Origin of the sequence: Wolbachia endosymbiont (group A) of Ancistrocerus nigricornis, assembly GCF_947250785.1 — a bacterium.
GTDB lineage: Bacteria > Pseudomonadota > Alphaproteobacteria > Rickettsiales > Anaplasmataceae > Wolbachia > Wolbachia pipientis.
The window spans coordinates 346,028-461,370 of sequence record NZ_OX366348.1 but is presented as its reverse complement, the minus strand read 5'-3'; the positions used below and the strand labels follow the sequence as shown (position 1 = coordinate 461,370).

Genomic DNA, 115,343 nt, shown 5'->3' with positions numbered 1-115,343 from the left:
TGGGATTGTGATAAACATTCCTGGTTTAAAATAAGTTCCAATATAATGACCAAAAAATTCTATCACTCTTGCTTCATTAGGATGATTGATAAAAAACCCTGTAGGTAAAATTATGAATAGGATCACGAATAGGATCACAAATGGGATTATTAATACTAAAGCAGTACCATCCATTGAAACCAGGCTATTGTGTATTAAAGCCAGAGTATCATACATCGCAAGTAGTGATAACGGTATTGCCATTAGTATTACCGCTAGTATTAATGCAGGAAAAAACCGAATTTGACTCAAATTTCTATCGTTTATCGTATTCTTATCCATATTGTCTTTAAACTTCTTTTTCACTTGAACCCTCTCTGTTGATCGTTTTATTTATCTTATTTACAAATAGTTTAAACTCTCTTAATTCATGATCAGGCAATTTTACTTTAGTTTTATGTGCTATCGTAAGCGGATCAATGTGTTTGCCATTATATATAACTTCGTAATGTAAATGGGGTCCTGTTGCAACACCAGTGCTACCAACATAAGCGATGATCTGCCCCTGCTTTACTTTAGAGCCTAACTTTATATCGCCACTAAATCTACTTATATGCGCGTAACAGGTTGAATATTCATTTTTGTGTTTTATTTTGATGTAATTTCCATAGCCACCATTCTTTCCTATATATTCTATCACACCCTCTGCAGCAGCGTATATGGGAGTGCCAAGTTTAGCTGCATAATCCACTCCTTTGTGAAAAGCAATTTTACCGCGAACAGGATGCTTTCTATTGCCAAATTTTGAGGATATGCGATAATCTCCATTTAAAGGATTTGCAAAAATTTCGCCATTTTTTAAGCTTATTCCTTCTTTATTAAAATACCTTTCTTTGCCGTCTTGCGATTTATAATGATATAAACTAATAGCTTTCTTGTTTATTGTCAGTGAAGCATATAAAATTTTTTCTTCAGTCTTCTGATTATTAGGCAATCTCTCAAAAAGAACCTCCAATTTACTCTTCGGCACAATGTCTTTTTTAAAATCAACACCGAAATCTTTATATATGTTGATCAATTTCACCACTGTATTTGGCGCCAACCCTTCCGTGGCAAAAAAGGAAGATTTTATGGTACTGGATATGAATAACAACTTTCTATCACTTTCTGTCGTCAAAGTAGCTTTTTTTTTTCTGATTCCATGCTGGAATGGCTGTGCAAGATCTGTTGATGTTTCAGCGGTATATAACGGTAAGATAAAGAGCAGCATAAATACAATCAGCTTCATCATTTAAACAGCATCAACAAAAGTAAAATTACCTTCCACATACTGTACATCATCATTATCTTCTAATTCTTCAACCAATGCAGATAATTTATCAATCAACTCTTTATCGCTAATTTCAATCAGATCTTTTGGCTGCCATGAAAGACGAGCAAGTTCTGGTTCTCCGAATTTTGCATAAAAGGCATCGCGTACTTTACCAAAATCTTTTATTTCACAAGTTATAACGTGTAATCCTTCTTTGTCATTTTCCTCAACATTCAATACTTCTAATTCGATTCCATGACTGAATAAATCATCAAAATTCACACCCTCTGCTTTATAGACGATTAAGCCTACATGATCGAAAAGGTAACTAACACTTCCTGTTTCTCCTAAATTTCCACCTTTACGAGAAAAGATATAACGTACCTCAGAAGCAGTACGGTTGCGGTTATTAGTCAAGGCATGGACAATGAGTGCAGTACCAGAAGGCCCATGACCTTCATATTGTATTTCCTCGTAATTTTCTCCAGCAACGTTACCAGTTGCATTTTTTATTGCTGTTTCTATTTTATCTTTTGGTAGATTTTCCTTGCGTGCAGCAAATATAGCAGAGCGAAGGCGCGGGTTGAGTTCGGGTAGCCCTTGCTTTGCAGCAACTGCTATTTCTCTAATCAGCTTCGTAAATTTTTGAGAGCGCTTTGCATCCTGAGCAACTTTCCGGTGTTTTATATTTGAAAATTGTGAATGACCAGCCATATTCAAATAGTTAAAAATCTAAATTATATATAAAAGCATAGAAAAAGCTAAAGCAAATTTTCAAGCCTCCGGCTTGGCATCTTGCAGGTTTTCTGCTAATAACATACTTTCATACTGCTCAGCTTCTAAGTCAAGGCCAATAGCTGAATGGGCTGCTATTAAATAGTTAATAGATTTAGAAAAATATTTAGAATCCTTATAGCTTGCCATATTCTGGAAACGCTTAATTGCTGCTAAATATTCACCACGCCTCAAGTAAAATTTACCGATAGAATACTCTTTTGTTGATATATGTTCTGTGATTAATTTTGCTCTTTCCTTTATCTCGTCTACATATTCGCTGCCTGGAAAGAGATTAATGTACTCAGTGGCTAGCTCTAAAGTTTTATATGCAGTTTGCTGTCCAAGTTGCACTTTATTAATTTGCATGTAATAAGATAATACTCTTAAGTAGTATACATATGGTAAATCTTCACCATTTGAATAAACATATATATAATCATCCATATCACTTGTAGCACTGCTATAGTTACCCATATTATAGTGAGAGACCCCAGATAATAATTTTGCTTTCATTGCCCAATAAGAAAAAGGATACAAATCCTCTATCTTATGAAATGCCCTAATAGCTTGTTTATATTTTTTCTGGTCAAAAAGTTCAACTGCTTCTTCATATAGTTCAGTTTCAGTTTTTTCAAGATCATCCGCATACGATTGTGTAAAGGAGCAAATTAGGAAAATAAAGCACGTGATTAAAGTCTTATACATAAGATTTTTTTCGATCAAAATAAAGTATAGACCTAAATATTACTTAAATAAATAAATTTCTTAGGCAACAGCCGGTCCTTCTTCTTTATAACTACGGTCAGAACTACCTGCATTTCTTGATTCACCTCGTCCTTCCACTTTTGGATCTTTCAGCGTCTTACTGTAGGAATGTATAGTTAAGACCTGTACAGCCATAAAAATTGCAATACCTACCAAGCCTAAAGTAGGTCCAACAGCAGGATTTAAGGACGATGCTAATGCTATTAACATTATCCTTCTTATTAAAAATACAGAAGAACCAGCAAGCGCCAATCCGGCTACAGATATATTGCTAGTTTTCTTGCTAGATTTCTCATCAAGATCAGACTTTTCTGTTTCCTTTTTCTTATTTTTTTCATGCTTATCAATATAAGAAACAAGAGTTGCAAGAAAAGCAATTGCATTGGCAAGAAATAAAATTGCATCCTCTGCTGCTTCAAGTGAAGATGTTTCACCCATTATCATACCTACAATAACCAGTGCAGTTGTTATAGCCTCAATATAGATCAAACACTGACCTATATCAGAAATATTGTGCTCTTTTTCCTTTACTTCCTCTCCATTTTCAATAATCTCCAACTCTCGTTCTTTTTGTGCTATCTTCCTATTATTGTAAATTAAATATAGCGTACAAATAAGAGATAAGACTGTAAAAGGTAATATAGTGTGGCTTAGCGCGCCACTTATCACGCCAAGTAATACCTGATCGCTATATGTTTTTTCCAGTTCAATCGCCATCAGCAATGTAAATGGGACCATTGTTGCCAATGATGCACATTTTCTATATAGCTCTCTTTTTTTTAGTGCTAATAGTTCTTGTTCTAGCCTTTCTCTTTTGACTTCTTTATCAACTGTTGGCCAAAAATCCCAAAAAAACTCTTCTAATGGTTCAAAATCTCTTTTTTTCTTATTCTTTCCTGGAACCTTTTTAGTAGAAGAAAATTTGCCACTAGGTATTTTCATAATATTAACCTAATTAGTAGTAAGTTAATACAATTATACACCTTTTTGCTTTCTGAGTCAATATCACTAAGATATTAACTACTCTTGTCTATTAACTATTTCCTAGGAGATTTAATCAATCTATTTGATGCCGGCTAGGATATAATTATAGCCTGACCACATAGTTATAATAGCTGCAACCCATAAACAAATCGCACCTGTATATTGAATCATATAATAATCGTTCATTATTAGCGCTACTACAGCAACCATCTGCAAAAATGTTTTAATTTTTCCAGCTTTGCTTACAGGTAGACTAACATTTGTAGCTATCAGAAACTCCCGTAAACCCGAGACTAATATCTCCCGACAGATGATGATAATCGATGGTACTATTGTAAAATCATTTATCTTATGCTTATAAACTAGCATAATTATCGTTGAAACCACTATTAATTTGTCAGCAATTGGATCAAATAGCTTGCCAAACTTTGATTGGACTTTCCACGCACGCGCCAGGTAACCATCAAAAAAATCCGTAATGCACGCAAACACAAAGATTGATATTGTTATCAGGCCTGCATATTTATTTTCTATATAAAAACTTAATATTATTGCTGGTATTGCAAGTGCACGAGAAATTGTAAGCAAATTAGGCACGTTTTTTTTAAGCATGTAATATCATCTTACGTAATAGGTAAACTTATACAGAAGTACAACAGAGTTCACAAGTTAATAATTTACAATTGAACATTTATAAAAACTCCATATACTTAAAAAATACAAGCTTAAAATATAAGGATGTAATGATGAACGATGATTTAGATAGTACCACAAAACAAGAAGCGCTTAAGTATCACAGCAGAGGTGGTAACCCTGGTAAAATTTCAATCATGCCAACAAAACCTTTATCTACCCAGTATGATTTGTCACTTGCTTATTCCCCTGGTGTTGCAGCTCCGTGCCTTGAAATAGCTAAAAATCCTGAGGTTGTTTATGATTATACAGCAAAAAGCAACTGTGTTGCTGTCATTTCAAATGGCACTGCAGTGCTTGGACTTGGTAATATCGGTCCTCTTGCTGCAAAACCTGTCATGGAAGGCAAAGCTGTTTTATTTAAGCGTTTTGCTGATATTGATGCAGTTGATATAGAAGTTGGTACAGAAAATATAGAAGATTTCATCAATGCAGTAAGGTATCTTGGGCCAAGTTGGGGGGGGATAAATTTAGAAGATATAAGATCTCCCGATTGTTTTATAATAGAGAAACGCCTGAATGAACTGATGGATATTCCAGTGTTCCATGATGACCAGCATGGAACTGCGGTGGTTGTTGCAGCTGGCATAGAAAATGCTCTTGATATTGTTGAAAAGAAATTAGAGGACGTTAAGATCATTATGAATGGTGCTGGAGCAGCCGGTATTGCATGTTTAGAAATACTAAAGTCCATGGGCGCTAAAAATATAGTGCTGTGTGATAAGCAAGGAGTAATATACAAAGGTAGAAACGAGGATATGAATGAGTGGAAGGAAAAGTATGCAATTGATACTTCCGAACGTTCTCTACTTGATACAATAAAAGGCGCTGATGTATTCATCGGACTATCTGCAAAAGATGTGTTAAATGAAGAGATGTTAAAGAGTATGGGCAAAGACCCGATTATTTTTGCTCTTGCCAATCCCGATCCAGAAGTAAGGCCTGAGTTTGCAAAATCTGTGAGGCCAGATGCAATAATTGCAACTGGTAGGTCAGATTACAACAACCAAGTCAACAACGTAATGGGTTTTCCTTATATATTTAGAGGGGCACTTGATGTACATGCAACAACAATAAATGATGAAATGAAAATTGCAGCTGCAGATGCAATAGCAAAGCTTGCCCGTGAGCCAGTACCAGGTGAGATATCTGCAGTCTATGGCGGTCGTAAAATGGGCTATGGACGTGAATATATAATACCTACTCCATTTGACCCAAGATTAATTTCTATAGTAGCTCCTGCTGTTGCAAAAGCCGCAGTTGATTCAGGTGTTGCAAGAAAGGCAATACAAGATTGGAGTAAATATGAAAATCAATTAAAATCTCGTCTTTCTAATGTTCTCAGCACGCTGAATTTACTATCTTCACATATGTAATTTATTGGATAAAGTTAAAAGTGATAAACCAACCCAAACTCTAAGCCATATATGCCAAACCTATTGGTAATGGTTGCAGTTGTTGATTCAACACGTGCAGTTTCATCAACTTTACTTCCTCCACCGGCAGGAATATATCCTTCACCAGCTAGTATCTTTATTCCTGGTACAATATCTTTAAATTGGTTATCAAGGATACCAAAATAGCGTAAACCAGCAAATGCTTGAGTTTGTGCTGTAAGTTGGTGATTGATACCAAGTTTTGCTTGGTAAGCCAAGGCATATCTGGTTTTTCCTAGAAATTTAACCCTAGTTACACCTGCACCAATACCAACATATGGGGTGAATGGCATTTTTGCTATATTAAAATCACGATATACATTGACCATTCCAGCTAAGTTATTAAAACCTTCATTTTTCATCTTAAATGCAGCTCTGAACTCTGCTTCAACACTACAATTTTCTTGAATGTGAATATCAACCTTTCCACTTCTCCAAGGTGAATTGCATTCCGCTCCAGTAGACGCATCATTGTGACGACGAAGTTCAATATATCTTGCTTTTTTCTTATCTGAATAATCTTCATCATATAAGTTAGTCTGAGAATATAAGCCTTCAAACTCAACTCTCATATTTTTGAATAAATACCCTATTGCAGCACTACCGGCAAACCCTGGAACATATTTAGGACTGTATCCAGCTTCAATTCGCTCCTTCTTATTAAAACTAAAAACCCCCTCTGTTATATTGTCACCTGCATCTTCTTTTCCTTCTAGAGAACCTATTGCATTGAAGAATGCTCCAAAATAGTTAGCTTTGATGTAAACATTCTCTAAGTTATTTATTTTATCATCGTAAGATAAGCACCTAAATGAAAAAGTTAGCAAAACCAATAGATATGTGAATTTAAATCTTTCGCCCACCACAAAGCCTCCCTGCATAATTTGTCATTCCATTATTATAGTATGCTTCTATTTTTTATGATAGCAACTTTTTATTGCGCTCAATCGTTTTAGATTTATAATGAAAGTATTGTAATTTAAAGCAAATCAATGACTATTGCAATTCACGAATTAGAGAGGATCATCAAACAATCGTTCCCCGACGCTGATATAAAGATTCATGATCTTGCTGGAGATGATGACCATTATCATTTAAAAATAAACTCCAAGTGTTTTCTTGGAAAGACAAAAATAGAACAGCATAAAATGGTATATAAAGCTCTGGAAGGTCAGTCTATACACGCCTTGCAACTGGAAACTAATACTTAAAAATAAGGTGAATTTATGAGCAATTTTGAACAAATAAAAAAAGATATAACAGAAAATGATGTGGTATTGTATATGAAAGGCACTTCTGATTTTCCTCAATGCGGATTCTCTGGACTCGTCGTGTCAATCCTAAAAAAATTGAACGTGAAGTTTAAGTATATTAACGTGTTGGAGAATGATGAAATACGTGAATCTATAAAAAAGTTTTCTGATTGGCCAACAATTCCACAATTATATATAAAGGAAGAGTTTATTGGTGGTTGCGACATCACTCGCGAGATGTACGAAAAAGGCGAACTGCAAAGTTTATTGAAGGAAAAAAAAATTATTGCGGAATAAGTACCAAGAAACCAGTGCCCAGACGCTGGATAACGTAGTATAGCTATGAAAAAGGATCTTATGTCTTAAACCGTATCCGTTCAGGGGAGCGGCAAAATAAGGTAGACAAAGCAAGATAATAATGTTGATGTTAACACTATTGTCAAGTTTACTGGCCTTTCTATTAGTGAGATTGAAGAATTAAGTGTGAGCGGTTACAAATAATTTACCATTTCTTCTGGTTTCACTATCCTTTCAAACTCTTCCTCAGTGAGCAGTTGAAGTTTTGCTGCTGCTTCTTTTAGAGTGATATTTTCTTTATAAGCAAGCTTCGCTATTTTTGCTGCATTGTCGTACCCTATATGCGTATTTAATATAGTGACCAACATCAACGACTGATTCAGTAAATCTTTTATCCTCTCTTCATTTGCTTTAATACCAATTACACATTTTTCTGTAAAATTTAAACTTGCATCAGCTAAAAGTCTTATAGACTGCAAAACATTGTAAATTATCACTGGCTTAAACACATTCAATTCAAAATGACCGTTTGAACCACTAATGGTTACAGCAACATGATTTCCCATAACTTGAGTGCATACCATAGTCACCGCTTCACACTGAGTTGGATTCACTTTACCTGGCATAATTGAAGAACCAGGCTCATTTTCCGGTAACATTATTTCCCCAATTCCGCATCTTGGACCAGAACCAAGCAACCTTATATCATTTGCAATTTTCATTAAACTGACTGCTACTGTATTGAGTGTTCCACTGAGCTCAACTAAAGCATCATTTGCTGCTAGCGCTTCAAATTTATTGCCTGCTGAAGTAAATGGAAGGTTAGTAATTCCTGCAACTTGCTTTGCAAAATCTTCAGCAAAACCCTTTTTAGTATTGAGTCCCGTGCCAACCGCAGTGCCACCTTGTGCAAGCTCGTATATACCACTTAAAGTTGATTTTACTCTCTCTATCCCCTTTTTAATCTGGACTGCATAGCCAGAGAACTCCTGTCCTAGTGTTAGGGGCGTTGCATCTTGCAGATGAGTACGTCCTACTTTTATTATATCTTTAAATTCCTGAACCTTATTATCCAGCACCTTATGCAATTTTTCAAGATTTGGAATAAGCAAGCAGTTTATTTGCTCTGCTGCTGCTATATGCATTGCTGTTGGAAAGGTGTCATTTGACGACTGACCATAATTCACATGATCATTTGGATGTATTGGAGATTTACTACCCAAATTACCACCTAAAATCTCTATTGCACGATTGCTGATCACTTCATTCATATTCATATTAGTCTGCGTTCCGGATCCGGTTTGCCAAACAACAAGCGGAAATTCATTATTAAATTTGCCATCTATTACTTCCCTCGCGGCTGTGCAAATTGCGTCCCCTACCCTATCATCTATAACACCATGTTTCATATTAACACGCGCTGCTGCAAGTTTTACTATTGCTAATGCTTTAATCAGAGGCTCTGGCATTTTTTCTGTGCCAATCTTAAAATTTTCTAAAGAACGCTGAGTCTGTGCTCCCCAGTAATGTTCACTTGGTACTTTTACTTCCCCTAAGCTGTCTGATTCTATTCTCGTCTTTCTATCCATATTTTCCTCCTGGTGTTATGCAAACTGGTTCACTACATAATTTTTTCATGCCTACTTCTTGGTTAATTAAATCATACTAGATCCAAGTAGTCAAGTGTACGAACATTGCAATTTTCAGTTAACTTGCATGGTAGATGCAAGTAGCTGACACTGATTCACTTTATGATGGTGTCATTCCAGTCTGGAATCCAGCCTTTTCATAATCATCAAAACGTTGTATTTTAACATAAAACGGCTACTTTTATGCTTACCAACTTAATAAAATTCCTGGATCCCAGTGTCTGGGCACTGGGATGACACCCTTCTGGTGGACTCAAATCACGATGTTTGCACAGCTGTACGCTTAGTTCTGGTTGCACGCTACCATTCTTGTACATCCATAAATAGAAAATTTACGCTTTAAAAGGATCATATACATCGATTTCCTTAGAATTACTCTTTTTCAATTTTTCACTTAATAATCTTAAAATAGGCTGTAAATCACCATTAATTGATAAGCACAGCACTTCTTTATTGAGATAATTAGCTAGGTGATTCTTCTTTTCCAGAATTTCTGCTTCCCTCAATAAGTCGCATTTGTTTAATACTACAATCTCTTCTTTTTCAACAAGATCACTATTGTAAAGTTCCAATTCATTATGGATACAACTATAAGCCGAAACAACGTTATCGTGAGTTACATCGATTAAATGAAGTAAAATTTGACACCTTTCTATGTGCTTTAAAAATTTATGCCCGAGCCCAACTCCAAGGTGAGCATCAGTAATTATTCCAGGAATATCTGCTATTACAACTTCGCTATCATCCACTTTTACCATGCCTAAATGAGGTCTTACGGTGGTAAATGGATAATCGCCTACTTTTGTATCGGAATTTGAGCAGCGAGTCAAAAATTTTGATTTACCTGCGTTTGGCATGCCAATAATTCCAACATCTGATAAAACTTTTAGTTTTAATAATACATGTTTTTCTTCGCCAGGCTGACCGTAAGTAAAATGTCTTGGTGCCTTATTAGTAGAAGATTTAAAATTAGTATTTCCAAGTCCACCTTTTCCACCCTGTGCTACTTGAAATTCCATACCAGGCTTGTCAAGGTCTACTATTATCTCTTCACTTTCTTCATCAATTATTTGTGCACCGACTGGAACTTTAAGTATAACGTCTTTCCCTGCTGTGCCAGATCTATCCCTGCCTGCACCATTTTTTCCACTATCTGCTTTAATGTGTCTTCTATAACGAAAATGAAGCAAAGTGTTGAGATTAGCGTCGCTGATGAAAACTATGTTTCCACCCTTTCCTCCATTACCACCATTTGGACCACCAAATTCAACGAACTTTTCTCGACGAAAACTTGCACAGCCATCACCACCGTCACCAGCTTTTAAACACAATTTTACTTCGTCTATAAAACCCATGCTAACCCACGATAATATTTAGCATCCTTTCCTAATGCGCTTTCTATTCTGATTAGCTCGTTATACTTCGCGAGTCTATCAGAACGCGATAGCGACCCGGTTTTTATTTGCCCGCAATTTGACGCAACTGCTATATGAGATATTGTTGTGTCTTCTGTTTCACCTGAGCGATGAGAAACAACAGCTTTATAGCCATTTGATTTTGCCATTTCAATAGCAGCAAAAGTTTCTGTTAACGTCCCTATTTGATTTGGCTTGATCAGTACAGCATTTGCCATTTTTTCCTCTATTCCTTTGCATATCAGTTCACAATTTGTAACAAACAAATCATCCCCAACCAATTGAATTTTACTCCCCAATTTTGCAGTAAGTAATTTCCAACCTTCATAGTCGTCTTCACTCATTGCATCTTCTATAGAAATTATTGGATATCTTTCCACAAGATTACAATAATATTCAGTCAACTCTTCTGAAGTAAGATCTCTGTGTTCAAATTTGTAAATTCCATCTTCATAAAAAGTAGATGAAGCAACATCAAGGCCTAGTGCAAAATCACTTTGCGCTGAATAACCTGCTGATTCTATAGCGTATATGATCAAATCAAGTGCTTCTTCAGTACTTTCAATATTTGGTGCAAAACCACCTTCATCCCCTACATTTGTGCTATAACCTTTTTTCTTAAGAATGCTACGTAAGTTGTGGAATACCTCCGCAGATATTCTAATCGCTTCGCTGAAAGTCTCAGCACCGACCGGAAGAATCATGAATTCTTGGAAATCGAGCTTATTGTCTGCATGTACTCCACCATTAATTATGTTAATGAGTGGAACCGGCATAACACTCGTCTGCTTTCCTCCCAAATATCTATATAGCGGCATTTTGAAACTTTTTGCTGCTGCTTTTGCAACTGCAAGAGACACACCCAAAGTTGCATTTGCTCCAAGTTTTGATTTGTTTTTTGTTCCATCCAGTTCAATTAATGCTTTATCAATTGCATTTTGGTCCGCTGCATTCATTCCAATGATTTCATCTGCTATTATCCCATTTACAGCTTGAACAGCTTTCAGCACTCCCTTACCACAATACCTTTTCTCATCTTGGTCCCTGAGTTCCAAGGCTTCTAATTTACCGGTTGAAGCTCCAGAAGGTACAGATGCCCTGCCTATTGCACCATCACAGAGCTCAATTTCTACCTCAATAGTGGGGTAACCCCTGCTATCTAAAATTTCTCTTGCAAATACGTTATTGATTATCTTATTCATTACATTAAACCTTAACTTCCGCAATAAGTGCTGCAGTTTCCTTTGCCAATTTAGCTATATTACTACCAGCACCAATAAATAATACTATATCACTTGGACTTGTCGAATCACTAATAAAATGTGAAATGAGCAAAGCATCATTCATAATTTTTGTGTTATTAAATCCATTACTGATTAAAGCTTTTTGTATATCATCAATCCCACAACCAGGAATAGGCTTGTCTTCTGGGGGATGAACAGGAGTGAGGATGACATAATCAAACATCATGAAAATTCGTATGAATTCATCAAAAAAATTACGAATGCGGGCAAAACGAAGTGGTTCGATAATTCCTATTACTTTTCCTTTAGTAATCGAACGTGCAGCCGTTAAAGTTGCATATATTTCATTTGGATGATGGGCATAATCCTCAATTAACTTAACACCTTTAATATCGGCAATCAAAGAGAATCTTCTTGCTACTCCTTGAAATTCCAAAAGGCCTTTTTTAATATCTGCATCGCTAATTCCGAGCTTTATCGCAACTGATATTGCAGCTAGGGCGTTGCTTACTTTGTGAATTCCAATTGCATTTGATAGTACTATGTTTTTTAAAGGGCTGGATCCCAGTGTCACGCACTGGGATGACATCTCTGTACACTTTCCTTTTGTCATTCCAGCACGTAATGCTGGAATCCAGTTGTTCAACACATCAAATTCTATGCTGTTAGCATGCTGTTTAATGTTGCTGGCTCTTATGCTACCATTCTCAAACCCAAACGTTATAGAATTACCCGCATCATAATCGATGTCTACAGAATCAGGTAAAACTGCAGAACCTGCATTATTCACGAATTGGGAAAATGCATTTTTGATATTATCAAATGTGCCGTAATAATCTATGTGGTCATTGTTGATACTTGTTATGACAGCAATCTTTGCAGGGATTTTTAGCATAGTTCCATCAGACTCATCAGCCTCGATCAGAAAAGTGTCACTCCCTCCAAGTTTGAAGTTGCTCTTATAGGAATTTAATATCCCTCCTACAGTTACAGTCGCATCAATGCCAGAATGATCAAAAATGGAAGCAATCATAGCGGTTGTTGTTGTCTTTCCGCTTGAACCTGAAACCGCTATCACATATTTACCTTTCATAATTTCAGCAAGTATGTCTGATCTATGCAAAACGGTTTTATTGTTATTTTTTGCCGCAATTAACTCCACATTATCAGATTCTATTGCAGAAGAATGTACAACTATTTGAGCTTGGCTTATATTATTAGCATTGTGACCAATAAAAACCTCTATACCTAGCTTTTGTAACTTATTTATATTGTCGTTTGATTGTGCATCACTGCCTTGAACTTTGCAATTGGAATTGTGAAGAATTTCAGCAATGGCACTCATTCCGATTCCACCTATACCAATAATATGTATTATTCCTTTTTGAGTTTTGTTAATATTTAGCAGTAGATGTTTACTCATTACTAAATTTATTATAGTATAATTTAAAATCCTCATAGTATCGAACCCTCTTACCGAATACAATGATAAAAAACCTAACCTTTCTATGTCTAATATTTGTTTTGATAAGTAGCTGCAGTTTTAGCAACAGGTTTAACTGCACTGCAGGTCATTATAAAATTGGCAGCAGCTACACAATAAATGGTATAACTTATCACCCAAAAAACTGTAAACACTATGAAGAGATAGGGATAGCATCGTGGTATGGAATAGAAGATCATGGCACACTTACAGCAAATGGTGAAGCGTTTAACCGTCACTTGATCTCTGCAGCGCATAAGACTTTGCCCTTACCCTGCTTTGTTCTTGTCACTAATTTAGAAAATGGAAGAAAGCTTGTTACAAGGGTTAACGATAGAGGGCCTTTTATTGAAGGCAGAATAATAGACTTATCAGAAAAAGCAGCTCAAGTCTTAGGATTTCATAAATCTGGGCTTGCAAAAGTAAAAGTTCAATACCTAAGAAAGATGTCAGAACAATTGATACAAAATACTCCTCATTACAGAAAGCAATATGAAAAAGAAATGCAGAAACGTCACCCGAAACAAGACAGTGCAGAAAGTAAGGGATATGTTGCATTTTTTAAAAGTGCTCAGGCTGCTAAATCAGCTGCATCAAAGCTTCGCAATCAAGGAATAAAAAATGTTAGATTGCTTTTTAAGAACGATCAATATTGCGTGAAAGTGAGTTATAGGTAGTGGTGAGTGCAGAATTTGAAAGATTTGGTTAATGTAAGGAACGCTGGCTAACTATTGTAAGTTAAAAATGTGATATAAAAAAGATATCAACAATTTATAGCTATACCACCGCGATATCTCTTAGCCGCTAACACGTAGCGGAATGACGAGCTTATCGTCACGCCACCGCTAACCGTCATACCGCGATTTATTCGCGGTATCTCAGCCGCTAACAAGTAGCGAAATGACAGCAATCCTACGTCATGCCGCCGCTAACCGTCATACCGCGATTCATTCGCGGTATCTCAGCCGCTAACAAGTAGCAGAATGACAGCAATCCTACGTCATACCGTCACGGTATCTCTAGATCCCGCTAACAAGTAGCGGGATACTTGACCTTTACAGGAATGACAGTTGTCGTTTAGCTATAAATGTTAAGAAATTTACCAAATAAAAAAAAAGGCAAAGAAACCCTAGGGTAGCTAGTATTCAAATTCTCCCTTGTCTATTTGACGTCTTTTACTGTCTTAAACACTTTATAAGCGCGTTTCGGCTTGTATAGGTAGAAACCTAAAAGTTTTATAAAGACATGAGGTGCACATAGTGCAAAAAATTAAGCATGATTTACGCCAAATACATTAAGTTTTTTGTCATTAATCCACTGCAGAGATTGCGAAGATAAATAAATAGCTTCAGTTTCATGATAGGAGGGCTGGCGGAGTTTGTCAAGTAAGTTTTTCGTTTCATCCAATGCGCTGCCAAAAGTTTGTTATGCAAGAATGCACTAGCCATTTCTCACAGATTCATTTAAACTTAATCAAGTAGGAGTATTATTAACGCGAAAAGAGTTTAATTAGAGATTTAAGTGATATGGCGCGTGAGGAAGATATAAACCAATTAGTAGAAAATGGATTTGATATTAACTCAAAAGATGCAAGTGGAATCACTCTCTTGCATAAGTTCACAAAAGAAGGCGATTTAGTTGGAGTAAAGTCATTACTAGAGCACGAAGCTGATTTCAATGTCGTAGACAACGAAAATAGAAACCCTCTGCATTACGCCATTATGCATGGACACAAGAAAGTTGCTAAACTTTTTGTTAACCAACTGACAATTAATTCCAAGGATAAAAATGGATTCACTCCACTGCACCTTGCTGCACTACAAGATGACACGGAATTAATAGATTTTTTGATAACAAAAGGCGCAAAAATTAATGAAAAAGATGCCAAAGAGGGCTATACTCCTCTTCATATAGCTTCACTATACGGTTCTAAAAAAAGCGTCCAAATTTTAATTGATAGCGGAGCAAATCTCGAATGTGAAGATAACAATTTTCGTACTCCTTTGTTTTTAACCATTTATCAATGCACCGCACATTATGACAGCAGAGCAGAAATTATAGAATATCTGATAAAGAAAGGTGCAAATATAGAAGCCAAAGATGCAGAAAATAACACTACGCTTTTCCTAGCAGCGTATAACAACAAAATGCAAATAGTAAAACTTATTGCAAAAAAACAGCAAGCAAGTAACGATAAAATTAAACTTAAAGAGTTTTTTTGCACAAAAAACAACCATGGTTTTGATGCGTTAGATTGCGCTATTGAGCATAATAATAGAAAAATGGTAACATTTCTTGTTTCAAAGGGAATAGAAGCAAACGATCAAGATTTTAATGGTAACGCTAGGCTGCATAAAGCTAGCCATAATGGTAACACTAAAACAGTTAAGCTCTTATTGAAGCTTAAGGTAAACGTTAATGCTGTTACTAAATGTAACAGAACTCCCTTGCTACTCGCAGTTAAAAAAGGCCATACACAAATTGTGAAAATGTTATTGGAAGTTAGAGCCAATATGAACATTTGTGAGCAACAAGGTTTTGCACCTCTACATCTTGCTGTTCAAAAGGATTATTTTGATATAGCTCAGTTGTTAACAGAAAAAGGTGCAGACATTAACATTAAGTGCAATAACGGTCATACCGCAATAGATATGTTCATTAGCAAGGCTCATAGCAAAAAAAACATCGAAGAAAATTACAAAAAATTTTGTAGATTTTTGATGCTTTATCTGAAAGAGCTACATAGTAAACACAAAGCCTGTTGTATACTTTCAACCCTAGCTCTAAGCTTAACAATTATAGGCTTACCATTTATTTTCAAGCCTATTATTAAATACAGAGAAAGAAGTACAATATATAAAAAAATTAGGGCTATGCTGGTCTACATTTAAGTACAAGAAGAGTATACAAAAAATACATAGCCAAAGCTAATACACGACAATTATCTGCTCGATGAAAATGAGATTAAATACATTTTTAATATTTTTATAGAAATCTATTAGTATAGATTTTGTATGCTGTTCTAATGGCTATTTTTAAATGCTTAATACTCCTCTTCATTATTTCTTGCACACATCTACCTACCAAGCAATATCCTATTAACATAGACAATTATAAGCACGATTATCCGTTGCAACAATATAACACCTCTTTGGAGATTAATGAACCGGCAATACCAGAAATTATGCCTTTACCAATAGAGTTTCCCGATCTCACAATCAGTAATCAGCTTATTTCTATTAATGTTAGTGAAGAAGTATCAGTAAAGGATTTGCTGATTGAGATAGGAAAACTTTCTGACGTTAACTTGGATATGGACCCAAAAATATCAGGTAATATTATTTTAAAGCTAAAAGATAAGGATATAAACGAAGTAATTCAGAGTATAGCAAATAGCGCCAAACTGCGTTACTCAACAAGTAATGGTGTAATTAGAATTGAGCAGGACTTGCCATACGCACAAAATTATTACGTAGACTTCATCAATATTCAACATTCTGCTCAAAGCAGTTTCGTCATTAATAACAATATTACTAACAGTGATGGAAGTAACGTTGATAGGGACTATAACAATGTTATGAAGTCTCAATACAGTAGTGACTTATGGAATTCATTAGAAAAAGGCTTGAATGCAATAATGGATGTTAACGGGGTGGATGATGGCGAATTCCTTTCATCCAACAGAGAAGCTGGTGTTATTATTTTGAATGCTAGAAAAGATATCCACAAAGCTGTTGAAGAATATATTAATAAGGTTAAGAAGTTAGCGTCTTCTCAAGTAATGATAGAGGCAAAAATAGTTGAAGTTGTGCTAGATGACAAATACCTTTCTGGTATGAACTTAAATGACTTACAAGATGGAACTAAGTCTATAATAAATCAAGATAACTCCATTATTAACCTAGCAATGAACTTTGGTGCAAATGATCTAGGAGATTTAGTAAAAAATTTAGACAAATTTGGCACTTCAACTGTAATTTCAAGCCCCAGAGTACATGCTATAAATAATCAGCAAGCGATGATTTCATTTACTAAAAACCATATTTATTTTACCTCCGATATACAAAAAGATACTAGAAACTCTAATCAGACCTTAATTACCAAGATGAATAGCGTCCCAATAGGTGTTGTGCTAATAATCCACCCAAGCATTAACATTGATACTAGTGAAATATTCATGGATATACATCCAACTTTATCAAGAATTAACGGCTACACTAAAGATCCAGATATAGAGTACGTCGCACAGCAGAGTAAAATGAAATTAAATAGCGACATTCCAATTGTTGAAATCAGAGAAATGAACTCTATGTTAAAAATTAAGAGCGGTGAAATTATGGTAATCGGCGGGCTTATAGAACATAGAGAAGATAAGCAAAGCTTATTGCATCAGAAATCAAAAAGGCTAGCGAATAATATTAGAACAGTAGAAACTGTCATTTTTTTAAAAGCAACAATCGTACCAACATTTGGTTTGTTAGATAGAAAAGATAAGAATTTATATATATATTAAATTATCACTAAAAATTAAATATCAAACCAACTTCAATATTGTGAGTAGATATGTCATCTGCAACAGGTATCGGAACGCTAAAGTAACGATAGCCGAGAAAGGTTTTGATTTCTGGGATTATTGAATAATCAACACCAAGTTTTATTTGATAAGCAAACCAAGGAACATTCAGTGGCATTGAATTTTGGGGTGACCCATTAATCCTTTTTAATCTAAAAACTGTTGGTCCTATACCAAGACCGATGTACGGAGCAAATTGTGTATCCTGAACGCTGGGATTATAATAGAAGTTTAACAAAAACGCAAATATACTTGCTGATTTATCAAATACCGGAGGAGAATTACTATCTTCAATATTGGCTATAGAATACGCGGCTTCAAAATCAATTTTACCATTTTCTCCAGCATAGTAACCTAAAGACATGCTGCTAAACCACTGGAAATCAATTTTACCATCAAATTGCTGTATACTTTTAATTTCATCTGCCACTATATTTTTTATTATAAAACCATAATGACTTTCAACTAAAGTTAGGACTCTCTCCCCTATTGCCTTTATACCCTTTACAAATATTTCTGAATTATCATGGTATACCTTACCACCGTTAGCGCTAACATAAAAATCAAGTTTTTTTGATTTTTCTTTTGTAGGCTCAGCTTGATCTGCAATACGTGACCACATATTTTTCTGATCAGCTACTTGGAAAACAGAAGGTGGACTACTTTCAAGTTCTTGATATTTTATTGGTATTTCTTTTGCAGTAACCTCCTCAGAACGTATCACACTTTTATTATTGTCTGTTTCTAATTTTAAGGGTTGTACTTGCTCAATGTGTGTATCATTACTAATATAAGTAATAAAAAAATAGACACATGAAATGAAAATCAAAAATAAAGTAATAGATATTCTAGTTATCATAAATGAATTCACAATTATCATTTACAGTATAATTACTATATCGTATATTTCTTCAATGTACAAAAATTAAGAAAAAATATTTCCAATTAGATAATTATTTTCCACTCCTTTAACATTAACTTTCACAATACTCTTGGCTTGAGCTTTTGATTCAAGCTTTATTAATGCAAAATTTTCTGCTCTACCGACATTATTTTGCTCAACCAGAACACTTTGCTTAGTGTTGATCAAGGATTGACAAAAACTGCTCATAATTTCTTTATTTACTTCTCTTAAATTTTTTACTCGTTCTTTACGCACATTCTCTGGTACTTGTGGCATTCGTGCAGCAGGTGTATTTTTCCGCTCTGAATATGGAAAAGCATGTAGGTAAACTATATTTGTTTTTTTCAGTAAATCAACTGTATCCTGAAACATTTCATCAGTTTCTGTTGGAAATCCAGCAATAATATCAGCGCCAAATGCTATATTAGGCCTCAAGCTCTTCATTTTATGACAAAATTCTATCACTTGTTCTCTGTTGTGACGACGCTTCATTCTCTTTAGTATTAAATTATTACCAGATTGTAGACTCAAATGTAAATGAGGCATAAGTCTTGACTCATTAGCTATTAAATCCATTAATTCGTCGTCAACTTCAGCAACATCGATAGAGGAAAGTCTTAGCCTCTTCAACTCTGGTATATCCTTTAAAACTCTCCTAATCATTGAACCAAGTGATGGCTTACCCAACAAATCTGTACCAAAGTCAGTAATATCAACCCCTGTAAACACTACTTCTTGATATCCATTTTCTACAAAGATCCTGATTTGCTCTATAATACTGTTTATTGGCACAGATCGATTATTCCCTCTTGCCTCAGTAATTGAACAAAATGTGCAGCTATGATTACAACCATTTTGAATTTCAATAAATGCCCTTGACTTATCTTCAAATCCATTAATTAGAACAGGTTCTACTTGGTTATCACTGACCAAGATTTTATCGTCATTTAGTAAGTAATTTTCAGCTTTTAGCTTATCTTGATTACCGAGCACTTTACTTACACCAGGAATGCTACTGTAAACTTCTGGATCCAACTGAACAGCACAACCAACTACGATAATTTCTTTATTTGGATCATTTTTGTAAATCTTACGTATCTTTTGCTTTACCTGACGTTCTGCTTCGTTTGTCACTGCACAGCTATGCACCACAACAACATTTTCTCTCTTTGCTTTTTTTAATGCTTCTTTGATTAACTCGCTCTCGTAAAAATTTAGACGACAACCAAATGTTATCACTTCATTCATGTTAGTATTTTTTGCTTTAATAGACCTAAATTATATCAAATATCCAAGCAAAGTCTCTTGCATGACTATTTTTTTGTAAATAAATGCTATGCAAGCAGCAGACACTGGGATCTCAACGATTTTCACTCAGACACAGTATCACTCCTTTGCTTATTATAGTCTTTTGACCTTTTTAAGATACAATCCGGATTGGATACTGAGTTGGTGAGTATAAAAGTATAGCTTCTACGTCATACCGCTGCGGTATCTCTTAGCCGCTAACAAGTAGCGGGATGACGATTGTCGGTGAATCTAAGTTACCTTAGCTACATTTCTAGCTGTAACTATAAATGTATGGATTTTTTATCGTGCCATGTTATAATTAACGTCTTGCTAAAAATTAAATATTGATGAATGAACTAAGAAAGTTAAGTATTACACAAATGCATGACGGGCTCAAAAAAAAGAGTTTTTCTGCCGTTGAACTCGTAGAGGCGCACATCAGTGCGGTTGAAAATGAGAAATTAAATGCATTTATAACAAAAACCCCAGAGATAGCAATGAAAGCTGCTAAAGCTGCAGATGAACATTTCTCTAGGCAAAAGGATGATTTAATCTCGCCGCTCATGGGTGTACCAGTTGGCATCAAAGATCTATTCTGTACAAAAGGAATAAAAACAACAGCATGCTCAAAAATGCTGGAAAATTTCGTTCCGACTTACGAATCTACGGTGTCTGACTTGCTTTTAAAAAGTGGAGCAGCCATGCTCGGTAAGCTTAATATGGATGAATTTGCTATGGGTTCTGCGAACACAAACAGCTATTTTGGCCCTGTCGAAAATGTGTGGATTAGAAAAAGTGATGGGGAAAAAGTTGTTCCTGGTGGATCATCTGGTGGATCTGCAGCATCGGTGGCTGGATTTTTATGCGCTGGAGCACTAGGGAGTGACACCGGTGGATCTGTGCGCCAACCAGCAGCTTATTGTGGAGTGGTTGGAATAAAGCCAACTTATGGAAGATGCTCGCGTTTTGGTATGATTGCATTTGCGAGTTCTCTAGATCAAGCAGGAGTCATTACTCGTTCTGTCTCTGATTCAGCATTAATGCTGGAAGCAATCTGTGGCTATGATACAAAAGATTCAATATCAAGCGAAAAGCCAGTGCCTAAATTTTCTAGCTTTATAAATGGTGATGTCAAGGGTAAGCGTATTGGTATACCAAAAGAATATAGGATGGATGGAATTTCAGAGGAAATAGTCCATAATTGGGAGAAAGTTGCTTCCTATTTAAAAGAAAATGGCGCTGAAGTTGTTGACGTTACTCTGCCACATACTAAATATGCAATACCAGTCTATTATTTAATTTGTTCTGCTGAAACTTCATCCAATCTTGCTCGTTATGACGGTGTGCGTTATGGGTTCAGGGTTGATGCTGATACCCTTGAAGAAATGTATTCACTAACAAGAGCAGAAGGTTTCGGTAAAGAGGTGAAAAGAAGAATTTTAATTGGCGCTTATGCGCTTTCCTCAGGTCATTACAATGAATATTACGAAAAAGCACAGTGTATCAGGGCATTAATCAGAAATGATTTTATAAAAGCGTTTGAAAAAATAGATTACATACTTGTGCCATCTGCTCCAACAGAAGCTTTTGGCTTAAATGAAAAGCCAGATCCGCTAATTATGTGCATCAATGATGTGTTTACTGTGCCGGCAAGTCTGGCAGGATTGCCTGCTATTTCTGTTCCTGTTGGGCTCTCCAATGAGGGTTTACCACTTGCCTTGCAAGTGATTGGAAATTATTATGATGAAGCTGGAATATTAAATGTGGCAAGTGTGATAGAGCAAAATTGCGGCAGAATAATTAGACCTCTTGCATAATCTATTTTTTGATAGTAATTTTTGCATTAAAATTTGCTTACGCTCCTCAACGTACTCTATGGTTCCATTTTTAGATGAATAGCAAAAACAGGGTATATTAATCTGTTTACAAAATTTTCGTGTAACAGTTCACACTTAATTAAACAGACTGAATTCTGTAATTTTGGGATGTTGAAAAATTTACCTCACGTTGTCATTCCAGCGCATAACGCTGAAATCCAGATTTATAGAAACGAAAAAACTTGCTTGACGTCTGGTAGAGACTCATGACCTTGAAACCAGCGATTTGGTCTCATAACCATAGTCTCCCCAAAAGAACCGTGCTTGCGGATTTCCCGCACACGGCTCCACAATACAGCGTTCACACTAGTGCTCCTGTGTATAAAGAAACATATACCTTTGGTTTTGGTAATGGATTTACTTTTAAATAGTGTATAAATTGTTCCCAATCCATACTTTTCTTTTGACTACGTCGGTTTATCCACTTAAATGCTAACTTTGTTACCGGTCGATAGAATTGAATCAAACACCGATAATTTCCGCTAACTCCGAAGTAGCTATAGTGTCCTGTTAGTTTGGCTTTAAGTTTCTGCCACCAATCTTTGAGACAGATACGACTTCGTACCATCTTCAACCATTCTTTGATTTCTTTAATCTTTCTGGCTAGGCTTATTTTTGAAGTTTTCTGCTTCATCATAAGTTTACCATTACGACTTTTTCCACAATAATGTGTAAATCCTAGAAAGTTGAAGCTAGCCGTCCTACGTTTCTCTCTTTCTGCTTGATACCATTCTTTCTTACCAAACTTTACTATTTTTGTTTTATTTTCAGCTATTTCCAACCCAAATTTACTTAGTCTTTGTTTCAGTAATTCTAGAAATTCTTTTGCGTCTTCTTCCCTCTCGCAGCCAACTACAAAATCGTCGCAAAACCTTATTAGCTGTAAATATCCTCTGGCTTTTGGCTTAAATTTCTTTTCAAACCATAAGTCCAGCACATAGTGTAAGTATATATTAGCTAATACAGGGCTTACTATACCACCTTGTGGTGTGCCTTGATCGGTTGCTTTATAACATCCAACTTCGACTATTCCTGCCTTTAGAAATCGTTTTATTAACCACAATAAATTTGGGTCAGCTATTCGTTCCCTTAGACAATTCATTAGCCATTTATGTTGAACATTATCAAAGAACTTCTTGATATCCACTTCTACAATATAGTTAATTGGTTTGTGCATAACTGCTTTATCTAGAGCGTTTATCGCCTGATGACAATTTCTTCCTGGTCGAAATCCATACGAGCTGTCCATAAAGTTTGCTTCATAAATATTTTCTAATATCTTCTTTAGCATTACCTGTACCAACTTATCTTCCGTTGATGGTATTCCGAGACCGCGCTTCTCTTTGCTCCCGGCTTTGGGTATGTATACCCTTTTCACTGGTAGCGGTTGATATTGTTTTCTCTTCATACTATCCACTAGTGTTTTAAGTTTCTCTTCTAGATTTTCTCCATAAGCTTCCACTTTCACACGATCTATACCACAAGCCTTGTTGCGTTTTAGTTCCTTATAACACTCTGCAAGATTCTCTTCATTAATCAAATGAACTAATGATGTAAATTTTACTCGCTTATCTTGCTTAGCCCTTACTGCTATCTGGTTTAGTTTTCCTTGCATACTCCTCCAATCTCTGTTGTATTGGTATAGCAATCCCTATACCAGTCACTATATTGCTAACCGCTTCCCCTTGTATGTGGCTTTCCCACACTCCGAGTACTATCAGTTAGTCCGACTTCCTTTGCATCTTCCTCCAGTCCTCGCCTTTATTGACTTGTTCCAGAGTACCCTTACAGGAATACAAAGGATCTCCCAAGTTCACGTAAGGTCCATCTCAACACATGACGCGGCCTTCGATCCCGATGAGGTGAGTAATATCTTGCCTTAGCGTTATTACCCATGTTGCCTTCCACCAAATGTAAAGTGTCAGCCCCCATGACGCGTGAATTACGGGACTCAATACCTTCACTTTCGTTGCACCCTATGTTGTCCATTCCATTAGCTTTACTACGCTCGTTACCTTACGCAGCATAATGGTTTGTTCCAGGTTGCCGGCTAAGCTTTACCCGTGTTGGATTTTCACCAACTGTTCCTTACGCACTTCTTGGCGCACACATTTTGCCAACCCCCTTATTATGATGTGTAGTACAATGATACAAATTAAGAATTCCCCCATCCTGTGCTGGTTCTTCGATCTGAAATCCTACTTCTACCTGATCACAACCAATGTTAATTTGTCCTATTAATGCTTTAATAATGCCGCGCTTAGTTTGCCAATCTAGCTGTTCCAGGTTCGATTTTACACTAGAATAAAAATTCTTTATGCTATTTATAATAAGACTTATTCCTTTTTCTACTGCCTTCTGATCAACTACCTTTTTTTTCTCTTCTTCTATCCCTTGTAAGCGTTCTTTCATTTTTCTCATTGTCTGTTTAAATTCTTCCTCGCTTATATATCCTTTCTCTCCTGCATTTTCTTGACTATAATAATCTTCCATTAATTTTTCGATACCTTCTTTTATTTGATTTTCTCTTCTTGCAAACTTTTTCTCTGATGATTCATCATTTTTATTTTCTAATACTCTACGTTGGTATTCCTTTTTTATCATCTCTGGGTTTTTTAGTACATCTTTCACCTTTTCCCATACTGACCTTACCCAGAAAAAGTGGAGAGAAAGAAAGGAGTTTTTTCGGGTAAAATAAAATTTTGGAGGATTAGAAATGGCAAGAGAATACACGGCAGAATTCAAATTGGAAGCTGTTAAGCTGGCAAATGAACAAAGAAAGGTAGGTCAACCAGTTGCAAAAGTAGCAAGAGATCTAGGAATAAGGGATAGTGTATTAGGAAAATGGATGAAGAAATATAACGAAAAAAAGTCAGCGGCAAATGCATTTCCAGATGTAGCACCTTATGACAAAGAGAGATTTGATTTACAGAAAGAGTTAGCAAAAGTAACAAGAGAAAGAGACATTTTAAAAAAAGCCCTGGCCAGTCAAAAAGAGTAAAATATTTTTTCATAAAAGAGCATAGTAAACACTATAAAGTGCAGGAATTATGTAGGGTTTTCTGCTAGTGGCTACTATAAGTGGACTACAAGGAAAATAAGCAGTAGAGAATCAGCAAATAAAGAGTTATTAGCAGATATTCAAAAAATATATCAAGCTTCTAAATGTAGATATGGAGCTCCTAAAATTCATGCTGAATTAAAGGCTTTGGGTAAAAGTTGCAACTTAAAAACAGTGCAAAGTATTATGCAGAAAAATGGTATTCAGGCTATATTGAGAAGAAAATTTAAAATTAAGAAACAACAAACGGACAGTAGCTCCCAATATATTAGACCAAAACTTTATTGTCGATCAACCAAATAAAGTATGGGATTACTTATATAAAAACCAAAGAAGGATGGCTATATTTGGCAACAATAATCGATCTATATTCACGCATGGTAGTTAATGAGCAGTTCAATAAATAAACAATTGGTTATGGACTCTTTATTAATGGCCGTTAACAAGCGTAAACCTGCCAAAAATCTACTATTACATAGTGATCAAGGTTCACAATATACTTCGCAAGGTTATCAATATCTCTTATCCATAAAAAACATAGATGAGTCATAAAGGTTGTTGTTACGACAATTCTGTTGTGGAAAGCTTCTTTAGCTCATTGAAAAGAGAAATACTTATTGATACTTCACAACACTCTGCTCAACAAACTAGAACTGCAATATTTGAATACATAGAAATTTTTTATAACAAACAACGTCACTATTAACTATTGCATTCCTGAGCATTTTGATTCATCATTCTCTTTGTGAAAAACATTCCAAACTTTCTCTCCACTTTTTCTGGGTAAGGTCAGTTTCCATTTGGTTCAAACTCGGATACAATTTCCCCAGAGCTGGGTAATCTCATACCAGAACCATCTGCTGCAATAAGTCTATAGCCTCTCCAACTCAGGTTCATCCTGATAGGCTGTTTGGATGCTTAAATTCTTGAAAGCCTGTATGGCAAATCTTATACCTTGCTTTAGAAAAAGCTTGCTTTGAGGGTACATGTCAATGGCTCCATAAGTTCACATTCTATTCCCAAACTTTTTTTAACTAACTTTAAAATCATAGAAAATACTGTCGAAAAAGGAAGTTTTCTTGTTCGTGTAAAACTCAACACAATGGATTTTCTGAAAAGTTTTCGAGTATATTGCATTTTTAATTTGTAAGATAAGATCTTTTCCTTTTTGCATGCCTCACCTAAAAAAGACACATTTTAAACTTTTTTGTTGCAATAAAATAGAAACAAAAGTGCTGTCCCTTGCACTCTTTGGATAATTTAATGATAAAAAATTTGGAGAGAAATTTTATACACTATCGCTGATATTTTTCCTTAAGTTGACGCCATTGCCTGAACGGATACATGACAAATCTATCGTTTATCAAATCGTCGGTAAGCCTAAAGCTATAGCCATTAAGCACGATAAAGAAAATCATTCATAATCGCTATAGCAACTAGTGTAGACACTTGACGTTCCTTGTGATTTGATAAATAGAGGTTTTTATCTGACTTCACAACAAGGGCTTCTGGATGACTTTGAAAGTGAACATTACCATGCTTATCTTCAATAGCCTCTATTACCCCCTCACTGGAAAATGCTGCAACTTTATATCCAAGTGACTCCAATTTTCTTCTATTTTCTGGTGTATTACTTACTGCTCCTGAATGAGCATCTGGAAAATATGTTGAAAACCAGCCATTTTCATTAGGTATTAGGAATTTGGCTACTACTTCTGCTAAACGACTATTTGGAACGATCTTTATCTGCTGGAGAGGTACATCCTCTTTCTGTGGATTAGGTGCTGATTTTAAATGAGATCTCCGTTTCTCTTCATCACTCACAACACTCACTACTTCAATTCCCTTTGCATTCATTATGCCTTCACATATGCCAAGTAAATGAATTGCAGGGTTATCATCAACTATTTTTACAATTGCTTCAGTAACAAGCTGGCGATAAGGAGTGGGTGCTGAGTGTAAATTATCCGGAATAAATATTCTATTTATTTTGTGCTCTTTAACAAACTTTGCAACTTCAACTTTTATTCGGTCTAATGTTAGCTTCTTTGCCAATGTTTCATCTTGTTTTGCGAGATTAAGTGACTCTGTCTGAATTTTTTTAAGGCTAATTATCTTATTATAATCAATCAGTACAGTCTTAACCACAAAGTTATTAAACATCTCATAGATATTTTGAGATAGCCCAAGTTCATGTGCTTCTTCCGTTTTCAACAAACCAACAACTACGTCATTATTTACTGTATTTTCTGCCGTCAAGACAGTTGACGCTGGTTCTTCTTTTCTGGTTACATGTTGAGATGCCGGTTTTTCACTAACGCCAGCATAAGTAATATTGCTTAATAATAGAACTATAATTAATAAGATATTAAATAGTTTATTATAATATTTATATACTATGACTTGCCTCCCTAATATTTATATTACGATATAGAGTATTTTATAACAAAAAGGCAAGTTTGCCAAGAAAGAGAAGGTGGCCTGAGCAGGAATCGAACCAGCGACACAAGGATTTTCAGTCCTTTGCTCTACCAACTGAGCTATCAGGCCAACTGTATACTTTTATTTTTAGATAAAAAATGTTATTATGTCTATCAAAAGTTTTTAAAGTAGTTTATAAAAATAAAGGATGAACATTAATGACAAAATAGGAATCTACCCTGGCACATTTGACCCTATAACTTTTGGGCATCTTGACATAATCAAAAGAGCGTGTAAACTAGTCGATAAATTAATAATAGGAGTTGCAGAAAACGTTAATAAGCATACTGCCTTTGACACAAAGCTACGCACAAGCATGGCTGAAAATGAAATCAAAGGGCTAGGAATTGATGCAGATGTTATATCTTTTAATGGGTTGCTAGTGAAGTTTGCCAAAGAGCAGAATGCTTCTGTTATTATTAGGGGATTAAGAGCAGTATCGGATTTTGATTACGAGTTTCAAATGAGCTGGGTAAATTATAAACTTCTTCCTGAAATCGAAACCATATTTCTTCCTGCTTCTGAAGATACTCAATTTATCTCATCAAGCTTTGTAAAGGAAATAGCAAGATTAGGAGAAGATGTTAGCAAATTTGTATCAAAAGGTGTTCAAAACGAATTGATTAACCTGAATAGGATAAAAAATGGAGAATAGTGCTTGTTGTTTTTTATTTCTGAATGGGTATATTCAATATATAAAATGTTATAAGCTAAAGGAGCAGCATGTCAAAAGTGAGGGTTAATAATAGAAAAGTTTGTTGTCATGGTGATGAGAATGATGAGGGTTCCGGCCATCCATTAATATATTTAGATATGGGAGAAGAAGAGGAAATAGCCTGCCCTTATTGTGAAAAGACGTTTGTCCATGACTGCACTGTAGAAGCGGTTGGGGAGCTGACTAGGGATGAGCTCTAATGGCACTTCTGCAGACTTAGCTTATGTAAATAGCAATAAGAGGGGCAGTAAAAATGAAACTGTCCATACGGTCGAGCACTCCCCCATGGCCAGGTATCATATTTCCACTATCTTTAACACCGTAAGCTCTTTTAACAAGCGACTCAGTGAAATCGCCAAGTTGCGCTAGAATAGCAATTGCAAGGCCAATGATTGGAGAATAAAAAATTGAAAATAGACCAAAAAATATTGATCCAAAAATTGTGCACACTACTCCAGCTAAAATCGCACCAAGAAGTCCTGCCCAAGTTTTTCCAGGGCTAATAATTGGGCAAATTTTAGCTCCACCAAAATTCTTGCCAAACAGGTAGGCAGTAACGTCAATTCCCCAAATGGTTAAGACGAACCATACTAATGCGTATTTTCCCTGTGGTAGATTATATAAATATATTAATGAGGCGCTTGGTAGTGCAATCAATAATAATGCAAAAACGTATAAAATTTTGTTTCCCTGGGTTAGATTATACCATTCAAAAGAAGATAAAACTGCTATCGAAAAAATCAATAGGTAAAACGATAAATCACTGAAATATGTAGCAAAAGAAAATATGAATAATATTACTATTGAGGACAATATTCTAACTATAAAATTATTATCTACCATATTTCTTCTCTCTTTTTGTATAATCTTCTAATGCTTTGCTCAAATCTTGACAAGAAAAATCAGGCCACAAAGTATCACAAAAATACAATTCAGCATAAGCTGCTTGCCATAATAAAAAGTTGCTTAACCTTTTTTCGCCACCAGTGCGAATTAATAAATCCAATTTTGGCAAATCTTTAGTATATAGAAACTTTTCAAATTCCTCTTCTGATACATAAGCAATATTTTCTTTTATAATATTGCTTATAGCTTGTGTAATTTCTTGCTTTGCTCCGTAACTGACTGCCACAGTGAGTAATAAACCATCGTTCTTATGTGTCATTTCTTCTGCTTTTTTAATTTGATCCAATATTTTACTGGGTAACAGACTTAAATTGCCAATAAAATTCAACTTAATGTTACAATTGTAAATGAAATTGACTTTATCTTCATTAGTTAAAACGGAGTAAAATAAATCAAATAGACAGTCAGTTTCGTTTTTAGGTCTAAGCCAATTCTCCATAGAGAATGCATACAAAGTTAAGTAGGGTATAGTTAAGTCCGTACAATACTTGGCAATATCGTATGCAACTTCACTGCCCTTTTTATAACCATCAATTTTTACCCTTCCTTGATTGTTCGCCCATCTACCATTACCATCCATAATAATTGCTAAATGTTTCGGTAAAGATTCTTGATTCAACATTTAAATTTAACCTAATTTTGACTTGAGTGAAATTTTTTGGATTTCAATGGACACCTGGAAGGTGTCAGCTACTTGCATGACAGGAAGAGAGTTACTGTAGTGACACCAATAGTTGATACTTGAATGCAAAATTGGTGTCATCCCAGTGCTCCGACACTGGGATCCAGGAAATTTGATTTCAAACAAGTGCATCAGATAGTTGTATAGTAAAGACTGGATTCCAGTGTCAAACACTGGAATGACATCATTTGCTATGTAAGCTTTCTCCATATCATTTAGTGATTCAGTATATCCTTTTCTTTGATGGACAATTCACCATCAATCTTTTTTATATTATCATCAGTAATATTTTGTATTTCCTTCTTAGCACCATGAAAATCATCTTCTGAGATTTCTTTATTTTCCTTCATTTTTTCTGTTTCTTCCATAATATCTCTACGTATATTTCTAATGGCAATCCGTGCATTTTCAGCAAACTGATGCAATAATTTCACTAATTTTTCACGGGTTTCTTGTGTCAAGTCCGGAAGAGCTATACGTATGGTGCTACCCTCGACAACAGGATTTAAATTCAGGTTAGCATTTAATATAGCGTTTTTCACTTCACCTACAACACTAATGTCCCAAACTTTAATTGATAGGGTTTTGTTATCTATAACCGAAACGCCTGCAACTTGATTTAACTTTTGATGCCCACCATAGATGTTTACAACTATACCATCAAGCAAAGATGCACTAGCTCTACCAGTGCGTACGCCTTTAATATCATCATGAAAGGACTGAATAGTTTTTAGCATTCTTTCTTTTGTTTTAGCTTTTATTTCATTTAACATAAATTACCTACTGTTTACAATCTGAAACTATAGTATAAGTACCTTGACCCTTAATAATATTGACTATTTTTTCTCCCTTCAAAGAAAAAACTATAATTGGAATAGAATTCTCACGAGCAAGTGAAATTGCTGATGCATCCATAACTTTTAAATCACGAGTCAATAAATCCGTGTAAGAAAGCCTATCATACATTACAGCATCCTCATTTTTTTTCGGATCAGCGGAGTATACACCATTTACTTGCGTACCCTTTAGAATAACATCACAATTCATTTCAACAGCACGTAAGGCTGCAGCTGTATCTGTAGTAAAAAATGGGTTGCCTGTGCCTGCTGCAAAAATTACCACTCTACCTTTTTCTAAATGACGAATAGCTTTCCTTCTGATGTAAGGTTCGCATACAGTGGCCATGGGTATTGCAGATAATACCCTAGAAGCTACTAAATTTTTTTCTAAAAAGTTTTGTAAAATTAAAGCATTGATTATAGTTGCAAGCATTCCAATATAATCACTGCTTGCTCTTTCACAACCACTTAAAGACGCAGATGTGCCACGAAAGATATTACCACCACCAACAACAATACATACCTGAACTCCAAGATTACAAACTTCAACTATGCCTTTAGATAACTCACCTATAGTCTCCATATCGTGACCAAATTGCTTTGATCCCATCAAAGCCTCACCAGAGATTTTAAATAACACCCTGGAATATTTTATTTCGCTTTTTTCATTTGTTGAAATAAACATTTTTTGCTATTTAATCTGCATCACCCAAAACAAGTAACTTGTAATTAGAGAGTTTAACAGCACTCAACTCGCTTGATTTTATAAAATCAGAAATCTTCATCTTATCATCCTTTATAAATTTTTGCTCCAGTAAAACAACTTCTTCATAGTACTTAGCCATTCGTCCATCTACTATTTTTTTTGCTACTTCTTCAGGTTTATTTAAGCTCCTCACTTGCTCTTCAATTATAGAACGTTCGTTGTTCAACTTCATTTGATCTAAATCATCTATAGACAAAGCTTCAGGCTTCATAGCAACTACATGCATAGCTATTTGTTTCCCAATCTCTTGTAGCTTCGCCTTATCACCAGATGATTGCAATGCAATTAAAGCACCAATCTTACCTAAGCCACACACATCACCATGTACGTATCCAGCAATAACTCCATCCTTAGCTTCTAAGTAACAAAGCTTGCTTAACTCTAGCTTCTCACCAAGAACTGACGTACCATTCATAATAGCTTCCTGCACTGTGCCAATGCTTTCATACTTGGCATTTTTTAACTCATCAACGCTAGTACAGCGTTCTTGATGAGCAATTGATGCTAAATTTAAAACTAACTCTATAAATTTCTCATTCCTTGCGACAAAATCGGTTTCGCAATTGAGTTCAATCAATACACCACAATTTTCAGTCAAACACATAGCAACGAGCCCATCTGAAGCTACTCTATCAGATTTTTTGTCAGCTTTAGCAAGACCTATTGTACGTAACTTATCAACGGCTTTCTTAATGTCACCATCACATCCTTCTAATGCTTTTTTACAGTCACTTAAGCCAAGCCCTGTTCTATCACGTAATTCTCTTATATCATCTGGATTCATCTTCATTTGTTACTACCTCCCTTTCTTCTTCTTTGTAAACTTTACTACGTCTCCTTTTAGTTTGCACAATACCATCTTCTTTTTCTTGAATAAACTCATCACCCCTTATATCATCAATCTTAACTCCAGATTTTGCTAGACTAGACTCTATTCCAGCTAATATAGAGTCGGTAGCTAATTTACAATAGAGCTCTATTGATTTTCTTGAGTCATCATTTCCAGGTATTAGATAAGTAATACCATCTGGATCAGAATTAGTATCAAGTATTGCAACTATTGGAATTCCTAACTTCTTAGCCTCCTTAACCGCTATATGCTCTTTATTAGTATCAATGATGAATAAGATATCAGGAATTGCTCCCATTTCTCTAATACCGCCAAGCGCCTTATCAAGCTTTTGCTTTTTCTTTTCAATGTTTCCCAATTCTTTCTTTGTTAAAATGCTATCCTCGTCATTTAATATTTTCTCATATTGCATCAAGGTTTTTATCGAAGAAGAAACAGTGCCCCAATTAGTAAGCATACCACCAAGCCAACGATGATTCACATAATATTGACCACAACGAATCGCTTCACTTGCAATAATATCAAAAGCTTGAAACTTTGTACCAACAAATAGAATGCGACCACCTTGAAATGCAACGTCATATAAAGCCTTCATGGCCACCTGTAGCAATGGTAGTGTTTTTCGCAAATCAATTATATGTATACGATTTTCTTGATGCACTCCATATATGTATGGAGCCATTTTTGCGTTCCAGCGACTAATTTTGTGACCAAAATGTACACCAGATTCAGCTAAATCACGCACAGTGACTTTAGGCAAATTTGTCATATATCATTCCTCCAAATAGTTTATCTTCCATGGCATAACCCTAATGGGACTACTTGTATAAGCCATGTGTGAAATTAAATTATTTACATAGTAATAGAAAAGACAGCAAAGCGCAAACAAAAAATATTGACAAAGGGCAACATGTTTATTAGCTTTAAAGTTGAAGCCCGAAAATGCTAAAAAGAAATTAGGGGGGTGTAGCTCAGTTGGTTAGAGCGCATGCCTGTCACGCATGAGGTCGTGAGTTCAAGTCTCATCACTCCCGCCATATTAGTTTTAGCATAACTTAGAATTCGCAGTATTATTGCCGGTATTGAGAAACGCCTTCACCAAACTTGACATGGCATGGTATTGTAATTAATACTTAAATAGGTTTGTTTTTATCATTAACAATTAGGATTAAATATGCTCATTTCTGAAGTTTTTGCAGCAGATGCAACTAGCAATACATCAAGTATCGGCGCATCTTTTGCTAGTTTTATTCCACTGATTTTAATATTTGTGGTATTTTATTTTCTCATTATTCGCCCGCAACAAAAAAAACTAAAAGAACATAGAAAGATGATAGATCAAATAAAACGTGGTGATACAGTCATTACTTCTGGTGGAATAATAGGTGAAGTTAATAAAGTTGATGAGGCAAATGCACAATTTATAATAGAAATAGCACCAAAAGTTGAGATAAAAGTTCTAAAGTCCGCTATATCTGAGGTTTTAAGCAAAGAAACTCAAAAAGTAGCAGCTAAACCAATTAAAAAGGTAAAATCGAAAGAATGATAAAAAGAATATAAATCAACCAGTAATAAAGGCAAAAATGCTTAACATGTTTAGAAAAAAGTTTGTTTGGTGATCCATTTGTGTGCGGAATATTTGGTGTAGTAAGTAGCGGTGATTCAGTAATACCAACCTTACTAACTGGGTTACAAAAATTGGAATATAGGGGATATGATTCCTCAGGTATAGCAATCATAAATAATGAAGGCGAGATAGAAGTCAAAAAATCAGAAGGTAAAGTCGAAAGGTTATGTGAAGTTGTTGATGAAAGCAAGATGTCTCACAGTACAGTTGGTATAGCACATACTCGCTGGGCTACACATGGAGTCCCAGGCCTTAAAAATGCTCACCCCATTCGTACAAATAATGTTGTTGTTGCTCATAACGGCATAATTGAGAATTACAATCTGCTAAAAAAGGGTCTAGAAGAAAGGGGCATGTCATTCCATACTGACACTGACACAGAGATCATACCAAACATGCTAACCTTATATCTTGATGAAGGATTGTCGCCAATTGATTCTCTATTTAAGTGTTTAAACAACTTACATGGCTCATTTGCCTTGGTCTTATTATTTGCAGAATATCCAGACGCCTTATTTGTTGCGAAGAGAAATTTGCCTTTAGCAATAGGCTATAACTGTAACACAGTGTTTGCTGCATCTGACTCTAATGCTTTAAGTGCATTTGTGGAAAGAATATCGCATTTGGAAGATGATGACATTGCAGTGATAAAATCTAGTGGAGTTAGTATATACAACAATGGTACACAAGTTAAACGCAGTATAGAAAATAGTAGTCCAAGTGATTTTCTAATTAGCAAAAATGGTTACCCTAGCTTCATGTTAAAAGAGATTTTTGAGCAACCGCGTGCATTAAACAAAACAATAAATCAATTTTACAAGCAATATAAAGAGGTAATATTTGCTAACAAAAAATTGTTTTCTGAGCTGAGTTACATTACTATAGTTGGATGCGGGTCATCTTATTTTGCTGGGCTAATAGCAAAGTATTGGCTGGAAAATGTCGCTCAAGTTCGAGTATATCTAGAAATCTCATCAGAATTTAGGTATAGCAACGTCAAGCTGGAAGAAGGCAGCATTGGGTTATTTATCTCTCAATCTGGTGAAACTGCAGATACCATAGAAGCGCTGCGTTATGCAAAATCACAGAAGCAAACAATCATTAGTATAACTAATACATTTAGCAGCAGCATTGAAAAGATCTCAGATATTGTGTTACATACTCTTGCTGGGCCAGAAATTGGTGTTGCTTCAACAAAAACCTTTTCTGCGCAACTTGCAACTTTAGCATGCTTTGCCGTGGAGCTTGGAAAAATAAAAGGTGTACTGGGTGGAGAGAGAATAAAACAGCTAAGCAACGCTATTAACTCTATTCCCGAGTATGTTGAGCACGTTTTGAATGTGATGAAAATACAACATATATCGGGCAGTATATTAGAACACAATAACGTTATTTTAATCGGCAGAGGAAGTTCATACGGAGTTGCAATGGAAGGCGCATTGAAAATAAAAGAGCTTTCATATATCAATACAACTGGTATTGCAGCGGGAGAAATGAAGCATGGTTCTATTGCTTTAATAGACTCTACTGTGCTTGTTATAGCAATTATCCCTTATGATGATTTATTCTTTAAAACGCTATCTAATATACAAGAGATTATTGCAAGAAAAGGCAAAGTAATTGCCTTCAGTGATAAACAAGGAGCGCCATTCCTAAGGGGAGTTTGCGCAGATGTGGTGCAACTTCCAGACACTGATAATTTTATCTCTCCAATCATCTACAGTGTTGCTATGCAATTCCTTGCTTACTTTACTACAGCAAAAAAAGGGTTAGATGCAGATTGTCCAAGAAATTTAGCTAAGTCTGTCACGGTTGAGTAGTCCATTTAAAGTTAAAGCTAAACTTCTAATTAAGGTAACCAGACTGCATTCTGTGATTTTTAGCAAAACACGATACACAATCGTCATTCCGCTACTTGTTAGCGGAATCTATGCCGAGATACCGCGGCGGTATGACGGTTCGCGGTGGTATGACGGTTAAGTAATTCGTCATCCCGCTGCTTGTTAGCGGGATCTAGAGATACCGCGGCGGTATGACGGTTCGCGGCGGCATAGCTATCTTCAAAAATATGGTTGAATAATTGTTAATAATAGTGTATAATTATTAATATTTTTAAGCACTTTGGCTATGGCTTTATCTAAGTTTCTCGACCCTAAGCTGGATTTAACCTTCAAAAAAATATTTGGCACTGAAAAAAATAAGAATATTCTCATACATTTTTTGAATGATATTTTAGGGTTTACCGAGATAAATACTATACAAGAAGTGGAATTCCTCAGTACTATAATGGATCCTGAAATTGCCTCTGATAAGCAAAGTATAGTTGATGTTCTTTGCAGGGACTCTAGTGGGGCTAGGTATGTGATTGAAATGCAGCTCACTCGCGATAAAGGCTTCGAAAAACGAGCTCAACTATATGCTGCTAAGGCTTACTCAAGGCAAGCTGATAAATCTGGTAAGTACATTGATTTAAAGAAGGTTTTCTTTATTGCTATCTCTAATTGTAATTTATTTCCTGATAAGCTTGATTATATATCCAGCCACACTATAAGAGATGAGAAAACCAATGAGCATGACTTAAAAGATTTTCAATTTGTATTTATTGAACTACCTAAATTTCCTAAGAATAAGGAAGAACAGCTAGAAAGCATAGTGGATCGTTGGTTATTTTTCTTCAAATATGCAGATGAAACTACGGAAGAAGACTTAAGGAAAATAGCAGAAAAAGCACCAATAATAAAGTTAGCCTACGATGAATTAGACAGGTTTAGCTGGAATGAAAAAGATTTAGTAGCTTATGAAGAAAGAATAATGGATCTACGGAAAGAAGAAGCCATTCTTGAATACAGACTTGACCTTGCTACTGAAAAAGGCATCCAAATTGGCGAAGAAAGAGGCATCAAAATCGGTAAAGAGGAAGGAAAAATCGAAGGAAAAATCGAAGTCGCAAAAGCAATGCTGGCTAACAATGTTGATGTCAACACTATTGTCAAATTTACTGGCCTTTCTATTAGTGAGATTGAAGAATTAAGTGTGAACGGTTACTAATTAAGAACTTTAATTATCAATCATAAATCACTGAATTTCGCTAGTAAATTTGTTGCCATTGTCCATATTGCACAATTGTATATAAGATATAGTATAACAATAGTGTCCGTTCAGCTAATACCAATTCCCACTGCACAATAAACGGATAGATAACAATGGAAAAAAAGCCATACTATTGCCTTTCTTTCTCACTCCACAATTAAATAACTCTACAATATCGCTTATTTGATTCACTAATAATGAGAATTGGTATAAGAGGTTGTCCGGAAACAAGTAAAAGGCTATAATATCTGAAATTTTAGTACGGGGTAAAGATGAGAAAAAAGTATCCAACAGATCTAAGCGAAAGGGAATGGGCAAGAATAGAAAAACACTTCAGAGTATCATACAAGAAAGGAGGAAGGCCGCCAAAGTATAGCAAAAAAGAAATATTAGAAGCAATTTTCTATGTATTGCGTACAGGGTGTCAATGGCGGTATTTACCAAATGATTTTCCGCTATGGAAGACTGTGTATGAGCAGTTCAGGCAATGGAAGAAGCAGGGAATTTTTGAGAAAATGAATTATGAAATTACAAAATATAGTAGAAGAAAAATAGGAAGGAATGAGCAGCCGAGTGCCTGTATAGTAGATAGTCAATCTGTAAAGACTACAGAAAAGGGGGGATCAAAGGCTATGATGGAAGTAAAAAAGTAAAGGGTAGAAAAAGGCATATAATTACAGACACTCAGGGTTTTATACTAGGTTGTTACGTAGGCGCTGCTAACGAAAATGATAGAGATGGTATTAAAATAGCATTAAACAATATGAGAACAAAATATACTAAAGTTAAAAAAATGTGGGCTGACATGGGATACCAAGGAAGAAATTTAAAGAATCACATAAAGGAAGAATATGACATAGATATTGAAATTGTTAAAAGGCCTCCATGTAGATTTTGGGTGCACAAAGATACGCCACCTGAGCTACTACCAACAAGAGAACAAGGGTTTAAAGTACAGCCAAGAAGATGGGTTGTAGAAAGGACTTTTGCTTGGGTTAATAGGAATAGAAGGCTATCGAAGGAGTATGATTTACTCACAACATCCACTGAGAATTTCATATACCTAGCTATGAGTAGGGTTATGTTAAAGAGGGAATATGCTTGAATTTACTAGTTTCCGGACAACCTCCTATAGTATTTTCTAAAACGAATGATAAACGTCTAAAATGGTATTACCAACTAAAAGGTGTAAGTTTGTACATTGATGCATTAGAGGTCTGAGGCGACTTTTGATGGTGTGCCAACAATGCTCTATCGGATTTAGATCTTACTATTACCCACAAATATAAATGTTTGTTGCATAGCTCTTAATGGCATAACTTTTGCTTGAAATAACTGTTTATATGGTGCAATTTACAGCTTTTAGTTGCTAAAATTATAACTCTTAGTTTAATAATTTTAATCTAATAAGCTTTCAGGTTAATAAAATTAAATTATTTGAGTAAATACAATACTATGTTTTTATTTGTGGGTAATAGTAAGGCTTAAAGCAAAATGTAGTACGAACGGTAGGTGGATCTAAAAGATCGAATTACAATCCTGTATACAGCATTTTGCATTATTGTTTGATTATATTTATAGGTACAAAAATGGCTAGAATAATTTTCATGGGAGTAGATGTTTCCAAGGAAGCATTGGACATCTCAATTAATGGCAAGCATAAGCGCATAGCAAACGTGAGTGATGCTATATCTAAGTTTATAGAAACAAATATAGTCGATTTACCCATCAAGTTATGTGTAAGCTGGTGGCTATGAAAAGCTCATTATAAAATTGTTGCAAGATAACTGTCCATAAAGCTCACCCGAATCGGGTATATGCATTTGCCAAAGCTTGCAATCATTTTGCAAAAACTGACAAGTTAGATGCTAAATTACTGGAAAAATACGCTGAATTTGTCAGTAAAGACGGTGAAGTAAAAGGATGTATAATTTCACAAAAGCAAGAGGAATTAAAGGAGCTGGGGGCAGTTGAGCGTAATTTAAATGATGCAATTCATGCAAACAAGTGTCGCCTGCAAAGTGCGACGGGAAAAGCTAGAGAATACATAGAAAGACAGATAGGGTTTGCTGAAAAACAATTGAAAGAAATTAGGCAAGACATAGAAGACGCAATAGCTGAATTGAAAGGAAAAAATGAGCTTTTAATCAGCTATAAAGGTATTGGATCAAAGACGGCGAGCGTTCTACTGACAGAGGTGCCTGAGCTTGGTAGATTAGAGAATAGAGAAATTGCATGCTTAGTTGGAGTTGCACCTAAAACTAGTGAAAGTGGAAGAAAAGTTGGCAAAGCTCAAATCAAAGGAGGCAGGTTTTATGCAAGGAAAGCACTATACATGTCAGCTCTTGTTGCTATGCGCCACAACAGAAAAATGAAAGCGTTTTATCAGCGTTTGGTTGATTCTGGCAAAGCTGCTAAGGTTGCATTAGTTGCTGTCATGAGAAAAATTATCGTTTGTTTAAATGCCATGATAAAAAATAACAACTTTTATCTTGACTCTTAAGACGGTAGATGACAGACCATTGATTGTATGGGTTCCATCTGTTATATATAATCTTTTTGAATACGAAGAAAACTGATGAATGAGTATGATATTACGGTTATAGGTAGCGGTCCTGGTGGTTATATAGCGGCAATTAGGGCGGCACAGCTTGGGTTTAAAACTGCAATTGTGGAAAAAGAAAAAAATTTAGGCGGTATATGCTTAAATTGGGGATGTATACCAACAAAATCACTGCTTAGAGCATCTGAGGTTTATAGGCTAATAAAAAGATCAAAAGAGTTTGGTATAGAAGTAAAGGGAGCGAATTTTGATATACAATCAATAGTGAAATACTCAAGAAACGTTGTTGATAAATTGTCAAGCGGTGTTGCATATTTGATGAAAAAAAATAATATCAAAGTTCATCAAGGTTTTGGTAAACTTGCAGGCAATGGTACTATAAAAGTCGTTAGCGATAAGGAAGAACAAGAAATTGTTTCCAAGCATATCATTTTAGCAACAGGCGTGAGGGCACGGAATCTGCCTGGAATAGAGGCAGATGGAGATTTAATATGGAATGCGCAGCACGCTATGACTCCAGAGAGATTACCAAAATCGCTACTAATTATAGGGTCTGGTGCAATTGGAATAGAATTTGCAAGTTTTTATAGTACTTTGGGTGTTGATGTAACAATCATAGAGATAAAGAGCACTATTTTGCCGCTGGAGGATAAGGACATTTCAGATTTAGCACAAGAAATATTCACAAAACAGGGGATAGAAATATATACAAGCAGTAGCGTAAAAGCTCTTACTAAAAGTAAAGACTCTGCTCAAGTGCTACTAAGTAGTGGTGAGAGCAAAGAATTTGAGAGGGTGATTGTTGCGGTTGGAATTCAGGCAAATATTGAAAATATAGGTTTAGAAAATACAAAAATTAAATTAAGCCCTTCTGGCTTTATTGAAACGAATGAATGGTATGAAACTAGTGAATCAAATGTGTATGCAATAGGTGATGTAGCTGGCCCACCATGTTTAGCACATAAAGCGAGCCATGAAGCCGTGATCTGCATTGAAAAGATTGCTGGTAAAAATGCTCATGCGTTAAAAAAAGAATGCATACCAAATTGCACTTATTCTCATCCACAAATAGCGAGCATCGGCCTTACTGAGGAACAGGCAATAAAAGGTGGGTATGATATAAAAATAGGAAAATTTCACTCTAACTTTAATGGTAAATCTGTTGCACTCAGTGAAACTGAAGGGTTAGTGAAAACGATTATAGATAAAAAAACCGGAGAAATTCTGGGTAGCCACATGATAGGTGCAGAAGTAACGGAGTTAATTAGCAATTTTGCTCTTGCAAAGCAACTAGAAGGAACAGACTTCGACATAAAATCTACGATTTTTCCTCATCCAACCATTTCAGAGATGATACATGAATCAGTGCTTGCTGCAGATGTTAAATAGTTGAACTAACGTTCCATCGTTTTAGAGTTGTCAATGTCTTGAGTAGTAGTTTGATTAGGCACTTTAGTTTCAATAGATTGATTACCACCAGCATCAGAATTCTGTAACTCTTCTTTCAATCCCTTAGCTGCTTCTTTAACTTCAAGCTTTGCCTTTGGATGAAGATCTTCTGGGCCTTTTCCTTTAGTATCCAAACCTTGTTGTAGATTAGTGCTTTTCATTTTATTATGCTGCTCGTGCTCAGGTAGGTCAACGACCGAATTGAAAAGAATTTTTATTATATTTTTTAGCAGTTCTAAAAAACCTCCGCTTCTGCCTTCTCTTTGTTCTTGAGGTTTATTTTTCTCATTAGGTTCTTTTTTACTATTACTTTTAGGCATTTTTAACTCAACTATCATAACGCTTAATAAGATTCTACGTGCAAATTGTTAAATAACAGTTAACAATCTAGGATTTATTATTTACAGATGGATATTATTTTAGCAACAGGTGGCACAGGTGGGCATATCTTTCCGGCCATAGCTTTAGCAAAAGCACTAAAGACACAAGGATACAATTGCATATTATTCACTGATAAAAAAACAAATAAAAATACCGACATAGAAAGCTACACCTTACCATTACGTAGACCAAGCAGCAACAAATTTAAGTTTTTCCTTTTCTTGATATACAGCTCTATGTTAGCACTGTATCAAGTAAGAAAATTAAAACCAAAATCGGTCATTGGTTTTGGTAGCTATGCTTCTTTTCCAACTCTTCTTGCAGCAAGAGTTCTTTCTATACCTATAATTTTACATGAACAAAACACAGTTTTAGGGAGAGTAAATAGATTCTTTTTCAAGAGTGCAAAATTAATTGCAACCAGCTTTCCGGAGACTAAATATGCAGAGGGCAATAAATGTATTTTTACAGGAAATTTTGTTGATATAAAAGCACAGAGCCATTCTAGCACTGAGAAAATCCTAAATATATTGGTCATAGCAGGCAGCCAAGGTGCAAATTTTTTTGATGATGTAGTAAGCAGCGTAATTTGTGATTTACCTATTAAAATGAAAAAGAAAATTAGAGTGACGCAGCAATGTACGAAGAAAAATGTAAACAAGGTCAAAAGTCTATACAAAAGTGAAAAGATCGATTGTGAATTGAGTGAATTTTTTGATGATATGGAGAATAGACTGGCCAATGCTCACTTGGTAATTAGCAGAGCAGGAGCAACTTCAATAGCAGAGATCACTCTTGCTAGGCGTTCTGCTATATATATTCCTTACCCTTACTCAAAAGATAATCACCAATTTTATAACGCAAAATATATTGAAGACTCGAGAGCAGCTATAATAGTTAAGCAGAATAGTGAAGCAAAAAAAAATCTAACAGAGGTACTATTTGATCTATTAAATAATTCTCAAAAATTGCGTGATATGACCAATAGTACAGAAAAAACAGGGATAAAGAATGGGACTACTGAGTTTGTTAAGGTGATTGTTCACAGGTTTAGTTGATGGCTGCTTGCTTTTTCTTCAAACACGTCCCAAAGATCCTTTTCTAGCGATATATTATACAATTTATTGATATAAACTACTCCCGTGGGTGAAGTTGTGTTAATTTCGAGCAGGAAGTCATCTATAATATCAATACCAACAAATATTAGCCCTCTTTTCTTTAATTCAGGACCAATTTTGTTACATATTTCATTGTTTCTATCGTTCATTTGAGCGGGCTCAAAACTTGCTCCAAGTCGCATGTTTGTTCTGATCTCTCCACTGATTTTTGGAATTCGTTTCATTACACCAATTGGTTGGCCATAAAGTAGCAATATTCTTTTATCTTTATCTATGTTTTTACAAAATGATTGTGCAATCACAGGGCATTCGTATTTTGCTATCATGAGATCCACTACTACTTGAATACTATTCTCATCTTGTATTCTTATCACATCGTTTCCTCCATAACTATACAATGGCTTCAGAATAATATCTTGATAGTTGTAGTAGAAATCTCTAATCATTGATATATTTTCAGTAATCAAAGTTGGCGGAATTAGTTCTGGAAATAATGAAGTTATCAATTTTTCAGGACAATTTCTTATTTCTGTTGGATTGTTAATTACCAATGCGCTAGTTTTTTCTAAGATATATGTTGTTGTAATGTAACGCATATCAAAAGGTGGATCCTGTCTGATAAATATGATGTTCATTTCATTCAAGTTGATAGCTACATCTTTTTTGGAGATAAAACTAAAATCATCAACGCTGACTTTCTGAGCAAAAGCAATTGGATAGTTTAGCTTTAGTGCTAAATTATCAGGAGTATAAACAAAAATTTCATACCCCCTCCTTTGTGCTTCTTTTATTAGCGCAAATGTAGTATCAGTTTCAAAATTTATATTTTCATCCATCTGAAAGGCAATTTTCATTTATGTTCTCTACCTATTGTCACAACTGTACAAATGTTATAATTTGAAAGCGATTTTTGCCTAATGGCGTAACTTACTGTACCTGTATCGTACATAACTTACAACTTGTTTTACTCCCTTTACTTTTCTTGCAATTGCTATTACAGCTTTTAATTCCGCTTTATTTTGGGCTATACCCATCAAATAAACAACTCTATCAACCGTATTAACGCTATAATTAATTGATTTAATATTTCTTTTCCCCAGAAGTCTTGTTCTTATTTCCGCTGTTATCATGCCATCTACAGTAGTGTCTAGCATGGAAGCCATTTGAATTGGTATTACTCTTATTTCATTTATCACTTCTTTAATTTCTTTTTGCTGCCAAGCTATTTTTTCTGCTGTAAGTTGTTTTTCAGGAGTGTCAACACTTCCAATGAGCAATACTCTTCCTTCACTTACTTTAACCTTTATGGATGAAAATAGCCCATGTTTTAAGAGCCCCTTATTAATTCTGATGACCATAGTCGTATCATCAATGATATTTCCCAAGGATTTGTCCTGCATTGTTATTGCTGTAGCCACCACACCACCTATTATAAGGGTTGTGCAACCACTTTGTGTAATCAAAAAAATTGCGAGTAAGAAGCTTGTTATTAATCTCATTATTGATTTTCAGGGTTTAGAGCTTTCATTAAGAAATGTTAATAAGCTTTTTTGATTGTGTAAATACCATAAATTAAGTAAGACTTTAAACCTTGAATATTTTTAATGGAATACCTATAATAGGGTACTGAAAATTTCTTGCGGATATGGCGGAATTGGTAGACGTGCCAGGTTTAGGTCCTGGTGAGCTTGCTCGTGGGGGTTCAAGTCCCTCTATCCGCACTTTAAAGTCATGTAACTTAGGTTTTAAGGGAAAATTTATAATCACTAAATACACTTTTGTTTGTGTAAAAACCTGTTCTTAAGGATTGTGTTTAACTTAAATTCTGGTAAAATTACTCTATTAAGATATGAATTAAAATGTTAATAAATGAATTATGATGTCTAATAATATACCTCAAAATACAGTCGAAGTAAGTAGCGTATATACCTACAAAGAGCTTAGTATAGATAAACTAAAGTATGAGTATGAAATCACAGTTGGTAGTGATTATATAAAACAAAAGGTAAATTCCAGGTTGCAAGAGATAGCAGAAAATGCAAAATCACCTGGATTTAGGGCTGGAAAGATGCCCTATGACCTTGTTGTTGCAAATTATAAAAACGAGGCTTTGGAATATGTGATAAATAATACAATTGATTATTGCTCAAGTGATTTGATGAAAAAAATTGAAGTCAAGTCTCACATTTATCCTAAGGTTGATGTTATATCATTACCAGATCTGGGCAAAGAAAATGAGGAGGGCAATTTTGTATACAAGCTATCTTTTGAGTCGATGCCTGAAGTACCGATGATAGATCTTGACAAAATAAACTTAAAGAAAATTGAAGCAAAGATTGAAGAGGAAGATATAAAAGAATTTATTGATTCTATCAAAACAAAGTTCCCCAATTTTGCCTCTGTTGATGATGCTTCTTATCAAGCGAAAGATGGGGATAAATTGATAATTGATTTTGAAGGGCGGATTAGGAATAAGCTCTTTCAAGGTGGAAGTAGCAAAGATTTTGCCGTTAATTTAGGGTCTGGCACATTTATTAATGGTTTTGAAGATCAATTAACTGGTATGAAAAAGGGAGAAACAAAGAACTTTAAGTTGAAATTTCCTGAAAATTACCAAGCCATTTCCCTTGCAGGACAGGAAGCTGATTTTTCTGTGCGAGTTAATGAGATTCAAATTGCCAAAGATTTTGAAAATGATGATGAAATAGCTAAGAGTATTGGGTTTAAAGATTATTCTTTGCTAATAAATCATGCAAAAAAAATGATTGGTGATCAGTGCACCGAAATGAGAAATCTCTTAATTAAAAAGGAGCTGTTTGATTATTTGGATGCTAATTATAGTTTTGATTTACCCACAGACATAGTAAAACAGGAGCAACAAAGAATGGAAGGAGAATTGGGTGCTCAAAATGATTCTCGTAAAGAAGCTGAAAAACGTGTAAAGCTTGCTATGTTATTTATGAAATTTAGTGCAGAACATAAAATATCATTAACTCAAAATGATGTTTTGAGTGTTATTGTAAATCAATATGTCAGTAAAGATGTGCAATTTGACAGAGTACTTAAGCATTTTGAATCAAATAAACAATTTCAAGAATTAGTTAGAGGGCAAGCGCTTGAGTATAAAGTGACAGATTATATAATAGAAAAAGTTAGTAAAGAAGAGCAGATTGTTTCTGTGAAAGAATTAAAGGAATTATTTGATAATATTTAATAGGAAAAGGTATGACTCTTATACCAATTGTAGTTGAACAAACTAGTCGCGGTGAGCGCGCTTATGACATATATTCAAGACTAGTGAAAGAAAGAATAATTTTTGTAACAGGTCCTATTGAAGACAATATGGCCAGTGTAATAGTAGCACAGCTTTTATTTTTAGAATCGGAAAATCCCGATAAAGACATTTGTATGTACATCAACTCACCAGGTGGTGTTGTAACTGCTGGTTTGTCGATCTACGATACAATGCAGTATATAAACCCAGACGTTTCAACTTTATGTATAGGTCAAGCTGCGTCTATGGGTTCTTTATTGCTTGCAGCTGGTACAAAAGGTAAGCGCTACTCTCTACCTCATTCAAGAATTATGATACATCAGCCATCTGGTGGTTATCATGGTCAAGCAACTGATATAGAAATACATGCTAATGAAATTTTGCGGGTTAAGAAAAAACTAAATCAAATTTATGAAAAACATACTGGAAATTCACTGAAGAAAATTGAAGGAATGATGGAAAGAGATAAATTCATGGATCCTGAAGAAGCAAGGAAAATTGGCTTAATTGACAGGGTGATAGCTGAGCGTACAGATATTGAAATTGAAAATATTAAAGTTAAACAAAAGGTGGGTTAATGGATAACAATAATGATTTACACTACTGTTCTTTTTGCAACAAGGCGCAAGATGAAGTAGATAAATTGATTACTAACTCTTCGGATGGTTTAAAGGTGTTTATTTGTAATGAGTGCATAGAATTATCCCATAAAGCAATAAGTCAAAAGAAAGATAGATCTTTTAATTCAGATCGTATATCTGATATGAAGCTATTACTAAAGAAACCTGAGGATATAAAAAACTTTCTCAGCAAGCATGTTGTAGGTCAAGAACACGCGCAACACGTTTTATCTGTAGCTATGTATAACCATTGTCAATCCATGGTACAATTTCATGCTATAAGTGATATTGAAATCGAGAAGTCAAATATAATGCTTATTGGTCCCACTGGTTCTGGTAAGACTTTGCTAGCCAAAACACTTGCTAAAGTTTCAGATGTGCCATTTGCTATGGCTGATGCGACAACTTTAACTGAGGCAGGTTATGTGGGTGATGATGTAGAAAGCGTGTTGTCGCGTTTATTACAAGCTGCAAATTATGACGTTGTAAAAGCACAGCGTGGTATAGTGTTTATAGATGAAATAGACAAGATTACAAGAAAATCTGAAAGCACTTCAATAACCCGTGACGTTTCAGGTGAAGGGGTCCAGCAAGCTCTGCTTAAGATTATGGAGGGTACAGTTGCTTATGTTCCGCCACAAGGAGGGCGAAAACACCCACAACAAGAGTTTATACAAGTGGATACTAGTAACATACTGTTTATTTGTGGAGGAGCTTTTGAAGGCCTCGATAAAATTATTGAAGCGAGAAAAAAGGGAACGTCAGTTGGCTTTGGAGCAGATATAAGTCAGTCTAAAGAGCAAAAGAAAAAGAATGCTTTACATGATGTTCAACCTGAAGATTTAATCAAATTCGGTTTAATACCCGAATTTGTAGGGCGGGTTCCAATAACTGCTGTTTTAGATGAGCTGGATCATGAAGATTTAATACATGTGTTGACAGAGCCAAGGAATGCACTAATAAAACAGTACAAAGCATTGCTTGCGTTTAGCAAAGTAAACCTTGAGTTTTCAGATGAAGCAATATCAGCTATTGCTAAAAAGGCTATAAGCTACAAAACAGGTGCAAGAATGTTACGTGCTATCTTGGAGTCACTTTTGCTTGACATTATGTATACATCTGGAAACGGGGGCTTTGAAGGTAGCACTATAGTAATCACTAAGAAAATGGTAGAATTAGGAAAAGCAACGGTTAATCATAATAACAATGGCAATGTTATAACGGTTAATGATTAATTTGAGGCATATATTATGAACATTGAACGTGCTGTAAGCTCTAGTTTTACTGCATTGCCAGTATTACCTTTAAGAGATGTAGTAATTTTTCCAAATATAATGGTGCCTTTATTCATAGGCAGAGAAAAATCTGTTAATGCACTAGAGTATGCAATAAGTAGTAGTAATCACCAAAATGAGATTTTTCTTGTAGCACAGAAAGATGGCTCTGTTGATAATCCAGAGCCTGAAGATCTTTATGAAGTAGGTGTGTTAGCAAGCATTGTACAACCGTTAATAAAATTACCTGACAATGCAGTAAAAGTTATAATCCGGGGGATAAGAAGGGGAAGAGTTGTAGAATATATTAGCTCTCATACTTTATTACAAGCCAGGGTAGAGTTAGACAATTATTATAAAGAAGATGAAGACAATATTGATTTAGAAGCTTTAAGGCGGTCTGTTGTAGACGCGTTCGATAGCTGGTGTAAGCTAAACAAGAAAAATCAACCCGAGGTTGCCATTAACTCCATTGATCAAATCAAAGAAGTTGATCAACTTGTAGACACGGTAGCTTCACATTTAAATATAAAAGTATCAGATAAACAAAGTATACTTGAGGCTTATGACCCAGAAGAGCGTTTAAAAAAAGCTTTTGCTTTTATTGAGAGAGAAATGAGTATTTTGAACGCACAAAACCGTTTATATAAGACAATTAAATCGCAAGTTGAAAGCACTCAGAAAGTTTACTACCTTAACGAGCAATTGAAAGCTATACAGAAAGAATTAGGCGAATTTGAGAATGGTGATGAAGGGAATATACTCAATGAATTTGAAAAAAAGATAAATGAAACAAAGCTTTCTCAGGAAGCAAGAGAGAAAGCTATAACTGATTTGAAGAGATACAAGAAAATGAATCCCATTTCTCCTGAAGCTACAGTTATATCTAGTTACTTGCATTGGTTGCTTGAGTTGCCATGGGGAAAGTACAAAGATGCAAAAATTAACTTAAATGCAGCTAAGAAAATCTTAGATGAAAATCATTATGGCATAGAGAAAGTAAAAGATAGAATAATAGAATTTTTAGCGGTATTAAAAAGAGTAAAAGAGATAAAAGGTCCTATACTTTGCTTAGTTGGACCGCCAGGTGTTGGTAAAACTTCTTTAGCTAAGTCTATGGCAAGAGCAGTAGGAAGAGATTTTGTTCGCATAGCTCTTGGTGGTGTGCGTGATGAGTCTGAGATACGAGGGCATAGGAAAACTTATATTGGCTCAATGCCTGGTAAAATCATTCAACACATGAAAAAAGCTAATTCATGCAACCCGCTTTTTCTGCTTGATGAAATAGATAAGATGGGTTCTGATTCGCGTGGCGATCCTGCGTCTGCATTACTTGAGGTTTTAGATACTGAGCACAATAAACACTTTACGGATCATTACTTGGAAGTTGAGTTTGATCTTTCAAGTGTAATGTTTGTAGCTACGGCAAACAGCTTAAATTTACCACATCCTTTGCGTGATAGGATGGAAATTATACAATTGTCCGGGTATACTGAAGATGAAAAAATCAGTATTGCTACACACCACCTTATTCCGAAGTTAAAGAAGGAGCATGGTTTGTATCAGAAGGAATGGGACATAACTAATGAGGCGTTATACGAGTTGATACGTTTATATACACGTGAAAGTGGTGTGCGGAGTATGGAAAGGGAGCTTGCAAAGCTCATGAGAAAGGCAGTTAAAGAAATATTGACTGATAAAAATAAGAAAATATCCGTAGGGGTTGACAATTTACAAGATTATTTAGGGGTACGTAAATATACCTTTGGCATTGCGGAAAATGAGAGTTTAGTAGGAATAGTAACTGGGCTCGCCTATACTGAAACAGGTGGTGATATTTTGATGATAGAATCAGTCCTAATTCCGGGCAAGGGAGAAATAAAATACACAGGAAAGCTTGGAGAGGTTATGCAAGAATCTATAAAAGCTGCGTATAGTTATATTCGATCAAATTGTTTGTTTTTTGGTATAAAGCCCGAAAAATTCCAAAATAATGATATACATTTGCATGTACCTGAGGGTGCTGTACCAAAAGATGGCCCTTCTGCTGGCGGCGCGGTATGTACGTCTATTGTTTCTCTTATGACAAATATACCAGTTAACAAAAATGTTGCTATGACAGGCGAAGTGACATTGCGTGGTAGAGTTTTAGCTATCGGGGGCTTGAGAGAAAAATTGCTTGCAGCGCTCAGAGGATCAATCAAAACTGTGATTATACCAAGTGAAAATGAGAAAGATATGCAAGAAATTCCGGCAAGCATCAAAGAGGGGATCAACGTAGTTTTTGCTAAGAATATTGATGAAGTTATGAAAGTTGCTTTAATGCACCCTACTACTCCAATTAATGGTGATGATAATCAAAATAGTGTGCCTTCCTCTATAGAAAGTAAAGATGATACTTTTCCTATGTCGGAAACATTGAAGCATTAGATTAAAAAAATATTATCAATCTCCATTTCTCTTTTATCCGGCAAAAATCCACCAACTTGTGCATCCCATAAGGATATGACTTGCTTTGTTGTTATGTCATTCATATTTTTTACTTATTCTATCTCCCAGTTTAATTCAAGTAGATGATATATTATAATAGTCCTTTTCATGGAAACCTTTTCTGGTAGATTGCTTTCTAGAAAAACCTTGGTCAAGGTGCTAACTGTGGTTTATAATAATATAAATCATATCATAGTTGATTTGCGTTTATCAGAGCTGGAGTAGAGGTATGTTTTATCTTACAAATTTTTTGCCTATTTTACTGTTCCTATTTCTTTTTGTAGGAAGTGGTATATATTTTACTATTCTTGGCGTGTCAAATGCTTTTTATCAGTTATCTCCACTGGTAGCCATTGTTCCTGCCATAGCTCTGGGTTGGGTTTTATACAAGGGCAATACTGAAGAAAAAATGTATGCCTTTCTAGATGGGGTAAGAGATCGTAATATTATCACTATGTGTATCATTTTCTTACTTGCAGGTGCATTCAGTGAAGTAACTAAAGCAATCGGTAGTGCTGATGCCACAGTTAATTTGGCTCTTTCATTTATACCAACACAATTTTTACTCATAGGATTATTTTTTGTAGCAGCTTTCATCTCCACTGCTATTGGTACATCAATGGGCACCATTGCAACAATTGCTCCTATTGCAGTTGAACTGACACAAGCTGGGATTTCTCCTTCCTTAGGAGTTGCAACCGTTGTAGGAGGAGCAATTTTTGGCGACAATTTATCTATTATCTCTGATACTACAATTGCATCTGTGATGTCTCAAAAGGCTGATATAAAGAAAAAATTAAAACTGAATGCAAAAGTGGCACTAATTGCTTCTATATTCACAATAATTATATTATTTTATAGCTCAAGCAATAGTGCTGCTATTTCAGTTAAGGAGTATTCTTTATTGCTTGTGACTCCTTACATAATACTTATATTGCTTGCAAACTTTGGAATAAATGTATTTACGGCATTGGTTTTAAGCATAACTTTTGCTGGAATCATTGGATTTATAAATAACAACAATCATGGTTTATTGTTTTTAAGCCAAAACATCACCAAAGGGTTTATGAGTATGCATGAAATTATGCTACTGTCATTGATGGTTGGCGGGCTTTCAGGACTGGTAGGTAAAAATTCTAAGGAGCTTGCAGATAAACTTTCATCTTGGGTTATGATACAACGTGGTGGACAAAAAACTGCGCAATTATTTATTGCAAAAATAGTCAGCATATTTGATATTTTACTTGCAAATAACACCATCGCTATAATTTTTAGTGGTGAAATTGCTAGAGATATTGCTAAGAAATATGAAATACCGCCTCACTATAGTGCAGCATGGCTAGGCATATTTTCTTGTGTATTTCAAGGATTAATACCGTATGGCGCTCAATTGCTTTTGGCTAGCACTATTGCTGGAGTTTCACCTTTGGCAGTCGTGCCACACGTATACTATTGCTATGTTTTAGGTATTATTGCAGTGTTATATATTGTATTGAACAAAATTGAGAAAAAAGATTGTGCTTAATATACAAGACAACGCTCCGCTCTGTAGAAAATGGATGTTCTTGGCAGTATGTGCTCTTGCTTGCTCTGGGTTACTGTCAATAATTGTTATTTTTCTACGATTGCCTTTTATCTCCTCTCTTGTTCCTTCTGCACAATATATTTTTGATAATGCGCTGGTAATACACGTGAACTTGTCAATTTTAGTGTGGATGTGCTCTATAATATCTCTGCTCTTTATCATAAACCTACAAAATACCAATAGTTGGTTTAACTTTTCATGGGTTCTATCAACCCTTTCGATGCTGCTCATGTTTATATCCGCATTCGTTCCAAACACTGAAGTTATCAAAAGTAACTATATTCCCGTATTACAAAACAAATTATTTTTACTTGGACTCAGTTTATTTATTGCCAGTATATTAGTAAATACAATGCTAGCATACACATCAAAAAAAGAGGTTTCATTTCTCTCTGTTGGGCAAATTGGGCTAGTTATTATACTTGTATCGTCATTTCTTTGCTTTGTTTTAGCATATAATAATATGCCTCCAGGTCTATATCACTCAGATAATAATTTATTTTACGAATATCTCTTTTGGGGAGGCGGACATTTATTGCAGTTTGCTTTTACTCAAGGAATGTTTTTAGTCTATTTAATAATGCTAAGTTCCAATGATATTAGTTTAGCTTCAAACAATAAAATTACTATTTTACCACTATTTATAAACACGATTTTAGCTGTAGGCGCACCGTTTGTATATTTTGTTTATCCAGTTGATAGTGCCAAGTTAATACAGTTTTTTACTTGGCATATGAGGATTGCTGGAGCAGTTTTGCCGTGCTTTTTGATAATATTAGTGTGCTACAACATCAGAACTTTTATTAATGATAAAAGCAACTATTTATTACATTCATTTTTGTTGTTCACTTATGGAGATGTGCTCGGAGTGTTGACTATTGAAGGTAATGTCACGATTCCTGCTCATTATCACGGTTCTGTAGTTGGTATCACTATAGCTTTTATGAATTTTGTCTACTGGATGTTACCTAAATTAAACTTTAAAGAGATAAAAAGTTCCATGGTAAGATTACAGATTTATGCCTACAGTATAGGGCATTTTCTCCATATCACTGGCCTTGTGTGGCTTGGTGGATATGGTGCTTTAAGGAAGGTTGCAGATCTGCCAAGTATTTCGTCAATGTTAGCACGCACGTGCTTCATTATAGGTGGCGCTATATCAGTTGTTGGTGGAATGTTGTTCGTAATAATTGTGCTTTTACATCTGTTAAAAGGCAAAGCGCGTACCAACTGACCCATAGAAACAAAAAAAACTTCCTTGACAAACTCCGCCAGCCCCCTTATCATGAAACTGAAGCTATTTATTTATCTTCTCTGTACAGATTAAATGACAAAAAAACTCACGTATCTGGCGTCCCATGTTTAATTTTTTGCACTATGTGCACCTTATGTCTTTATAAAATTTCTAGGTTTTTACCTAATATAAGCTGAAATGCGCTTATAAAGCATTTAAAACATCAAAAAACGCCGATTTAAAAAATGGATAGTGAATAACTAGCTACCCTAGGGTTTCTTTTGCCTTTTTTTCTGTTTAGTAAATTTCTTAATGTTTATAATTTAGATTAGTTGCGGCTTAAAAGCAACTAAATCGCGGTTATTAAGCGTTTAGAATAAAAAAACGCCATACTTGAAAGTATAATGTAAGTAATTAGCCAACCACGGGGCTTCTTTTGCCTTTTTTTTCATTTGGTAAATTTTTTAATATTTATACGGAAGGTAGCGCGTGACGCTGGAACCCCAAAAAAAGGATGATGTCATCCCAGTGCCCAGACACTGGGATCCAGCATTTCACGCAATCCCATCAAGAACGTTGTATTTTACATAACACTTTTATGCTTACCAACTTAATAAAATTCCTGGATCCCAGTGGGCTTTGTTGCATCGCTCTTCGGATAGTAGGTAACGCACAATAAATTTATGAAGCTATCTCAAATTTAGCCATACCAATATCAGTGAACTTATTGAGCAAATAGCATTTAACAAGTAGTTCCTTCTCTCTATTTGTCTCAGATTTATTCCTAAAACTAAACCCGAATGTTTGTTTCAGTCGCGAGAAAAAACTTTCTATATAAGATCTTTTTCCATAACTCATCTCTTTTTTCCACTTCTTTATACTATCTTCATCATATGACTTTATGAGCTTGACTGCAGAATTTCTCTCAGCCATATAGTCTAACTTTGGATGCTCTGCTGCGTTGTTTTTCGGAGGAATTTTCGTTTTTATACCATATTGATTACACAGCTTATAGAGCTTTTCTCTGTCATATGCCCTATCTGCATATAGTACTTTTATGACATACTGAAAATCGACTTCTTTTAGCAAATCACAAGCTCCATAGTGATCAGAGTAGACACCGTTACTGTATTTTACAGCTATGGCTTTTTTGCTGTTTGTATTCAACATTACATGCAATTTTCTTGTCTGTTCATAGCTGCGATACTTTCTATCTTCGCTATTTTCTTTGCTATGACCAGGAGTGTTGTTGTATATACTAATTCCTGTACTGTCTATAGCAATTTCGATATCTTCCATATTATTTTTATCAATTCTGCAATCATTGATCTTAATATTGAGTTTCTTAAACCTTCTTGATGATTGTGAATAGCTGATAACTTGCAAATTTTTCCCAATTTGCTCAAGGTATCCTGCTATAAACCCAACTGTTTGCCTCAGGCCTATTCTAAATAAACAAGTTATTATGTGCACCAAAATTACAACTTTATCGCTATAAATATTGTTGCCACCTGGTATTTTTGGACCATTCTCGTACCACTTTTCTATGGCTTCGTTGATATAATGAAAAATATTTCCTCTTTTTTCTAGAAATTTGTTATATTCGCTATGGTTACTGACCCTCATTTTTTGTGGCATATTTTTTCTTCAACAGTTAAATCGCTATTTATAATGAATTTTGTCAGTAATCACTAATTTTTCTGCTGCTATGCAACAAAGCTCACTGGGATCCAGATTGGACACTAAGTTGGTGAGTATAAAAGTAGCTAACCTTATGTTAAAACACAATATTTTTGGTGAGGGGTTGCATTAAAAGCTGGATTCCAGTGTCAAGCACTGGAATGACATCGTCTTAACATTGTACCATATTACAATGTTCGTACAGTTATGTGTCACGCTACTTGGATGACAAGAAAAGGTTTCTAGAATGACGGAAACGAAGTCATACATAGAAAATAGGTTAGGTATTTTCAATTTTTGTTGTATACTCAAATAAAAATCTCACTTTTACAGATGGATACAGTAAAGTTTGTTTTATTACTGCCAACAATATTACTCATGCTAGTTGCTGGTGTTTACCTATCGATTAAACTAAAATGGCTACAGGTATTTAGATTACCATACGCCCTTTCACTCCTTGGAGCTAAAAAAGGAGAAAATAAATTTTCTTCTATAGCCGCTCTGTTTACAATTTTAGGGGGAAATTTAGGAGTAGGAAATATTTCAGGAACTGCTGTTGCTCTAAAAACCGGAGGACCGGGCTCTATTTTATGGATGGCAATAATTATTGTTATCACTTCTGTGATAAAATATGTCACTTGTTATCTAAGTATAAAAACCAGAAAGGAAAAGAACGAACGGTTTATAGGTGGCCCTGTAGCCTACATGACTGATGCGTTTAACTCTAGGAAGGCCACAATTGTCTTTCTAGTTATCATGATGATGGTTTCAATAACAGTTGGTAACCTTGTTCAGGTAAATTCTCTATCAATACCACTTAATATGATAGATGTGCCTGTAGTTGTTGGTGGCATTGTAATGGCCATAATATTTTTTGTTGTTGCAGCTCTCAGCTTAAAAAAAATTAAAATTTTTATATCGGCTATGATACCGATAATGACGGTAAGTTACCTCACACTTTGCGGTATCATATTATTTAAATTTAGTGAAAATATTCTTCCTTCTCTAAAACTAATAACAAGCAGTTTTTTTACAACTAGTAGCTTTAACTCTGGTTTATCTCTAGGTTTGATTTTAGAAATGTTGACTATTATTCAAGTTGGAACTTTGCGAGGTATTTTTGCAACAGATATAGGGCTTGGCCTCGAAGGAATCGTACATTCTTCAATTGTTCCTAAGAAAAATAATAATAAATTTATTATTGAACAGAGCCTAATCACAATAATATCGCCTTTTATAGTTGCATTCATAGTGTTTATTACAACAATGGTACTGCTTGTCACAGATTCTTGGGTCACTGATTTAGAGAGTACTAACATGTGCATATTTGCTTTTAGAAAAGCTATGAATTGGCCCTATATTGACTATTTAATTATGGCCATAATGTTTTGTTTTGCCTTTACTACTATTTTTACTTGGTTTTTTTGCTCAAAACAGACAATACGCTATGTGTCTATGGATAATAAATACACTAAAATCTGGATTGTAATTTTTACCATGATCATTCCGCTTGGTGCGATAGGTAAAGTCCGGTTGCTATGGGATGTTGCTGATATCTCGATTGCTGCTTTGTTGTTTATCAACATACTCGCTATACTCAAGCTAACCTCTCAAGATCCAGAAGTGTTTACTATGAGTAGCAGATATTTGAAGTTGCAAAAACAGAGCTATAGCTAAAGCAATTTAGGCTATGCAGCTGTTGTGATATAAGAGTGATTTCCGCCAAGAAGGATGTCATCCCAGTGCCCAGACACTGGGATCCAGGAATCTTGATTGGCACTAAGTTAGTGAGCATAAAAGTAGCTAATCTTATGTTAAAACACAACATTTTTGATGGGGTTCGTGAAAGGCTGGATTCCAGACTGGAATGACAACTTAAATCGTTTGATGTTACCATAAAATAGCTTGTGTCATCACATTAGTAACACAACCTTCCTTAATAAAAATTCAACCAATGCTTGTGATAATTATATTAGCTAGTATTAGCTAGAACTAAAGGCAGAGGGTTATTAGTGAGGGATATATGGGCACTAACGATACACAACAAGAACACATTTATAATGAGCGCATTCAAGAAATTTTTCCTTTATTTGATAAAATAAAAAAGGAAGACGACCCAATTTATAATGCTAGAGTTGATTTTAACACAGTAAAGTTTTTAACAAAACACGCCAACTGGAATTGGGACGAAGAAGAAAACAAAGATAAAGCATATGGAGTTATTCTTCAGAAATGCGACAAGACAAAGAAAGCTGGACAAGACCTTGAAAGTGAAGTTAAAGAAAGGTTGAAAGAGTATGTTGATGATGTTGCAGGAGTTTCAATATACGGTAATCACGCAAGTATTACGCTGGGAAATAACAAAAAAGAGTTTAAAATCAGCGAATTTTTAAACAGTGATTTTTGTGAGAAGAATGAAATCTCGGGATTTTCAACATTGCATAGTGATGGAAAGAGCGGAATGCATGGTTTTGTTGCCGAGGAAGAAGGGAAAAAAATAAGACATTATGTCGTAACTGATGGTTCATATGAAATGACTTTAAAGTGGTATGCGGAGGGGAAGGAATGTAAGATCAAAATTAAGATTGATGCTAACGTTGTAGACCTTGTTAAAGGTGATGATTTTTCTCTAGAACGGTTAGAAGTAAACAGAGATGTAAAAATAGGTGGTTTATTCTTGCATGAAATACAATTCAGGGAGAAAGGACAAGGAAAAGCGAATGAGATGCAACATAATAAAGACAGTAACGAGCTATCATCTGAAACTACAACAAGAATTGATGTTAATAGAGGTGTTAGCGTTCAAGCTACTGATATAACTCAAAAAAAAGAAGACCACCATTCACATTTTGGACTACAATCTAACAGCAGAAGGCAGTCTTACGATAGCGGAATTGGAAAAGATTTTGACGATAAAATTAATTCTCAGGAGGCTAAAGAAAAGCGTGAGCTTAGACAAGCAGCACGAGAAGCAAATTCGGGAGGTCAAGTTTATAACCTACAATCGCTTTTTGAGGAGAATCCTCAGAACAAAAAAACTCCTCCGCCACTTCCACCTAGAACTAGTTCACTACCACCTAAAAAAGGTGTTTTCGATGAGCAAGGGGGAGCCAAATCTGGAAGCCAAAAACCAGATGACTTGCGCGAAAATGAGCAAACACCTAATAATCAGCAAAAAGGTGCAACTTCTGATTCTTCAGATAGTTCTACTTTCACCAAGTCTGTAAGCCACAATCAAGATAATAGGCAAGAAGATGAACGGTATGACAATCCTACATTTGGACATGCTGTACCTGGAAGCCAAAAACCAGATAGAAGTGAGCAAACACCTAATGATCAGCAACAACCTAAAACCCAGCAACAAGAAGGAAATAGCAAAGGCGATCTGTTACAAGACATCAGAAATTTCAAGAAAAACAACTTACGGCACATTGATGTTGATGATAGAAAAGCATCAATTGCAGGAAGTAGAAAAAATAACCCATCACCGTTAGAGACATTAAAGGACATAATTCCTTATTCATCTTCTCCAGATAACAGTGATAACCAAGATGCTAGTGATGCTAAGTGGAAAGAAAGTGAACAGCCGCTCTCTGCTACAGCACTCAATAATAAAAGTGACTCGGGCTATTCATCTCCAACTCATGACAATAATGAACAATCTCAAGTAAATCCTGAACAGTTAAAGAAGAGCTTAGAGAACATTGAACAAAGTGATCAAACTCCACCTGAAAATCTTCTTAAAGAAATCAGAGATAGATCACAGCAGGATAATAGAGGATTAAGGCAAGTTGATCCTACTGATAAACTGTCACAAGATAAAGAAGATGGATTGCAAAAAGACGATTTAGCAGATGTAAAAATAGTGGAAGGTCCAACTATTAGTGTCTCTGCTTCAACACCAAATAGTATAAGTGATTCAGGCTATATATCTCCAACTAATAGTGATAGTAAATCTCAAACAGATTTAAAACAGGTAGGAAGGAAATTAGAAGAACATATTAGACAAAGTAATCTAACTCTATTTGAAGAACTTAAAAATACATTAGGTCAAGAAAATCTCGGGTTAAAACCAGCTGATCAGAGTCAGATTAGCGAAGAAACTAAAAAACGCTTGAGAGAAGTTGGGTTGCTAAAAGACAGCTCAACAGACATAAAAGCAAACGATTCGGGCTATTCATCTCCAACTCATGACAATAATGAACAATCTCAAGTAAATCCTGAACAGTTAAAGAAGAGCTTAGAAAACATTGAACCAAAAGAAATCGGAGATACGAGTGAGTTAAAAGGAGCATTGGGAAACCCGGATAAAGGGTTAAGAGAACCGGCACAACAGGCTACTAAAGAAAATATTCCTAAAGATTCATTCTCAGAAAACATTTTAGAAAAGATAGGAGAAGGTAAACAATATGACCCTATACGTAAGTGGTTAGAAAAAACAGTGGCAGAACGAGAAAATAATGACACTAATCCAACTGTAGATAAAAATAGCGAACTATATAAATTACTAGAGAAAGATGAAGCACAACTGAAAGCTGGAGTAATAGAAGAAGAAAGAGGAGATACTTTAACAGAACACACTGATGGTTATGATCGCAATAGAATTGCATTAGCTAACAGAAATAAAAGACCACTAGATTGGGCTAAACAGGTTGCTGAGTCACAACAAAAAAAAGATACTAATAAAGGTATTTCAATATAAATTGAAGTTAAAATAATTGCTTAGCAAACAATAGGTTTCATGTAATGGTAACCCTATAACGGAAGAGTAGGAGCCGCGTAAGAACAATACGAACACTCCAGCTAGGCCTTGTATATTGCATCCCCCCGCCCTATTTTTCCACTCTTCTGATGCTAAATAATACTTAATTTCTTGTTCACTGAGACGTTTAAATTTCACTATTGTAACCACAGTCCTGATATGTTGTTTAGATTGATCGGGAGTTAATAGACATACACTGGTGTATACTCTATGCCTTCTTCCTGATAACAAGCGGATACATTTTTCTGCTTGCTCAACGTTTTCAGCTTTGAGCAATATCCTTCTACCACAAGCAACAACTGTATCAACACCAAGCACAAAATAATTTGGATTTAAACTTTGTATTTTCTCAGCTTTACTTTTTGCCATACGGATTGAGTAATCCTTCGGAAGTTCCTTTTTTAAAGGGGCTTCATCTATATCTGCTGGCAAAATTAAACCTGGCTCAATGTTTATTTGTTTTAGTAAAGCTATACGCCTTTTCGATGATGAAGCAAGAATAAGATTATTTAGAGATCGTTCTGTCACTTGTACCTTTAAGCCTTCTAATGATCCTACCCTTTCTCGCATTCCTATCGTAAATGCTCATCTCAACTAACACCCTATCCCCTATAATGATGCGTATTTTACTTCTTCTCACTTTCCCTGATACATGACAGATAATCTCATGTTCATTGTCCAGTTTCACTCTAAATTCTGCTGCAGGTAGTAAAGCAGTTACTGCCCCTTCCACTTCAAAAATTGTTTTCGATTTCTCGTCTTTTATCATATGTTATATTATAATTTAATAATCTTTTTTAGTCTACTATAGATTTTAAATTATTATCAACACAAAAGACCTTTTGCGCCCCACTTAAGTTGCAACTTAACCCCAACCATCTTCACAATGATACCCTACCTACGTTTCTACTCTCTGCCACCTTCTCAATAGAACTTATAGGACTTATGTTGAAAGATAAATCATTATCACAATTTTCTTCATCGCTATCAAGTCCACTATCAACGCTTAAAGATCTGAGTAATGTTGTCTTCTCTCTCAGTGGAACATAAGACTCATTATCAACGCTTGAAGATTTGGATAACCTTTTCTTCTGTCGTGGAGCATTACCAGACTCATTAGAAATTTCTCCCGTTAATTGATTGTTGAAGCTCCTTTGTTCATCAGCACGAATTTTTTCTTCCAGTCCATCAAGCATTCCTACCAATTCATCACCCCATTCATTTTCTTCTTCTAATAATTGTTTACACTTTTCTTTCTCACGCTCTAGCTCGTTTCTTAACTCTTCGACTTTATCTTCATCTTTAGTGAGTTCAAGTGTAAGCACCTTATCTCCTGGAAATTCCTCGTACTCGTTTTCTAGTTCTTCAATGTTGAGTTTTAGTCTCTCTTCTCCAAGTGTATCTTGTAAATCGCTATCCTGCCTATCTGATTCTTTAATCTTTTGCTCAATTTCTACTTGTACCTTATATTCCTGATCTAATTCTCTTAGCTGATCTTTCAAGCGCTCTTTCTGCTGGCGTCGTTCAACCATTATCTGTTCCGCATCTTCTCGTGCTTGATTTAGCTCTTTTTCCAAATTCTTCTTTCCTGCATTAACAATTTTCAGCTCTTCCTTTAGCTTTCTTTTTTCTTCATATACACCTTTAAGTTCTTGTGCTTTCCCTTGTAGCTCTTTTAACACACCTGCTAATTCTTCATTTTTTTGTGCCAGTTCAGTTTGCAATTCCGTGTTTTTTTGCTCCTCTTTTTCAAACCTGTCTTGTAAATTGCTATTCTGCTTCTCTAACTTTACAATTGTTTGATTAGCTTCTGCTTGGGTTGTTTCTAGTTTCTCCTGTAGTCGCTAATTTTCTTGTATTAATTCATGGTGCTTTTTATTTATCACTTGCAACCCTGCTTCTATTTCTTGCTTCAATTCAACAGCTTCTTTTTTCAAATTTGACATTTCTTGCTTCAATTCAACGTTTTTTTCGGACAGCATCTGATTATTTAAAATCAATTCATCCATTTGTTGTGAAGCAAATTCTGTCTGAGTTCCAGTGTGCTGTAAATTGACTTCCGTTTTAGTTTCAATTTGTTGTGAAGCAACTTCTGTTTGAGTTTCAGTGTGTTGTAAATTGACTTCCGTTTGAGTTGATGCATTGCTATTAATAGAAGGAGGAAGGCTATTGTCAGCATCAACTTTAGGGTCTAATTCCCCCTCTGGTTCCTCGCGATAGGCCGCTATAGACTCATTTTGAAAATTATTATTAGCAGTAGGTACAACATCAGCAGCCTTACCTTTTTCTAGTACAGCATCATATAAGGAGAGACCTTGAATATATAATTCATCGTTTTGCTTTATTAATTCTAAGATCTCATCCGATAGCACAAAATCTTCATCATTAAATTTTAGTACTTCAGTTATGCCATCGCTACTCACATTCATAATCATGGTACACATTTCGGATCCATCCTTTACAGGCCAAGTGCTTTTCATTTCATAATATGCGCCCTCTTTAAATTCATAATATCTTTCCTTACCTTTCCGATGAGCGTGTATTTCATGTTTTTTATTGCAATAGATATTCAGCTCTTTAATATCTTTCTCTTGCTGTAAAATGTCACTAATCCTGGTTGGCTCACTTCTATTGTAATTAATAGAGTTGATATTCAAAACTCTATAAGCGTTATCAGTTTCTGTGTAATAAGCTTGAAGCTCTACGCCTTTCTCTCCAAGATATTTACTTGCAGCTTCTTTTCCCTGCTCTGCCAACTTTATGCATTTATCTATATCTTCCTTAAAGCTCTTATTAGCAGACTCTGTTACTGCTTTATCTATGTACGTTTTTTTAAAATCTCCATCATTTATTAGGTCATAAAAACTCCACTTATCCCCAAAAGCCCTCTGCACGTAAGTGAAATTCTTTTTTTCCTTTAGTTTTCCTAAGAACCACACCTTTTCTTTCAGATTTTTCAGTTGAAAGCTTACCCTTGCCTTTACACTAGAGTTTTTGGCAGGAATACTAACTTCTTCTAATTCTTTAAGTAATTTGTTATTTTTTATAATTGAGGAGCAAAACTTTACAATAGCAGAATTTGCAAACGAAGGATCTTTTTTTATATCTTCATCAATAATTTCTTTAAAACGTGCAAATTGAGGTAGAACATAAAAATTGATTATTTCTTTTTCTGATCTTGTTTTATTAGCATAAGAGATATCACCTAATTGTGAATATAACTCTTTTAATGTATAGTAGATAAGCGTAGAGTAATAAACCTCCCTATTCAGTGAAGTTGGTCCAATACACTTTTCAAGTTGATCACCTGTTTTTCCTGCCTCTGCTGTTTTTTCTTCTTTAGCCAAACTTCCAATCATAATACACCTCCTTAACTATATTTATATTATACCAATTAACATATATTAAAAGAAATCAAACTGTATAACCTCGCCCTACACTAACTTTTATGATTACTTAATTGTGTAAAAATAACTGCAAGTGTTAAACTTGAGCTTTTATTTTTCATTATACATTTCTTACTACATGTTTATACTGCTGTCTTGCATAATAGACTATTCGAAGTTACACAAGTATTTTTTTTATTAGATAAGAGTTAGTAAGAGCCTGTTCATAATTTTTTCAGAAGTAAGGCAGTGAAAGCCAGAACTACCATTTGTAGGCTAGTATTGAGTTTTCGCTCACAATTTTTCCACAATCTTCTACATTTTTCTAACCAAGCAAAAGATCGCTCCACAACCCATCTTTTGGGCAATACAACAAAGGAACGTAATTCATTTCTTTTGATCACTTCAACGGTTGCACCAATAATCGTTTTTATTTGAGTTACAAAATTCTCTCCAGTATAGCCTGCATCAACCAGTACATTTTTAACTCCCGAGAGGTTTTCTTTTGCATTTTCGACCATTCTCACAGCACTGCTACGGTCAGTTATCTCTGCTGTTGTTGTATAAATTGCATGCTTGCGTATCTACTGCAATACGGCCCTGAAATCTTCTTGCCTGCATCATAGCTTCAGCAGTATCTGCATTTTTTATACTCTGTGCATCAATTATGCAGAAGCTTTTCCGACCATTGTTTTGTCGCAATTATTTTTTTTTAATACCAGCTCCAGAACACTTTCTTTATTTACATCTGGTTTTTCACTCCACTTCTTAAAATAGTCGTAACAATTGCGCCATTTTGGGAACTCTTTTGATACCATTCTCCACTGGCAACCACTTTTTAACACGTATAACACTCCACAAAATATATCATGTAAATCAAGTGTTCTTGGTTTTGTCTTCTTTCTGCAAGATTCCAGATCTGCTACAATAATCTCAAACTTTTCTCGACTTATGTCACTTGGTTATAAACTTCGCATATCCTACTTTATATACTTTATCCTCTCACTTTATCTCTTTTTTGAGATTACGTACAGGCTCTAAGATACAAAGACGTTTTCAGAAATCTTTAAGCTTAATAACATCCTCTCTCTTTGGACTAGTTGAGATTAGATGAATTGGTACACCTATTAATTTTTCTAACCCTTCTATATATTTTATTAAATTGATAGGCAATGTTTCAATCGACCTTTTACCTTGAGTGTTTTCTTTCCAGCCAGGAAACTCTTCATATATTGGCTCTAATTCCCCTTGTATTGAATGCGATGCGGGTAAATAATCATACATTTTTCCGCTATACTTGTAACCAGTGCATACTTTAATTGTATCAAAAGAATTAAGCACATCTAATTTGGTTAATACAATGCTTGAAACTCCAGAGAGTTGTACGGCCTGGCGCACTAAAACTGCATCGAACCATCCGCAACGCCTTCTTCTATTGCTCACTGTTCCAAGTTCCTTACCTATAGTAAACAAGCTATCTCCTACTTCATTTTTCTGCTCAGTAGGAAATGGGCCATTGCCCACTCTTGTTGTATAAGCTTTTACCACACCAATAATGTAAGCATTGGAGGATAACCCTGAGCCTGTTATTGCTTGCGATGCTACAGTATTACTTGAAGTAACAAAAGGGTAAGTTCCGTGGTCGATATCTAAAAATGCGCCTTGGGCACCTTCAAATATTATTTTCTTACCTTCTTTCATCAAGTCATTTAATATCTTCCACACAGGTTTTTTATATGAAAGAATTTTTTCTGAAATCTCTTGAATTTCCTTTAATATTTCTTCTTTTTTAACCACCTGGTAGTTAAGGCCTTTCCTGATAGCATTGTGGTAATTCAAAAGAGTATCCACTCTTTTATTGAGCTCATCTGCGTTTTCTAAGTCACAAAGGCGTATAGCTCTCCTTCCAACTTTATCTTCATAACATGGCCCTATCCCTTTGTTTGTTGTACCAATTTTGTGATTTCCATTTAAATCTTCAAATAGCTTTTCCTTGTCCTTATGTATGCTAAGTATTAATGGACAGCTCTCGGATACCATCAAGTTGTTATAGTTTACGTCTACTCCTTTAACTTTCAATGACTCTATTTCTGAGATTAGAACGTGTGGATCAAGAGCAACGCCATTTCCTATGATAGATATTTTGCCTGGCCTCAAAACAGCAGAGGGCAGTAAATTTAATTTATAAACCTCATCATCTACTACTATAGTGTGCCCTGCATTATTTCCTCCCTGAAATCTCACAACTACATCTGCATTCTCAGAAAGATAATCTACTATTTTACCCTTGCCTTCGTCACCCCATTGCAGACCAACAATTACAATGTTATTCATCATTATTTTCTAGATTAATACATAAATATTAATGCAGTACGCTACAAATGGAAAGAGAAATCTACGCCTTTCCTACACCCCTTAAATAAAGAAATATACTGTCGATTTTCTTAATATATTACCAAATTATTCATCATTATATGATATAACTTACAGCATATTTACAGTAAGGTGTTATTTATGAAAGAGACAAAAGGAAAAAATAATAAGAGTCCAGTAGTTAGATTAAAGGCCACAGCTAAAGAGTTCAATTTTAGTAAATTAAGAGCAGATCAAGATAATAAATTAGCGAATTCCGGTGAAACAATGTTCTTAGATTTTCAAAGGATGAATTTTATTATTAACGGAAAAGAAATAGATAAAAATCTTATTATTGCATTTAAGGAAGGAGCTAAGCACCGCAAAAGCGAACTTTTTAATAGTGATGATATATATAATGACGAAATATTTAACAAAAAAGGAACAAGAGAAATAGATACGGATCATGGCAAAGCTTTTGTTGCTTCAGTACTCGAAGATATTGAGAAAGAGCTTGTAAGTAATGCATTGGGTGAGCTATGGAAAAATCACTGTGAAAATTCCAAAACTGCCAATCATCAAAAAACCGATTCATATAAGAAAGAATTTGAAGAATTTTACAATGCTGGCCAAAGGTATATCCATCTATTACCAACAGAGAAAGATGAAAACAAGGATTACCGTTCCTTTGCAAAAGAAGTTTTCAAAAAAATGTTCAGATACGCTGGGGCAGAAGTTCCAAGTGATGCTATTTTAGAAGAGCTAGTTACCAATTGTAATCAAGCAGGGTATGAGGCTGCTCCATTTATACAAACCCAACTTGCACTTGGACAGTCGTTCATAGTAGAAAATCCTAAAAAAGTAATAAATATTGATTGTGCTAACCAAAATAATGTGAGAATTAGATCTGATATGAGGCTACCAATACTCTCTGTTAAAAATCAAGTTATGCATGGCGATAAGATATGTAATCTGTCTAGTTCATTGGAATTTACAATTGAATCTCACAATGGTGAAGACTTTGTAACATACAGAGATGGTAAATTGTCACTTACTATTCCTAAAGAGTTAAAAAATTATAAAGATAATGGCAAGAGCTTGTTTGACATTATTAAAGAATATTTTCAGAAATTCTGTGCAAAATTAGGATTTAAACCTGAGACAAAAATACAAATAGAGCATGGCTTCGGTGCTCAAAGTAACTATTTAGATGGTACAATATCAACCACAGGATCAGATGCAAATGAAGAATTTATCAATCTTCTAAGAAACTCCTAAGAACCTTCTTCATCTATCGGCTCCTCTTTCATTAGTATATAACCAAATTCCTTTGCTTTTTTAGTCAAATTTTTGACTACTCTCTCTTTGTAGAGTGTTTCATAATAGTTCATTCCTTTTTCTACATATTCTTGTCCATATTTTAGCATATTATAAAAAATACATGCTAATTTCCTTGCTGTAGCAGTGATCGCTTTTGGTATCCCTAGTCGCTTCTTTAACCTCCTGCAGTATGCACCAAGTGCAGTGTTGCTTCTTGATACACAATGAGCAGCAAGTAGCAAGGCAGTTGCAGCACGATTAACAACTTTACGAGTTCTTGTTCCAATAATTTTCCCTCCTGTAATTTTATTAGCAGGACTTAATCCGAGTCAGGAAGAAAAATGCTTTTCTGTCCTCCATTTATTGTGATTTATACCTGTTTCTGAAATGATAGCCTGTATACTTAATACATCAAGTCCTGGAACTCTAGTAAAATCCATCCCCGTTATTCGATATAAATCTTCATCTACGGCAAAATCTGGACTATTCTTCTGTTTTCTCTTTCGTGTCTTATTCAATGCCCTGTTCTCATTCGACTTTGTTTCAAATGTTTTATAGTAATTTTCTATACTTTTATCACATCCCGTTATTTGCTCTTGAAAAAAAGTATATGCTGCATATTCTTGTTTTAGCACAAACAAGTGTTCCTCTCTATAATCACCAGCTAACGCTTTTGCTATAGTAGACTGATCATTTTTTATTCGTGCATCCCTGAATTTAGCCAATTTCTCAGGATCTCTTTCGCCTTCAATTATAGCTTCAATGATTTTCATACCAGTTATCCCAGTAATATGACTAATAACCTTGTGTAATTGAATATTCATTTGAATTAGCGCTTTTTGCATACGTTGAGTATGTTTAGCTGCATTTTCAATTAGATTAGCACGTTGTCTAACGTAACTACGCAGTACACACATTTGATTATCCGGTCTAAATGATCCTTGAAGCAGTCCATAGCTGTGCAATTGTTGCAGCCATTGACAATCTTGAACATCAGACTTTCTACCAGGCACATTTTTGACATGTCGCGCATTTACTAATTTTACTTCAAATTTATGTGATTCTAATATTTGAAATAAGGGAATCCAATATACTCCAGTTGACTCCATGGCTACAGTTCTAACCTGACACTTTTTTAACCACTTTGCTAAGTTGTGTAGATCTACTGTAAAGCACCCAAATTTTTGGATACGTTGTTCATCTCTTCCTTCAGGTACACATACATAATGTACAGTCGAGCCAATATCAATCCCTGCTGCATCAAGGTTTATTGTTTTTAATTTACTTTTTGCTTCTGCCATATAAAATCCCTCCTATATTATTATGATAAGAAGCACTTCAGCTTGGGACGGTTAGGTTATACAATCTTCTAAACGAGGTAGCCCAAAAAGAACTCCATCAATGGTTTTACCATTTCCCCCAAAACCATGCTTTCAAACGGGCATTTATAGCACCATTGATTGTTTCGGTTATAGCTGCAGAAGCGCTTCTTCATAACACTATACCCAAAGAACATAAAGTAAAGAGGGAGTTTCTTTTTGGTTTTACAGATTTTATCTGTTCTGGGCTTTTAATATTTTCTTGCATCTTGTTCCTTTATGCACTAATCTCTACATGCACGCTAAGAAGGGGCATACTGGTATCATACCTCACCACTTTTATAGTTCAGTATTGTTATGCTGCAACGACTTTGATTAATGTTTCTGGACGATGGCACATTGGTAAAGAATTTGACTGCGTATGTAAATCGGTCCCTCTATCAAATCTTCTTGGCTCTTGTTTTGCATATAACGGTTGCCCTAGTGTATTTACCGTCTCATTAAAGTCTGCTGGTGCAAAGTATGTCGTAAATGTGCTTGCTGTACCAAGTGGAAAACAGTGGCCCGTGTCTTTTTCTATAAATCTTCTCACATTACCTTCAGGGTCAGTTGCTTGTCCTCTATACTCCTCAAATGTTATTCCACAGAACGTAAATCCTGATCTCATATCGTTCCTTAGCGCTGCTCCTTCTTGCCATCTCTCATATGCTTCTTTTACTTTGGTATGAGAAGTTAAAGCATCAAAAAACTCAGGACTTACCAGCGCATGAATCCCAGTCATGTATTCACCACTTAAGTTGTCCTCAACATGACGCAATACTTCCAGACACTTACGCTTTACATCAGTGGTTGCTGTTCCCAGTGCAAAATTTACTACTTTTGGCGTAATTTCAAATTCGTTGTACAGATTTAACAATTCACTGCCATCTGCGTCCAGAATAATCCCTTTCAATGCTCCCATCCGCAAATGCTCTAACGTTATCGCGTGTTTGTTTCTCATCATCTGCAAATGATCCGTTATTACATCTGCCAATGCTTTCAGTTCATTCTCTGACCCAAATGCCCTTATCCCTTGCACTTCCTCTGGTAACACTACATCATCATGGGGAATATGTGGAATGGTAAAAGTTCTTACCTTTCTCTTTCCGCGCTTACCCACTGTTGCTGGTGCTCCTGGCACTTGCGTTGGTAATAAAGTTAAAACTCCTTGGTGTTCTTCTATCGTAATATGACGAAATCTTACTGACCTACTTGGAAATAAATTTAAATTCTCTGTTCGACCATAATTTATCGGCAATATGTTCATTGCATTTGTTAATGCTGTCATACTAAATGCCGGATTTGTAAATGGATTTTGCATGTTTTTCCCCTTGTTTTCCCTATTAATTTAAGTTGAGTTGAAGTTTAGACACCTTTGCGGATGATGATACCCCGTGCTTCAAGTTGCTTTATTGCTGCAGCTTTTTGCTCCTCAGTGATATTTCCTGGCCACACCACTGCATGATCAGCTAGTATTGCTATACGAGTAATGATTACTGCTTTGGTGGTTTCCGTTGCATTTACATCACTTGTTATTACACCTATCGCTGTTTGCGTTCCATCTGTCGCTGCTAAGTTTATAATTTTAATTAGATCATCTTTATCACGACCAACAACCGTACCAAGCTTTAGGTTTTGCCCCTTTGCTACTGTTATTTGGTCTCTTGAATATAGGTTTGATGCCTCATACTTTAATAGGTCACCAAGGTTATTTTGTTCAGTTATACAACTCATAAATGTTTCTCCTTAATTGTTTTACCGCCGCTTTTGTTAGTGTTATATACGGCGGTTATAAGATTTGTTTACCGCGGTGTTTAAAGTTGCTATACGTCGCGGTAAAAACTTTATAATTGGCTATTCTGGCGGACTTGTTTACCGCGGCATTTGTAATTGCTGGTACCTAAATTTCTCAAATGCCAGATTGCGCTCGAGTTCTTGCTACCTGCATCATTAAATCTTCTGATGAACTTTGTGGTATTGTGCTCAGTATCTCTGTCTTCTTCGTTCTCTCCGCCAGTATCGACATTAATATCTCTTGGGCTTGTTTTGCGTTTACATCCTGCTCAATAAATTCTCCTATCTTCTCTGGCATCTTTGACAAATTACACAATCTTATTACCTCTAATACTTCCTTGCGGCACCTCTCATAACCTATTCGTTTTGATTCTTCCATTAACTCATCAGCATCGATGGTGTGGCCCTTATAGTTAAATTCAGCTTTACTCATATTGTTTCTCCTATCTATAAATTCAGAATATGTTATCACTTCATCAGCAAGTCCAATCTCTATTGCTTTCTCACCAAAATATAGCCCTGCTTCCGTTGATTTGATTTTTTCCGTGGAAAGATTCCTATTTCTTGCTACAAGCTCGACAAACATCTCATATAGGCGGTCTACTTCATCTTGTAAGCTTTCCACACTTTCTGATGTTATCGGCTCATGCGGATTTAAATCGTTCTTTCGACTTCCAGCAAAAACAGTTGTATATTTTATCCCTTGCTTTTCATCAAATCCACTTTGATCAATGTGACTTGCTATTACTCCTATGCTTCCAACTCCCGATGTTCTGCTTACATACACCTTTTCAGCGCTAGAAGCTATAGCGTACGCAGCAGAGTAAGCATCATCATTTGCTATCGCCACAATCCTCTTTTTTGTCCTTGCTTCGTAAATAAAGTCCGAAAGGTCGAATAAACCGTTTACTTCTCCTCCGGGGCTGTCTATGTCCAAAATTATTGTTTCTACTTCTTCATCTATTAAAGCTTTTTCTATCTCTTCACGTATCTTCTCATACGATGTCATCCCCAAAATATCGTCAAAAGCCTCTGAATTCTTCGTCAAGATTCCATGTACTTTTATTCCCCTTTCATTATTTCTTACTGCATGTTTTATGTTTTTAAAAATCGACTGCTTTCCTGCTTGTAATGACAATAGATCAAAACTTCTTTGCTCCATCATTACCGGTCTGTTCAGCCACATTGCTTGTTGTTTCATGTCATTTCCGCAAAACTACTTTGTACATCAGAATCAAAACTTAAACCCAATTCACTCGCACGTCTTTGATCTTCAGCAATTTCCTGGTCTATTTCCTCTACATCATAACCAAGTTCTGAAACCACTTCTGACCTGCTCTTAAACCCATTCCTTACCGCCATTTGCTGTGCTTGCTGGTCTTTTAGCGGATCTACGTAAGCACACCCTTGCGGTATCCATTTTACCTCTTTTGCTGTTTCTTTTGCCCAATTTTCACCTATGTCCAGTTCTCCAGAGAGTAGTGCTAATTCTAGCCACCTATCCCATACTGGCCGGCAAAGCTGAAATACTACCACGTTATGCTGTAACATCGCGCACCTCCGGCGAAACTCTATTAATCCTGCTCGGATTGATGAATAATTGACACCACTTAGATCTCCTGTTAGCTGCTCATACGTTATTCCTATGCCTACTGCTATTGCTCTGAGCTGCTGTTTCATGAATGCTTCATAACTTCCTCCAACATCAGATGGTTCCGAGAACTTGATATCTTCTCCGGGATCAAGTAATTGCATAGTCCCAGGTTCTAAGCCTGACAGCGCTACTCCATGTTCATTATTCTCTCCTTCTCCCATGATGTTCGCTTCAGGATCAAGTCTCGTAATAAATCCCGCAAACATTGCTGCAGTCTTTTTTCTGACTAATTCCGCATCATCGTATTGATCAAGTTCATAGAGCTTTAACAGTACTGTAGAAAGCCACGGTACTCCTCGAATCTGCCCAGGTCTTAGTGGTCTGTAGATATGTAAAACATCATTTGCTGGTACTCTCACTGATTCGCCAAACGAGCCTTCACCTGGATGTTCTCTAAATAGGTAATACGCCTCTCTTTGCCCCAATCGGTTAAATTCAATGCCGTTTCTAATTACATTACCGTTGGCAAGGGTTTGATTGCTCTTATTGTCTAAATGCTCTGATTCAAGTACTTGCAGTTGCAACGGCACACAAAGACCATCTTCTCGTTTTCTTGTTCGGAGTCTTACAAAACATTCCCCTCCTTCTATCATACTTCTGCATACTAGAGCTTGTAACCCATAAAAATCACTTGCTCCGCTACTGTCTGCTTCATCTGTCCATCTCAGCCATAACTCTTGCACTTTTTTCCGAAACTCTGCATCTTTCGCCTTTGACTGCGGCTTTATTCCTGTCCCAACGCAATTACTCACTATCGTATCGATGATGTTTGCTGCATAGGAATTCTTTCTTACCATGTCACGAGAGCGGCTACGTAGGTGCTCAAGGCTCTGAGAAAGCAAATTGTTTATACTTCCTGACTCTGGTTGAAAGTGCAATAATCTTCTTCCTGAGCCTGACGCATCCCATGCTGAACCTTTAGGCTTTGGTGGTTTGCGGAATAATTGTTTAAATGATTTCAATAACATCACGATATCCAAAATCTTTTCAAATCTTCTAATGTGCCGTTGAATTTATTTCTATCACACGGTCCAATCCCTTTCACTAAATGCGGCTCTTCCCCACTTTTTCCGTCGGTATATTGCCATAAAGCCCACTCTTTCCATCCTCTTGGTAACTTAGGTCTACGTCTCCATCTTGCCACCCACAGTGGACATTTTGTTAAAATCGGCGTAGCGAAATCATTTATAAAGTAAGGACTTCCATAAATCAGTGGCAAACGACCTGTGACTCTATAAACCCTGTTAACGAAATCCTCTGCTTGTTTTGGCGTTATATTGTTTCCTCCGTTGTCTTTGATATCTAGGGCTAGCAACACTTTAGAACTCTCTCCGACTACTTCCAGAAAATGCTCAGCTTGGTCCTTTCCGTTTGCTCCTATGCCAAAATGATATGCACCCCAAAGCAGTCCTTTTTCTTCGGCAGCTTTCCTTCTTTCTGCATATTTAGGATCCACATACTCTAGCCCTTGCGTTGCTTTATGAATGATTCCTAATATTTCATCTTCTTTCGCTAACTTAAAATTTACACTTTGGTTCCAGTGGGAGAGATCTACAATTACATTTTTTATCATTTGGGGCTCTTATTTTGTTATTTGTGCAACAGGTTGCTGCACTATTTGAAATTTCAATGAGTTGTTGGAGAATTTTGGTCAATAGGCTGTTGACATTTTGTGCAAAAGGTTCCTGCAGATAATATTTTATCCCAGTCCACATCTTCAGCCCTAATCAACTCTGCGCCATCAATATCACGTTCATTAGCAATTTTTGACAGTTCTATATCTTCCTCTAATGCTTCCCTTACTAGACTTACTAAAACTTCTTCTGCAGTCTTGTTCTGCTATATCTTTGAGATATTTCGCTAATTCACCTTCAAAGCTCACGTTAACATTTAGTTGATTTTCAGCCATTTTATTTAACCCCTTTATCTGTTGAAATCACAATCCTGCGCTTCGGCTTTATACCTGCAACTTTCAGCTCAGCTTTGATTCGTTGTCTTAAGTCCAATAGATCTTTTATCTGAACTTCTCCATACCTAACCACATGGTCACCATATGCAATCGATACTACTCTTTCCCCGCTCTGTAGCTTCTTTATCGCTTCTTCTACTTGATCTAAATATTCTTGGCTATACATCAACTTTTCTCATTCAACCATTGACTTCTTCTCACTCTTTTTGACTTTTTAGTTTTTTCACCTACTAAACTCTCCCATTTACTCTCTGGCCAACGATCAATCCCCAGGGCAATAGATGCAGCTCTTGCGTAAACTCTGCAATCTAGTACTTCATTTCGGTCTCTTATCTTTTGCCACTCTTGTTTGGTATATCCTTTTACTACTTTGGTAATTAGTTGCTCTGCGGTTAGCTGCTTAAAATATTCAGGTGGATACTCTGGAAAATGACAATACCCCGGCGCCCCTTCTGTTAAAACATTAAGTAATTGGAAAAGCTCGGACTTCAATATCGATACCCCAACTGGCCACAGCTTCATTCCTCTCTTTAGCTTTTGTCCTCCAACTGTTACATCAACTCTACTTGGGCTGTTAAGCGGCACTAGCGCTTTGTTTGCCCCTTTTACTGCCATTACTCTTCCAGAGCCTTGATGACTTCTTACCCAATTGCATACCTCCTGCGTTGCATACCCAGCATCAACCGCCATCATGCTTATCATATATTCAAGACCATTTTCACCGATAAAATGATGATTCAAGAGCTCTGAAAGTTTTTCCCATACTTCTCCACTTCCAGTATCACCTTCTAATACCTGGTAGTCTATTGACCAACTCTCGCGACCCATACCCCATGCTACTACTTCTGCTTCTAAGCGGTCTTTTTGTACATCAACCCCTGCCGTTAACACTATTTTTCCACCTTTTGGCACCATGCCTATCGGAAAATTTTCTCGACGCTCAAATAGTTGCTTCCAGTCTGGTACTTCTCCTTTGTCTACCCAGGTTTCTCCCAGCGTGGTGTTGATCCAAACTTTTAGTAATTGTTCATTTTCTTTACTATGCAGATAATCTTCTACTGCTTGTTTCCAACTATACCAGCCAACTGGGCTATACAAGCTCGATAGATGAAACCCTATTTTTCCCCCTTCTTTTGCCTCTTTTTTTCCCTCTTTCCCTGTAGCTCTCCATTCTCCACGGGCTAGCATCTCTGTTTTCTGATGATTTTTTATTTCTCCCCTACACTCTATGCAAACGTAGTGCGCTGTTGCTGGATTCTTTTCTTCCCACTTTATTTGTGGCCATTTCAGCACCTGATAGTAATTACAATGCGGACAAGGAACAAAAAAGTAACGTTTGTCTGAACTCTCAAATTCTTTTTCTATTCTGCTTATTCCATGAATCGTCGGTGTTGAAACTAAAAAGATTTTTCGCCGCGTAAATGTATTAGTTCGGGCTATGCTGAGTAAAACTGGATCTCCTTCTCCTCCTGAATCTCCTGGATATGCATCTACTTCATCTAAAAAAAGATATTTTACCGGCATAGAGCGCAGACCCACTGGACTATTGGCACCTGTTACTACTACCGTTCCTCCCGGAAACTCTTTGCTCTGCACAGTATTGCCTGAATCTCTCGACCTTGGATCTTTTATTTTACTCCTTAAACATGGCGTATCTTCAATGAGCGGCGCAAATCTTCCCTTTGACCAACGCTTGCCCATTTCTACTGTTGGCTGTACTACTAGCATTGGTCCCGGTGTTTGGTCGATAATATAGCCGATCCAGTTATTCCCAGCTTCTGTTCCGCCAATTTGTGCTCCTTTCATGAATACCACTTTTTCAGCCGGTGAAGACGAGGAAAGTGAATCCATTATTTCTCTAAGGTAGGGTGTTCTCTCTGTTCTCCATTTTCCTGGTTCTGATGATGCTATCGTTGAAAGTTGACGATTTCTATCTGCCCACTCTGATACTTTTAGCGTTAGATCTGGCCTTAATCCTGCATAGAAACTACTACTATAGATCATTTGCTGCAATTGTTGTACTTTTAAGGGAAAATGGTATTTTTTGTCTGCACGCTGATGCCTTACTTAAAATCAGTATTGCAACTAATATGTTTATTAAACCTATCAAGTGCTTCCTTAGTATCATTGAAATGTATTTTCCACTAACTCTTCCAACGCAGTTCTGATTTCCTCAGTTAATGTTTCATGGATCTTCTCTGTGTCATTTATCGATGCTAGTAACGCTGAAACCCTATCTGGAATGTTAAGCAAATTATTACGGACAACTCTCGCAACATTAAATGCTTCAGTCTTTACTTCTTCTACTGAGATAAGTTCACCAATCTCAGCTTTTGCTTTTGCCTCGAGCAGTTTTCCCCGCTCCATCTCGTTTTTAATTCGGGTTTTAAGCAACATCGTGGAAAGATCATTATTTCCTCTTTTTTCCCCTTCTTCTCCACCTTTTCTCCTCAGTGGTTGACTTGGATCTCTAATTGCTTCTATTGCTCTATTTGCTTGTTCTCGGTCAATTAATCCATCTTTCAGCTCAACTATTCCTTTCTTCACTAAATAACAGACGTATTGCTTTGAAACTCCCAGTTCTCTTGCCCATTCTGTCTGCGTTACTTTCGCCCCTCCTCCTTCCACTTTTTTCTCCCTTCTTTTACTGTTTTTCTTCTTGAATTTGCGCAAAAGTCTTGCCTGAGCTGGATAGAATAGCTTCTCTGCCTGTGTATACCTGCCAACGTTTTATGGTCACATCTACAAACGTAGGATCTAGCTCTATCGTTCTACAGATTCTTCCTGTCCTCTCACATGCAATCAATGTACTTCCAGAACCACTAAATGGATCAAGAACTATATCCCCTGGTCTACTGCTGTTTACTATCGCTCTTTCCATTAACTCCACTGGTTTCATCGTTGGGTGCAGTGAGTTGTATGTTGGCTTGTCGTGAAACCAGAGATCACTTTGATTACGTCCCCCATGCCACTCACGTTTATTGCCATTTTTCCAACCGTAGAGTATTGTTTCGTATTGTCTTTGATAATCAGATCTTCCTAGCGTAAAATGATTCTTTGCCCAAATTATAAATGTCGACCAACGACCACCTGCTTCTTCAAATACCTTTTGCAGCGTTGCCAGCTCGGATGATGATGCACAGATGTAAATTGCACCTTTGGTGTACGCTAAAACGTGAGAACAAATGTCATACAGGAAAAGTTCGTATTTTTCACCTTGATCATCGTTTAGTATTTTTTTGTCTTCTCTTTCCTGACTGTCACCATATGCTACGTTATACGGAGGGTCACACACGGTAATATCTGCCATTTTATCGTCTAATACCGCTTTAAATGATTCAACCAGACAACTATCACCACAGTAGATTCGATGACCACCTAAAATCCACAGATCCCCTGGTTTTGTTATTTTTACCTTACCGGCTAAGTCGGAAAAATCTTCTTTTTCACTGTTTTCTCCATCTAAATCATCAAGAAAACGTTGAACCTTTTCCAGCTCAAATCCAGTCATTTTTAGGTCAAACTGCAAATCTTCTAACTCTTGAATTTCCAACTTCAAAAGATCATCGTCCCACTTTGCCCAGTTAGCTGATTGATTTGCTAGTAACCGAAAAGCTTTGGTTTGGGCTTCACTTAAGTTATCACTGAGGACTACTGGAATACTCTCCATACCCAGTTTTCTTGCTGCTTTGAGGCGTAAATGACCATCAACCACAGTGCCATCGCTTTTTGCAACTATTGGAATACGAAACCCAAATTCCCGAATAGAGGCGCACATTCTGTTTACTACATCGTCATTCTTGCGAGGGTTGCGCTCATATTCGACAAGATTTTCAATAGGATAGTAGTGTGTTGCTAAGTTCATATTAGTGTATTAAATTGCTATGTTTAAATTCTTAACAAAAAGTTAATAATCAAAATACGTCTGACGCTAGAGAGGACCCGTGGTTTCGCTCCCAAATCAGCCTGGCTGTGGGGAAGGACCCACTTTCTATGGGATGTTTAGCATATTAAAATCTTTACTAAAATTATTAACATAGAACATCAATGCCAAAGCATCGGCTTCATTATCATCTTGAGGAATAAACCCTTTTCCCTTTACAGCTTCAATAACTTCACTTTTACTTGCATTGCCCTTACCGGTGATAAAGCGTTTTATCGTCTTGACAGGTACACCTTGATAAGGTATATTGTTTTCCTTGCACCAAGCTGTTAAATGAGCTAGAAAGCCTCCGTAGCAATGAGCAGCATCAGTTCCAAGGTGTCTTCTTACTTCTTCAAAATACACTGCTTCAATATCTGAAAATCTTTCCCTCATCTCATTGAGCCACCTACGAAAATTTAAGAAGTGCATGCCACCTGGCTTTGTTGCATCGCTAGCTATGATGGATTAAAGATAAAAAAGATAGGGAATATCAGTAGCTTATTATTCTGGTATTTATAACAAGAACGGTCAGTGAATACCTAAATTTGAGTAAAAGAAATTTCACTACCACTCACTAATCTGGCTAAAATTCAAGAATTTCAATGCTTTAGCTATTTTCAATAGAATTAAATTTATTAATATAAATAACAAATTACTATTCTTAAATTTGATCAGATTGATTGCAAAAAAACAAGATTTTCAATAGGTTGCTTATAATCCTAACTATAGTTAGCCTTTCATAAGTAGCGATGCAACAAAGCCATTCCACCTCCGCTGAAACGATTACCATGAAAACTTTCACTCCCACTTTGAATTACTCCATCTGTAAGAATAGCCCAGCCGGTTTGTTTGCCAAGGTCGAGTGTGAGGATTGACATTTGCTATTATTTAAAACTATAAGTAGCGCTAAATATCGTCTGGTTCCTTCAAAATACGCTATGAATGGGTTTTTGTTGGCCAATGACAAGAATCTTATGCTACCTACCTTAGTTAGGACTTGCTATTATATATATTCACCGATTTTACAAAAACTGTTCACTTTTTTTTAATTTTTCTTTGCAAAGCGTAAAAAACGTGCTAAACTCACCTGTGAGTTTGCTATACAGTAATAGAATTGCTAAGAATGCCATTTATTCGAGTTCTAAGGGGTATTATATGCGTTCTTTGGTAATAGTAGTATTTGTACCCTAAAGTTGCATCTAGCCTTAAAACAAAGTTTTTACCTCATCTAAAAAAATACAAATTCTCAATTACGTAACTTACCAAAAGCCTAAATTTCTTTTGCTTCCTTCAATCTTTTCTACTCTGTTTATTTGCCGACTTTTGTGTTTGAAGCACATCTACACTCAATGCCCCTATACTCCGGATTTCTCACCACTTTTTCCGGGATTTTCTGAAAAAAAGTTAAAATAATTTGAATGCAGCTCAGAAATTAAAGAGAGCCTAAACTTTAAGAACCCGCTAAACGGAAGTCCGACCTCCTAGACACCTTACTATTTGAGTTGTTTCCATTTTGGAAATAACTGTTTACTGGAGCTGAGAAGAGGTCACATGAATTTTTGATAAAACAGATATTCCCCTCTATCCAGCTCATTAATAAGTTATAATAGCCCTCTAAAGACGTTTTAAAGAATTTAGTTGCAGTAGAGACAATTAATTGGTTAAATTCCTATTGATGATCAATGGTTTGTTTGTAAGTTATAGGAGATAGATAATGGATGAGAATAAGATTGTATTTTATACTACTCCAGGTGGAAATATAGAAATTGAAGTTTTATGCAGAGATGAAAATCTTTGGCTTACGCAAAAAAGGATGGCTGAATTATTTGATGTACAACTGCCAGCTATTAGTAAGCATATCAAGAACATATTTGAATCTGGTGAATTACAGGAAAAAGAAGTTGTTTCCACTTTTGAGGTAACCGCTGCAGACGGTAAAAATTACCCAACACAACTTTACAATTTAGATACAATTATAGCTGTTGGTTATCGAGTTAATTCTAAAAAAGCAACATTATTCAGAGTATGGGCTACAAAAGTTTTGAAGGATTTTATTATCAAAGGATTTGCTTTAGATAGTGAACGACTAAAAAACGGGAAAAAGTTTGGCAAAGACTACTTCAATGAATTACTTGAAAAAATCAGGGAAATACGAGCATCCGAACGTAGATTTTACCAGAAGATTACCGACATTTATGCCGAATGTTCTGCAGATTACGATCCAAATTCAGAAATAACAAAACAATTTTACGCAAAAGTACAAAACAAATTATATTGGGCAATTTATGGTTTAACTGCAGCAGAGTTGATATGTTCTCGGGTTGATCACAAAAAACCACATATGGGGCTAACTACATGGAAAGATGGTCCAGGTAAAAAAATTCACAAGAGTGATGTAAGTATTGCGAAAAATTACTTAACTGAAGAAGAACTAAGTGAACTAAACCACATTGTTTCGATGTATCTAGATTATGCAGAACTTCAAGCAAAAAAGAATCGGCTGATGAAAATGCAAGACTGGGCTGAAAAATTGGATGCATTTCTATTGTTCAATGATTATGAAGTACTTAAAGATGCCGGTAAAGTTAGTGCTGAAGTTGCAAAAGCCCTGGCTGAAGGAGAATACGAAAAGTACAGAGTTATACAGGACAAATTACATGAATCTGATTTTGATGAATTAATTAAAGCAAGTAAAGAAAGTGAGAAAATAACTATCTAACTACAACAAAAACCAGCTTGTAGTTGAGTTATCTGTGTTTGACATCTTGTTTACCACCTTTTGTTTTAATTTTAAGGGGGGTGAAAAATTGTGTGCGCCAAGAAGTGCGTAAGGAACAGTTGGTGAAAATCCAACACGGGTAAAGCTTAGCCGGCAACCTGGAACAAACCATTATGCTGCGTAAGGTAACGAGCGTAGTAAAGCTAATGGAATGGACAACATAGGGTGCAACGAAAGTGAAGGTATTGAGTCCCGTAATTCACGCGTCATGGGGGCTGACACTTTACATTTGGTGGAAGGCAACATGGGTAATAACGCTAAGGCAAGATATTACTCACCTCATCGGGATCGAAGGCCGCGTCATGTGTTGAGATGGACCTTACGTGAACTTGGGAGATCCTTTGTATTCCTGTAAGGGTACTCTGGAACAAGTCAATAAAGGCGAGGACTGGAGGAAGATGCAAAGGAAGTCGGACTAACTGATAGTACTCGGAGTGTGGGAAAGCCACATACAAGGGGAAGCGGTTAGCAATATAGTGACTGGTATAGGGATTGCTATACCAATACAACAGAGATTGGAGGAGTATGCAAGGAAAACTAAACCAGATAGCAGTAAGGGCTAAGCAAGATAAGCGAGTAAAATTTACATCATTAGTTCATTTGATTAATGAAGAGAATCTTGCAGAGTGTTATAAGGAACTAAAACGCAACAAGGCTTGTGGTATAGATCGTGTGAAAGTGGAAGCTTATGGAGAAAATCTAGAAGAGAAACTTAAAACACTAGTGGATAGTATGAAGAGAAAACAATATCAACCGCTACCAGTGAAAAGGGTATACATACCCAAAGCCGGGAGCAAAGAGAAGCGCGGTCTCGGAATACCATCAACGGAAGATAAGTTGGTACAGGTAATGCTAAAGAAGATATTAGAAAATATTTATGAAGCAAACTTTATGGACAGCTCGTATGGATTTCGACCAGGAAGAAATTGTCATCAGGCGATAAACGCTCTAGATAAAGCAGTTATGCACAAACCAATTAACTATATTGTAGAAGTGGATATCAAGAAGTTCTTTGATAATGTTCAACATAAATGGCTAATGAATTGTCTAAGGGAACGAATAGCTGACCCAAATTTATTGTGGTTAATAAAACGATTTCTAAAGGCAGGAATAGTCGAAGTTGGATGTTATAAAGCAACCGATCAAGGCACACCACAAGGTGGTATAGTAAGCCCTGTATTAGCTAATATATACTTACACTATGTGCTGGACTTATGGTTTGAAAAGAAATTTAAGCCAAAAGCCAGAGGATATTTACAGCTAATAAGGTTTTGCGACGATTTTGTAGTTGGCTGCGAGAGGGAAGAAGACGCAAAAGAATTTCTAGAATTACTGAAACAAAGACTAAGTAAATTTGGGTTGGAAATAGCTGAAAATAAAACAAAAATAGTAAAGTTTGGTAAGAAAGAATGGTATCAAGCAGAAAGAGAGAAACGTAGGACGGCTAGCTTCAACTTTCTAGGATTTACACATTATTGTGGAAAAAGTCGTAATGGTAAACTTATGATGAAGCAGAAAACTTCAAAAATAAGCCTAGCCAGAAAGATTAAAGAAATCAAAGAATGGTTGAAGATGGTACGAAGTCGTATCTGTCTCAAAGATTGGTGGCAGAAACTTAAAGCCAAACTAACAGGACACTATAGCTACTTCGGAGTTAGCGGAAATTATCGGTGTTTGATTCAATTCTATCGACCGGTAACAAAGTTAGCATTTAAGTGGATAAACCGACGTAGTCAAAAGAAAAGTATGGATTGGGAACAATTTATACACTATTTAAAAGTAAATCCATTACCAAAACCAAAGGTATATGTTTCTTTATACACAGGAGCACTAGTGTGAACGCTGTATTGTGGAGCCGTGTGCGGGAAATCCGCAAGCACGGTTCTTTTGGGGAGACTATGGTTATGAGACCAAATCGCTGGTTTCAAGGTCATGAGTCTCTACCAGACCCCCTCCCTTCAGAAAGCCCTATATCTCTGCTTTTTTTGACTACTACAAAAGAAGCTTTTCTGTTGGAGACGTAAATAAACTTTGCTCTTTGTCTCCATTTTAAGCAGCAATCAAATTTTACGAGCTTCTGTCTCTTCTTCTATGGCAGTAACTTCAAACTTTTTTCCTTTAGCTTCATCTACAATTTGCTGATAAAGATTGTTTCATCACTGAGAGTTTTGCAATCAATTGCTCAGAGGTTTGCAATAAAAGTTGTTGTATTCTCATATAGTCTCCATTAACCCCTTATACTCACCACAAGTTGTTCAATCTTTTTTGAAAAATTTTCTTTGCAACCAACAAAAAAACATGATAGACTAGCTTTAGGGTTTTTTGTAATAAATAAAAATTTGAGATAAAAAATAATTTAGAAATGCCTCATAATCGATTTTTAAGCTACCTTACATGAGCAACTTAGGTCTTGGTGGTATAATTGTACCCTGAAGTCGTAGAATCGTTTTAAAACCGCATTAGCAGACCAACGTTTATTTGAGTTTTATCAGCATAAAAAAAAGATGAGAGTAAGAGCCTTTTAAAAACGCACTAATTGTATTTTTCATTAAATGTAAATATCTTAATAATATTTTGTGGCAGCCTTTCTGGACTTCTTTCTTTTTGCTGTTTAAGTTATTGTACTTTATTTGTATTTTACTATTATTTTATATTATCTATTATTATTTATTACTATTATATATATATAATATATAAGGGTTTTAGGAACGTAGAATCCGCTATACTGGCTGACTTCAGACACATAATAACTAGGAACACTTTTAGGAATAGAGGGCAAAAGGTTAGGATTCAAGCGATCTTTAGCTTCCTAGTTTCTCATTACTTATTTAGTAACCAAGGAATCAGGAATATAATTCAACCATTTGATGTCTTATCCCTTTTTAATTGAAATCATAACTTATAATAGGGTTGTGGCTCCGAAGTTAGATTGAGTAGATGGTAGATTGAATAGAGAAAATAGGGCAACTCTAAAATATTTAAAGAGCCACCCATAAAGAAAGACTTATCCTAACATTAAATTTTGCCTATAGCTAAAATCTTCAGCTCCAAGAGTGAACTTTCCTATACCACAAGCAAATGGTCCAGTTGGAATGTCAAGCCACTTATCCTCTTTTGCACCTGTAGACATTCCTTTAACTAACTGCTTTGCTTGTAAAAGTTCCTGAACTATACGCTCTAGTCGATCTCTTCCCATACTGTGGAAAATCTCAGGTAGCCTATGCCGTTGTTTATATACTCCTGTGCTTCCTGTGTGAGTAAATGGGTGTCCTGCAACAGCAGATCGTGTAATTGCATCAGTAAGACATATTTTAAGGTCTTTTTCACTAGCATTTTTAACTGTTAGTTGTATTGTTATATCTTCTAGTAGCCCTGTTTCCTGATTTCTTAGGTAAGTTCTTACAGTGCGATCAGCTAAACCATTGGCCTTCACAACTGCCCCATGAAACAAAGCATTCTGTCTTGGTGTTTCTCCTACTGCCTTAAAGATTTCTAGCCTAGCTGTATTTTCTATTGGCCAAAAAGCGTATGAGCATCTAACACCATTAACAAGAGCAGAGGTACCTCTAATTGCATCGCGTGCTTGTTCAGCAGTTAATATTGGTTTTTCTCCTTTTGGCTTTCTCATGTGATGAGCAGTAATTATCGAAGCTCCAGTACTACATGCTAAATCAGATAATAAGCACATTAGATAATCCCCTACAGCAGGATCAGCATTTATATCTGCATGGATAAATGAAGCAAGTGGATCAAATACTATCAATTTCAGATCTTTAATTTCCTCGAGCTGTTTCATTACGGATTCGAATTCAGGAGAAACTTCGACGATTTTACCACGAACATTTCTGAGTATTGTAAGTGATCCTCTGACGTTTGGCAGTGGTACAATAAATAATTTATCTTTATGTTTCAACCTTTCACACTTAGGGTCGAGTCGTTCTAAGCGGCGGTGTATCTCACTTGCATCATCTTCTGCTGAAAAAATCACTACTGATCCATGTTCAGTAACAAGTGAACCAAAGCCACACATCTGATCCTTATCACTTGCAACCTTAAGCGCTAGGTCAAGAAGAAGCATACCTTTGCCTGTATCTCCCATTGCTGCTATTATTGAAGTAACACCTAAAGGAAATAGACCTTCAACAAGAAACTTTTGCTCTGGTACCGGACCTACAAAGCGCTCTGCACTCCAATCTAAAATGTTAAGTGGCTGTTTTGTGGATCTTTCTAAACTTTTCATATTTGAAGTATCAGTAGCTGGAGTATCAATAGTAAGCAACGGAGTTGAAGCTAAAAACTCTTTGACATCTATACCTTCCTCTACACAATCAGCAGCATCCCATTTCTCAGGCTTACCTCGAGGAATTTCAAGCACAGCAAGTGATGCAACTCCGATCTCTAAAAGCTTTTTTTCAGCATTTTTTGCGTATTTATTACCTGCTTCATCATTATCTGGCCAAATGATAATATGCTTACCTTTAAGTGGTGACCAGTCTGTTTTATCAATTGGTGCGTTTGCTCCAGACATTGCTGTTGTTGCTGTGATACCTTGTTCTATCAGCGCTTCTGCACATTTTTCCCCTTCAACCAGAACAACTTTATCAGACTTTAAAATACTTGGTATGTTATAGAGAGGTCTTACTTTTGGCGCACCATACCGAGATTGTTTAACATCAAAAGGCTTATATTGCTTTTTTCCTTTAGGAGGATCAGAACGATAAATTTTTACAATGACCTGACCATTTTCATCATAATAATTCCAACTGTGGGTAATAAATTTCTCGAAGTCTTCGTCAGCCTTTGCGCATTTCTTGTTATATCCAAGACATTCACTTATAGAGGCCATCACTTCACAAAAGTCTCTCTTTGTATCTTTTCCCTGTGCACCTGCCCAAATATCAAGAACATCACCTTTCTGCCCAGTTGCAAAATCCTGCCAGAGTCCGGCTTTTCCACCAGTTAATGCTACTCTGAGGCTTTGTCCTTTGTTACCATGCACATCACCTATTCGGAATTCATCTCCATGAAAAGTTCCCCTTGGGAATAAATAAGAAAGGCATGATCTTATGTTTAATAATAGTTGTCTTTTTATTTCTTCTACATCAAATTGCTCTAATGGTTCTACAGTATTATTAAAATCATAATATTCATCATTTAAAGTATTTTTTTGTTTGACATCAGTTAAAAAATCTTGTACCATAAGTTGAAACTCCTTTTAAGATTAAGCGTTTGAAAGGTTTTTGAGTAAGGCTGTTTTGATTGGGGTCTTACTCTTTCATTATGTAAGTAAAAACTACGGTGGGGGTTCTCTTGGCAAAGCTTGAAAAATATATTAAGAAGTAAAGGAAGTCAGTTCAGGTGGAAAGTGAGGTTTTAGTATCTTCTTTCTTTTAAGGAAAAATACTCTATTATAATTCTACTACATTTTACTCACCATGTCAACCACTTAGTTTTTATTCTGTTGATATATTTAAAATAAATTAAAAAAACTAATGTTTTCTTTCTGCTATATAATTCATAATGGTGTCTTTGATAGAAAACCCTCTACTATATATATACCGGGTTTCTTATGACTTTTTCTGAAAAAATTAAAAACTTTTTTCTTTGGAGGAGTTTGACCTACCTATTAATGATAATCTTTTCAAGCCATCTGTAAAAATGAAAAGTTTCTGAAAACGGCAATTACTTTTTGGTTCATGAATAGAATTATTAAAGATGCTTTTTATTCAAATTTTAAAGGGCATTACAGGTGCTAAAGGGTACAGTTTAAAGTGGAATCACTTTAAAACGTAATTACAGGCTTTTTGCCTACCAATGAGACATAAAGTACGAAATATAAATCTTTGTCTCTATTTTGAACTATTAGCGGTAGTTAGCTGGTTCTTTACATTAAATAACTCAGCTATATTATAGTGCATTTTTTATATTAACTAAATCTCTTAATTGATCGTTGTTAAATTCTGTAATCCAACTCTCGCCACTACTTATAGTTGGGTTTGCTAATTCCTTCTTGCTTTGAATCATCTCATCAATACGCTCTTCAAATGTACCTGTTGAAAGTAGCCTGTACACCATGACATTACGTTCTTGCCCGATACGATAGGCCCGATCTGTTGCTTGTGCTTCCACTGCTGGATTCCACCATAAATCGTAATGTATTACATGGTTTGCCGCTGTTAAATTAAGCCCTGTTCCACCAGCTTTTAAAGACACTATAAGAATGTTGGACTGGAATAAGTTTTGAAAGTCATTAATCATTGTATCACGTGCTTTTCTAGAAAGTCCTCCATGTAAAAATGGCACTTCTGATTCAAACCTTTCTTCAAGTAGCCTAGCTATAATCTCACCCATTTCAGTGTATTGAGTAAATATCAATGATTTTTCTGCAACTTCACCAATACTAATCAATATTTCCTCAAGCATCTGCATTTTACCGGATTGTTCAATACTCGCACGCTTTTTCTTGCCAAACTGTGATGGATGGTTACAAATTTGCTTTAAAGCATTGATAAGTTTAAAGATTAGTCCCTTACGTTCAATCCCTTCACTTTTTTCTATCTTCTCCATAGTTGTATCAACAACCTTTTGATAAAGCGCTGTTTGCTCTGAAGTGAGGGAACAATAACGATTGTTCTCAATTTTATCTGGTAAATCCTGAATAATGCTTTTATCACTCTTAAGCCTACGTAACATAAAAGGGCTAGTGATTTTCATAAACCTTTCTAGACAAGTTTTATCTCTTGCTTTTTCAATCGGTGTTGCAAAGCTGCTTTTAAACTGCTTAGGAGTACCAAGATAAGATTTGTTGATAAAGTCAAAAATGCTCCAATACTCAAGCAACCTATTCTCAACAGGCGTACCACTCATAGCTATCTTATGTTTTGCTGCAATAGTTTTAATTGCCTTGGTTTGTTCGGTATTAGGATTTTTTATATTTTGTGCTTCATCAATCACGAGCAAAAACCAGCGAATTTTATTAAGTTCTTTTTTATCACGACGTGCAAGACCATAGGATGTTAGAGCTACATCATAATCACTTGCCAATTCTCGATTTTGTCCGTGATAGACGAAAAGCTTTAATTCTGGTGCAAAACGTTCCATCTCTCGTTGCCAATTACTTAATATGCTTGTGGGAGCTACTACCAAGACTCTGTCCCGATCCAAAAACCCTGTATTTTTGCAACACAGAATAGCTGCTATAACCTGTAATGTTTTACCAAGACCCATATCATCAGCAATTATGCTACCAAACCCGTTTTCTATGTTCTGTACAAGCCAACTAAATCCACGTTCTTGATATGGGCGTAGTTGTGCTATTAGATTATTTGGTGTAGTAACAGGTGTGTAAGTATTAAGTTTATTAAATAAGCTTGTAAGCTGCTGGTCAAATGCTACTTTAGTTTCATTTACTTCTCCTGTTAGAGCAGCTTGCATAAGCTCTGCTTGACTTAAATAATCAGGCAATTTATCAAGTTTTTTTAATAAAGCTTCTACCTCTTTGTCATCCAAAAGGACGTACTGATCGACTATTCGCACAAGCCCTCGGGAATCTTTTAGCAATTTTTTAAATTCTGTAACGCTTAGTTTTTTATCTCCTATTGCTACTTTCCAATCAAATTTCAATAAATTTTCCAGCGTTAAAAAGCTTTCGCGATCTTCTTTTATTTTATCTTTAGTAGACAAATTAAGACTTAATTGTGGTTTTAAGATTTTTTGTAAAGATTTCGGCAAAATAACTTTGATGCCTATTGCTCTTAGTACAGGCAAGATATGCAAAAATAATGGTGCAAAATTATCTAAATTAAATGATAATGTGCTATTATCGTCAATCGACTTTTCTAGTTCAGGTATATATTCAGACAAAAGTGCAAGATCAGATAAAATACTAAGCTTTACGTTTTGATTAGAGAGTGCTTTTTCCAGCTTGATGAATGACTTCTCATCATCCAGTGATAACTGTACCTCAAGTTCAAATTTTTCATGGTGATCTTTTATCATTAAATAGAGTTTGTAAGGTTTATCTGCTAAATAAAGACGTGAAAGCCAGAGATTAATTGCTTGCGGTATTTCCTTGTTGCTAAACTCAGTAAACTTGTATGGTCTTCCAGTAAAGAATAATTCAAAGATGGATTTATCTCTATGCTTATCCAGTGATGCAGGAAAGTTATCTTCTATATACCCTAAAAGGATGAGAGAGATAGCAACATTTACTTGTTCCTCTGGTTCCATAACGATTTCTTGATATTTAATCAATAGAGGCGGACAAATAGATGATATCTTGCTATGAATTTCCTTAACTGACTCATTAAACAACGCCGGAATCCACCTAATTATTACTTCTCCTCTTTTGTTTTGTAATACTTGTGGTATTAGCGCTGACTTTTCCATTAGCATATGTGCAAACTGTGAAATCATATGCATGAAGCGAAGTTCAGGGTTAAGTTTGTGGAGTAACGAACTAGGAATATCATTTAAAAATCGTGCTACATCCCTCAATACATTTCCACTGAGCCTAAATAAATTAGTTGTACCATTGCTCACTTGAGTAAGGTAATGCTGATCATCAATGAATAGTTGAAATGTTTGCCAATTCTCAATATTTCCCCATCTTCTTCTAAGAAACTCCTAAGAACCTTCTTCATCTATCGGCTCCTCTTTCATTAGTATATAACCAAATTCCTTTGCTTTTTTAGTCAAATTTTTGACTACTCTCTCTTTGTAGAGTGTTTCATAATAGTTCATTCCTTTTTCTACATATTCTTGTCCATATTTTAGCATATTATAAAAAATACATGCTAATTTCCTTGCTGTAGCAGTGATCGCTTTTGGTATCCCTAGTCGCTTCTTTAACCTCCTGCAGTATGCACCAAGTGCAGTGTTGCTTCTTGATACACAATGAGCAGCAAGTAGCAAGGCAGTTGCAGCACGATTAACAACTTTACGAGTTCTTGTTCCAATAATTTTCCCTCCTGTAATTTTATTAGCAGGACTTAATCCGAGTCAGGAAGAAAAATGCTTTTCTGTCCTCCATTTATTGTGATTTATACCTGTTTCTGAAATGATAGCCTGTATACTTAATACATCAAGTCCTGGAACTCTAGTAAAATCCATCCCCGTTATTCGATATAAATCTTCATCTACGGCAAAATCTGGACTATTCTTCTGTTTTCTCTTTCGTGTCTTATTCAATGCCCTGTTCTCATTCGACTTTGTTTCAAATGTTTTATAGTAATTTTCTATACTTTTATCACATCCCGTTATTTGCTCTTGAAAAAAAGTATATGCTGCATATTCTTGTTTTAGCACAAACAAGTGTTCCTCTCTATAATCACCAGCTAACGCTTTTGCTATAGTAGACTGATCATTTTTTATTCGTGCATCCCTGAATTTAGCCAATTTCTCAGGATCTCTTTCGCCTTCAATTATAGCTTCAATGATTTTCATACCAGTTATCCCAGTAATATGACTAATAACCTTGTGTAATTGAATATTCATTTGAATTAGCGCTTTTTGCATACGTTGAGTATGTTTAGCTGCATTTTCAATTAGATTAGCACGTTGTCTAACGTAACTACGCAGTACACACATTTGATTATCCGGTCTAAATGATCCTTGAAGCAGTCCATAGCTGTGCAATTGTTGCAGCCATTGACAATCTTGAACATCAGACTTTCTACCAGGCACATTTTTGACATGTCGCGCATTTACTAATTTTACTTCAAATTTATGTGATTCTAATATTTGAAATAAGGGAATCCAATATACTCCAGTTGACTCCATGGCTACAGTTCTAACCTGACACTTTTTTAACCACTTTGCTAAGTTGTGTAGATCTACTGTAAAGCACCCAAATTTTTGGATACGTTGTTCATCTCTTCCTTCAGGTACACATACATAATGTACAGTCGAGCCAATATCAATCCCTGCTGCATCAAGGTTTATTGTTTTTAATTTACTTTTTGCTTCTGCCATATAAAATCCCTCCTATATTATTATGATAAGAAGCACTTCAGCTTGGGACGGTTAGGTTATACAATCTTCTAAACGAGGTAGCCCAAAAAGAACTCCATCAATGGTTTTACCATTTCCCCCAAAACCATGCTTTCAAACGGGCATTTATAGCACCATTGATTGTTTCGGTTATAGCTGCAGAAGCGCTTCTTCATAACACTATACCCAAAGAACATAAAGTAAAGAGGGAGTTTCTTTTTGGTTTTACAGATTTTATCTGTTCTGGGCTTTTAAGAAACAAGTAGAGTTATATAATTTCTTAAAAGCTCACAATATAAGTCTTCATTTAGATGGTGCGAGAATATTTAATGCTCATGCTGAAACAAATGTTGCTTTAGCTGACTATGCTAAATATGTAGATACAATGAGCTTTTCTTTTACTAAAGGACTTGGAGCTCCTTTTGGTTCAATGCTTATGGGTAAAAGAGAGATAATTGAAAAGGCTAAGAAGTTACAGGTTTGGTTGGGGAGTGGTTATCATCAAATTGGGTACTGCGCTAATGCAGCAAAATATGTACTACAGAATAATATCTCTAGGCTTAAAGAAGATAATAAGCTTGCTAAATTGTTTGCAGACAAGATTAAAGAAATTCCACATGTAAAGCTGATACTACCTTATCCAGAAACTAACATAGTAAGCTTTAGTATAAAAGAACTAAATGTGACTAATGAGTTTTTTTTGAGTAAATGCCAAGCTTATGGTTTATTGCTCTTTCCTTGGCTCGAATCTCATATAAGAGCAGTTGTTCATCTTGGCATAGAGGAAGCAGACATAATAAATGCTGCTGAAATTATAAAGAAGGTTGTATTAAATTTAGTATGAGGGTAAAAATAGATTTCTTTAGCGATTCAAACACTAATCCTTCATCTGAAATGAGGGAAGTAATGGCTAAAGCAAAAGTTGGAAATGAAGCTGCATGTGAAGATCCAACTGTAAACGAATTAATAGAAACCACATGTAAAATATTAGGTAAGCCAGCAGGAATATTTTTGATTTCGGGAACGATGTGTAATGTAATTGCTTATAAAGTGCACATTCAAAGACCTGGTGATTATTTGTTACTCGATGAAACTTCGCATCCATTAATAGTGCAATCTGGATTAATTGCAGCCCAGGCACATGCCACTCCTTTACCTATTAAAGGAACAAGAGGAATATTTACTGGAGAGCAAATCGTTGAGTTTATTACTCGTCCTAGCTTAAGGAATGTTCCAAAAGTTGGGCTTGTTTCTGTCGAACAAACAACGAATTTTGGTGGTGGAGCTGTGTGGCCTTTAGAGTATATTCAAGAGATCTCAAGTCTCTGCAAAAAGAACGACGTATCCTCTCATTTAGATGGAGCAAGGCTGTTCAATGCTTGTGCTTATGCTAAAATATCTCCAAAAGAATATGCAAATTATTTTGATTCGGTGTTTATTGATTTTAGTAAGGGATTAGGCGCTCCAATGGGTGCAGTATTGGCTGGAAGTGAAGAGTTTATTGAAAAAGCTTGGTACTATAAGTTTCAAATTGGCGGAGGTATGCACCAAGCTGGCATTATTTCAGCTGCATGTTTATATGCTCTCAACAACAACATGAATTCTTTAATAGAAGATCATAAAAAAATGCAGCACCTTATAAAAGGTCTTAGCTCTATAGATCAAGTTATAATCAATATTGACCTATACAAAACTAATATAGCGTATTTCTCATTACGTACTGATTGTATATCTGCTCAAGAATTAATAAATATACTAATGACAAATTATGGAATTAGGATGGCTAACATAAGAGGTAAAATCAGAGTTATAACACATAGAGATATAAGCTGTGAAGATATTAATACTACTATATCTACTATAAGAAAGATACTGAATAGGTAATTTCGATTGTTATCAATTTTCTACATTAATGGTTTGCAAACTTCTTGTAAAACAATATTATACCAACATAGTATTATGCTAGTATTTGCATGGGACTGTTTGGGGAATAGGTGTGAACTTTGTTTTCTTTCAATATTTACTATTCTTTTTTGGATATGTGCTACTTTACTTCTCAAGGCAGAGTATACCAATTGCTCTACCACTGTTAATAGATACTGACCATATAAAATTAAGCTATTTTTTTGCCTGCTTTTCTTTTTTTTATGGAGTATCAAAATTCGTTAATGGAATAGTCATGGACTCCAAAAATAATCCATTATTTATGTTTGGGCTATGCAATATTGCAACTGGATTATTAACCATTGGTATAGCTTTATCATATAATAATCTAACTTTATTACTGTTAACATTAATATTATTAGCTTGGACACAAGGGTTAGGTTGGCCAGCTATTACCAAGTTTATGGTTACAAACTCTAGTATCTCTTCAATTGCATCATCATGGGGAGTTATGAGCGCATCTCAGCAACTTGGTTCTTGTATTACTTTAATTGTATTACCAAGTATAATCAAAATATATGATGCAAAAAGTGCATTTTTGTACTCTGGTCTCTTATGCTTACTTTTTGGAATTTATATAATATTAAAAGCATATTACGAAGAAAGTGCCAACTTTACTACCTATTATAAGGTGCAGAAATCTCAGATAGGTATCAAAGTGAAAAGTTCCATATGGTTTCTATGTTGTGCTACTTTTTGTGCTTATATTATAAAAATGGGAATCTTCTTTTGGTTTCCTATAATTTTAAAGGATAAATTACAAATTTCTCTTGTACAATCCTCACTAATAACAGGTGTATATGATTTAGGTGGAATCCTTGGAACTTTAATCACAGGAAGAATTAGTGATATGTATTTCTTTCAAAATAGAAGCTTGCTGGCATTACTTTACATGTTGGGTATAGCACTCACTTTTATTGCAATGAACTTTTGTCAAAACATAATTCTTATGAACCTTGGCGCAATCTTATCAGGATTTTTTATATTTGGAGTGCAAGTACTGACAGGTGTTATAGCTGTAGAAATTGCTCCACAAAATAATGTATGTGCAATTGTAAGCTTGACAGGATTATTTGGGTATATTGCAAGTTCAATATTTTCATGTGTGGTTTTAGGAGTACTTGTTAAGCACTTTGGTAACAGTATTATGTTTTCATTTTTTTCCATTTGCTCTGTTGTTGCACTCGTTTGCTTTTCCATACTATCAAGCAAAGACCTTAAAAAACTAAGTAAAGCGGTGTAGAAAACATTTCTCAACAGTTAAGCTTTGTAGATAGATTTTTACCCAGGGAGTAAACGTTATAACCATATCCTAGTAACAATTCATTATCTAACAAGTTACGAAAGTCAAAGATATTAGGTGTAGCCATCACATCCTTTAAGATTAAAAAATCTTGATTTTTAAATTCCTTCCACTCCGTTAACAATAACAAGGCTTCTGCGCCCCTTGCAGCTTCTATAGCGTTATCCGCGTACTCTATATCCTTTAGAACTTGCCTAGCATTATTCATTCCCACTGGGTCATATGGAGTAATTTTAGCGTTGTTATTCACTAACAATTTTGCGACATCTATAGCTGGACTATTTCTTACATCATCAGTACCAGGTTTAAAAGTTAGCCCCCATATCGCTATTTTTTTATTTTGAGCTCCATTTAGAGCATATTCTACCTTTTTAGCGATGTTTGTTATATGATTATAGTTAGATTCCTTAACTGAATTTAAAATTTGTAGCTTGACATTATGATCTTCAGCAATCCTTATCAAAGCTGACAAATCTTTAGGAAAACAGGATCCTCCAAATCCTGGGCCAGCTTTTAGAAATTCCTTACCTATTCTATGGTCCATCCCCATGCCATTAGCTAAAAGGTCGATGTCTGCTTCTAACATCTCACATAAACCTGCCATTTCATTGATAAAAGCAATTTTTGTTGCTAGAAAGGCATTAGAAGCATATTTAATCATTTCAGCTGTAACTGTATCAGTGACTATTAACGGAATATTCCTATCTGTAAATGATCTATATATAGCTTCTAGTTTTACTCTAGCTCGCTTAGTTTTTACTCCTATTATTATTCTATCTGGATATAAAAAATCTGATACTGCAGAGCCTTGCTTGAGAAACTCCGGATTAACTCCCAAATCAAAGTTGTAGCCCTTATTAGATAAATAATTATATATATTTTTTGTAGCACCAGGAGGAATAGTTGATTTTATAACTATTAAGCAATCTTGATTAACTCTCTCAGAAACTTTACTTATTGAATTATATACATTCTTTAAATCCGCATTTCCTAAGGAGTCTGATGGAGTATCTACAGTTACAAACACTACTTCTGTGTTGGGATTTATTTGAGAATACGAATCGAAGAATCTTATCCTTTGTAACTTTATATTATTCTCTAAATAGTCTGCTAATCCAGGCTCATATATAGGAATTTTTCCTAATTTCAATAACTCAATCTTCTTAGTATTTATGTCAATGCAATCAACGTTATGACCCTGCTCTGATAACATTGCACAAGATACTAAACCTACATACCCTATTCCTATAATGGTTATATACATCTTGTCATCACCTTAAAAATATCCTAATGTAGCTCAACTGCTTAAACATTTAAAAAGAACATCATTAACAATTAGAGTCATAAATTTTTACTCTAGCGTTGCATACATTATTTTTCTTAATTACTTTACTTTCTGAATAAACTATAAACAAAGTCGATGGTATTAATATTAAAATACCATACAAAGCACTTTTATCAGGCAACTCATTAAACATAACATATGTTACTATTGCAGAAATTATTAGCTCTATGTATCTATATGGTGCAAGTGCAGTAGCATCTGCAAGAGTAAAAGCTTTTAATGTGAAGAACAGAATTAGATTTGAATTAATTCCCAAAATCAGTAGTAATACTAATTCTAACAAGGAAGGCAAATGCCAATAAAACAGCAAAGGCACAGTGGAAAAAATAGTTGTTGTTAGAGCTGAATAAAATAACATACTTATTACGGACTCTTTTATTGCGAGTTTCTTATTAAGTATGTCTAATATAGCAAAGATTAATGTAGATACAATAAAAATAAGAATTTTAGGATTAAAGTCTTCACTATAAGCTTTGGTAGTAATAGCAATACCAACAAAGCCAATAACAGTTACTGACCATCTTTGCCAAATTATATTTTCATTTAGTAAAGGGATTGCAAGAAGTATAACAAATAATGGTATAGAAAAACTTATAATTGTTGCAGTTACTATGGGAAAAATAGCTAACCCATAGGTCCACAAGGTTATTCCAACAAATAACAATACTCCTCTAGTTATCTGAATAGATATTTGACTTGTTTTAAAAGCTTCTCTTCCATAGTAAAGCATAAAAGGTACAAGGGTAATAGTGCTAAATAAAAAGCGGAAAAAGATTACTTCAAAACTTTGGAGATGTAAACTTAGATATTTTGATATAGTATCATTAGCTACACTACTAAATAAACTAAGTATAAACCAGATAACTCCAAGTAAATAAGCTCTTAGTCTGTAATCCACAAAACTCCTAATTTAATATACAAACTTCCATGATGTGCTCATATAACTTCGCTGCAAAAAAGGTTGATAGCATACAGGCTCTCTTCTACTTACTGTTCTAACCATATTCACAAATTTTTGCTAAAAGTAGCATTAGAAGTATTATACAAGATATGTCTTTAATTGCATAATTTTAATAGATTTAGAATAGAGATTATCTGAGCAGGGAGTTACTGACTGATTTTTTTGTAATATAAGATAAGAATGATAGACATTCAATCACAACTAAAAGTAGCATTAGCTGAGATGGATAATATAACACCAAAAAACATCAAGTGCTTACAGCAAGAGGCAAATGCGATGATAGAGGACCACCAGGAAGTAATAGATAGATTCTGCAATATTGAACTATAAACGATGCCAAGCAAACTAAAGAAATAAAGCAAAGAAAGGTTTAAAAAACATAGTTTCGCCCAAAAAACATACTAAGGGGCAAGAAGCTAAAATTTCAAACGATAAGCCAAAACCGCTACATGAGCAACCTCTAAAGTTGATGGCACTAGAACAGAAGACCTCTAAAGTAGAAAATGTCAAAAAAAATAAAAAAGGAATAAAAGAAAAAATAAAAAGCTTAAAAACAAAACCCGTAGAAAAAGAGCTGAAAAGAGGCAAAGTGTTCAAAAAAGGCTTCAAAAAGCTAAAAGGGAAAATAAAAAAATTAAACCCAATAAAGGTTAAGAAAAATAAGATAATCGGGAGCAAGAAGTTAGCATTTTTACTAACATCTGCTACAATTGTGGCAATTTTACCAACATTCAGTCTAGCTCCTCTTCCATCCTTAGCCATAACTTCTGCATGTGTTTTCAGTATTAACTTTATCGCAGTCAAGACACTAAAGAAATTTATTAAACAACGTAAATTAGCGGCAAAATCCGAAGCTGAGCCAAAAAAGCTAGAAGAGGTATCTGTTGAACAAGCGAAAGAAGAATCTAAGCAAATTTTCAGAGATGGCAAATAGATTTACTAAGTATATAACTACTTTTACTTATATCTTAATATACTATTTCTGAGTACCCCTGTTTTTAATCCAGAATTCAAGTCAAGTTTATATCAGAAAGGCCTTCATACTTGTTACTTCATTTTTGGACACTCACCCAACTCATCAGCAGTTAGGCCAGTTGTTTGCAAGATAATATTAATAGCAACACCTGCCTTAACTAGATCTTTTGCAATCTTGATTTTCTCTGCTTTTTTAACCTTTTTCTTAACAACCTTCATACTTTTAGACAGAGTTTCAACTAATGCGCTCAATCTACTCCATGATTCTTGATTTTCAGTCTTGTTGTGTCCACTTATTTCTACTTCATTACTCTCATCTTTTTTTATTTCAGGCAGTAAAACCCTTACTTTCACTGATAATGCCTTTGCTATTTCATATAATATGTCAAGTGGAATGGCAATGTACCCTCGCTCATAGCCGTGTACTTCCTGAGGTGTTACACCAATTTTATTTGCTAAATCTTCTTGAGTGTATCCACGTATTAACTGTAGAATTTCTATTCTCTGTCCTACTTTATAGTCTATAGAATCTATACGGACTTCCTTCTCTGTATTATCATATTTGCAAGTAGATAAGCCTGTTGCTTGCAAGATAATACTAATAGATATGTCCTCTTTAACTAGATTATCTGATACTTCCTCTATTGCTTCTTTTCTGCTGCTTTCTTTGTAACCCTTGGCAAATTCAACCAATGAGTAGATTGCCTTGCGTAATTCCTGATTCTCAATTTTTTCATACATTCTCACCAGGCTTAATATTTTTTCTGCCTCACCTTCAAAATAACAATCTTCATTTAGTACTTTTGGTTCAGGAAGTAGATCTGCAGTATTAACTGATAATGCTTTCGCTATTTTATATAATGTTTCAATTGAGATAGGATTGTACCCTTGTTCATATTTGTGTATTTCCTGATATGTTACACCGATTTCATCTGCTAAGTCTATCTGAGTATATCTTTGTATTAACCTACAAATTTCCACTTCTTGCCCTACTTTATAATCAATAGAGTCTATATACTCTGGGTTATAGTAGCCTTTAATAGTCGGTTTTCTTATAGAAACAAACATACCTCCTACTTTTTTCACCATAAATCTCTCATATAGTAGCTTGCGAGGCAATGTCAATAGAAATGCCTAGTCTAAGTAGATTCTTTGCAATTTCGATTTTTTCTGTCTTTTTAACATTTTCTTCGATAATCTGCATACCTTCAGATAAAGATTTGATCAGTACATAAAATCCGTTGCGTAACTCTTGATCCTCAATTTCCTTGTATTCCTTTATTAAACCGTTCAGTTCATCTTTTGCCACAACTTCTTCTATTTGCCCTAACAGTAAAACTGCAATGTTAACTGATAATGCCTCTGCTATCTTGTATAATCTTTCAAGTGGGACAGTTATATGTCCTTGTTCATAGTCATATATTTTCTGGGGTGTTACACCAATTTTATTTGCTAAATCCTCTTGAGTATATTTTCTCATCAGCCTTAGTTTTTTTATCCTTTGTCCCATCCTGTAGTCTACAGAAGTAGTTTTTTCCTCTGCATTACTATATTCTTCAGTCGGTAAGCCCGTTGCTTGGAAAATTATTTCAACAGAAACTCCTGCTTTAACTAGATTTTTTGCTACTTCTATTCTTGCCACTTTTCTACTATTTTCCTTGCTAGCTTGTGCAGATTTGATCAACGAATAAACTACATTACGTAATTCTTGATTCTCAATTTTTTCATACCTTTCTATTAAATCTAATATCTCTTTCCCCTCATTCTCAAGATAACTTTCTTCATTTGATATTGTATGTTCAGGAATAAGATCCATAATGCTAACTGATAACGCCTCTGCGATGCTATATAACCTTTTGATTGAAATTTTACGCTTTCCTTTTTCGTAATGGAGTATTACCCAGTATCTTACACCGATTTTTTCCGCTAAATCTTTCTGAGTATACTCCTTGGCTAACCTACAACTTCTTACTTTTTGTCCTACTTCGTAATCTAAGGGGGTGGTCACTTTCCTTCACAAAAAAATATACTATTACAGGATTTTTTGTTATAGCTCAACTTTGCTGTGAATTTAAAAGTTGTCTACTTCAACTTAGTTGAAAATTTACACCACAATTTTACGAATAGGTGGAGAGAAAAACCCTCCAATTGGTCTAACGTGCCCTAAAGGTTTCCTGACTACCTCCATGTATCCTATCTGTCCATAAAGACGAAGACAATGCTTCACTAACTGCCTCTCTTTCTTCTATGTCCTTATTTTCACCCAAGATGCCACGCCCCGGGAAATTTCCTCTCTTTACCGCCTCTTCAACTGTCATTCCACCAAAGAGGCAATCTTTCCCTACTACTTCTCCTCTTCTTTGTAGCTCATCCCACATTTCCCTATCTGCTACTCTCACTTGTACTTGACCGTAATTTTTTGCATCGTGGTATACTACAACTCCTAGCCCACCAATGCTTGTAGGAAATGTTATCTCAAAGGTGCCTGACACACCTATATAGTCTCTTTTACCTCCTTTCTCGCTTTCGACTTCTATTGTGCTATCGCCCATTTTTATGATACTACTTCTGTTTAAGCCCTCTAGTACTTTTGCCACCTCTACTGTGCTACCCTCAGAAAATTCCGTAATACATGTTTTGTTGTCTATCTCTACACCTATTACGTTTCCTTCTCGAACAGCATTTTCACCAATTTTTCTCTGTTCCCCAAGTTGCTTATCTATCTGTGGCTGAACCTCTGGTTGAAGTTCTTTATAAATTTCATCTACCAGTTTATTCTGCAACAGATTGTCATGAAACTCTGCTCCTCTCAGTATTAATTTACTCATTATCTTTTTCTGATCACCTTTTTTGAACTTGTGAAAATGCATACCCAGTATTACATACTCAGCAAAGCTCCATTCTCCTTCATGACATGCATTTATTCTTATGCCAGCAGATAGAGCTTGATCCACAACCTTATGCATCTCTTTTGGGCTGCCTGCTTTTACCACTGCACTTTTAAACCAGCTCAACTTTTTATTTTCGCTTGCACTTGGCTTTATTTTTTGCAATAAGACAAATGGATTTGCTTGATCACCCAAAGGTTTTGTGCCATAAATACGATCAAGTCCTTTCTCAAAGTTGATTACGAGATCTCTAGGGGAAGGCATCGCTCCTCCAGGCTTCTTAGCCTTATTAATTTTGCTCACAAAGTTAGACTGTTGTATATCAGTACAACTTATGCCTTCAAGATCACTTAATATTTCGTCCGGTAATTTGCTAAGATCAATGTTGAACTTACGAGTATTACCAACTACTGTAATTTTTTTATTAGTCATATAGCCTCCTATATTAAACATATTATCTAAGTCTACAGCGCAATTTGTTACTTTATTATTAACCCAATATGCTCTTTTCCAGGAATTATAAAACATAAATCCGTGATTTGCAAATACTTTTATATATTTATATTTCAACAAAAATAAAAAACATAAATACAATTTTGGATCAGAAAAGCTTTTTAGGTTCAAATTACTGCTTAAAACTTGAAAAGAAAAGTTCGAGCACAGTCATAACAATCCTTTTTCCTTGAAACTAAAATAGTTGTTGCCTGCAACAATAATGTGATCTGCTAACTTTATACCTATGGTTGCACAAGCTGAAGCTAAGTTTTTAGTCATAGCTTTATCACGTTCTGATGGCTTTACAGTTCCGCCAGGTTGGTTATGAGATATTATAATTGATGTTGCTCTTGCAAGTACTGCTTTTCTTGTTATTTCTGTTATATAAAAAGGTATATGATCAACTGTACCAGTATAAGTCTCTTTTCCTACTAAACGATACCCTTTATTCAAATACATTACTTTGAGATTTTCTCTTTCTGAGTAACCAATACTCGTACTTAAATATTTTGCGAGCTTTTCCCAATCGTCTATTACCGGTTCTTCCTTGAACTCTTCGGTTGGTGCCCTCTCTAAAGTTTCCTTAACACACGAAATTATCGCTGTTGTATCATCAGTCACCCCTTCTACCATTTTCAGATCATCCATCTCTTGGCTGAAGATCTTACTTATTCCAGAATACTTGTCTGTTAACCTTCTAGCAATAGCTTGGGCTTGGGTCTTACCATGCACTACACTTAGAAATATTGCTACTATTTCATGATTAAGTAAAGCCTTTCCTCCCCCGCTTTGTCGTATTCTCTCTATTTCTTCTCTAAATTCATTTTTATCTTTACTTTTATTATTATTCATAAGATATACCTCCTATTAGCTACTAATTTTTTTTAATTATTTACTACTGTTTTCTTGGTAGTATTGGCATAAAGCCATAGGTTTCGGGCGAAGTCAAATCAATTTTTCAATTTTTTTTTGTTTATTTTTTATGTAAAATGCAGAAGATATTTCTTAAGTTGTGTTTTTAAAAAAGTAGCTCAGTTGCCCCAGTTGTTCGTAAAACAATATCGATAGAAATTCCTAATCTACGTAGATTCTTTGCAATTTCGGCTTTTTCCGCCTTCTTGACCTTTCCTTCGATAATCTCCATACCTTCAGATAAAGATTTGATTAGTACATAAAATCCGTTGCGTAACTCTTGATCCTCAATTTCCCTGTATTTCTCTATTAAACCACTGCTTGCTTCACTATGTTGCCTTGTAAGTAGATCTTTAATGCTGACTGATAACGCCTTTGCTATTTCATATAACTTTTCAAGTGGAACAGCAATATTTCCTTGTTCATAGTCGCTTATTTTTTGACGCGTTGTACTAATTTTTTTTGCCAAGTCTTCCTGAGTGTATTTTCGCATTATCCTTAGCTTTTTTATCCTTTGTCCCATCCTATAGTCTGCAGAATCAGTTTTTTCTTCTACATTACTATATTCTTCAGTTGATAAGCCCGTTGCTTGGAAAATTATTTCAACAGAAACTCCTGCTTTAATTAGATTCTTTGCCACCTCTATTCTTGCCACTTTTCTACTATTTTCCTTGCTAGCTTGTGCAGATGTAATTAATGAATAAACTACATTACGTAATTCTTGATTCTCAATTTTCTCATACTTTTCTACTAGATCTAATATCTCTTTCCCCTCATTCTCGAGATAACTTTCTTCATTTGATATTGTGTGTTCAGGAATAAGATCTATAATGCTAACTGATAGTGCTTCTGCGATGCTATATAACCTTCTGATTGAAATTTTACGCTTTCCTTTTTCGTAATGGAGTATTACCCAGTATTTTACCCCGATTTTCTCCGCTAAATCCTTTTGAGTATATCTCTTCGTTAGCCTACAACTTCTTACTTTCTGTCCTACTTTGTAGTCTAAAAAATTAGGGTTATCAGCAGTCACTCTTTATCTATAAAAACAAATATTTATATTCTATACTGACTCCTTAATAACCAGAAGAACTATCTCAATAAAGATCATTTCAACAAGCTTAATCTATCTTCTTTCAAACAATTTCTCTATATCACTCAGTTTCATTTCTATATAAGTTGGCCTTCCATGGTCAGAATGTGGCGTTTCTTCCATTTGCCTTAGCAACTCATTCATTTCTTCTAACCTCATTTTCCTGCCTGCTCTAATTGATCCATGACAAGCGATAGTTGCCAATATTTTGTTCACTTTATCTTCTACTGGCAATGTATCTTCTTTTTGTCCATGCTAACAGGATATAGATTTAACATAAAATTTGCTACTGAAATGTTGACATTAAGTTTCAAGATCTTTATCATGTAAAGGTGTGGGAAACCTGTTCTCACGATGTTAGGTAAATCGTATTTGAGTTTTTACGCTCGTATTTTTATTAGGCTCCCACACCAAAAAGCGTATCTTTGATGTCTCCTACAGCTCCAAATTTATGACATCCATCTCCTGGGCTTATAAGGTGCTTTACAGCAGGGTTGATAAAAGATGTACAAAAGGACGTCTAAAGTAGAGGATGCTATTCTAAGATGATCTCTGACAGCCGTTTTTTTATCAACGCATTCAAAACTTAAAAAAATAAAAAACTTGAACATTTCTTCAGAATTGTGTATAATTATTAATGCTTTTTAGGTTGATTTCTTATGACTTTTTCTAAGTTTCTTGATCCCAAAAATGATGTATCGTTTAAGCGTATCTTCGGTACTGAAAAAAATAAAGATATCCTTATTCACTTCCTCAATGATATTCTTGGCTTTACTGGTAAAAATGAAATAAAGGATATAGAGTTTTTAAGTACTATTCAAGACCCTGATATCGCCGCTAAAAAGCAAAGTATTGTTGATGTTCTCTGTAGAGATTCTACAGGTGCTCAATACATTTGCGAGATGCAGGTCGCTAAAACTAAAGGCTTTGAAAAACGTGCCCAATACTATGCAGCTAAAGCTTATTCAAGACAAGCTGATAAGGGCGATCAATACCATAACCTTAAGGAAATTATCTTTATTGCTATAGCAGATTGTGTGCTGTTTCCTAATAAATCTGAGTACAAATCAAAGCATACTATTCGAGATGAAGACACTAATGAGCATGATCTAAAAGATTTCTATTTTATATTTATTGAGTTGCCAAAATTTCCAAAGAACAAGGAAGATCAGTTGGAAAATATAGTTGAAAAATGGGTTTATTTTTTTCGATATGCAGATGAGACTAGTGAAGAAGAGCTGGAAAAAATAATAGGTAGTGATGTAATAATTAAAAAGGCCTATGAAGAACTAAATAGATTTAACTGGTCAGAAAAAGAATTTATTGCCTATGAACAGGAAATAAAACGTATTCTTGATGAACAGGCTGTCCTCGCTCAAAAACTTGATGATGCTACTGAAAAAGGTAGAGAAGAAGGTAGACAAGAAGGCATCCTAATCGGCGAAGAAAAAGGTGAAATGAAAGCTAAAATAGCAGTGGCTAAAAACCTACTTAAAGCTGGCGTATCTGTCGACTTAATAGCTGAATCTACTGGCCTTTCTCAAGCTGAAATAGAGCAACTTCAGGAAGAATCAGCTAACAGATCTTTGTAGCTGCTTGTCTGCTGTTGGATCATTTAAATAAGTTTGAGGTTCATTGCCTACTTTTTCTGGTAACTGACTCTTTGATCGACTAGCGCTAGTAAGAGAAACAGCAGCAAGTATGCAATTAATTGTTCCTTTAGCCAACTCTAATAAAGATTGTTTTGGCCTGCGTGTTTGCTCTGCTTCTTCAATTTCACGTTTTGAACCCATGAAAGGAATTGCTTTGGTTGCTTGTATTATCTCTTTCACATTCTCGCTATCTTTTAAGTGATCAAGATATTCTCTAGCTGTCATACTAACTTCTCTTTTATCTAGGTGATCTTGGAATTTTTCGCTACTTAAATTCATTTCAGCATTAATAAGTAACGGTACACTACCTTCTACGTTAATTTTGGTTCCAAAGTCATATAACTGCACTCTAGATAATTCTTGACCATTAATCTTAATGAGACCAAGCTCATCATCTTGCTCTGCCAGAAGCTGGTGTTCTGTTTTGATTTCTTTTGCTAAAATTTGCCTATCTTTATCGGATAATTGGCTGTTGGCTTTATCAACATCAAAGTGTTCAACAAGAAAACCTTTTTCTCCTACTTTATAGCCAGCAGATTCTACTGCTTTCTCTACAATTTTCATAAGCTGATCAACATTTTTTAACTCAGAAACAAACACTACATTGCTATCAAAATAAGCATAATTATCACCAATTCTGTAAATAGCAACAACATGATTGCTTGTAACCAGATGGATGGCAAAATCGCCTTCAATTTCAGCTATATGATTTGATAAATCACTGAACGCTTTACGGTCTTTTTTGGTGTTAAGAATTAAGCTTGAAGGTATACTACTTGTAGCAGAATCTAGTTGCCTTTCAAAATTAGAAAGCAATTTACTAAAAGCAAAAACTTCTCTTTCTTCCCTCTTAGATATTTGCTTACCCTGCGCTATACGTTCATAAATTTCAGATGAAGCTTTTAAGTTACTTAAAAATGACTCATTACTCTGTGAAAATAAAGCTTGGGATAAGCTGCGTGTAATTGATACACACTTACCATCAATCTTAACTCCACGTTTCTCAAATGGAGGCAAATAAAGCCCTTGTTTTACTGGTGCAATGGATGCATTTGGAAAGTTATGGGATACAAATCGCGAAAACACTTCTTGTTGTTCTCTATTAAAGTGCAATGACTGTAATTGCTCAACACTCAAAATGGAGCTATGCCTAGCAATTCCCATTATAAAATCTTCTGTTGTTGAAATAAGAGAACCTGCATCTCTAGCCTTTTCATCAAAAACAACTCCCACAAAAGCTACTGTATTACCGTCTGTAAGTGTTTTACATGTGACGCACTCTTTATACATTTCTATCTGCTTAACTGCCTCTTGCTTTAATCTCTGAACTGTCACATTTTTCCTTGGTCCTTTAATCTCTAACCCTACTGGAGCATACTCTTTAGCACTGCCAGCTTGGTCTGCAAACTTAATACCATGAACTAGCATATCAATACGTTTTCCTCTCCCTGTCTGAAACTCTGTTAATATTAATGCTCTATCTTCTTCTTGCGGCTCTCCTAGCCTTATGTCACTATAGTGGCTAAATGTTCCATTGAGTACAGCTTGTGTGTGTGCTTCTTTTTCTATTAAAACTTTAAAAGGCAGTACCGCCTCACCTAATTTTTTAAATAATCCCTTATATTTGTCTATTGATTGAGATGAAGATTGATCTTGTGAAGAAGCAAGCTGAGACTCTAGAGCTTCATCAAATACCTCTTTTAACCTATCAGGATAAGGGATATTCTCAAAATCACCTTGAAACTTATCAGGCATTCCACTGGTGTACTGTGCTAGAGGAATAGGTGCTCTAATCTCCATACTAAAATATTCTTCAAATTTTTCCTTTTGTTTATTAACGTTAAAGTTAAGGTTTAGTTCAACCACTCTTCTATCTCCTATCTCTTGCCTGAGTTTATCAAGAGGAATCCCCTTGTTTATCACATTATCTCTTCCATCTGTTTCAACAATATTCATTACACAAACTGATTTTTGAGCAGATTTTGAAACTAAGACTATTGTTACAACTCCGTGACTCTGATCCAACCTAGATGGTTGACCGGCACCTTGCCCTTTACTTTTCTGATCTTTAAGACGTTGAGATTGAGGTTCAGATTGAGCTTCTGTGGGTATATTTTCTCCATAAATAAAAACGTGCTTTTTAAAATTGCTTTCTAAAACTTCAACTTCGTTTAGTAACAGGGACTGCCCTAACAAAAATCTACTAAAATAATGATTATCTCCCTTTTCTCCTGTACCAGGAAATGTGTGATAGATACGCTTTATGTTATTCTGAACTTTCTTTTTCAGCCCCTCTTCATTAACTCTACCGTTATTTCTTCCATCAATAGATATCAATATTTCATTAAAAAGAGGAGTAATTTCTTGATCACGTGATTTAGCAACGATATCTGAAATAGGAGATGGATGGTCGAGATTTACACCAACACATAGAATATTTTCTGCAGTAGTTAAAACTCTCATTACGTTCGGTTGAAAACCTTTTGTATAATCTTCAGCTTGCTTTAAAGCAGCAGATGGTGTAGTTTTACTGTTAGCCTTTATTTTACTCCCTTTCTTCCTTAATTGTTCTAGCTCCTCTTTAGTAACAGCTTTCACTTCTATAACAATAGGAATAGAATTAACCCATGATGTGCTGCTTCCCGTGCTCCTTCAGCATAACTAAGTGAATCCTTATATTTTGAATGGAAGTTGCTGACTTTCTTGAGAATCTTCTTCAGAGATTTTTTAACTTCTTCTATGTCAGAATTAGTTAACTTAGCTATATCATTTTCTGGATTCAGCCATAATTCGCGTTTTATTTCTTGAAAGTTATCCTTTAAAGCACGATCTTCATGCAATTTTTTATCTTCCACTGCAACAAGTACTCCTTGTTGATTAACATTACCTTTATCAATTGTTACTGATTTAACTCTTAATTCGCCCAGATTGTCAAAAACAGATTGAAATCGTGCAGGCTGAGATCTTCCTAATGCACCACTCAATTCACCATAACTGAACTTTTGAGTTGCAGAAGGGGCACCTTTCTCTGAGATTACAAATAACCTTATCTTATCTATCGCATCTCCTCTACCTTTAATGTCACCTTCTCTTATAATAGCCACCTTTAAAGTTTTTGGACCATCAAAACAGAAATATACTTTTTCAATATCTAGCTTTGTTGCAATTTCTGTGTCTACCAAAGTAGAAAAGCTTCCTAAAAAGAAATGAGGAAAAAAACCTCCTTTATTTACCGAATGTAAATACGATGGAATTTGGTCAATATATGATAGAAACCTTGCTTTGAAAGATTTAAACTCACTACTTGGTTGAGTTGGATGTTCGGCAGCACTAGCACCTATAACTGAACCTGCTTCCTTAATCAATAACTCTATTAACTCAAAATCTTGTGGTCTTTCTTCGTTTGGCATAAATCCCCCGTTAATATATAACTCTTTTATCTATTCAATCCTAGACTGACCATGCGGTTTTTCAACTTTCGCTTCAGTTAAATTACTACTTGGACCGGGTACATCCTCCCGATAAGGCTCCTTATCAGTAAACTTATTACAATAGGCTGAAAATCTATCTATAGAAGGAATATCTCCCTGCATTTCTAATATAGAATGTATATAATTAATTTGCTTCACCCTTTGATCAGAACTTAGTTCATTTAGTACTGCCCACACTGCCTTCATGCAGCCCTTTTTCGCCCAATGTACTAATAGATTTCCATCAAAAAAGGTGGATGGATCTATTATCTCCTCTACCTCTTCTTTTATTACAAAAGCACGATGACGGCCAAATTCCTCTTTCATCCACATGTGTATAAAAAGGTTCTCAGCTGCATCTACATAATGTCCAGAATAGTTTTGTATTCCTATAGAGCATAAACGGGTATGATAACAATCTTCTGAAATATCACTTGGCTTTAAGCAATCAAACAATTCCTGAAATTTATCAAAACTAAGCACGTCTTTTATTCTGTTCAAAGAACCATAATGACCATTTTTCTCTAAATCCCTTTTTAAAAGCTCTAGATACCTATCAGTGTTTATCTGATCAAAGAAAAACTCAAATATATCAGGATAAATGCAAAAATTAGGTCCTGCTGAATACACTGCATTTTTCATCAAGATCTCATCCTTCTTTTGTGCACTCATCTCATTCTCAGGTAAAGATTTTATTTTACTCCAAAAGAATTCCACTGCTTCTACTCTTCGCCAACCTACTGCACAATCAAGCCCATACTCATATGGATGACGACCCCTCAAATCCAACTTATCAAGATACCCACTAATGAAATGTGACCAAAACTGTGCTATAGGACCTTCTCCACAGCACCTAACTAAGTGATGATATTCAAGCAAACTTTCATTACCTTGAGCAGACAATTCCTCTTTTCTTTCCTCAAATATAGCTCGTATTTCACCCTCTAAACAACACTCACAGGAAATCTCGTATCTACTTGCCCTACTAAAAGAATTATCTGAATCTGGTACAGCAAACTTTCTACCTACCTTCCGTCTATTAAGCTTGACTCCATGCAATCCTCCTACTTCCTCCCATGATTCCTTATCAGATAACACTTGTGCAAGAAGATTGTGCCCTTTTTGACCACTTCTTTCAATTATCTTCGAATGCGTACAGCACCAGCGTTCAATTTGAAGGAGCTTAGATGCCCTATAAGGATCATCCTCCTTAATAGATGAAAACAAAACTTCTGGAATATCCTCACGATCCATAGTTACCTCCCTTAAAATGAATGAAAAAACACCTTGATTCTTAAATCTATGGCCTATCAAAACTAATCACCACTCAGTGTGCCATAGGTATATTACTCTATCTTTAAAACTTTTCAATCACAATTTTAGAAAATTTTTTAGATTTGGAATAATTTTTGATAACAGGCTCAATACATGATCTTTTATTTGTTTTTAAATTTTTTTGTCTTGAGCTTGTACTGATTCTTCCATAAACAAACTACTATTAATTTAGCAAAATATATTATTAAGATCTCCAGTAAAATAACCATTTCCAGCAACCAAAACCAAAGGTTGTGAGAAGAGTTTGTTTTGGGATGGCATGGTCTATCACTCAATACGTGCGAACTTTTCTATATAATAATTCTACTATACCATAAAAGCAGCTATATTAGCCTACTTTTACTACATTTACATACGAACTAACTTACCTAACTTTGTTGCAAAGATTGCAAGTTCCTATTTTCATAACCCTACTTTTACGTAGCTTGTTCTCACAAAGATACGATCTTTTTGGGATCTTTGAAGAAGTAAATAATTGAAATCTTTGTAATACTTGGTTGCAATGTTTTTTAGAGACAAAAGGTATTTTCCTATATCTGAATACAATAAATTTGTAATTCTGAAAAAAATATAAAACTATTGCTAATTATAATAATTGTGTAATAATTAAAACATAAGTTTTTAAGTTAAGGTAGTGTTGTGAATAATCAATTGAAAGAAGTATCTAATCCAATAAATATTCAAGCAGATTTAGAAGAGAACAGTATGGTTGATGGAATAGAAAAGCGGTCAAAAGAACAAGGTTTTTATGCAACACAGACCATACCAATTTATCAAGTTAATCAAAATATTACGTATTCATATTTAGCTACGCTCGATAGTCACTTAAAAAAAGATGAGCATTGTGTACACGAAAGTAATATACATACTGACTTACTTAATTTTGCTTTTCATGGTCACTTAGAGAAAGTTCAAGATCTATTAAACAAAGGAGCTAGCGTTGAGACAGAAGACAACGATGGTAACACGCCTTTGCATATTGCCGCTGAAATGTGTCACTTAGATGTAGTTCAATTTCTGTTAGAAAAAGGAGCCAGTGTTGAGGCACGAAACAACGAAGACTGTACTGCTTTGCATATTGCTGCTAGCGAGGGCCACTTAGAAATAGTTAAAGCTCTATTGGGCCAAATGAATAATGCTGACATACGAAAGAATAGTTTCAAATGTGTCTTGCATATTGCTGCTCGAAAGGGTTACTTAGAAATCGTTAAAGCTCTATTAGACAAAGGTACTGATATTAATGCAACAAACTATGACGGCGATACTGCTTTAAATGAAGCTGCTGGATGTGGTCGTTTGGAAGTAGTTCAATTTTTGTTAGACAAAGGAGCTAGTTTTGAAGCACGAAACGAAGAAGGATGCACTGCTTTGCATATTGCTTGTGAGGTGGGCTGTTTAGGCATAGTTAAAGCTCTGTTAGAAAAGGGATCTGATGTTAATGTAGTAGCGAAAAAAATGGCGATACTCCATTACATGAATCTGCTAGAATGAATTGCTACAATATAGTTGAATATCTTGTAGAGGAAGAAAAGGCTACTATTGATGTAAAAAACTTGAGAGGTGAGACTCCTTCCGATTTGGCAGATTCTAATGGTTACAAAGATATAGTTAAGTATCTTAGTCTTCGAGTAAGGGAGTGTCCCAAAACCTCGGGAAGTCTGGCTGATGATAAAAATGTGATACAGTATCAAAAAGTGACAGAAAATAAACACCTAACTATAACTAATAGAGCAATAAAGACCAGTTTCTGTGTAGGGATAATGACCATGTTGACAAGTGTGGCTATTGGATGTACTGCTATTCATCTTAGTTTATCAATATCAGCTACTGCTGCATTGATTGTTGGGGCCATTGCTGGTGGCATTACATATGCAGTATTAAAGCCTAATAGTAGGCTAAATGAATGTGAAGTGAATAGGCAAAGCTTACCTCAAATGCCTAAGGACGAATGTTGCATGTCATATTAGTTCTTGCATTTTATGTCATGCGTGTGAAAATGGTGTGTAGTATTTTTAACCGAGGTGGAGTTATGGAATTGAATAAATTGCAGGAAGTATTAAATTCTGCTAACGCTGATGTTGGTTTCAGTAAGAGTAATGTAGTTATTAAAATAGAAGAGAGATTAAAGCAAGTAGATCCAGGTAAATTGTGCCAATTAAGTTTTGCTGTTTTAAAAAACAACAAACAAATGGTAGAAACCCTTATAAAAGGACGTCTAAAGTAGAGGGTGCTATTCTAAGATGATCTCTGAAAGCCGTTTTTTTCATCAATACATTTAAAACTTTGAAAAATAAGCTAAAAATAAAAGAGTTGAACATTTCTTTAGAATTGTGTATAATTGTTAATGCTTTTTAGGTTAATTTTATGGCTCTTTCGAAGTTTCTTGATCCAAAATTAGATTTAACATTTAAGAAGATCTTCGGTACTGAGAAAAATAAGAATATCCTTATTCACTTTTTAAATGACATCTTAGGCTTTACTGGTGTTAACACTATACAAGATGTTGAGTTCCTTAGCACTATCATGAATCCTGAGATTGCTTCTGATAAACAAAGCATCGTTGATGTTCTTTGTAAGGATTCATACGGAAATAGGTATATTGCGGAAATGCAACTCGCTCGTGATAAAGGCTTTGAAAAACGCGCCCAACTCTATGCTGCTAAAGCTTACTCAAGACAATCTGGCAATTACATTGATTTTAAGAAAGTATTCTTTATTGCTATTTCTAATAGTACGCTATTTCCTACAGAGGTTGAGTATATTTCTACTCATAATATACGAGAGATAAAAACCAACGGACATTATCTAAAAGATTTTCAATTCGTTTTCATTGAGTTGCCTAAATTTACAAAAAACAGAGTAGAACAACTAGAGAACACAGTAGAAAGGTGGTGTTTTTTTTTCCGGTATGCAGAAGATACTACAGATGAAGATTTAAGAAAAATAGCAGAAAAATCACCAATAATAAAGCTAGCATATGATGAGTTAGACAAATTTCATTGGAATGAAAAAGATCTAATGGCGTACGAGGAAAGAATAATGAATCTACAGAAAGAAGAAGCCATCCTTGAATATAGGCTTGATCTTGCTAAAGACGAAGGCATCCAAATCGGTCATGAAAAAGGCAGAGAAGAGGGTGAGAAGGAAGCTAAAATAGCAGTTGCAAAGAATCTACTTAAAGCAGGTGTTTCTATTGATATTATAGCTCAAACTACTGGTCTTACAGTTGATGAAGTTAAAGACTTAAGCTGATTCTATCTTTTGACACCTAGATGAACATCTTTGTACTAGATGAAAACCCAGTAATTGCAGCACAAATGTTGTGTGATAAGCATATAGTAAAAATGCCATTAGAAACTGCTCAGTTATTAAGTAATGTTTTTTCAATAGCATTAAAAGCGCCAAATCCTTTTGTCAGTACCACAGATCAGAATATAGCAGTTCCATATAAACTCACTCACAGCAATCATCCTTGTTCTTTGTGGGCTAGGCAATCGAAAGGGAACTTTTGTTGGTTGATAGAGTACGGAAAAGAATTATGTAAAGAGTACACTTGGCGATACAAAAGAAAGCATAAATCAGAAGAAGTAATAGATTGGTGTGATAGTAATAAGGATTTACTCATTTTTCGATCAACTGATATGCAAGCTTTTATAAAAGCACTGCCCGATCGGTATAAATGTACTAATCCTGTAAAAGCTTATAGGGAGTATTACCTACAGGAAAAGATGAGATTCGCTAAGTGGGAAAATGGAAGAGAAGTTAAAAGCAATAGATCCAACCACGTATAAAGAGTGGAAAAATTTTAATTTTAATGTGAATTATTGGATAAACAATTGCGCAGAGAGATGTACTCTATTGCATATCGCTGCTGGAAATGGTTATATAAAGGCAGTGAAGACTCTATTGGAAATAGGTGCAAAGGTCAATGCAGTAGATCTAGATAGGATGACTCCGTTACACTTAGCTGCCGAAGGAGGTCATGCAGAGGTAGTAAAAATCTTAATAAACGCAGATGCAAAGGTCAATGCAGTAGATCTAGACAGGGTGACTCCGTTACACTTAGCTGCCGAAGAAGGTCACGCAGAGGTAGTAAAAATCTTAATAAACGCAGATGCAAAGGTTAATGAAGTGGATAGAATGAAGCGTACTCCATTGCATATGGCTGCTAAAAATGGTCATATAAAGACAATGGATGCTCTATTAGAAAAAGGTGCAGAAATTAATATAATAGATAAAAAGGGGTTGACGCCATTATTTCTTGCTGCCGAAAATGGTCATAAAGAAGCAGTATGTGCTTTAATGGAAAAGGGAGTAGATTTTTTATTGGGAAATAAAAATAGAATCCTAAAGTACTTAGAAAAACTAACCAAAAGTGATAATTTAAAACAGTTTCGAAAAGAGCAAAGGGATGATGAATATGAATCACTTAAATACTCATTGCTATGTCGTGATGATCATTCTTTAGTTGATATTGTTGGAGGAGATATATTCAATAGCTTAATGCATATACGGCTTGCTGGCATATCTGGTCTAACACCAAGTCAAAGAGAATTAAATAAGAATTATTCAGTATCCTCCAAGCATACCTGTCTTTTAGTGATGAAGGTGATTATAATGAACATGGTTATATTGTGAGACTTAGAAATTTTTTACAAGACAATGGAGATAATCAAGATCTAGAAAAAGTCCTTAATCTTAGAAGAGGAGAATCTAAATTAACAGTATTACACATAATATCAAGTATAGCTGGGGTAGAAAAAGAATATGACGATTCTGTAGCTTTACTTTTGAAGGCAGGAGCTAACCCTAATGTAAAGGATGATAGAGGAAAGACACCCTTGCATTATGCTACTGGACCTAATAGTATAGCTTCTCTTATGGAAAAAGGAACTAATCTTAATGAGCAGGATAATGAAGGAAAAACACCCTTACATTGTATTGCAAGCACTGATTACAATGATCTCATCTCTTCACTTCTGGATAGTGGAGCTAGATCTGATATATGTGATAAACAAGGAAAGACCTCACTAGACATAGCAATTGATAATTGTAACTACTATGCTGAAGGTTATCTTTTAACTGAGGATCACAAAAGGTTGCAGCAAGAATTAGACTGTATTCTTGGTGGTGTTGACAAAGATAACCCTTCTTCTCTAAGTAAAGGTCTTACTGTATTAGAAAAGTTTTTGAATGAACGCAAGGGTACTCAAGACTTAAAGAGAGTTTTAAGCCTTCATAACAATAAAGGGAAGTTACGAATCTTCTAAGAAACTCCTAAGAACCTTCTTCATCTATCGGCTCCTCTTTCATTAGTATATAACCAAATTCCTTTGCTTTTTTAGTCAAATTTTTGACTACTCTCTCTTTGTAGAGTGTTTCATAATAGTTCATTCCTTTTTCTACATATTCTTGTCCATATTTTAGCATATTATAAAAAATACATGCTAATTTCCTTGCTGTAGCAGTGATCGCTTTTGGTATCCCTAGTCGCTTCTTTAACCTCCTGCAGTATGCACCAAGTGCAGTGTTGCTTCTTGATACACAATGAGCAGCAAGTCGCAAGGCAGTTGCAGCACGATTAACAACTTTACGAGTTCTTGTTCCAATAATTTTCCCTCCTGTAATTTTATTAGCAGGACTTAATCCGAGCCAGGAAGAAAAATGCTTTTCTGTCCTCCATTTATTGTGATTTATACCTGTTTCTGAAATGATAGCCTGTATACTTAATACATCAAGTCCTGGAACTCTAGTAAAATCCATCCCCGTTATTCGATATAAATCTTCATCTACGGCAAAATCTGGACTATTCTTCTGTTTTCTCTTTCGTGTCTTATTCAATGCCCTGTTCTCATTCGACTTTGTTTCAAATGTTTTATAGTAATTTTCTATACTTTTATCACATCCCGTTATTTGCTCTTGAAAAAAAGTATATGCTGCATATTCTTGTTTTAGCACAAACAAGTGTTCCTCTCTATAATCACCAGCTAACGCTTTTGCTATAGTAGACTGATCATTTTTTATTCGTGCATCCCTGAATTTAGCCAATTTCTCAGGATCTCTTTCGCCTTCAATTATAGCTTCAATGATTTTCATACCAGTTATCCCAGTAATATGACTAATAACCTTGTGTAATTGAATATTCATTTGAATTAGCGCTTTTTGCATACGTTGAGTATGTTTAGCTGCATTTTCAATTAGATTAGCACGTTGTCTAACGTAACTACGCAGTACACACATTTGATTATCCGGTCTAAATGATCCTTGAAGCAGTCCATAGCTGTGCAATTGTTGCAGCCATTGACAATCTTGAACATCAGACTTTCTACCAGGCACATTTTTGACATGTCGCGCATTTACTAATTTTACTTCAAATTTATGTGATTCTAATATTTGAAATAAGGGAATCCAATATACTCCAGTTGACTCCATGGCTACAGTTCTAACCTGACACTTTTTTAACCACTTTGCTAAGTTGTGTAGATCTACTGTAAAGCACCCAAATTTTTGGATACGTTGTTCATCTCTTCCTTCAGGTACACATACATAATGTACAGTCGAGCCAATATCAATCCCTGCTGCATCAAGGTTTATTGTTTTTAATTTACTTTTTGCTTCTGCCATATAAAATCCCTCCTATATTATTATGATAAGAAGCACTTCAGCTTGGGACGGTTAGGTTATACAATCTTCTAAACGAGGTAGCCCAAAAAGAACTCCATCAATGGTTTTACCATTTCCCCCAAAACCATGCTTTCAAACGGGCATTTATAGCACCATTGATTGTTTCGGTTATAGCTGCAGAAGCGCTTCTTCATAACACTATACCCAAAGAACATAAAGTAAAGAGGGAGTTTCTTTTTGGTTTTACAGATTTTATCTGTTCTGGGCTTTCAATATATCAGAGATGTTTTTCATAGTGATGAAACTTGTTGTAAAGAAGCAGAAAGATTGTTGCTGGCAGCAGGAATAAAAGATTTCAAAGGGTTAGATAGTGAAAAGCATCTGCTTAAATCTAGGACTCTATGGGATAATTTAATACTAGACCAGCAGGCAAAGTTAGAA

Annotated in this window: 98 protein-coding genes, 3 tRNA genes and 10 pseudogenes (2 of these 111 running past the window's edge); 47 read left to right on the top strand and 64 right to left on the bottom strand. The window is 35.3% G+C overall.

The genetic code is table 11. From position 1 onward, the window contains the following. The 6 genes from OOK90_RS02365 to pgsA all read right to left on the bottom strand — a co-directional run. On the bottom strand, window positions 1-321 hold the beginning of the coding sequence (locus tag OOK90_RS02365; RefSeq protein WP_264706173.1) for an SPFH domain-containing protein. The gene continues 591 nt to the left of window position 1, outside the view; only the first 321 of its 912 coding nucleotides appear in the window; the start codon lies at window positions 319-321; its stop codon lies beyond the left edge, outside the window. A gap of 7 nt (window positions 322-328) precedes the next feature. Next, the gene (locus OOK90_RS02360; protein WP_264706172.1) at window positions 329-1,267 is read right to left on the bottom strand and encodes a M23 family metallopeptidase; all 939 of its coding nucleotides are present in this window, start codon (window positions 1,265-1,267) and stop codon (window positions 329-331) included. Window positions 1,268-1,270: 3 nt separating this feature from the next. Then, a complete protein-coding gene (locus OOK90_RS02355) occupies window positions 1,271-2,005 on the bottom strand; it encodes a YebC/PmpR family DNA-binding transcriptional regulator (protein ID WP_264706076.1) in 735 nt (244 codons plus the stop codon). Between the two features lie 60 nt (window positions 2,006-2,065). After that, window positions 2,066-2,773, bottom strand: coding sequence for an outer membrane protein assembly factor BamD (locus OOK90_RS02350; protein ID WP_209472811.1), 708 nt, complete (start codon window positions 2,771-2,773; stop codon window positions 2,066-2,068). A 60-nt stretch (window positions 2,774-2,833) separates the two neighbouring features. Further along, entirely contained in the window at window positions 2,834-3,775 is a 942-nt protein-coding gene (locus tag OOK90_RS02345; protein WP_209472809.1) for a hypothetical protein, read from the bottom strand. A 120-nt stretch (window positions 3,776-3,895) separates the two neighbouring features. After that, the gene (pgsA, locus tag OOK90_RS02340; protein ID WP_010962629.1) at window positions 3,896-4,429 is read right to left on the bottom strand and encodes a CDP-diacylglycerol--glycerol-3-phosphate 3-phosphatidyltransferase; all 534 of its coding nucleotides are present in this window, start codon (window positions 4,427-4,429) and stop codon (window positions 3,896-3,898) included. Between the two features lie 134 nt (window positions 4,430-4,563). Here pgsA and OOK90_RS02335 point away from each other — a divergent pair, with 134 nt between their 5' ends. Then, window positions 4,564-5,886: a malic enzyme-like NAD(P)-binding protein gene (locus tag OOK90_RS02335; protein ID WP_077188090.1), complete on the top strand. Its 1,323-nt coding sequence runs from the start codon at window positions 4,564-4,566 to the stop codon at window positions 5,884-5,886. Window positions 5,887-5,900: 14 nt separating this feature from the next. Here the strand turns inward: OOK90_RS02335 and OOK90_RS02330 are convergent, their stop codons facing one another. Continuing rightward, entirely contained in the window at window positions 5,901-6,827 is a 927-nt protein-coding gene (locus OOK90_RS02330) for a P44/Msp2 family outer membrane protein (protein ID WP_010962631.1), read from the bottom strand. Window positions 6,828-6,938: 111 nt separating this feature from the next. Between OOK90_RS02330 and OOK90_RS02325 the strand changes: the two genes are divergently transcribed. Both OOK90_RS02325 and grxD read left to right on the top strand, forming a co-directional pair. Next, the gene (locus tag OOK90_RS02325) at window positions 6,939-7,157 is read left to right on the top strand and encodes a BolA/IbaG family iron-sulfur metabolism protein (RefSeq protein WP_006280012.1); all 219 of its coding nucleotides are present in this window, start codon (window positions 6,939-6,941) and stop codon (window positions 7,155-7,157) included. A gap of 15 nt (window positions 7,158-7,172) precedes the next feature. Beyond that, a complete protein-coding gene (gene grxD / locus OOK90_RS02320) occupies window positions 7,173-7,496 on the top strand; it encodes a Grx4 family monothiol glutaredoxin (RefSeq protein ID WP_006280013.1) in 324 nt (107 codons plus the stop codon). Window positions 7,497-7,690: 194 nt separating this feature from the next. Here grxD and fumC read toward each other — a convergent pair whose 3' ends face one another. The 4 genes from fumC to murC form a co-directional block, all read right to left on the bottom strand. Next, window positions 7,691-9,085 (bottom strand): class II fumarate hydratase, encoded by a 1,395-nt coding sequence (fumC, locus tag OOK90_RS02315; RefSeq protein WP_264706075.1) that lies wholly within the window; start codon window positions 9,083-9,085, stop codon window positions 7,691-7,693. Window positions 9,086-9,477: 392 nt separating this feature from the next. Continuing rightward, complete coding sequence (gene cgtA / locus OOK90_RS02310) at window positions 9,478-10,500, bottom strand: Obg family GTPase CgtA (protein WP_264706074.1); 1,023 nt, start codon at window positions 10,498-10,500, stop codon at window positions 9,478-9,480. Continuing rightward, complete coding sequence (gene eno / locus OOK90_RS02305) at window positions 10,488-11,762, bottom strand: phosphopyruvate hydratase (RefSeq protein ID WP_264706073.1); 1,275 nt, start codon at window positions 11,760-11,762, stop codon at window positions 10,488-10,490. Before eno ends, cgtA begins: the two co-directional genes overlap by 13 nt. 4 nt (window positions 11,763-11,766) lie before the next feature. Then, window positions 11,767-13,263 carry a UDP-N-acetylmuramate--L-alanine ligase gene (gene murC, locus OOK90_RS02300; protein WP_038250394.1) on the bottom strand — a complete coding sequence of 499 codons (1,497 nt, stop codon included), beginning with the start codon at window positions 13,261-13,263 and terminating at the stop codon, window positions 11,767-11,769. A 26-nt stretch (window positions 13,264-13,289) separates the two neighbouring features. Here murC and OOK90_RS02295 point away from each other — a divergent pair, with 26 nt between their 5' ends. The 3 genes from OOK90_RS02295 to OOK90_RS02285 all read left to right on the top strand — a co-directional run bounded on the left by OOK90_RS02295 (window position 13,290) and on the right by OOK90_RS02285 (window position 17,800). Beyond that, window positions 13,290-13,964: a septal ring lytic transglycosylase RlpA family protein gene (locus OOK90_RS02295; protein WP_209472799.1), complete on the top strand. Its 675-nt coding sequence runs from the start codon at window positions 13,290-13,292 to the stop codon at window positions 13,962-13,964. 849 nt (window positions 13,965-14,813) lie between these two features. Further along, the gene (locus OOK90_RS02290; RefSeq protein WP_264706072.1) at window positions 14,814-16,178 is read left to right on the top strand and encodes an ankyrin repeat domain-containing protein; all 1,365 of its coding nucleotides are present in this window, start codon (window positions 14,814-14,816) and stop codon (window positions 16,176-16,178) included. A gap of 134 nt (window positions 16,179-16,312) precedes the next feature. Next, window positions 16,313-17,800 carry a type II secretion system protein GspD gene (locus OOK90_RS02285; protein WP_015588942.1) on the top strand — a complete coding sequence of 496 codons (1,488 nt, stop codon included), beginning with the start codon at window positions 16,313-16,315 and terminating at the stop codon, window positions 17,798-17,800. Between the two features lie 7 nt (window positions 17,801-17,807). Here the strand turns inward: OOK90_RS02285 and OOK90_RS02280 are convergent, their stop codons facing one another. Continuing rightward, complete coding sequence (locus tag OOK90_RS02280) at window positions 17,808-18,719, bottom strand: P44/Msp2 family outer membrane protein (protein ID WP_264329852.1); 912 nt, start codon at window positions 18,717-18,719, stop codon at window positions 17,808-17,810. 66 nt (window positions 18,720-18,785) lie between these two features. Next, complete coding sequence (gene mtaB, locus OOK90_RS02275) at window positions 18,786-20,012, bottom strand: tRNA (N(6)-L-threonylcarbamoyladenosine(37)-C(2))-methylthiotransferase MtaB (RefSeq protein WP_010082135.1); 1,227 nt, start codon at window positions 20,010-20,012, stop codon at window positions 18,786-18,788. A gap of 389 nt (window positions 20,013-20,401) precedes the next feature. On the opposite strand from mtaB, the gene gatA reads away from it, so the two are divergent. Next, the gene (gatA, locus tag OOK90_RS02270) at window positions 20,402-21,871 is read left to right on the top strand and encodes an Asp-tRNA(Asn)/Glu-tRNA(Gln) amidotransferase subunit GatA (protein WP_010962643.1); all 1,470 of its coding nucleotides are present in this window, start codon (window positions 20,402-20,404) and stop codon (window positions 21,869-21,871) included. 361 nt (window positions 21,872-22,232) lie between these two features. Here gatA and ltrA (OOK90_RS02265) read toward each other — a convergent pair whose 3' ends face one another. From ltrA (OOK90_RS02265) to OOK90_RS02255, 3 genes are all read right to left on the bottom strand, one after another. Then, window positions 22,233-23,546 (bottom strand): group II intron reverse transcriptase/maturase, encoded by a 1,314-nt coding sequence (gene ltrA / locus OOK90_RS02265; protein ID WP_264706049.1) that lies wholly within the window; start codon window positions 23,544-23,546, stop codon window positions 22,233-22,235. After that, complete coding sequence (locus OOK90_RS02260) at window positions 23,509-23,637, bottom strand: hypothetical protein (RefSeq protein ID WP_255324786.1); 129 nt, start codon at window positions 23,635-23,637, stop codon at window positions 23,509-23,511. Before OOK90_RS02260 ends, ltrA (OOK90_RS02265) begins: the two co-directional genes overlap by 38 nt. A gap of 382 nt (window positions 23,638-24,019) precedes the next feature. After that, entirely contained in the window at window positions 24,020-24,562 is a 543-nt protein-coding gene (locus OOK90_RS02255) for a hypothetical protein (protein ID WP_245994758.1), read from the bottom strand. Window positions 24,563-24,647: 85 nt separating this feature from the next. Here OOK90_RS02255 and OOK90_RS06695 point away from each other — a divergent pair. Then, window positions 24,648-25,741, top strand: a pseudogene (locus tag OOK90_RS06695) (IS3 family transposase). 46 nt (window positions 25,742-25,787) lie between these two features. Here OOK90_RS06695 and OOK90_RS02240 read toward each other — a convergent pair. From OOK90_RS02240 to OOK90_RS02230, 3 genes and pseudogenes are all read right to left on the bottom strand, one after another. Beyond that, window positions 25,788-26,166, bottom strand: a pseudogene (locus OOK90_RS02240) (IS4-like element ISWosp8 family transposase); the annotation flags it as partial. A gap of 221 nt (window positions 26,167-26,387) precedes the next feature. Continuing rightward, window positions 26,388-27,251 carry a gamma-glutamyl-gamma-aminobutyrate hydrolase family protein gene (locus OOK90_RS02235; protein ID WP_209472789.1) on the bottom strand — a complete coding sequence of 288 codons (864 nt, stop codon included), beginning with the start codon at window positions 27,249-27,251 and terminating at the stop codon, window positions 26,388-26,390. A gap of 218 nt (window positions 27,252-27,469) precedes the next feature. Continuing rightward, window positions 27,470-27,542 (bottom strand) — tRNA-Phe (locus OOK90_RS02230). Window positions 27,543-27,621: 79 nt separating this feature from the next. Between OOK90_RS02230 and coaD the strand changes: the two genes are divergently transcribed. Both coaD and OOK90_RS02220 read left to right on the top strand, forming a co-directional pair. Continuing rightward, complete coding sequence (gene coaD, locus OOK90_RS02225; RefSeq protein ID WP_006279325.1) at window positions 27,622-28,128, top strand: pantetheine-phosphate adenylyltransferase; 507 nt, start codon at window positions 27,622-27,624, stop codon at window positions 28,126-28,128. A 68-nt stretch (window positions 28,129-28,196) separates the two neighbouring features. Continuing rightward, on the top strand, window positions 28,197-28,388 hold the full coding sequence (locus OOK90_RS02220; RefSeq protein WP_006279326.1) for a zinc-finger domain-containing protein: 192 nt from the start codon (window positions 28,197-28,199) through the stop codon (window positions 28,386-28,388). Between the two features lie 16 nt (window positions 28,389-28,404). Here OOK90_RS02220 and OOK90_RS02215 read toward each other — a convergent pair whose 3' ends face one another. From OOK90_RS02215 to rpsB, 7 genes are read right to left on the bottom strand one after another with little or no spacing between them, the layout of a single operon-like run. After that, the gene (locus OOK90_RS02215; RefSeq protein WP_209472786.1) at window positions 28,405-29,031 is read right to left on the bottom strand and encodes a phosphatidate cytidylyltransferase; all 627 of its coding nucleotides are present in this window, start codon (window positions 29,029-29,031) and stop codon (window positions 28,405-28,407) included. Beyond that, complete coding sequence (uppS, locus tag OOK90_RS02210) at window positions 29,021-29,716, bottom strand: polyprenyl diphosphate synthase (RefSeq protein WP_006279327.1); 696 nt, start codon at window positions 29,714-29,716, stop codon at window positions 29,021-29,023. Before uppS ends, OOK90_RS02215 begins: the two co-directional genes overlap by 11 nt. A 6-nt stretch (window positions 29,717-29,722) precedes the next feature. Further along, window positions 29,723-29,986, bottom strand: coding sequence for a hypothetical protein (locus OOK90_RS06625; RefSeq protein WP_010962657.1), 264 nt, complete (start codon window positions 29,984-29,986; stop codon window positions 29,723-29,725). A 5-nt stretch (window positions 29,987-29,991) separates the two neighbouring features. Next, window positions 29,992-30,549, bottom strand: a complete 558-nt coding sequence (gene frr / locus OOK90_RS02200; RefSeq protein WP_010962658.1) for a ribosome recycling factor — start codon at window positions 30,547-30,549, stop codon at window positions 29,992-29,994. Window positions 30,550-30,556: 7 nt separating this feature from the next. Beyond that, window positions 30,557-31,294 carry a UMP kinase gene (gene pyrH, locus OOK90_RS02195; protein ID WP_369800793.1) on the bottom strand — a complete coding sequence of 246 codons (738 nt, stop codon included), beginning with the start codon at window positions 31,292-31,294 and terminating at the stop codon, window positions 30,557-30,559. Between the two features lie 16 nt (window positions 31,295-31,310). Beyond that, a complete protein-coding gene (tsf, locus tag OOK90_RS02190; protein ID WP_264706067.1) occupies window positions 31,311-32,171 on the bottom strand; it encodes a translation elongation factor Ts in 861 nt (286 codons plus the stop codon). Next, window positions 32,152-33,000 (bottom strand): 30S ribosomal protein S2, encoded by an 849-nt coding sequence (gene rpsB, locus OOK90_RS02185; protein WP_010962661.1) that lies wholly within the window; start codon window positions 32,998-33,000, stop codon window positions 32,152-32,154. The genes tsf and rpsB overlap by 20 nt, the downstream gene beginning before the upstream one ends. A gap of 191 nt (window positions 33,001-33,191) precedes the next feature. Here rpsB and OOK90_RS02180 point away from each other — a divergent pair. The 7 genes and pseudogenes from OOK90_RS02180 to lpdA all read left to right on the top strand — a co-directional run bounded on the left by OOK90_RS02180 (window position 33,192) and on the right by lpdA (window position 40,900). Beyond that, a tRNA-Asp gene (locus tag OOK90_RS02180) sits at window positions 33,192-33,268 on the top strand. Between the two features lie 137 nt (window positions 33,269-33,405). Further along, the gene (gene yajC, locus OOK90_RS02175; RefSeq protein ID WP_010081840.1) at window positions 33,406-33,777 is read left to right on the top strand and encodes a preprotein translocase subunit YajC; all 372 of its coding nucleotides are present in this window, start codon (window positions 33,406-33,408) and stop codon (window positions 33,775-33,777) included. 80 nt (window positions 33,778-33,857) lie between these two features. Continuing rightward, entirely contained in the window at window positions 33,858-35,678 is a 1,821-nt protein-coding gene (glmS, locus tag OOK90_RS02170) for a glutamine--fructose-6-phosphate transaminase (isomerizing) (RefSeq protein ID WP_264706171.1), read from the top strand. Between the two features lie 307 nt (window positions 35,679-35,985). Next, window positions 35,986-36,906 (top strand): Rpn family recombination-promoting nuclease/putative transposase, encoded by a 921-nt coding sequence (locus OOK90_RS02165; RefSeq protein WP_213862864.1) that lies wholly within the window; start codon window positions 35,986-35,988, stop codon window positions 36,904-36,906. A 314-nt stretch (window positions 36,907-37,220) separates the two neighbouring features. Beyond that, window positions 37,221-38,053 (top strand): IS5-like element ISWpi1 family transposase gene (locus OOK90_RS02160; RefSeq protein WP_209472412.1). Its coding sequence is split into 2 segments (ribosomal slippage): window positions 37,221-37,590 and window positions 37,590-38,053, totalling 834 coding nucleotides; the frame shifts between segments, so codons are not numbered across the junction. A 484-nt stretch (window positions 38,054-38,537) separates the two neighbouring features. Beyond that, window positions 38,538-39,451, top strand: a pseudogene (locus tag OOK90_RS06690) (IS110 family transposase). Window positions 39,452-39,526: 75 nt separating this feature from the next. Next, window positions 39,527-40,900, top strand: a complete 1,374-nt coding sequence (gene lpdA / locus OOK90_RS02145; protein WP_151807945.1) for a dihydrolipoyl dehydrogenase — start codon at window positions 39,527-39,529, stop codon at window positions 40,898-40,900. A 5-nt stretch (window positions 40,901-40,905) separates the two neighbouring features. Here the strand turns inward: lpdA and OOK90_RS02140 are convergent, their stop codons facing one another. Then, window positions 40,906-41,298 carry a hypothetical protein gene (locus tag OOK90_RS02140; RefSeq protein ID WP_006279962.1) on the bottom strand — a complete coding sequence of 131 codons (393 nt, stop codon included), beginning with the start codon at window positions 41,296-41,298 and terminating at the stop codon, window positions 40,906-40,908. Between the two features lie 69 nt (window positions 41,299-41,367). On the opposite strand from OOK90_RS02140, the gene murG reads away from it, so the two are divergent. Further along, complete coding sequence (gene murG / locus OOK90_RS02135; protein ID WP_007549072.1) at window positions 41,368-42,399, top strand: undecaprenyldiphospho-muramoylpentapeptide beta-N-acetylglucosaminyltransferase; 1,032 nt, start codon at window positions 41,368-41,370, stop codon at window positions 42,397-42,399. Here the strand turns inward: murG and gshB are convergent. After that, window positions 42,384-43,313, bottom strand: coding sequence for a glutathione synthase (gene gshB / locus OOK90_RS02130; RefSeq protein ID WP_038198626.1), 930 nt, complete (start codon window positions 43,311-43,313; stop codon window positions 42,384-42,386). The two genes, murG and gshB, sit on opposite strands and share 16 nt — an antisense overlap. 60 nt (window positions 43,314-43,373) lie before the next feature. After that, window positions 43,374-43,958, bottom strand: a complete 585-nt coding sequence (locus tag OOK90_RS02125; protein WP_209472974.1) for a BON domain-containing protein — start codon at window positions 43,956-43,958, stop codon at window positions 43,374-43,376. Between the two features lie 140 nt (window positions 43,959-44,098). Here OOK90_RS02125 and OOK90_RS02120 point away from each other — a divergent pair. The 7 genes from OOK90_RS02120 to OOK90_RS02090 all read left to right on the top strand — a co-directional run bounded on the left by OOK90_RS02120 (window position 44,099) and on the right by OOK90_RS02090 (window position 52,936). Beyond that, window positions 44,099-44,180: transfer RNA gene (locus OOK90_RS02120), tRNA-Leu, on the top strand. Window positions 44,181-44,338: 158 nt separating this feature from the next. Continuing rightward, window positions 44,339-45,673: a trigger factor gene (gene tig, locus OOK90_RS02115; protein WP_155968869.1), complete on the top strand. Its 1,335-nt coding sequence runs from the start codon at window positions 44,339-44,341 to the stop codon at window positions 45,671-45,673. 11 nt (window positions 45,674-45,684) lie between these two features. After that, the gene (clpP, locus tag OOK90_RS02110) at window positions 45,685-46,311 is read left to right on the top strand and encodes an ATP-dependent Clp endopeptidase proteolytic subunit ClpP (protein WP_006280254.1); all 627 of its coding nucleotides are present in this window, start codon (window positions 45,685-45,687) and stop codon (window positions 46,309-46,311) included. Further along, window positions 46,311-47,588, top strand: a complete 1,278-nt coding sequence (gene clpX / locus OOK90_RS02105; RefSeq protein ID WP_006279985.1) for an ATP-dependent Clp protease ATP-binding subunit ClpX — start codon at window positions 46,311-46,313, stop codon at window positions 47,586-47,588. The genes clpP and clpX overlap by 1 nt, the downstream gene beginning before the upstream one ends. A 15-nt stretch (window positions 47,589-47,603) precedes the next feature. Further along, complete coding sequence (lon, locus tag OOK90_RS02100; protein ID WP_264706065.1) at window positions 47,604-50,057, top strand: endopeptidase La; 2,454 nt, start codon at window positions 47,604-47,606, stop codon at window positions 50,055-50,057. Window positions 50,058-50,346: 289 nt separating this feature from the next. Next, window positions 50,347-51,642 carry a Na+/H+ antiporter NhaC family protein gene (locus OOK90_RS02095; RefSeq protein WP_264706064.1) on the top strand — a complete coding sequence of 432 codons (1,296 nt, stop codon included), beginning with the start codon at window positions 50,347-50,349 and terminating at the stop codon, window positions 51,640-51,642. A 34-nt stretch (window positions 51,643-51,676) separates the two neighbouring features. After that, window positions 51,677-52,936 (top strand): cbb3-type cytochrome c oxidase subunit I, encoded by a 1,260-nt coding sequence (locus OOK90_RS02090; RefSeq protein WP_010962509.1) that lies wholly within the window; start codon window positions 51,677-51,679, stop codon window positions 52,934-52,936. 681 nt (window positions 52,937-53,617) lie between these two features. Here OOK90_RS02090 and OOK90_RS02085 read toward each other — a convergent pair. Continuing rightward, window positions 53,618-54,574: an IS5 family transposase gene (locus tag OOK90_RS02085; RefSeq protein ID WP_209472359.1), complete on the bottom strand. Its 957-nt coding sequence runs from the start codon at window positions 54,572-54,574 to the stop codon at window positions 53,618-53,620. A gap of 40 nt (window positions 54,575-54,614) precedes the next feature. Between OOK90_RS02085 and OOK90_RS02080 the strand changes: the two genes are divergently transcribed. The 4 genes from OOK90_RS02080 to OOK90_RS02065 all read left to right on the top strand — a co-directional run bounded on the left by OOK90_RS02080 (window position 54,615) and on the right by OOK90_RS02065 (window position 59,318). Further along, window positions 54,615-54,749 carry a hypothetical protein gene (locus tag OOK90_RS02080; protein WP_256437683.1) on the top strand — a complete coding sequence of 45 codons (135 nt, stop codon included), beginning with the start codon at window positions 54,615-54,617 and terminating at the stop codon, window positions 54,747-54,749. A gap of 200 nt (window positions 54,750-54,949) precedes the next feature. After that, on the top strand, window positions 54,950-56,293 hold the full coding sequence (locus tag OOK90_RS02075; RefSeq protein WP_038198671.1) for an alanine:cation symporter family protein: 1,344 nt from the start codon (window positions 54,950-54,952) through the stop codon (window positions 56,291-56,293). Between the two features lie 35 nt (window positions 56,294-56,328). Then, the gene (locus OOK90_RS02070; RefSeq protein ID WP_153296804.1) at window positions 56,329-56,487 is read left to right on the top strand and encodes a hypothetical protein; all 159 of its coding nucleotides are present in this window, start codon (window positions 56,329-56,331) and stop codon (window positions 56,485-56,487) included. A gap of 152 nt (window positions 56,488-56,639) precedes the next feature. Beyond that, the gene (locus tag OOK90_RS02065) at window positions 56,640-59,318 is read left to right on the top strand and encodes a hypothetical protein (RefSeq protein ID WP_264706062.1); all 2,679 of its coding nucleotides are present in this window, start codon (window positions 56,640-56,642) and stop codon (window positions 59,316-59,318) included. On the opposite strand, the gene OOK90_RS02060 is transcribed toward OOK90_RS02065, so the two are convergent. The 6 genes and pseudogenes from OOK90_RS02060 to OOK90_RS02035 all read right to left on the bottom strand — a co-directional run bounded on the left by OOK90_RS02060 (window position 59,310) and on the right by OOK90_RS02035 (window position 65,098). Then, entirely contained in the window at window positions 59,310-59,906 is a 597-nt protein-coding gene (locus OOK90_RS02060) for a Maf family nucleotide pyrophosphatase (protein ID WP_010082554.1), read from the bottom strand. The genes OOK90_RS02065 and OOK90_RS02060 overlap by 9 nt on opposite strands. Further along, window positions 59,884-60,147 carry a translation initiation factor IF-1 gene (gene infA, locus OOK90_RS02055; protein ID WP_007550159.1) on the bottom strand — a complete coding sequence of 88 codons (264 nt, stop codon included), beginning with the start codon at window positions 60,145-60,147 and terminating at the stop codon, window positions 59,884-59,886. Before infA ends, OOK90_RS02060 begins: the two co-directional genes overlap by 23 nt. 112 nt (window positions 60,148-60,259) lie before the next feature. Next, a complete protein-coding gene (locus OOK90_RS02050) occupies window positions 60,260-61,102 on the bottom strand; it encodes a hypothetical protein (RefSeq protein WP_264706055.1) in 843 nt (280 codons plus the stop codon). Window positions 61,103-61,222: 120 nt separating this feature from the next. Then, window positions 61,223-62,737: a hypothetical protein gene (locus tag OOK90_RS02045; protein WP_264706054.1), complete on the bottom strand. Its 1,515-nt coding sequence runs from the start codon at window positions 62,735-62,737 to the stop codon at window positions 61,223-61,225. A 251-nt stretch (window positions 62,738-62,988) separates the two neighbouring features. Next, window positions 62,989-63,717: pseudogene (locus tag OOK90_RS02040) on the bottom strand (IS5 family transposase). Window positions 63,718-63,820: 103 nt separating this feature from the next. Then, the gene (locus OOK90_RS02035) at window positions 63,821-65,098 is read right to left on the bottom strand and encodes an adenylosuccinate synthase (RefSeq protein ID WP_264706170.1); all 1,278 of its coding nucleotides are present in this window, start codon (window positions 65,096-65,098) and stop codon (window positions 63,821-63,823) included. Window positions 65,099-65,278: 180 nt separating this feature from the next. Between OOK90_RS02035 and OOK90_RS02030 the strand changes: the two genes are divergently transcribed. Then, window positions 65,279-66,394 carry a hypothetical protein gene (locus OOK90_RS02030; protein WP_264706053.1) on the top strand — a complete coding sequence of 372 codons (1,116 nt, stop codon included), beginning with the start codon at window positions 65,279-65,281 and terminating at the stop codon, window positions 66,392-66,394. Here the strand turns inward: OOK90_RS02030 and OOK90_RS02025 are convergent. The 13 genes and pseudogenes from OOK90_RS02025 to OOK90_RS01965 form a co-directional block, all read right to left on the bottom strand. Next, window positions 66,391-67,737: pseudogene (locus tag OOK90_RS02025) on the bottom strand (IS110 family RNA-guided transposase). The gene OOK90_RS02030 and the pseudogene OOK90_RS02025 overlap by 4 nt on opposite strands. A gap of 373 nt (window positions 67,738-68,110) precedes the next feature. Further along, window positions 68,111-69,115 carry a major capsid protein gene (locus OOK90_RS02020; RefSeq protein WP_209473012.1) on the bottom strand — a complete coding sequence of 335 codons (1,005 nt, stop codon included), beginning with the start codon at window positions 69,113-69,115 and terminating at the stop codon, window positions 68,111-68,113. Between the two features lie 44 nt (window positions 69,116-69,159). Further along, window positions 69,160-69,528 carry a head decoration protein gene (locus OOK90_RS02015; RefSeq protein ID WP_264374236.1) on the bottom strand — a complete coding sequence of 123 codons (369 nt, stop codon included), beginning with the start codon at window positions 69,526-69,528 and terminating at the stop codon, window positions 69,160-69,162. Window positions 69,529-69,703: 175 nt separating this feature from the next. Beyond that, window positions 69,704-70,789 (bottom strand): S49 family peptidase, encoded by a 1,086-nt coding sequence (locus OOK90_RS02010; protein ID WP_209473016.1) that lies wholly within the window; start codon window positions 70,787-70,789, stop codon window positions 69,704-69,706. Beyond that, window positions 70,786-72,210 (bottom strand): phage portal protein, encoded by a 1,425-nt coding sequence (locus OOK90_RS02005; RefSeq protein WP_264706052.1) that lies wholly within the window; start codon window positions 72,208-72,210, stop codon window positions 70,786-70,788. The genes OOK90_RS02010 and OOK90_RS02005 overlap by 4 nt, the downstream gene beginning before the upstream one ends. Then, window positions 72,210-72,815, bottom strand: a complete 606-nt coding sequence (locus OOK90_RS02000) for a glycoside hydrolase family 25 protein (RefSeq protein ID WP_264706051.1) — start codon at window positions 72,813-72,815, stop codon at window positions 72,210-72,212. The genes OOK90_RS02005 and OOK90_RS02000 overlap by 1 nt, the downstream gene beginning before the upstream one ends. 183 nt (window positions 72,816-72,998) lie before the next feature. Next, window positions 72,999-73,151: a hypothetical protein gene (locus OOK90_RS01995; protein ID WP_244663091.1), complete on the bottom strand. Its 153-nt coding sequence runs from the start codon at window positions 73,149-73,151 to the stop codon at window positions 72,999-73,001. A 1-nt stretch (window position 73,152) separates the two neighbouring features. Further along, window positions 73,153-73,377: a gpW family protein gene (locus tag OOK90_RS01990; protein WP_264706169.1), complete on the bottom strand. Its 225-nt coding sequence runs from the start codon at window positions 73,375-73,377 to the stop codon at window positions 73,153-73,155. Further along, on the bottom strand, window positions 73,377-75,215 hold the full coding sequence (locus OOK90_RS01985; RefSeq protein WP_264706168.1) for a phage terminase large subunit family protein: 1,839 nt from the start codon (window positions 75,213-75,215) through the stop codon (window positions 73,377-73,379). Before OOK90_RS01985 ends, OOK90_RS01990 begins: the two co-directional genes overlap by 1 nt. 120 nt (window positions 75,216-75,335) lie before the next feature. Next, complete coding sequence (locus OOK90_RS01980) at window positions 75,336-75,839, bottom strand: hypothetical protein (protein WP_209473021.1); 504 nt, start codon at window positions 75,837-75,839, stop codon at window positions 75,336-75,338. Window positions 75,840-75,855: 16 nt separating this feature from the next. Beyond that, the gene (locus OOK90_RS01975) at window positions 75,856-77,076 is read right to left on the bottom strand and encodes a DNA modification methylase (protein ID WP_264706050.1); all 1,221 of its coding nucleotides are present in this window, start codon (window positions 77,074-77,076) and stop codon (window positions 75,856-75,858) included. Window positions 77,077-77,202: 126 nt separating this feature from the next. Next, window positions 77,203-77,571 (bottom strand): annotated as a pseudogene (locus OOK90_RS01970) (crossover junction endodeoxyribonuclease RuvC); the annotation flags it as partial. A 314-nt stretch (window positions 77,572-77,885) separates the two neighbouring features. Then, window positions 77,886-78,014 (bottom strand): annotated as a pseudogene (locus tag OOK90_RS01965) (Holliday junction resolvase); the annotation flags it as partial. 836 nt (window positions 78,015-78,850) lie between these two features. On the opposite strand from OOK90_RS01965, the gene OOK90_RS01960 reads away from it, so the two are divergent. The 3 genes from OOK90_RS01960 to ltrA (OOK90_RS01950) all read left to right on the top strand — a co-directional run bounded on the left by OOK90_RS01960 (window position 78,851) and on the right by ltrA (OOK90_RS01950) (window position 81,754). Further along, complete coding sequence (locus OOK90_RS01960) at window positions 78,851-79,855, top strand: virulence RhuM family protein (protein ID WP_010962468.1); 1,005 nt, start codon at window positions 78,851-78,853, stop codon at window positions 79,853-79,855. Between the two features lie 494 nt (window positions 79,856-80,349). After that, window positions 80,350-80,478: a hypothetical protein gene (locus OOK90_RS01955; RefSeq protein WP_255324786.1), complete on the top strand. Its 129-nt coding sequence runs from the start codon at window positions 80,350-80,352 to the stop codon at window positions 80,476-80,478. Further along, entirely contained in the window at window positions 80,441-81,754 is a 1,314-nt protein-coding gene (gene ltrA, locus OOK90_RS01950; RefSeq protein ID WP_264706049.1) for a group II intron reverse transcriptase/maturase, read from the top strand. Before OOK90_RS01955 ends, ltrA (OOK90_RS01950) begins: the two co-directional genes overlap by 38 nt. Before the next feature lie 1,165 nt (window positions 81,755-82,919). Here ltrA (OOK90_RS01950) and OOK90_RS01945 read toward each other — a convergent pair. The 3 genes and pseudogenes from OOK90_RS01945 to OOK90_RS01935 all read right to left on the bottom strand — a co-directional run bounded on the left by OOK90_RS01945 (window position 82,920) and on the right by OOK90_RS01935 (window position 89,887). Continuing rightward, complete coding sequence (locus OOK90_RS01945) at window positions 82,920-85,115, bottom strand: AAA family ATPase (RefSeq protein WP_006280189.1); 2,196 nt, start codon at window positions 85,113-85,115, stop codon at window positions 82,920-82,922. A gap of 707 nt (window positions 85,116-85,822) precedes the next feature. Then, window positions 85,823-88,456 carry a DEAD/DEAH box helicase gene (locus OOK90_RS01940; protein ID WP_264706047.1) on the bottom strand — a complete coding sequence of 878 codons (2,634 nt, stop codon included), beginning with the start codon at window positions 88,454-88,456 and terminating at the stop codon, window positions 85,823-85,825. Window positions 88,457-88,540: 84 nt separating this feature from the next. Continuing rightward, window positions 88,541-89,887: pseudogene (locus OOK90_RS01935) on the bottom strand (IS110 family RNA-guided transposase). 262 nt (window positions 89,888-90,149) lie between these two features. On the opposite strand from OOK90_RS01935, the pseudogene OOK90_RS01930 reads away from it, so the two are divergent. The 3 genes and pseudogenes from OOK90_RS01930 to OOK90_RS01920 all read left to right on the top strand — a co-directional run. After that, window positions 90,150-90,749, top strand: a pseudogene (locus tag OOK90_RS01930) (threonine aldolase family protein); the annotation flags it as partial. Beyond that, the gene (locus OOK90_RS01925) at window positions 90,746-91,789 is read left to right on the top strand and encodes a threonine aldolase family protein (protein WP_174516730.1); all 1,044 of its coding nucleotides are present in this window, start codon (window positions 90,746-90,748) and stop codon (window positions 91,787-91,789) included. The pseudogene OOK90_RS01930 and the gene OOK90_RS01925, both read left to right, overlap by 4 nt. 112 nt (window positions 91,790-91,901) lie before the next feature. After that, on the top strand, window positions 91,902-93,092 hold the full coding sequence (locus tag OOK90_RS01920; RefSeq protein ID WP_264706046.1) for an MFS transporter: 1,191 nt from the start codon (window positions 91,902-91,904) through the stop codon (window positions 93,090-93,092). A 10-nt stretch (window positions 93,093-93,102) separates the two neighbouring features. On the opposite strand, the gene OOK90_RS01915 is transcribed toward OOK90_RS01920, so the two are convergent. Both OOK90_RS01915 and OOK90_RS01910 read right to left on the bottom strand, forming a co-directional pair. Beyond that, window positions 93,103-94,416, bottom strand: coding sequence for a UDP-glucose dehydrogenase family protein (locus tag OOK90_RS01915; RefSeq protein WP_264706045.1), 1,314 nt, complete (start codon window positions 94,414-94,416; stop codon window positions 93,103-93,105). A 64-nt stretch (window positions 94,417-94,480) separates the two neighbouring features. Then, window positions 94,481-95,395, bottom strand: coding sequence for a DMT family transporter (locus OOK90_RS01910; protein ID WP_264374127.1), 915 nt, complete (start codon window positions 95,393-95,395; stop codon window positions 94,481-94,483). A 243-nt stretch (window positions 95,396-95,638) separates the two neighbouring features. Here OOK90_RS01910 and OOK90_RS01905 point away from each other — a divergent pair, with 243 nt between their 5' ends. Further along, entirely contained in the window at window positions 95,639-95,788 is a 150-nt protein-coding gene (locus OOK90_RS01905) for a hypothetical protein (RefSeq protein ID WP_405197731.1), read from the top strand. A 139-nt stretch (window positions 95,789-95,927) separates the two neighbouring features. Continuing rightward, window positions 95,928-96,392 (top strand): hypothetical protein, encoded by a 465-nt coding sequence (locus OOK90_RS01900; RefSeq protein ID WP_264706044.1) that lies wholly within the window; start codon window positions 95,928-95,930, stop codon window positions 96,390-96,392. Between the two features lie 113 nt (window positions 96,393-96,505). Here the strand turns inward: OOK90_RS01900 and wmk (OOK90_RS01895) are convergent, their stop codons facing one another. The 6 genes and pseudogenes from wmk (OOK90_RS01895) to OOK90_RS01870 form a co-directional block, all read right to left on the bottom strand. Further along, entirely contained in the window at window positions 96,506-97,522 is a 1,017-nt protein-coding gene (gene wmk, locus OOK90_RS01895) for a WO male-killing family protein Wmk (protein WP_264706043.1), read from the bottom strand. 7 nt (window positions 97,523-97,529) lie between these two features. Next, window positions 97,530-98,441, bottom strand: a complete 912-nt coding sequence (wmk, locus tag OOK90_RS01890) for a WO male-killing family protein Wmk (protein ID WP_264706042.1) — start codon at window positions 98,439-98,441, stop codon at window positions 97,530-97,532. A gap of 145 nt (window positions 98,442-98,586) precedes the next feature. Then, on the bottom strand, window positions 98,587-99,753 hold the full coding sequence (locus OOK90_RS01885) for a hypothetical protein (RefSeq protein ID WP_209473035.1): 1,167 nt from the start codon (window positions 99,751-99,753) through the stop codon (window positions 98,587-98,589). A 231-nt stretch (window positions 99,754-99,984) separates the two neighbouring features. Beyond that, window positions 99,985-100,668 carry a JAB domain-containing protein gene (locus OOK90_RS01880; RefSeq protein ID WP_209473037.1) on the bottom strand — a complete coding sequence of 228 codons (684 nt, stop codon included), beginning with the start codon at window positions 100,666-100,668 and terminating at the stop codon, window positions 99,985-99,987. A 166-nt stretch (window positions 100,669-100,834) separates the two neighbouring features. Then, window positions 100,835-101,761, bottom strand: a complete 927-nt coding sequence (gene wmk, locus OOK90_RS01875) for a WO male-killing family protein Wmk (protein WP_209473039.1) — start codon at window positions 101,759-101,761, stop codon at window positions 100,835-100,837. A 93-nt stretch (window positions 101,762-101,854) separates the two neighbouring features. Further along, a pseudogene (locus OOK90_RS01870) lies at window positions 101,855-102,064 on the bottom strand (DNA mismatch repair endonuclease MutL); the annotation flags it as partial. Between the two features lie 416 nt (window positions 102,065-102,480). Here OOK90_RS01870 and OOK90_RS01865 point away from each other — a divergent pair. Continuing rightward, entirely contained in the window at window positions 102,481-103,413 is a 933-nt protein-coding gene (locus tag OOK90_RS01865; protein ID WP_264706038.1) for an Rpn family recombination-promoting nuclease/putative transposase, read from the top strand. On the opposite strand, the gene OOK90_RS01860 is transcribed toward OOK90_RS01865, so the two are convergent. The 3 genes from OOK90_RS01860 to OOK90_RS01850 are packed head-to-tail and all read right to left on the bottom strand — an operon-like array spanning window position 103,393 to window position 108,197. After that, entirely contained in the window at window positions 103,393-106,071 is a 2,679-nt protein-coding gene (locus tag OOK90_RS01860) for a hypothetical protein (protein WP_264706036.1), read from the bottom strand. The genes OOK90_RS01865 and OOK90_RS01860 overlap by 21 nt on opposite strands. 2 nt (window positions 106,072-106,073) lie before the next feature. Then, the gene (locus OOK90_RS01855; protein WP_264706035.1) at window positions 106,074-106,883 is read right to left on the bottom strand and encodes a hypothetical protein; all 810 of its coding nucleotides are present in this window, start codon (window positions 106,881-106,883) and stop codon (window positions 106,074-106,076) included. Window positions 106,884-106,913: 30 nt separating this feature from the next. Further along, entirely contained in the window at window positions 106,914-108,197 is a 1,284-nt protein-coding gene (locus tag OOK90_RS01850; RefSeq protein ID WP_264706033.1) for a hypothetical protein, read from the bottom strand. A 720-nt stretch (window positions 108,198-108,917) separates the two neighbouring features. Between OOK90_RS01850 and OOK90_RS01845 the strand changes: the two genes are divergently transcribed. The 7 genes from OOK90_RS01845 (at window position 108,918) to OOK90_RS01815 (ending at window position 113,548) form a co-directional block, all read left to right on the top strand. Continuing rightward, a complete protein-coding gene (locus OOK90_RS01845; protein ID WP_264706032.1) occupies window positions 108,918-109,769 on the top strand; it encodes an ankyrin repeat domain-containing protein in 852 nt (283 codons plus the stop codon). Next, the gene (locus tag OOK90_RS01840) at window positions 109,766-110,245 is read left to right on the top strand and encodes a hypothetical protein (protein WP_208571660.1); all 480 of its coding nucleotides are present in this window, start codon (window positions 109,766-109,768) and stop codon (window positions 110,243-110,245) included. Before OOK90_RS01845 ends, OOK90_RS01840 begins: the two co-directional genes overlap by 4 nt. Window positions 110,246-110,307: 62 nt before the next feature. After that, window positions 110,308-110,502: a hypothetical protein gene (locus tag OOK90_RS01835; RefSeq protein ID WP_264706031.1), complete on the top strand. Its 195-nt coding sequence runs from the start codon at window positions 110,308-110,310 to the stop codon at window positions 110,500-110,502. Window positions 110,503-110,642: 140 nt separating this feature from the next. After that, entirely contained in the window at window positions 110,643-111,530 is an 888-nt protein-coding gene (locus OOK90_RS01830; protein WP_209473055.1) for an Rpn family recombination-promoting nuclease/putative transposase, read from the top strand. A gap of 20 nt (window positions 111,531-111,550) precedes the next feature. Continuing rightward, on the top strand, window positions 111,551-112,069 hold the full coding sequence (locus tag OOK90_RS01825) for a pyrimidine dimer DNA glycosylase/endonuclease V (protein WP_264706030.1): 519 nt from the start codon (window positions 111,551-111,553) through the stop codon (window positions 112,067-112,069). Continuing rightward, window positions 112,029-112,916 carry an ankyrin repeat domain-containing protein gene (locus OOK90_RS01820; RefSeq protein ID WP_264706029.1) on the top strand — a complete coding sequence of 296 codons (888 nt, stop codon included), beginning with the start codon at window positions 112,029-112,031 and terminating at the stop codon, window positions 112,914-112,916. The genes OOK90_RS01825 and OOK90_RS01820 overlap by 41 nt, the downstream gene beginning before the upstream one ends. Further along, window positions 112,913-113,548: an ankyrin repeat domain-containing protein gene (locus tag OOK90_RS01815; RefSeq protein WP_264706028.1), complete on the top strand. Its 636-nt coding sequence runs from the start codon at window positions 112,913-112,915 to the stop codon at window positions 113,546-113,548. Before OOK90_RS01820 ends, OOK90_RS01815 begins: the two co-directional genes overlap by 4 nt. Window positions 113,549-113,555: 7 nt before the next feature. Here OOK90_RS01815 and OOK90_RS01810 read toward each other — a convergent pair whose 3' ends face one another. After that, window positions 113,556-114,902, bottom strand: a complete 1,347-nt coding sequence (locus OOK90_RS01810) for an IS110 family RNA-guided transposase (RefSeq protein ID WP_264373686.1) — start codon at window positions 114,900-114,902, stop codon at window positions 113,556-113,558. A gap of 237 nt (window positions 114,903-115,139) precedes the next feature. Here OOK90_RS01810 and OOK90_RS01805 point away from each other — a divergent pair, with 237 nt between their 5' ends. Continuing rightward, window positions 115,140-115,343, top strand: partial view of a hypothetical protein gene (locus OOK90_RS01805; RefSeq protein ID WP_264706027.1) — the 5' portion only. It continues 990 nt past the right edge of the window; the window shows 204 of its 1,194 coding nt (coding positions 1-204); its start codon is at window positions 115,140-115,142; the stop codon falls past the right edge of the window.

Coding starts and splice junctions, on each gene's coding strand:
- OOK90_RS02360 (WP_264706172.1), bottom strand. CDS start 1,267: ATGAAGCTGATTGTATTTATGCTGCTCTTTATCTTACCGTTATATACC.
- OOK90_RS02355 (WP_264706076.1), bottom strand. CDS start 2,005: ATGGCTGGTCATTCACAATTTTCAAATATAAAACACCGGAAAGTTGCT.
- OOK90_RS02350 (WP_209472811.1), bottom strand. CDS start 2,773: ATGTATAAGACTTTAATCACGTGCTTTATTTTCCTAATTTGCTCCTTT.
- OOK90_RS02345 (WP_209472809.1), bottom strand. CDS start 3,775: ATGAAAATACCTAGTGGCAAATTTTCTTCTACTAAAAAGGTTCCAGGA.
- pgsA (WP_010962629.1), bottom strand. CDS start 4,429: ATGCTTAAAAAAAACGTGCCTAATTTGCTTACAATTTCTCGTGCACTT.
- OOK90_RS02335 (WP_077188090.1), top strand. CDS start 4,564: ATGAACGATGATTTAGATAGTACCACAAAACAAGAAGCGCTTAAGTAT.
- OOK90_RS02330 (WP_010962631.1), bottom strand. CDS start 6,827: ATGCAGGGAGGCTTTGTGGTGGGCGAAAGATTTAAATTCACATATCTA.
- OOK90_RS02325 (WP_006280012.1), top strand. CDS start 6,939: ATGACTATTGCAATTCACGAATTAGAGAGGATCATCAAACAATCGTTC.
- grxD (WP_006280013.1), top strand. CDS start 7,173: ATGAGCAATTTTGAACAAATAAAAAAAGATATAACAGAAAATGATGTG.
- fumC (WP_264706075.1), bottom strand. CDS start 9,085: ATGGATAGAAAGACGAGAATAGAATCAGACAGCTTAGGGGAAGTAAAA.
- cgtA (WP_264706074.1), bottom strand. CDS start 10,500: ATGGGTTTTATAGACGAAGTAAAATTGTGTTTAAAAGCTGGTGACGGT.
- eno (WP_264706073.1), bottom strand. CDS start 11,762: ATGAATAAGATAATCAATAACGTATTTGCAAGAGAAATTTTAGATAGC.
- murC (WP_038250394.1), bottom strand. CDS start 13,263: ATGAGGATTTTAAATTATACTATAATAAATTTAGTAATGAGTAAACAT.
- OOK90_RS02295 (WP_209472799.1), top strand. CDS start 13,290: ATGATAAAAAACCTAACCTTTCTATGTCTAATATTTGTTTTGATAAGT.
- OOK90_RS02290 (WP_264706072.1), top strand. CDS start 14,814: ATGGCGCGTGAGGAAGATATAAACCAATTAGTAGAAAATGGATTTGAT.
- OOK90_RS02285 (WP_015588942.1), top strand. CDS start 16,313: ATGGCTATTTTTAAATGCTTAATACTCCTCTTCATTATTTCTTGCACA.
- OOK90_RS02280 (WP_264329852.1), bottom strand. CDS start 18,719: ATGATAACTAGAATATCTATTACTTTATTTTTGATTTTCATTTCATGT.
- mtaB (WP_010082135.1), bottom strand. CDS start 20,012: ATGAATGAAGTGATAACATTTGGTTGTCGTCTAAATTTTTACGAGAGC.
- gatA (WP_010962643.1), top strand. CDS start 20,402: ATGAATGAACTAAGAAAGTTAAGTATTACACAAATGCATGACGGGCTC.
- ltrA (WP_264706049.1), bottom strand. CDS start 23,546: ATGCAAGGAAAACTAAACCAGATAGCAGTAAGGGCTAAGCAAGATAAG.
- coaD (WP_006279325.1), top strand. CDS start 27,622: ATGAACATTAATGACAAAATAGGAATCTACCCTGGCACATTTGACCCT.
- OOK90_RS02220 (WP_006279326.1), top strand. CDS start 28,197: ATGTCAAAAGTGAGGGTTAATAATAGAAAAGTTTGTTGTCATGGTGAT.
- OOK90_RS02215 (WP_209472786.1), bottom strand. CDS start 29,031: ATGGTAGATAATAATTTTATAGTTAGAATATTGTCCTCAATAGTAATA.
- uppS (WP_006279327.1), bottom strand. CDS start 29,716: ATGTTGAATCAAGAATCTTTACCGAAACATTTAGCAATTATTATGGAT.
- OOK90_RS06625 (WP_010962657.1), bottom strand. CDS start 29,986: ATGGAGAAAGCTTACATAGCAAATGATGTCATTCCAGTGTTTGACACT.
- frr (WP_010962658.1), bottom strand. CDS start 30,549: ATGTTAAATGAAATAAAAGCTAAAACAAAAGAAAGAATGCTAAAAACT.
- tsf (WP_264706067.1), bottom strand. CDS start 32,171: ATGAAGATGAATCCAGATGATATAAGAGAATTACGTGATAGAACAGGG.
- rpsB (WP_010962661.1), bottom strand. CDS start 33,000: ATGACAAATTTGCCTAAAGTCACTGTGCGTGATTTAGCTGAATCTGGT.
- yajC (WP_010081840.1), top strand. CDS start 33,406: ATGCTCATTTCTGAAGTTTTTGCAGCAGATGCAACTAGCAATACATCA.
- OOK90_RS02165 (WP_213862864.1), top strand. CDS start 35,986: ATGGCTTTATCTAAGTTTCTCGACCCTAAGCTGGATTTAACCTTCAAA.
- lpdA (WP_151807945.1), top strand. CDS start 39,527: ATGAATGAGTATGATATTACGGTTATAGGTAGCGGTCCTGGTGGTTAT.
- OOK90_RS02140 (WP_006279962.1), bottom strand. CDS start 41,298: ATGATAGTTGAGTTAAAAATGCCTAAAAGTAATAGTAAAAAAGAACCT.
- murG (WP_007549072.1), top strand. CDS start 41,368: ATGGATATTATTTTAGCAACAGGTGGCACAGGTGGGCATATCTTTCCG.
- gshB (WP_038198626.1), bottom strand. CDS start 43,313: ATGAAAATTGCCTTTCAGATGGATGAAAATATAAATTTTGAAACTGAT.
- OOK90_RS02125 (WP_209472974.1), bottom strand. CDS start 43,958: ATGAGATTAATAACAAGCTTCTTACTCGCAATTTTTTTGATTACACAA.
- tig (WP_155968869.1), top strand. CDS start 44,339: ATGTCTAATAATATACCTCAAAATACAGTCGAAGTAAGTAGCGTATAT.
- clpP (WP_006280254.1), top strand. CDS start 45,685: ATGACTCTTATACCAATTGTAGTTGAACAAACTAGTCGCGGTGAGCGC.
- clpX (WP_006279985.1), top strand. CDS start 46,311: ATGGATAACAATAATGATTTACACTACTGTTCTTTTTGCAACAAGGCG.
- lon (WP_264706065.1), top strand. CDS start 47,604: ATGAACATTGAACGTGCTGTAAGCTCTAGTTTTACTGCATTGCCAGTA.
- OOK90_RS02095 (WP_264706064.1), top strand. CDS start 50,347: ATGTTTTATCTTACAAATTTTTTGCCTATTTTACTGTTCCTATTTCTT.
- OOK90_RS02090 (WP_010962509.1), top strand. CDS start 51,677: ATGTTCTTGGCAGTATGTGCTCTTGCTTGCTCTGGGTTACTGTCAATA.
- OOK90_RS02085 (WP_209472359.1), bottom strand. CDS start 54,574: ATGCCACAAAAAATGAGGGTCAGTAACCATAGCGAATATAACAAATTT.
- OOK90_RS02075 (WP_038198671.1), top strand. CDS start 54,950: ATGGATACAGTAAAGTTTGTTTTATTACTGCCAACAATATTACTCATG.
- OOK90_RS02065 (WP_264706062.1), top strand. CDS start 56,640: ATGGGCACTAACGATACACAACAAGAACACATTTATAATGAGCGCATT.
- infA (WP_007550159.1), bottom strand. CDS start 60,147: ATGATAAAAGACGAGAAATCGAAAACAATTTTTGAAGTGGAAGGGGCA.
- OOK90_RS02045 (WP_264706054.1), bottom strand. CDS start 62,737: ATGATTGGAAGTTTGGCTAAAGAAGAAAAAACAGCAGAGGCAGGAAAA.
- OOK90_RS02035 (WP_264706170.1), bottom strand. CDS start 65,098: ATGAATAACATTGTAATTGTTGGTCTGCAATGGGGTGACGAAGGCAAG.
- OOK90_RS02030 (WP_264706053.1), top strand. CDS start 65,279: ATGAAAGAGACAAAAGGAAAAAATAATAAGAGTCCAGTAGTTAGATTA.
- OOK90_RS02020 (WP_209473012.1), bottom strand. CDS start 69,115: ATGCAAAATCCATTTACAAATCCGGCATTTAGTATGACAGCATTAACA.
- OOK90_RS02015 (WP_264374236.1), bottom strand. CDS start 69,528: ATGAGTTGTATAACTGAACAAAATAACCTTGGTGACCTATTAAAGTAT.
- OOK90_RS02010 (WP_209473016.1), bottom strand. CDS start 70,789: ATGAAACAACAAGCAATGTGGCTGAACAGACCGGTAATGATGGAGCAA.
- OOK90_RS02005 (WP_264706052.1), bottom strand. CDS start 72,210: ATGTTATTGAAATCATTTAAACAATTATTCCGCAAACCACCAAAGCCT.
- OOK90_RS02000 (WP_264706051.1), bottom strand. CDS start 72,815: ATGATAAAAAATGTAATTGTAGATCTCTCCCACTGGAACCAAAGTGTA.
- OOK90_RS01995 (WP_244663091.1), bottom strand. CDS start 73,151: ATGGCTGAAAATCAACTAAATGTTAACGTGAGCTTTGAAGGTGAATTA.
- OOK90_RS01990 (WP_264706169.1), bottom strand. CDS start 73,377: ATGTATAGCCAAGAATATTTAGATCAAGTAGAAGAAGCGATAAAGAAG.
- OOK90_RS01985 (WP_264706168.1), bottom strand. CDS start 75,215: ATGATCTATAGTAGTAGTTTCTATGCAGGATTAAGGCCAGATCTAACG.
- OOK90_RS01975 (WP_264706050.1), bottom strand. CDS start 77,076: ATGAACTTAGCAACACACTACTATCCTATTGAAAATCTTGTCGAATAT.
- OOK90_RS01960 (WP_010962468.1), top strand. CDS start 78,851: ATGGATGAGAATAAGATTGTATTTTATACTACTCCAGGTGGAAATATA.
- ltrA (WP_264706049.1), top strand. CDS start 80,441: ATGCAAGGAAAACTAAACCAGATAGCAGTAAGGGCTAAGCAAGATAAG.
- OOK90_RS01945 (WP_006280189.1), bottom strand. CDS start 85,115: ATGGTACAAGATTTTTTAACTGATGTCAAACAAAAAAATACTTTAAAT.
- OOK90_RS01925 (WP_174516730.1), top strand. CDS start 90,746: ATGAGGGTAAAAATAGATTTCTTTAGCGATTCAAACACTAATCCTTCA.
- OOK90_RS01915 (WP_264706045.1), bottom strand. CDS start 94,416: ATGTATATAACCATTATAGGAATAGGGTATGTAGGTTTAGTATCTTGT.
- OOK90_RS01905 (WP_405197731.1), top strand. CDS start 95,639: ATGATAGACATTCAATCACAACTAAAAGTAGCATTAGCTGAGATGGAT.
- OOK90_RS01900 (WP_264706044.1), top strand. CDS start 95,928: ATGGCACTAGAACAGAAGACCTCTAAAGTAGAAAATGTCAAAAAAAAT.
- wmk (WP_264706043.1), bottom strand. CDS start 97,522: ATGGTGAAAAAAGTAGGAGGTATGTTTGTTTCTATAAGAAAACCGACT.
- OOK90_RS01885 (WP_209473035.1), bottom strand. CDS start 99,753: ATGACTAATAAAAAAATTACAGTAGTTGGTAATACTCGTAAGTTCAAC.
- OOK90_RS01880 (WP_209473037.1), bottom strand. CDS start 100,668: ATGAATAATAATAAAAGTAAAGATAAAAATGAATTTAGAGAAGAAATA.
- OOK90_RS01865 (WP_264706038.1), top strand. CDS start 102,481: ATGACTTTTTCTAAGTTTCTTGATCCCAAAAATGATGTATCGTTTAAG.
- OOK90_RS01855 (WP_264706035.1), bottom strand. CDS start 106,883: ATGCCAAACGAAGAAAGACCACAAGATTTTGAGTTAATAGAGTTATTG.
- OOK90_RS01850 (WP_264706033.1), bottom strand. CDS start 108,197: ATGGATCGTGAGGATATTCCAGAAGTTTTGTTTTCATCTATTAAGGAG.
- OOK90_RS01840 (WP_208571660.1), top strand. CDS start 109,766: ATGAATTGCTACAATATAGTTGAATATCTTGTAGAGGAAGAAAAGGCT.
- OOK90_RS01835 (WP_264706031.1), top strand. CDS start 110,308: ATGGAATTGAATAAATTGCAGGAAGTATTAAATTCTGCTAACGCTGAT.
- OOK90_RS01830 (WP_209473055.1), top strand. CDS start 110,643: ATGGCTCTTTCGAAGTTTCTTGATCCAAAATTAGATTTAACATTTAAG.
- OOK90_RS01825 (WP_264706030.1), top strand. CDS start 111,551: ATGAACATCTTTGTACTAGATGAAAACCCAGTAATTGCAGCACAAATG.
- OOK90_RS01820 (WP_264706029.1), top strand. CDS start 112,029: ATGGAAGAGAAGTTAAAAGCAATAGATCCAACCACGTATAAAGAGTGG.
- OOK90_RS01810 (WP_264373686.1), bottom strand. CDS start 114,902: ATGGCAGAAGCAAAAAGTAAATTAAAAACAATAAACCTTGATGCAGCA.